The following is a 115,343-nucleotide window of genomic DNA, read 5'->3' as shown; positions in this document are numbered from 1 at the left end:
TGCAAACGTCTTCTACGACCTCAGCGATGAAGCACCACAAGGCGTTGAATCTCGGGCTCTACTGGCGGACTGGATCGACGAAACCGTCGAACTCCAAGTCACGCCAGAAATGTCGAACGAGATCGCCCGAGCTACGGAACCAGCCGTTCGCCAAAGAAACCGTGCGGCAATGACTTACTACTCAAAAGGAGAAGAAACAGAGACTGGCGCTTTCGACAGCGCGCTCACTAAAATTTCTGCCATTCTGCCATCGCCGAAAAATGAAAGCGACGAGTCAGATCGTCGCCAACTCGCATGGGCAGTAGCAGCTTCGGTTGAGTACTTCCTTACACGAGACAGCGAGATCCTGCGGGCCGCAGATGACTTGTATTCCCGCACTGGCATCTTAGCTATAAGGCCAGCAGAATTTGTGCGCCGCCTCGATGAACTTGAACGAGCAGAGCAATACGCACCCGCTCGACTCGGAGGAACGCGTCTTAAATGGCGCTCAATTCGAGCGGGCGAAGAAGACTGCCTAGCGGACTCCCTTCATTTTGGCACGGATGGCGAGAGCCGTTCTGCATTCTTCAGTTCACTACGCGCTTACGCCTGCGATCCCAGGCTATTTGATACTCGCGGCGTATTCGAAGACGAGAACACAGCACTGGCACTTATTGTCTTCGATCGCACCACGACTGGAGTTCTTAGACTTCCATTCCTTCGACTGGGAAAAAGTCGAGCGATGGTCACACTCGCACGGCACCTTCTATATAAAGCGCAGTGCGCTGCAGTGGAGGACGGCCGCGAAGTAGTCGAACTGCACGAGCGGTTGATTTGCCCAGAACTCGAATCGGCCCTGGAAGCCGAAGATTGGGCATGCGGCCCTGACGGCATTTGGCGTCGTTGGAATTTCAGATTTATCGGAGACGCATCCTCTTTGATGCAACGCATCCGTGAATCAAGAATTTTCGAAGCCGAGAACGCAAAGAGCTTTGTTGCCGAAATAGAACGCCTTTTGGCTCGCGCTTGCGAAGGAGACGTCACTGGCGCAGTAAGAGTTGAACGCCTGCTGTGGCCCTCAAAGATACTGGGAGCCGGCATTCCAACTTTCATGGTGCCGATAAAGCCAGGATGGGCTCAGCACTTCGTCGACGAGCGACTCGCGGAGCAACTACTGTTTGGGGCAAGAGACGACCTCGCTCTGAATCGGGAGGCCGTTTACTACCGCTCGCCTCAGAAACCCGCGCCGACTGCCCCTGGACGAGTACTTTGGTACGTGACGAAAGACGACGCTACCAGGGGGGCTATGTCAATCCGTGCGTGCTCAGCGATTGACTCAGTCTCAGTAGAGCCTGGTCGGGAAGCGTTCCGGAACAACCGTCGATTCGGAGTATACGACTGGCGCGATGTAAAGGACTTGATGAAGGAGTCCGACGACGGGGCCGTGATGTCAATCAGATTCTCAAACACTGAACTCCTCTCGCGTCCGATTGAATTGGAGGAGCTTCGCTCAATTCTACAAATGCACGGCAAAGGTGTGATGACGGCTGGACCAACCCCCGTCGAGGATCTGCCCTTCGCGGCAATTTACAAGGCGGGAGGCCTCACGTGATTCGCGCTACGTCAGGCAAGGAGCGCCGGATTCTTCTCCTCTCTATCCGCCCGGAGTTCGCTGAGGCAATTCTCAATGGGGGCAAGACGATCGAACTGCGACGACGGCGTCCAAAGCTTGAGGAAGGAGGGCAGGTGATGATTTATGCGTCCTCGCCGATCTGCGCGCTTGTCGGCGCTTTTGTAGCGGGCCCGGTTGTCGAAGGCTCGCCTACCGAGTTGTGGCGGAGCTTCGGCTCGGCTGCCGCAATCTCGCGCGAGTCCTTTCGATCATACTTCTCAGGCGCCAAGAGCGGCGTCGCGATCTCAGTGCGTGACGCTTGGCGGGCTCCAGACCAAGTTGAACTCACTGAACTCCGTCGACTTTGGCCCGGTTTTTTTCCTCCCCAAAGCTATCGCTACATTGAGCCCGCTTTCATCCGGTGCATACCTAGTGCCTTCGCGTGGCTCAGCAATGCGGAATGCAAATTCGTCAGCCAACGAACCGCATGAAGCCAGCATTTTCATTGGCTCATGGACAATCGCAACACAGGCATAAGATTTCCAGACCTAAAGACAAAACGTCCCTCCCTGAAGGTCTCCAACTGCATTTTCAGCGCCTTGGTGCAGAAGCGCTTGGTGCCTTCGAGATCGACGCGGGTCAACACAAGATGTTCGTGGAGGGACATGTCAGCTTACTCACTTGAATCATTTTCTGATGTTGAAAGATTCGGCACATCGAACGTGCAAGTCAGCTTGCTTCCATCCAGGTATAGATAGACGAATTGTCCCTTGGCCTGGATGTTGTTCACCCGCTCGAAAGTGACTGAACCCTCCGCCGGACGCCCCGGCCGGATGTAACCGGTTCTTGATTCATCCGACGTCCAGACCCTGCCTGACCATTCCATCACCACCGACTCGCCCTGGGGGCCCATTCCATAATCCCCCTTCGGCACCAGCTTCGTCGTGTTCGGCCTCTCGATCATCGCCCCATTTTCCAAGCGGATCTCCACGCCGAAGGCCTCCACGTCGTCCTCAATTTCTTGTGTTTCATATTCCAGATGCACATGGACATGGTCCTTCCCGGCCCTGTCGGAAGCAATTCGCTCCAACCAGGCTCCATCTTCGAAGATGGGCCACCGCACGCTCTTCCCCAGGTAGTTCCCCCAACACTCTCCCTCGGCCTTGGCGTCGGGAAGCCAGTAGCAACCGGGGGCGAGCACGCTCCAGACACAGACCGCGAGCACCTTGCGTGGATGGGATGGGTTCATGCGCGCAGCATAGGCCAGGAAAATGGTGGGACTGGCGGAAGGTACACGGACAGTCCGGATGCCCAGCCTGCTCCCTGCCGGTCCGCGTCTGTAGCTGCCTGTCTTTGAGCTCACGACGACGGTGTCTCTGCTTCCGGAGGCGCGTGGATCATCGGTATCCTGCGCCCCGTTCGCGCCCCGTTGAAAGGAATCCCAGATGACGCCGGAGCCCCTCCTTCCCGACGCTTCCGTCACCTTCTGGCAGCAGCACCTCACGGGTGCCCCGGCCCTGCTGGAACTGCCCACGGATCGGCCCCGGCCTCCCGCGCAGCGACTCCAGCGGGGCAGCTTCCCCTGGACGCTCTCCACTTCGCTCACGGCGGCCCTGGAGGCGTTGGCCCTGCGGGAGGCAGTGCCTCTCTTCGTGCCCCTGCTCGCGGGGTACAACGCGCTGCTCCACCGCTACTCGCGGCAGGACGATCTTGTCGTGGGCGCCTCGGTGGAGCGACCGGACGGCGGCATCTTCGCGCTGCGCCAGGACCTCTCCACCAACCCCCAGTTCGTGGAGCTGATGGCGCGCGTCCACGCGGCCCATCAAGCGGCGGAAACCCATCGTGCGCTTCCGTTCGAGAAGCTCGTGGGTGCGCTCCCGGTGACGCACGGCTTCAACCATGCGCCCGTGTTCCAGGTGATGTTCGTCTTCGCACCACTGGCAGATCAGCCGGCCGATACTCAGCGCGCCCGTTGCGATCTGGTCCTCTCCGTGTCGCGCTCGTCGGAGGGACTGCGCGCGACCTTCGAGTACGACACCGACCTCTTCGACTCCGAGCGCATCCAGCGCATGGCCTCCCACCTCCAGACCTTCCTGGAGGCCGCCGTCGCCCAGCCTTCGCGCCCCATCGCCTCCCTGCCCCTTCTGCCCGACGCCGAGCGCCAGCGAGTCCTGCACGCCTGGAACGACGCCACCGCCGACTTCCCCCGCGACGTCTGCGTCCACGAACGCTTCGCCCTCCAGGCCTCGCTCACCCCCGACGCTCCCGCCGTCACCTACGGCCCTCTCACCCTCACCTACCGTCAGCTCGACGAGCGCTCCAACCAGCTCGCCTGGCACCTGCGCTCCCTCGGTGTCGGTCCCGAGGTCCTCGTTGGCCTCTGCGTCGAGCGCTCCGTGGACCTCATCGTCGGCATGCTCGCGGTCCTCAAGGCCGGCGGCGCCTACCTCCCCCTCGACTCCTCTCACCCCGCCGAGCGGCTGGCCTTCATGCTCCAGGATGCCCGCGTCGGCGTCCTGCTCGTCCACCAGCAGAAGCTTGAGCACCTGCCGCCGTTCTCCGGCGCCACGGTCGTCCTCGACTCCAGTGCCACCTCCGAGGTGCTGAGCCAGCAGCCCACGCAGGGCCTGCCGCGTACGTCCGGGCCGGAGAACCTCGCCTACGTCATCTTCACCTCTGGCTCCACCGGCAGGCCCAAGGGCAGCGCCATCTTCCACCGGGGCATCCTCGCCCTCGCCTTCGACCCGCTGCTGCACCCCTTCGCTGCGTCCGACCGGGTGGCCCAGGCCTCCAACATCTCCTTCGACCCCAGCAGCTTTGAAATCTGGGGCGCATTGCTTCACGGAGCGCACCTCATCGGCATCACCGCCAACCCCGCCCATTCGCCCCACGAGTTCGCCGCACAGGTGCGCGACGGCAACGTCTCCACGATGTTCGTCACCACCGCGGTGCTGCACCTGCTCGCGCGTCAGGTCCCCGGGGCCTTCGCGGGCTTGGACACCCTCGTCTTCGGCGGTGAAGCCGCGGATCCGCTCGCCCTGCGCGAAGTCCTCCAGCACGGTCCGCCCAAGCGCCTCGTCAACGGCTACGGCCCCACCGAATGCACCGTCTTCTCTTCCTTCCACCTCGTCGACTCACCGCCACCGTTGGGCATCCCCGTCTCCATCGGCGGCCCCCTTTCCAACGGCCCGCTCTTCCTGCTCGACACGCACCTGCAGCCCGTCCCCATCGGTGTCCCAGGCGAGCTCTACGTCTCCGGTGAGCGCCTGGGGCGCGGCTACTTCAACCGCCCCGAACTCACCGCTCGCATCTACCTGCCCAACCCCTTCTCCTCCGTTCCCGGCGCCCGCCTCTACAAGACCGGCGACCTCGCTCGCTTCCTCCCCGACGGCCGCATCGAGTACCTCGGTCGCGCCGACCAACAGGTGAAGATCCGCGGCTACCGCGTCGAGCTGGGTGAAATCGAAGAGGCCCTCCGCCTCCACCCCGCCATCAAGGACGCCTCCGTCATCGCCCGTGAGGCTGGGGGCGACCGTCGTCTCGCCGCCTACCTCGTTCCCAACGACACGGTTCCCGATGTCTCCGAGCTGCGCGCCTGGCTTCGTGAGCGCCTTCCCGAGCACATGGTGCCCGCGTCCTTCACCCCGCTCGCCGCACTTCCCCTCACCGTCAACGGCAAGGTCGACCGCCGCGCCCTCCCCGCTCCCGTGCCGGCGCGCGGCGATGCCCTCTCCTACGTCCCGCCTCGCACACCCACCGAAGTCGCCCTCTGCCGCCTCTGGGCCTCACTGCTCGACGTGGAACGGGTCAGCCTCACCGACAACTTCTTCCATCTCGGTGGCCACTCCCTCCTCGCCACCCAGCTCGTCTCGCGCGTGAACGAGACGTTCCACCTGCGGCTTCCGATCCGGCGCATCTTCGAAGCACCGACCCTCGTCGTCATGGCGGAGGCCATCGAGACCGCCCAGCGCACCGGCATCTCCGAAGAGGGCCCCCCGCTCGTTGCCTTCCCGCATGACGGAGATCAGCCGCTGTCGTTCGCGCAGGAGCGACTGCTGTTCGTGGAGCAGTTGCACCCCGGGAACGCCACGTATCGGATTCCCGTCTCCTACCGCATCACCTCGCCGCTCGACGTCGAAGTGCTGGAGCGCAGCCTCACCGAGCTGACCCGCCGCCACGAATCACTCCGCACCGTGTTCGCGGCCACCGAAACCAACTTCGTCACGCGCATCCAGCCCGTGCGCCCGTTCACGCTCCAGGTGGTGGATGCCCGCGCGCTCTCCGCCTCCGAGCAGGCAGCGGAAGCGGCACGGTATGCGCGTGAGGAACTTGAGCAGCCCATGGAGCTGGCCTCGGGGCCTCTTTTCCAGGGCACCCTGGTTCGCTTCGGGAAACAGGATCACCTGCTGCTCCTGACCCTCCATCACATCGTCTCGGACGGCTGGTCCCTGGGCGTGCTGCTTCGCGAACTCCGGACGGTCTATGAGGACTTCTCCTCGGGCCGGCCCTCCTCCCTTTCCCCGCTGCCCATCCAGTACGCAGAGTTCGGCGTCTGGCAGCGGCAGTGGCTCCGGGATGACATGTTGGAGCGACTGCTCGCCTATTGGCGCAAGCAGATGGAGGGGGCGCCGCTCCTGCTGGAGCTGCCCATGGACAGGCCCCGCCCGCCCATCCATCGCTTCCGGGGCAAGACGCTGACGTTCCGACTCTCCCCGGAGATCTCCCAGGGCATCGAAGACCTCTGCCGTCAGGAGAGCGTCACGCTGTTCATGGGCCTGCTCGCGGGCTTCAGTGCCCTGCTGCATCGCTACTCGGGCCAGCAGGACCTCATCATCGGCGCGCCCATCGCCGGTCGGATCCGTCCGGAGATCGAAGGGATTGTCGGGCTCTTCGTCAACACGCTCGCGCTGCGGCAGGACCTGTCCGGCAACCCCAGCCTCATCGAGCTGATGCGGCGCGCGCGCGAGGTCACGCTCGGCGCCTATGCCCACCAGGACCTCCCCTTCGAGAAGCTCGTCGAGCAGTTCCACCCCGAGCGCAACCTCAGTCACGCGCTGGTCGTCCAGGTCATGTTCGTCCTCCAGAACGCCCCCGTGCTGGAGGTCCAGCCCTCCGCCGCGCTCCAGATGACCGCGACCGCGGAGCCGTGGGAGCTGAGCACCGGCACGTCGAAGTGCGACCTGATCCTCTTCATGTCGAAGTCACCGGAGGGACTGCGCGCCACCTTCGAGTACGACACCGACCTCTTCGACTCCGAGCGCATCCAGCGCATGGCCTCCCACCTCCAGACCCTCCTGGAGGCCGCTGTCGCCCAGCCGTCGCGCCCCATCGCCTCCCTCCCCCTGCTGCCAGAGGCTGAGCGCCAGCGCGTCCTCCATGCCTGGAACGACGCCACCGTCGACTTCCCCCGCGACGTCTGCGTCCACGAACGCTTCGCCCTCCAGGCCTCGCTCACCCCCGACGCTCCCGCCGTCACCTACGGCCCCGTCACCCTCTCCTATCGCCAGCTCGACGAGCGTTCCAACCAGCTCGCCTGGCACCTGCGCTCCCTTGGCGTGGGCCCCGAAGTCCTCGTCGGCCTCTGCGTCGAGCGCTCCCCGGACCTCATCGTCGGCATGCTCGCGGTCCTCAAGGCCGGTGGGGCCTACCTGCCCCTCGATGCATCCCACCCCGCCGAGCGCCTGGCCTTCATGCTCCAGGATGCTCGCGTCAGCGTCCTGCTCGTCCACGAGCACAAGCGCCAGCAACTGCCTGCATTCTCCGGCGCCACCGTCTGCATCGATACGGAAGCGGATGCACTGGGCCGCCTCTCCACCGCGCCCCTTCCGCGCACCTCTGGACCGGAGAATCTCGCCTACGTCATCTTCACCTCCGGCTCCACCGGAAGGCCCAAGGGCAGCGCCATCCTTCATCGCGGCATCCTCGCCCTCGCCTTCGACCCGCTGCTGCATCCCTTCGACGCTTCGGACCGCGTCGCCCAGGCCTCCAACGCCTCCTTCGACCCCAGCACCTTCGAGATCTGGGGCGCACTGCTTCACGGCGCGCACCTCGTCGGCATCACCGCCAACCCCGCCCACTCGCCCCAAGAGTTCGCCGCGCAGGTGCGCGACACCCACGTGTCCGTGATGTTCGTCACCACCGCCGTGCTGCACCTGCTCGCACGTCAGGTCCCCGGGGCCTTCGCCGGATTGAAGACCCTCGTCTTCGGCGGGGAAGCCGCGGATCCGCTCGCCCTGCGCGAAGTCCTCCAGCACGGACCGCCCCAGCGCCTCGTCAACGGCTACGGCCCCACCGAGTGCACCGTCTTCTCTTCCTTCAACCTCGTGGATGCGCCCCCGGCCCTCGGCTTCCCAGTGCCCATTGGCGGCCCTCTCACGAACGGCCCGCTCTACCTGCTCGATGGCCGCCTCCAGCCCGTCCCCATCGGCGTCCCGGGCGAGCTGTACGTCTCCGGTGAGCGCCTGGGTCGCGGCTACTTCAACCGCCCCGAACTCACCGCTCGCATCTACCTGCCCAACCCCTTCTCCTCCGTCCCCGGCGCTCGCCTCTACAAGACCGGCGACCTCGCTCGCTTCCTCCCCGACGGCCGCATCGAGTACCTCGGCCGTGCCGACCAGCAGGTCAAGGTGCGCGGCTACCGCGTCGAGCTGGGCGAAATCGAAGAGGCCCTCCGCCTCCACCCCGCCATCAAGGACGCCTCCGTCATGGCCCGCGAGGCCGGTGGCGACCGCCGCCTCGCCGCCTACCTCGTCCCCCACGACGCGCTCCCCGATGTCTCCGAGCTGCGCGCCTGGCTTCGCGAGCGCCTGCCCGAGCACATGGTGCCCGCCTCCTTCACTCCGCTCGCCGCCCTCCCCCTCACCGTCAATGGCAAGGTCGACCGGCGCGCGCTTCCCAATCCTGAACCGGCTCGCGGCGACGCCCTCTCCTACGTCCCGCCTCGCACGCCCACCGAAGTCGCCCTCTGCCGCCTCTGGGCCTCACTGCTCGACGTGGAACGGGTCGGCCTTCACGACAACTTCTTCCACCTCGGTGGCCACTCCCTCCTCGCCACCCAGGTCGTCTCGCGGATTCGCGCGGAGCTGGGCGCGGAGCTCGCGCTGCGTGTCCTCTTCACCGGCCCCACGGTCGTGGAGCTGGCGCAGCACCTGGGCACGCTCGTCCCGGACGACGGTCCTCGCACGGTGCCTCCACTGGTTCGCGCGCCTCGCGACCGGGCGCTCCCGCTGTCGTACTCGCAGGAGCGGCTGTACCGCTTCTTCCTGCGGGCTCCCACGTCGAGCGCCTACAACATCCCCATCGGCTACCGGCTCCGAGGGCCCGTGCAGGTCGAGGCGCTCCGTGGCGCCTTGCAGGACCTGCTCGAACGACACGAGTCCATGCGGGTCAAGTTCTCCGAAGAGGACGGACAGCTCGTGCAGCGGGTCACTCCCGCCGGTGAGTTCCCGTGGCGGTTCGAGGACCTGCGCGGACAGCCCGACGCGGAAGCGGCGGCATGGCGGCACATCCTCGCGGATGCGGCGACGCCGTTCGACCTCACGAAGGACCCGCTGGTGCGCGCCTCGCTCCTTTGCGTGAAGGACGACGAGCACCTGCTCATGATCTGCGTGCACCACATCTCCGCGGACGGCTGGTCCATGGGCGTCATCGCCCGGGAGCTGGGGGCGCTGTACTCGGCGCGGGTACAGGGGCGTGCGTCCGACCTGGCGCCGCTCGTCGTGCAGTACCCCGACTACGCGGCATGGCAGCGGACGTGGCTCACCGGGAAGGAGCTGTCGCGACGCCTTTCGTACTGGCAGCAGTCGCTCGCGGGCGCCCCCACGGAGCTTCAGCTTCCCACCAACCGTCCCCGGCCTCCGGTGCGCACCTTCAACGGAACCCACCGAGAGGTCCACCTGGGCCGCGACCGCAGCGACGCGCTCCATGCCCTGTGCCGGCGAGAGAACGTCACCCCGTTCATGGCCATGCTGTCCGCGTTCGGCGTCGTGCTCGCGCGCCGCTCCGGCCAGGAGGAGGTCGTCATCGGGTCGCCCATCGCGAACCGGCTCCTCCCGGAGCTGGAGCCGCTCATCGGCATGTTCGTCAACGGCCTGTGTCTGCGCGTGAACCTGCGTGGCAGCCCCGGGTTCCGCACGCTGCTCCAGCGAGTGCGCGAGGAGACGCTGGGCGCCTACGCGCACCAGGAAGTGCCCGTGGATCAGATCGTGGTTTCACTCGGCGTCGAACTGCCCGTGAACCGCTCCCCGGTGTTCCAGGTGATGTTCGTCCTGCAGAACGCCCCGGAGGCACCGTTCGAACTGCCGGGCCTGACGGTGACGCCCGTGGAGGTCAACCGGGGCTCCGTCACCTACGAGCTGGCGCTGTCCTTCACCGAGATGGTCGGCGGCTTCTCCGGCGTCCTGGAGTTCAACACCGACCTGTTCGACACCCGCACCGCCGAGGGCATCCGCGCGGACTTCCTGCGCGTGCTCGACGCGGTGCTCGCGAACCCGGACCTGCCGATGGGGCTCGACGCACCAGCCCCCTGACTGCGGCCCCAAGAGAACTCCGCATGCCTATGCATCCACGATGGCTGATTCCTCTCCTACTCGTGATGCTGACGGGATGCGGCAGCACCACGAGAGCGGTGCGCCTGGACACCGGCCGTGACGCGCCCATTGTGTTCACGCCGCGCGCCAGCCACCAATCGGTCGAACTGAACGCGGACGAATTCGAGGAGGCTGTTGAGGCCATGGCCCGCATCGTGCGGCCTTCGACTCGCCCCCAGGAGACCGCTCGACAACTGTTCGAAGTGGAACCACGCAGCGGTTCCTACCTGTACGAGCCAGGCAGCCGCCGCGTCACCCCCATGGGGCCCGGTGAACACCTGGAGGGCGAGCTCCCCTCTGCCGATGTGGAGTTGACGCGCGCATACCTTCGCTGGTGCGAACGCACCGCCAGACCTGGCGACTGTCTGCGCCTTCTCGTGGAGGGTCCCACTGTCACTGGAGATGGGCGCTACGCCCTGTCCATGGCTCTCGCCCAAGGCGTCGTGCTGGAGGAGATGATGGACGCATTCAAGGACATGGCCGACCCCGAGGCCATGCTCACGACCGTCCTGTGGACCTGGACCACGTACATGATCCTGCTCGCGGTGCCCGAGCCGTTCTCCAAGGGTATCGCAGCGGCGATGACCCTCACGCTCATCGCTTATGTGAGAGTCGACACCTTCTGGAACCTCATCGTGGGTTTCAAACGACTGGTCGAGGCAGCGGACCGAGCCACCACGTTTGACGAGCTCCGAACGGAGGGGGAGCGGTACGGAAAGGTCATGGGCCGCAAAGCAGCGCGTGCGTTCGCCATGTTGGCCACGGCGGCGATTGGCAGCTCGGCGGCGGGGATTGCGAAGCAGGTTCCAACGCTCCCAGGTGCCGCGCAGGTGATGGTGCAGGCCGAGTCGCAAATGGGCGTCCGATTCGCGGCGATGGGAGGAGTGGAATCGGTGGCCATCAGCGCCGAGGCTGTCACCATCTCCCTTGCACCGGGAGCAGTCGCCATGACGGCCGGCGGCAACTCCGCCAAGGCCCTTCCCTCCGGAACCAGGGCCTGGGGGTCATTCAGCGGATTCAAGAAGGCGATGGGTCCGGCCGGCGCTGGAAAGGAATGGCATCACATCGTCGAGCAGACTCCCAGCAACGTGAATCGGTTCGGCGCTCAAGCCGTTCACAACACCGAAAACATTGTTCCGCTAGACAAGGGCCAACATACCCGCCTCAGCGGGCTCTACTCTTCGCTCCGGCGAATCATCACATCGTCGGGTAACCTGACAGTGCGGCAGTGGCTGAGTACGCAGTCGCTAGAGGCCCAACGCGAGTTCGGGCTACTTGCCATTGAGAATGTAACGAAGGGAATCTGGTGATGAAGTTAGAAGTGCTGGTCGAGCAGTTCGCGTTGAATGTGGCTGCTCAGACCGATGCAATCTGGCGGGGGGATGCCAAGACCGGGAACAAGCACGCCAGAAAGTATGGTGCCGCAGTCGATAAGCTGCTGGCCCACGGCAATTCCGGGCGTGATGCGCTCCTCGTACTGCTCAAGCATGAGCGCATGGACGTGCGCGTCATGGCCGCAGCCCACCTGCTTCGTTACCGGACGAGTGAAGCCAAGGCAGTGCTGGAGGAGGCCGCCAAGGGCCAGGGGCTCGTGCCTTTTGAAGCCGGACAGGCGCTGAAACGTTGGGAGGAAGGCACCTGGGCCCTTGACCCAGGGCCGTAACACCATGCCCTCCGCTACTTGTGCAGGGAGGCCACCGCCACATCCGCCGCGACCACCTGCACGGCCCGGGGCCGCTCCGCGAGCCGCAGCAAGCGGAACAAATCCCGCGACAGTTGCTCCACGGAGCGCCGCTCATCTGAGACCGTGAGGACCACGTCGTAGTCGTCCCCCTCCGCGCCCTTGATGACCTGCGTGCGCGCCGTGAGCACCCCGGGGAGCATCATGGCCAGACGTCGCACGGAGGCCATGCTGATCTTCTCGCTGCCTCGCACCAGGAAGTCGGAGACGCGCCCCTGGAAGTACAGGTAGCCCTCCGCGTCGATGTCGAACACGTCCCCCGTGGCCAACAGCCGGGGGCCTCTCAGCGCATGCTGCTTCTCCCCTTCCACGATGCCGATGCGGCGCTTCATCACCGTGTCCGAGGAGACGAACAGCTCCCGTTGTCCGTCCGGTCCACGCGGCACGAGCGTCACCTCCGTGCCCGGCAAAGGCAGCCCCACGGACGCGAAGCGGCGCTCCGGCTCCGCATGCGCGGCGAGCGTCGCCACGCGCGGTCCTGCCTCGGACAAACCATAGGTCAGGTACAGCTCCCCACCCGGTCGCGCATGCAGCATCCGCTTCACATGCTCGGGCGCGAGCACGTCACCACCCACGCCCAGACACCGCAGACCGTCCGGGAACGCCTCCCCGTGTTGCAGCAACCCGCGCACCAGCAGCGGCGTCAGCGCGGACACGGTGATGCCCTGCTCCGCCAGGAGGCGCAGGTACGCCGCGGGCTGGAACGGCGGTCCACTGATGACCAACTCCAGTCCTCGCCGCAGCGCGGAGAACGCCTGCGCGACCATCGAATACGAATAATACAGCGGCAGGTTCACCAGGGCCGTGTCCCCTGCGCGCAGCCCCACCGCGTCCGCGTGCCGGTCCGCGTTGCGGAAGAGCGCGGCCAGGTCGAACACACAGCCGCTCGCGAATCCGGAGGTACCGGACGTGAGCAACACCATCTCCCCTGCCTCAGCTCCCGGCGGAGTGGTGTCTGGAAACAGGGCCACCTCCGCCCCACCCAATGCGAAGCGCTCCACCCCTTCCGCATGCGGCGCGGGTGCGCGCATCGCCACCAGCGCACGCGCCGGCAACGCATCCACCAACGACTGCTGCCGGCCCGCGGGCGACGCGGGCGACACCAGCGCTGGGACACCCCGGGCCGCGAGCACCGCGAAGACCTGGGCCAGCAGGCCCACGCCATTGGGCAGCGCGAGCAGCACGACATCCCCAGGCCTGAGACCTCGGGCCATCCATCCGGCCGCCAGTGACGACACGGAGCGGTCGGCGGTCGGGTGCGCGTCGGTGAGGTCGCGGATGCGGTCCAGGAACGCCTGGACGGTGGCCAGCGGTACGCCCGCGAGTTCCTGGAGAGGTGAGGCCATGTTCACTCCGCTCGGAATTGAAGGGACCGCGCCACGACATCCACGCTGACGCCAGACCCGGCTCCCCGCGACAACACGACGCAGCCCGCGCCCGGAGGCCGTCCTTCGACCGCCAACACGGAACCGATGAGGGCCCAGTCCACGACCCCGCGCTGGAGCCACGCCATGGACATCGCCAACGCGACCTCCGCGCCCGTCGCCACGGGCATCGTCAGCGCCAGCGTCGGACCTCGCAGCCCATGGACGATGCAGGACAGGCCCGTGGGGGCGCTCGGGGTCGCGGCGGGAAAACGCAGCGGGGACGCGAAGCCTCGCGCGGCATCGCTCGCCACCTGCGCCCACGTCTCACGAGGGCCCACCGCGCCCACCTGGATGAGCGAACACCGGTCCGCCGCGCGCGTGAACTCCTCACCCAGCGCTCCGGTCGCCTCGCCCACGGCCATGACCAGTGCCCAGGACAGTGGATCCGCGTAGCGCACGGACGGCTTCCATTTCACGAGGTGCGGATTCGGCGCGTCCGCGAACACCACCGCGCTGCCGCGCAGGGTCACCGAAGACAGGGACGTCATCGCGCCACCTCGAAGACGAGCGACGTGTCGAAGCCACCGAAGCCCAGCGTCACGCTCAAGCCCTTCCGGGCCGCATGCCGGGTCGGTGCCCCCACGGACAGCGGGCAGGGAAACTCCGGGTCTGGCTGCTCCAGTCCGACGATGGGCGGAACGATGCCCTCCCGAAGCCCCAGGATGGTCGCGATGGCCTCCATCGCCCCGGTGGCCCCCAGCGTGTGACCGAAGGCTCCCTTCGTCGCGAAGACAAGCGGTCCGCCCTCGGCGCCAAACACGCCCCGGAACGCCGCGGCCTCCGCCCGGTCGTTCACCGGGGTCGCGGAGCCATGACCATTGACCAGTCCAATGTCCGACGCCGCGAGGCCCGCATCCACCAGCGAGCGCTCCATCGCCAGCCGAGCACCCGCCGCCGCGGGATCCGGCGACGTCATGCTCGCCGCGTCGTTGGCCGACCCCACACCGCGCAATCGCGCCAGGATGCGCGCCGACCGCTGCTCCGCATGCGCCGCCGACTCAAGCACGAGGAACGCCGCGCCCTCCCCCAACATCATGCCGTCATGCCGCGTGTCATAGGCCCGCGCACGCGACGGAGACAGCGTGGACAGCGCGGAGTGCGCCAATCGCTTGCTCGGCGTCAGGATGTCCACCCCGCCGCAAACGCAGACATCCGCGAGCCCCGCGCGAATGCACTCCGCACCCACCACGAGCGCATCCGAACCCGACGAGCACGCCGTGGACAGCACCACGGGCGGCGCCTTCGCCCCCAGCGCCCCCACCACCGCGTCCGCCCACTGGTGCAGGGGCGCGTTCCGTTCGCCCTCGTCGTCCAGGTACGCCCCCAGACTGGTCCCCAGCACGAACAGGGTGCGCACCCCGTCACCGGCCAGACCCGCGTGTTCCAGGGCCTCACGCAGCGTCGAGACCGCGAGACCGCGCAACCGCTCCGCAGGCACGCCGGGACGCCCCGCCACCACGGCCGCCTGTGTGTTGCGCAGCCGGTGCGGGGATGGAACCTCCACGAAGCCGTGCTCACCCGCGAGCAGCCGGCGCCATACGGCCTCCAGCCCGCTGCCGAGCGGCGTCGTCCACGCGGCGCCCGTGACGACGACGGGTGCTACCACAGCGGCGAGCCCAGGTCGGAGACCCGGGAGCGAACGAGGCTCGCGCGGAACGCCGCCACGCGAGTCGTCCCCACCATGGCCTTGCCCGTGAAGTGGAACAACCCTCCCGCCAGCCGGTTCTGCTGCACGTGCAGGAGCACCTGGTCTCCCGGCACCACCACTTTCAGGAAGCGCGCCTCCACCGAACCGATGAGCGTCAGCTCGTCCTCGGCCAGCATCGACGTGCTCATCTGGTAGAGGATGATGCCCGCCTGCGCGAAGGACTGGATGAGGTGGCTGCCCGGGAAGATGGCCCGCTCCGGGAAGTGGCCGGCGATGCTGTCCATGTTCCCGGAGATGCAGATGAGCGCGTCCAGGAACTTCCCCGGCTCATGGTCCACGATGCGGTCCAGATAGATCATCGGGTGGCGGTGCCGCAGCCACTGCTTCAGCGCCGTGAAGCCCAGCGGCTTCGGCGTGCGCTCCACGGTGTTCACTGCGCCTGCTTGAGCGCGCTGCTGAGGGACGGCGGTAGACATGCGGGCACTCCGTTCTCGCGGGTGACGACGGCGAAATCCAGACTTCCAAAGGCAAGCAGCAACGGCTCCGGGCCCTCGCGGTACAGCTTCACGCCCAGCTTCAGGCTCGCGGGCCCGACGTGGTCCACCGTGGGCACCATCAACAACCAGTCCTGGAAGCGCGCTGGCGCTCGGTAGCTGACGCGCAGCTCCCGCACGCGCAAATCCAGTCCCTGCGCGGACAGCACCTCCAGCCCCGCCCCCCGGCGCTCCAACTCCTCCAGCCCCGCCGTCTCCAGCAGCGACGCGTAGCGGGAGAAATGCACGACGCCGGAAGCGTCCGTGTCCACGTGCTCCACCCTCCGGCGCAGCGAGGGCGGAACCTCCGGCAGCGGCACCGCGGCCTCCGTCACGACCCGGACTCCACGAACGTCTTCACGCCCCGCTGGATGCGCGCGACCATCTCCTGCAGGTCCGCCTCCCCCGCGATGAGCGGCGGCGCGATGCGCATCGCCGGGAACAGGTAGCGCAAGCCCCGAGAGCGCCGTCCCGCGCCCGCCATGAACTCCACGAAGAGGCCCGCGTCGAGCAGCCGGTTGCGCAGCCGGCCCAGGCTCCCCGACGCCTTCTCCGTCAGCTCCAGGCCGTTCATGTAGCCCAGGCCGCGCACGTCCTGGAACACCTCCGGGAACGCCTGCGCCACGTCCTTGCGCAGCCGCTCACGCAGCATCTCGCCCAGCGGCCCCGTGCGCTCCACGAGTCCCTCGCCGGACAGGTACTGGATCCCCGCACGCATCACCGCGCTCGTCAGGGGCCGCAGATCAGACGTGGACACCGCGCCGCTGGAGCGCACCGACAGCTCGCGCCGGGCAATCACCATGGACGTGGAGACGACGCCCATGCCCAGGCTCTTGCCGATGACGGTGATGTCCGTGGGGATGGGCCCCTCCGCGTCCGTCATGCCGAAGAAGCGGCCCGTCTTCGCGAACGTGAGCACCTCGTCCGCCACCAGCAGCACCTCATGCTCGCGGCACAGCGTGGCCAGCCTTCGCAGGTAGCCCGCGGGCGGAACCAGGATGCCGGCGTCGCCCTGGATGGGCTCCACGAAGACGCCCGCCAGCTTGCGCCCGTGCTCCGCGAAGAAGGCCTCCAGATGGGCCAGCTCCCCGAACGGCAGGAACTGCACGTCGAGCGTCTCCGTCGCCGGAAGCGGCATTCCCAGCCGGTAGTGCCGGCGGTTGAGCAGGCTCACCAGGCCCTGCGTCCAACCGTGCCACGCACCCTCGAAGGCGAGGATCGTCCTCCGCTCCGAGCGCTCAGGCTTCGGCGCCATCCGCCGCCGGTCGAAGTTCGACTCCAACACCAGACGCAGCGCCAGCTCCAGGCCCTCGGAGCCGGAGTTGCGGCCGCTCGCGTGGTACGCGTCCCCCGGGAAGCGGTTCGCCCAGAGCCCCTTCGCACCGAACAGCTCCTCCAGGAGCAGCGTGCGCTCCAGCGAGCCCAGCTCGTCGGTGACATAACCCGTGCGCTCCAGGCCGTCGCGCAGCGCTTCCTGCATGCGCGGATGGCCCGCGCCCAGACACGCGCTCGCGTAGCCACCACTGGCGTCCAGGACCTCGACGACGCGGCCCGCGTCCGGCCCCTCCAGCGCCGCCATGTGTTGCACGAGGCCCTTCGCCTTCAGACAGACATACGGCAGGCGCCCGCCGCCATAGTGGTCCATCTGCAACGCCATGCCGGCGCGCAGGCGGGCGACGTCGTCCGCCCCCAGCTTCTCCCCCGCGGCGGGCACCTTCACTTCGCGCTCCCCTGCTGCTGGGCCTTGAGTTTCACGATGAGCGCCGACAACAGGTTGAGCGTGCGGAAGTTCTCCGTGTCGAAATCCTGGTCGGAGATGCTCACGCCGAACTGATCCTCACAGATGACCCGCAGCTCCAGGAAGCCCACGGAGTCCAGGCCGACGACGGACTGCAACCCGTCGTCTCCGCCAATCTGCTCCTCGGGAATCTCCACGAAGAGATTGTTCGTCAGGATCTTCTTGAGGCTTCTGGAGATGTCGTCCTGCATGGGGAACTCCTCGCTTAGGGGGTCGTTGCTTCGGTTGGAATGCTCAGGGTGCCCACGGTGCCCTTCGTCACGCGCAGCAGCTCCGCGGGCGTCAGGCGCAACAACAGCTCCGGCCGTCCGCCGCCGCCGTAGCCTTCCGGGTACTCCAGGACGGCCGCGTCCACGAACACGCGCAAGGCATGCGGATGGCCCAGGGGCGGCGTACCTCCGGGCGGATAGCCCGTCGCCTCCAGCGCACGCTCGCGGCTCGCGAACGCGACCTTGCGACAGCCCGCCGCCCGCGCCACCGCCTTGAAGTCCACGCGCCGGTCTCCGGGCAGCACGACGACCAGCACCTCGTCCGTATCCGTGGTGAACACCAGCGACTTGAAGATGCCGCCCACGGCGATGCCCAGCTCCTGCGCGGCGGCCGCCGCCGTCGTCATCGGCGTCGCCAGGGTCAGCAATTGCGCGTCCACCTGCTCGCGCTTCAGGAACTCGCCCAGGTCCGTCACGGCGCCACCGTCAGGACGATCTTCCCGATGTTGCGATTGGCCTCCATCTCCGCGTGGGCCTCCACCACCGCCTCCAGCGGCCAGCTCCCGTGGATGACGGGCGGCAGCCCGCCTCGCGCCAGCACCTCCATCCACCGCTGCCGGAAGCGCGCGTTGACCTGCCGCTTCTCCACCATGGGCCGCAGCCGCAGCGACGAGCCCTTGAGCTGCAACCGGCGCTGGACGACGCGAAGCAGGTCCAGCTCCGCCACCATCCCGTCCAGCAGACCCACCAGCACCAGACAGCCCTCGTGCTTCAGCACGGAGAGATTGCGCGACAGGTACGCGCCGCCCACGAAGTCCATCACCAGGTCCACGCCCTCGCCGCGCGTGCGCTCCATCACCTCCGCCACGAAGTCCTGGCGCCGGTAGTCGATGGCCGCGTCCGCGCCCAGCCGCGTCAGCGCCTCCACCTTCCGGGGCGTACCCACCGTGCACAGCGCCGTGGCGCCCACGTGCTTCACCATCTGCACCATCGTCGTGCCGATGCCGCTGGCCCCCGCGTGCACCAGCACCGTCTGTCCGGGCTTGAGCCCCCCCAGCTCGAACAGCGTCTCGTTGGCGGTGAGGCAGGACTCGGCGGCTGCGGCGGCCTCCACGAAGCCCAGCGCCTCCGGGATGATCAGCGCCATGTCGGCGTCCAGCAGGCAGTACTCGGCGTACCCGCCGCCCTCCACCACGCCGAACACGCGCTGGCCCCGGGTGAAGCCCTTCACGTCCTCGCCCCAGGCCTCCACCGTGCCCGCGACCTCCACGCCGGGGATGACGGACTGCCCCTCCGGCACGTGGTAGATGCCGGCGCGCTGGAGCAGGTCCGCGCGGTTGAGCGCGGTGGCGTGCACGCGCACGAGCAGCGCGTTGCCGACAGGCACCGGACGGGGAACGTCGCGGAGCTTCACCACCTCCGGGCCCCCGGAGCCTTCGAAGACGACGGCGCGCATGACTCTTCAGTACCCGGCCCTTTCCTCGACACCGCGCTCGCGCGTGGGCACGAGGAAGCTGCGCTCGAACGTCAGGAACACCTCGCCCGTGGACTTCAGCCCCCGTGTCTCGCAGGTGACGATGCCTTCGCCCTCGCGCTTCGCGGACAGGCGCCTGGCGAGGATGCGGCTCTCCGCGTACAGCGTGTCCCCGGCGAACACCGGGTGCGTGAGCCGGATGCGGTCCCACCCCAGGTTCGCCAGGGCCCGGCCGCTGGTGCTGCGCACGCTCATGCCGCACACCACGCTGAACGTCACCAGGCTGGAGATGAGCGGCCGCTCCCACGGCGTATGCGCGCAGTAGGCCGCGTCCAGGTGCAGCGGGGACGGGTTCAAGCTCAGCGTGTTCATGAGCACGTTGTCCGCCTCCGTCACCGTGCGGCCGGGACGGTGTTCGAAGACATCCCCGACGGTGAAGTCCTCGAACGCGAAGCCCAGGAGCTCCCGGTAGCGCTGCGGTCCCACCTGCTTGTAGCCAGTGCCCTCCATGTCGTGTGTCCTCGCGCGCGGGGTTGGGTTTCAGAAACCGGAGACGATGTCCTTCGCCGTCGCGCAGAAGCGCTTCAGCTCGTCCGGTTCGATGTCCGCGCGCATCATCAGGCGCACGCCCGCTTCGCCCTTGGCGACCACGGGGAAGAACACCGCCGAGCAGTAGTAGCCCGCCCGGTACAGCTCCTGGGACAGGCGCACCGCCTTCTCCTCCGCGCCCACTTCAATCTTGCGGATGGGCATCCCGTTGCCCGCGTGCTGCGACGGGAACTGGCTGTCGAAGTAGTCGATGTTGCGCGCCAGCTTGTCCTGGAGCGTCTTCAGCTCCGGGCTCTTGTGCAGCGCGATGCTGGCCAGCGACGCGCCGATGTTCGGCACCTGGAGGTTCTGCGACCACGCCAGGGGCCCTGCGTTCCGGTTGAGGAAGTTGAACAGCTTCTCGCTGCCCAGCATGGCCACGCCGCCCGCGCTGCCGAACGCCTTGGCCAGCGACGCGACGATCATCGTCAGCGGGTTCATCTTCAGGCGCGAGCGGACCCAGCCCTCGCCGTTCTTCCCGGTGATGGACAGCGAGTGCGAGTCATCGATGTACAGGAACAGGCCGTACTTCTCCTGGAGCTGGAGCAGGCCCTCCAGCGCGGTGAGCCCGCCCATGGAGTAGGCGCCGTCCGCCACGTAGGCGACGCGCGGGTACTTCTTGCAGACGTCCTCCAGGTAGTTGAGGTCGTTGTGGGGGCTGTTCAGCACCAGGCTCTCGTCCCCGACGATGGGCTTCACGTACGCCATGGAGAAGTGACAGAAGCGGTCGAACACCATGACGCGCGGCTGTCCGTCCTCGGTCAGGTGTCCGGACGCGAGCAGCGGCAGGATGCCCGCGGTCAGCGCGGTACACGACGCGGCCGGCAGCGACGGACAGCCGTACAGGTCGCGCAGGCCCTCCTCCAGCCGCGCCATCAGGCCCAGGCGGATGCGCAGCGTGGAGAGCGCCAGGCCGATGGTGCCCTCTTCCTGGAGCGCGGTGATGGCACCCTGGAGGATGGCCGGGTGGTGGTTGAGGCCCAGGTAGGAGCACGAGCACAGCACCATGAAGGCGTGCCGGGTCGCCTGGTCGACGAGGTGGTTGTTGGACTCGAAGTCCACCTTGAGGTTGATGAGGCCGTGGTCCTCGGCCTGCTGCCAGCCGGCGTCACCCAGCCCGACGAACTTCTCGTTGTTGCGGTAGCGCCGGGGGCCCAGGACGCTCTCGGGAATGCTCGTTGCCATGCGGACTCCTCCTGCGCGAAACGGTTGGGAAAGACGGGGGACTGGAGGCGGTGGAGATCAGCCCTCGGTGACGCCGAAGTCCTCGAGCGTGCGCTTCGCGGCCTCGATGAAGGGCGTGCCCATCATGGCGCCGTCGACGACGCAGATGTTCGCGTCGCGGGCCTGACTCTCCGCGACGATCTTCCGCGCCTTCTGCAGGGTGCGCTCGTCCGGGGAGAAGGCCTTGTTGATGATCTCCACCTGATGCGGGTGGATGGCGGCCTTGCCGCTGAAGCCCAGGCTCCGCGCGCGTGCGGACTCCGCGCGCAGCCCCTCCAGGTCGCCCATGTCGAACAGGGGCGTATCCACCACCTGGAGGTTCGCGGAGCGCGCGGCCGCCACCAGCCGGGAGCGCGCGTACAGCAGGGGCTCCCAGGCAAGCGCCGCGCCGATGCTGAAGGAGAAGTCCGCCGAGCCGAACACCAGCGCCTTGAGACGGGGCGTCGCGAACACGATGGCGTTGAGGTTCTCCACGCCGCGCGGCGTCTCCACCAGCGCCAGCAGATCCACATGCGCGCACTCGGAGCCCAGCGCCTGTTCGACGATCTCCAGGTCGCGCGGCGATTCCACCTTGGGGATCAGGATCGCGTCGGGCTTCACCGCGTACTCACGCAGGGCCAGCAGGTCGCGCAAGCCCTCGGGGCGCGTCACCGAGTTGATGCGCACCGCGCGGCGGCTCTCCCCCACGCGGGGCGTCAGGAAGAAGGCCTCCGCGTGCTGGCGGGCCGCGTCCTTGTGGGCCGCCGCCACGGAGTCCTCCAGGTCCACCAGGCTGATGTCCGCGCCGGATTGCTGCCCTCGCTCGAAGCGATCCACGGAGAGCCCTGGAGTGAACAGGATGGAGCGGCAATAGCGGGTGAAGCGCATGACGGCCTCCAGTCAGTGAATGACTGGGTACGCGTCTATTCCTAGTACGTCAAGATTCAACCCAATTGCTCACAAACATGACGTGACAAATGGATGAAACGTATTGGTATGTCTTTGAATGTGGAGCGATGTTGTGCGACGGGCAATAACAGCACCCAGCGCGTGGGTATCCCAAGACCTACCTGGTGCGTTACACGCGTCGCGGCAGTGTCGACATGCGGCAGGGCGAACCGCGACGCCGCAATATCCCAGCACCGCGGGAACGGGCCGCCGTGTCAGGTGCGCGCGAGTACGGGAAAGCCGTGGGGTTCGTGTGACAGGGACAGTCCGCGCACGAACAAGAAGGCTTCCTGGTCCTCGCCGGCCTCCGCCGCCTCCGGCCACCAGCGCTCCGGGGTGAAGCCAAAATGAACGGTACGGATGGGGCGATCGATCAGCCGGGGTACCCAGGCGCGCAGGTCGAAGGGCTCCCGGGCGAAGATGTCATCGATGTACAGCGTGTCGCCCTCCACGCCGGCGGAGATCCACGCGTCGTCCCCCAGGCGCAACAAGGGCCGCGCGAACCCATTGGCCATATGCCAGCTCGCGGCGGTCGAGTACCCGCGTGCGCCGAAGCGCTCCGTCACTGGAAGCCCTTCGCTGGAGAGCGCGGACAGGCCCGCGCGCACCGTCGCGTTCTCCAGGTCGAGCCGGGGCGCGAGAGGCCCTTCGGGCCGGGCCTCATACGCAGCGGCGAACAGCGTCTGCTTGCAGGGCTGGAAGCCGAAGCGAGGATAGTACTGGAGCACCCTGGGATTGGCGAACAGCAACATGGGCGCGTCACCGCACGCGTCCAGCGTGGCGTTCATCACCACCTGGGACAGTCCCCGTCCGCGATGTGACGGCACACACCCCACGGCGCCAAGCTGCCAGGCCTCCACCTCGCGCCCCTCCACGAGCAGCCGCATCCGCATCACCGCTGTATTGGCGACTACGCGGCCTTCTTCCAACACCGCGAAGCCCCGGTAGTCGTCGGTCCACTCCCCCCACTGACACCAGCGCCTGAAGTCAGCGCGGCCGAACACCTGGGGTATGAAGTCGCAGAAGGCAGCCTGCAAGCCCGTATCGCGAGGACCGATTTCGGTGACCTGGGGGGCCGCGTTCATTTCCATCCGGGGAGTGTCGCACGCGCGCCCAGGGAGTTCATCCCGAGGCAATCACTCGACGTATGGAAGGGTCACCGAGTCAGGTACGCCTCGGATTGACATGATCTTCGACGCTTCTCTAACCTCACTCCATGTGGGCGCTGAAGAACCGAACGGCCTACGCGGCAGAACGAAACTGGACTCGTGACAAGTACGGGGTGCATTGGTGGCTCGTCGCGATCAGGGCGACATTTGACATCAGCGCTGGAGGGCGGCTTCGGCTGGCGGACAAGCAGACCGCGCCTGTGCTGATGCCGGAGTACTTCAGCGAGCCAGGCCGCTCCAGCCTGCGCTACGACTCCGATCTTCTCGCCGTGAAGCCAGGAACGGATGTGCTTGTCGTTGCGCATGCGCACGCGCCTCACGGAAAGCCTGCGCCGACCGTACGGGTTTTGCTCCGCCTCGCTCGACTGCAGAAGGAATTGCTCGTCCACGGCGAACGAACCTACGAGCGGGGGCTGTTCAGCGTGAGCATGACCCGCCCACAACCGTTCATCTCCCGACCGATTCGATACGAACTCGCATTGGGTGGCAGCGATCTGTGTGACCCCGACCCCAGCAAGCATCGCTTCGATGAGCGCAACCCGCTCGGACGCGGCTTCGCGGTACGCGCCGCCCATCTGGAGGGAAAGCCGGCTCACGCCATTGAGTACCCAGACGACGCGCCCTCGGCCCCCAGACCCGCGGGGTTCGGTCCGATTGATGCCTCCTGGATGCCCCGCCGCAAGCTCGCGGGGACGTATGATGCCCAGTGGGAACAGACGAAGAAGCCTTTGCTCCCGGATGACTTCGACCCAGCCTTCGCGCTGAGTTCCCCCTCCGACCAGCGGCCCGAAAGAGCGCTCGTCGGAGGAGAACGGGTCGAACTGCTGAACATGACCCCTGAAGGCGCCCTGCGCTTCGAACTTCCACACGTCTCGCTCGGGTTCACCACCCGCTTCGGCTCAAGACGCGAGCAGCACGGTTCGCGGATGACGACGGTTCTCTTGGAGCCTGAGGACAGACGGCTCTCACTGGTGTGGCAAAGCGCGCTCCGAGTCCCCACGCCGGAGGCGGACTACCTCGATGAAACGGAGATCGTCGAGCTGAGAGGTGCGACATGAGCGCCGAGGTCGAGGTGGTGGCCGTGGGCGCACGGACACCCGTCGGATACTCCGCGGAGAGCAGTGCGGCGGCTGTGCGCGCCCGCATCTCGCGATACGCCGAGTATCCCTTCATTGACGCGCGTGGCGAACCGGTGGTGGTTGCCGCCGATGGCTTGCTCGAGCCAAAGCTCGAAGGCCGGGAGCGCATCGTGCCGATGCTCGAAAGTGTTCTCGAGGAAGTCGAGAGCAAGCTCGGTCATGGGGTGTTTCAAGGCAACAGCCTTCGCCTGTTGCTCGCCCTGCCAGAGAACCGACCGGGTTTCTCCGAGGACGACGCGGGCTGGTTGATCCGCACCCTCACAGCGCGCTTCCAGTCGAAGACCTCCAGCCCTCGCGTCGAACTCGCGGGACGCGGTCACGCAGGGGCAATCCGGGCCGTGGAGCAGGCACAGCGGGAATGCTCCTCAGGGCGGGAGCACGTGTTCCTGGTCGTGGGTGTCGACAGCTACCTGCACGCAGAGACGTTCGGTTGGCTGGAGCAGAGGCGCCGTTTCGCACAGCAGGGGATTCGCGGCGGCTTCGTTCCTGGAGAGGGAGCTGGATGTCTTGCCCTGATGAGCGCCGGGCTGCGCCGTCGCTTGCGCCTGCCTCCATTGGCCACCGTCCGGGGCGTGCGTACGGCACAGGAGGTCCAATTGCGCGACAGTCCCACGGGCTCGTTCGGCGCCGGAATGACCCAGGCCGTCCAGGGCGCCGTCGCGGGGCTCGACCTTCCACGAGAGGCTGTTGATTCCCTGTGCATGGACATCAACGGCGAGCGGTATCGCAGCGAGGAATGGGGCTTCGTCGCGCTGCGGACGCCTTCGGTGTGGAAGTCGACCGGGTACACTGCCCCGAGCGGTTCATGGGGCGACGTAGGCGCGGCGTTCGGAGCGCTCGGAGGTGTCCTGGCGGTACGGTCGTTCGCCCGGGGCTACGCGCCAGGCCCCCGGGCCATGGTGCTCGCAGGTTCAGATGGCGGGCTGCGTGGGGCGATGCTCCTGCAAGCTCCGCGGCTCTCGTAAGGAGGCACTCCCATGCCGAGCGTTTCAGTGAATGCCCCGAAGACCCCGGTGACAGAAGCTTCCAGCGGGGTCGCCGCCGCGACGCTGCCCAACATGTGCAAGATGCCGGGGCCTCCAGCGCCCTTTGTTCCCGTCCCGTTGCCCAACATTGGCAAGAGCGGGCAGGACCCCAAGAAATACTCCAAGAACGTGACCATTGAGGGCAAGAAGGTGGCGATCCAGGGCGCCACCTTCGGCTCCATGGGTGACGTGGCCAGCAAGGGAACCGGCGGTGGACTCGTCTCCGCCAACGTAGAAGGACCCACGAGCTTCGTGGGTCCGGGCTCCATGGACGTGAAGATCGAAGGAAAGAACGTCCAACTGCTCGGCGATCCCATGCTCAATAACGGAGGGCCGAGCGGCACTCCCTCCAACGCGGCGACGCTGATGGGCGTGATCCAGGAGAGTGGGTTCGTCACGGCCGTCACGGGAGAAGAGGTCTGCCCCCTGAATGCCGCCCATGAACCCCATGGCCCTCTGGAAGAAACGGAACAGACGAAGACCGACGCGGCGCAACTGGCCTCGATGCTTGAGGCTGTCCTCAAGGAGAAGGGATATCGCCTGGCGCGGATGCTCGGCGTGGTGCAGTGCCGATGCGGCAAGAAGAAATATGCGGACCACTCGTCCGTGACGCTCACGGAGTTCCAAGAGGCGGTGAGTCGACTCAAAGCCCCATGGCGGTCACATCCAGGCTCGCTCTCCCTCGGGGATCTCCTTGGCAAGAAAGCCAAGGAGGAAAGAGAGGCGAACACAAAGGCGTCAGACGACTCAGAAAGTCGGATTCGCAAGCGTTTTCTGGAACGTTTCGACAGCTCGTCGGAAGTGGAGGAAATCTGGCTCGTTGCGGAGAAACGCTTCAAAGACAGCTTCGAAAGCCGGTTCAAAGTCCCTGACTTTCCTGCTGCGTACCCTCCGGGGGCCTGTGCTGCCCAGAAAGCAATTGTTCTCGTCTGGGACAACGGCGCCTACCCGGGTGCGCTCACCGAGCGGTGGTTCCACACGGAGGGAACCGAAACGGCAGCACCCATCCAATTCCTGGATGCAAGGACAAACACGGTGAAGACGGAGCGATTCAGAAACGGCGAGACCGTCCCGCCGTGCAGAACCTGCGAACTCATCTTACCGGCGATGCTCTGCCCCGGCGATAAGGAGGCACAATGCCAACACCAGGACTAGAGTCAGAACTAGAGGAATTCCTCCTGAAGGTTGTCCCAAAGCTTGCGGAACAGTGGCAAGGCAGTCCCTCCGAAGAGATTGCCCAGATCGAGGAACTGGCGGGCCGCCCCCTGCCCCCGTGCTATCGCTGGTTCCTGAGCCGCATGGGTCGGAACATGGGGCCTCTGGCCTTCCAACGACTGGACTTCTCCGCGCGGCGCGTGCTCACCAGCTATGCCGAGGGCCTGATCGAGCCTGATTCCCAGTTCCTGTTCATCGGACACGATCCCGATAAGTACATGCCCCTGCATTTCTTCTTTGATCTCGATCTGCCAGCACGTGGGGATGCACGAGTGACGAGGCGGCCTGCGGAGGGCTATGAGCGTTATGACCAGTTCGAGACCTTCCGCGAACAATTGGCCTATGGAGCGCTCTTGAGCTTCCGGATTGGTCTGATGAAGCAGCGCTGCACGGCCCTCTTCAGATGCAACGAACCAGAAGTCCTCTCGTACCTCACTCCGGTGATGGACGGCCTTGGGTTCGCCCGACCGGTCCTCACCGGGCGCTACTGCGAGCTGTACCTGAGGCAGGATGCGGCCATGGTCTGCGATGTCGTTCCTCGCGACGAGCCTTTGGTCATGATGGGCTTCACCCTGGGGGGCAGTGATTCAGGAGCCCTGAGGAGGATCCTGGGAACCATCACGACCGAAACGCCCCTGACGCTCAGGAGAATGGAATGGGATCCCCCTCTCCCCTGACACGCCCTCCCCACACAACCCCAGACCCCACACGAACATGAACGACAGATGCACGCTCGGGTGGAACGGCAGGTAGTGCACCAGGGCCAGGACGTGGAAGCCGACGAATGACAGCAGCGCGCCCGTCGCCACGATGGAGCCCTGGCGGTGCCTTCGCACCAGCGCCCGCGCCAGCAGGCCGTGCATCGCCGCCAGCAACAGAAGGCCCACGAGCCCCGTCTCCGCCCAGGCCGTCAGCCAGATGTTGTGGGAGTCCGTGGCCAGCAGGTCCGTGATGCCCGTCTGGGCCTGCGTCGCCAGCGCCGCGGGTTTGTGATTGCCGAAGCCCACGCCCAGCCACGGGCGCTCCTGCACCAGACGCCAGCCCACCGACATCGCCAACGAGCGCTCCCCGCTTCCGAAGAGGTTGTCCACCGCCTTGGCGAACCGCTCCCGCCACGCGGGCGTCAGCAGCACCAGCACGACCAGCGCCACCGCCACCCCGAGCCCCGCCTTCCGGGGCGTTCCCCGCAGCAGGAGCAACAGCGCCAGCACGCAAACGCCCAGCGCCGCTCCCAGCGCCGCCCTCGCGAACGCGCCGTAGATGGACAGCAGCAGCCCCAGCACCACCGCCCCCGCCAGCACCCGCTGCCGCGTCACCTTGGAGCGCCCGAGCACCGCCAGCGCCGGCCCCAGCACCGCGATGGCCCCGTGCGCGAACCGCAACCGGTGGAAGAAGAACCCTCCCGCCGCGAACCGGGGGGACTCCTCCGTGCCGAAGTTCTCATGCAGCCGCGACAGGTTCAGCTTCAGGAACGCGGGCGGCTCCCACGGCCAGCGCACCCGGTGCTGGAAGAAACCCAGCCCCGCCGCCAGCAACCACCCACCCGCGATGATGCCGCCCAGCAGCAACCACGGCACGCCCAGCGTCCCGATGCACGCCACCGCCGCCGCCGCCACCGTGTCCAGCGCCTGCCCGTACCTCGCACCCCGGGGCCACTTCGCCGCCGCGCCCGTCAGCAGCGCCAGTGCCGGGGACAACAACTGCCACCCGCACAGCGCGACGCTCGCCACCACGAAGGCCCGGACATCCTTCTCAAGCCGCAGGCGCTTCGTCACCGCCAGTGTCAGCGCGAGCGCCGTGGCCAGGATTGCGCCCGCCTGGAGCACGGCCTCCGCCAGCACCAGCCCCACTGCGTAGAGCCCCAGCACCGCGGCGACCGCGGTCCGCCAACGCCCACCTTCGACCGTCTGAGAATCCGTGCTCATCGTGCGCCCCGGCATCCCGAGGCGGCTGGACCCTACCTCACCCACCGCTGAGCTTCCCCTCCTCCCGGACAGCCCCCGGAATCCGGGGCATCGGCGCTCGGAATCGTGCTGACGCGCTTGACCCTGGCGACGCGGACGGGCACCCGTTACTCAGGACCCCTTCCCCAGGGCCCGAACCTCCCCTCATGCGCGCCACCCACCGACCGTTCACCACCCTCGCTCTGGCGTTGTGCCTGTTCATGGCCGCGCTGGAGATGACCGTCGTCTCCACCGCCATGCCCACGGTGGTCAGCGACCTGGGCGGCATCCAGAGCTACGCGTGGGTCTTCACCGCGTACATGCTGTCGTCCACCATCACCGTGCCCATCTACGGGAAGCTCGCGGACCTCTACGGTCGCAAGCCGGTGCTGCTCTTCGGCACGGGACTGTTCCTCGTGGGCTCCATCGCCAGCGGCCTGTCCACGTCGATGAGCATGCTCATCGCCTTCCGCGTCCTCCAGGGACTGGGCGCCGGGGCCATGCAGCCCATCGCGCTCACCATCATCGGGGACATCTACACGCTGGAGCAGCGCGCGAAGGTCCAGGGGGCATTCAGCGCAGTGTGGGGCATCGCCGGGCTCGCGGGGCCACTCACCGGGGGGCTCATCGTGAAGTACCTCACCTGGCACTGGGTCTTCTTCATCAACATCCCCATCGGCGTGGGCGTCATGGCGCTGCTCGTCGTCTTCTTCCAGGAGGAGTTGAAGCGGAAGGTGGCCGCCCGGCTCGACTACGCGGGCGCGGCGCTCCTGTCCGCGGGCGTGGTGGCCCTGTTGTTCGGCGTGCAGGGAACCGGCCGCACGCTGCTCGCCCTGCCCGTCGCCGCCGTGCTGCTCGCGGCGTTCGTGTTCGTGGAGCTGCGCGCTCCCGAGCCCGTCATCCCGATGACCCTCTTCAAGATTCCCGCCATCGCCATCTCCTCCATGGCGGGCGCGCTCTTCTCCGCCGCCATGTTCGGCGCCACCACCTACGTCCCGCTGTACGTGCAGGGCGTGCTCGGGGGTTCGGCCACCATGGCGGGCGGGATGATCACCCCGATGATCGTCGGCTGGCCGCTGGCGAGCCTGGTCGCGGGCAAGCTGATGCTTCGCACCGGCTTCCGGCCGCTCATCATCGGAGGCCTGGGCCTGTCCGTGGTGGGCACGGGGCTGATGGCGCTCCTGCTCAAGCCGGGAGCGTCCCTGCTGGTGCCGCAGATCGCGATGGGGCTGTTCGGCATCGGCATGGGCTTCACGTCCACGGCGCTGCTCATCGCGGTCCAGACGAGCGTGGGCTGGGAGCTGCGCGGCGTGGCCACGGCCAGCAACATGTTCTTCCGCACCATTGGAGGGGCGCTGGGCGTGGGGTTGATGGGCGGCGTGCTGGTGACACACCTGATGAAGGACCCGAGCGTACCGGTGAGCGCCGCCAACGAGCTGCTCGGACCCGAGCACGGACGCGGCCTGCCGCCCGCCATGCTGGAGACGCTCAGCGGGGCGCTGAGCACCGGCCTCTCCATCAACTTCTGGATCATCTGCGCGGCGGCCGTCGCCGCGTTCGCCGCGGGACTGTTCTTCCCCAAGGTGAAGCGCGTCACCACCCCGGTGAACATGTCCGACGTCACCGCGACCCACTGAGGTCGAGCGGGCCGGAACCCGGCGTCACGTCATGCGACTGTCATTGCGCTGACACAGTCCCCGGTCGGAAGGACGACCGGCGCGACGTTTCGCGTCAGGGGCATTGCACGACAAGGATCGGCTGGAGTCTGGTCCCCCAAGGATGCGGGAGGAGCCTTCTTCCGCAGGGGATGACACCGATGCCGGGTCCGCTGAGCGAAGCCGAACTGGAGAAGATCGACGCCTACTGGCGCGCGGCGAACTACCTCTCCGTCGGGCAGATCTACCTGAAGGACAACCCGCTCCTGGAGCGCCCCCTCACGGTGGAGGACATCAAGCCCCGGCTGCTCGGGCACTTCGGTACCACGCCGGGCCTCAACTTCATCTACGTGCACCTGAACCGCATCATCCGGCGGCACCGGGCCAACATGATGTATCTGATTGGTCCCGGCCATGGCGCGCCCGGCATCATCGCCAACACGTTCCTCGAAGGCTCCTACACGGAGCTGTATCCCAACATCGAGCGCAACCGCGACGGCATGAAGCGCCTGTTCCGCCAGTTCTCCTGGCCCTACGGCGTCCCCAGCCACGACGCGCCCGAAGTCCCCGGCTCCATCAGCGAGGGCGGTGAGCTGGGCTACTCCCTGCTCCACGCGTACGGCGCCGTCTTCGACAACCCGGACCTCATCGTCCCCTGCGTCGTCGGCGACGGCGAGGCGGAGACGGGCGCGCTCGCCGCGAGCTGGCACTCCAACAAGTTCATCAATCCCATCACCGACGGCGTCGTGCTGCCCATCCTGCACCTCAACGGGTACAAGATCGCCAACCCCACGGTGCTCGCCCGCATCGACGCGGACGAACTGGAAGCCCTCTTCCGGGGCTACGGCTACCAGCCCTTCTTCCTGGAGGGCGACGACCCGAAGACGATGCACCAGGAGATGGCGGCGCTCCTCGACCTGCTCTACGCCGAAATCCTCCGCATCCAACGCCAGGCACGGGAGAACAACGACCCCACCCGCCCCCGCTGGCCCATGCTCGTGCTGCGCACCCCCAAGGGGTGGACCGGCCCGCATGAGGTGGATGGCAAGCCGGTGGAAGGCACCTGGCGCGCCCATCAGGTTCCCCTGGAGGAGGTGCGCACCAACCCCGCGCACCTGAAAATCCTTGAAGCGTGGCTCCACAGCTACCGGCCCCGTGAGCTCTTCGACGCCCAGGGCACCTTCCGCGAGGAGCTGGCGGACATCGCCCCCAAGGGGCGCCTGCGCATGGGCGTCAACGTCCACTCCAACGGCGGCCAGTTGCTCGTGCCGCTCGTGCTGCCGGGCTTCCGCGACTACGCCATCGACCCGGGCACTCCCGGCTCGAAGGAGGTCAGCGCCACGAAGGTGCTGGGCGGCTACCTGCGGGACGTGATGCGCAACAACCTGGACACGCGCAACTTCCGCATGTTCGCGCCGGACGAGAACGCCTCCAACCGGCTCCAGGATGTCTACACGGTCAGCGGCAAGGCCTGGGACGCGAAGCAGGAGCCCACGGACGAGAACCTCTCCGCCGACGGACGGGTGATGGAAGTGCTGAGCGAACACCTCTGCCAGGGGTGGCTGGAGGGCTACCTGCTCACCGGACGCCACGGCTTCTTCAGTTGCTACGAGGCGTTCATCCACATCATCGATTCGATGTTCAACCAGCACGCCAAGTGGATCAAATCCGCGAAGGAGCTGCCCTGGCGCAAGCCCATCGCGTCGCTGAACTACCTGCTCAGCTCGCACGTGTGGCGGCAGGACCACAACGGGTTCTCCCACCAGGACCCGGGCTTCATCGACCACGTGGCCAACAAGAAGGCGGACACGGTGCGCATCTACCTGCCACCGGACGCGAACACGCTCCTGTCCGTGGCGGACCACTGTCTGCGCTCGAAGAACTACGTGAACCTCATCATCGCGGGCAAGCAACTGGCGCCCGTGTGGATGGACATGGAGAGCGCCGTGCGCCACTGCTCGGCGGGCATCGGCGCGTGGGACTGGGCTGGCAATGATGGCGGCGACCCCGACGTGGTGATGGCCTGCGCGGGCGACGTGCCCACCCTGGAGACGATGGCCGCGGTGACGCTCCTGCGCGCGTGGGCGCCGGAGTTGAAGGTGCGCGTCGTCAACGTGGTGGATGTCTTCACGCTCGCGCCGGTGAGCAGCCACCCGCACGGGCTGAACGAGGAGGACTTCAACCGCCTGTTCACCACGGACAAGCCCGTCATCTTCGCGTTCCACGGCTACCCGACGCTCGTGCACAAGCTCACGTACAACCGGGCCAACCACGCCAACATCCACGTGCACGGCTACAAGGAGGAGGGCACCACGACGACCCCCTTCGACATGACCGTGCTCAACGACATGGACCGCTTCACGCTGGCGCTGGCGGCCATCCGGCACTCGCCCGCCGCACGCCACCGGCGGGACGACGCGGAGCAGCGCTTCTCCGAGGTGCGCCAGCAGCACAAGCTCTACGTGTCGGAACACGGCGAGGACATGCCGGAGGTCCGCGACTGGAAGTGGACCGCGCGATGAGGGATTCCGGCGCGGTGCTGGTCATCAACAGCGGCTCGTCGTCACTGAAGTTCGGGCTCTACGTCGAGCACTCGGGCCAGGAGACCGTGCGGTTCAAGGGCAGCGCCAATCACATCGGCGCGGAAGAGGGCCGGCTCGTCCTGAAGGATGGCGAGGGCCGGCAGGTGCGCGCCGTGGACGTGCGGCATCCGTCGCAGGAGGACGCCTTCCGCGAGGCCGTGCGACATCTGGAGGAGGCCGGTGGTGGACAGCCCCGCGCCATCGGGCACCGGGTGGTGCACGGCGGTCCCCGGCTGCGCCAGCACCAGGCCCTGACCCCGGAGGTGTTGAAGACACTGGAGGACGCCACGCACTTCGCGCCGCTGCACATCCCCCCGGCGCTCGCGCTCATCCGGGCCGCGCAGGCGCGCTACCCCGGCGTGCCGCAGTTCGCGTGCTTCGACACGGCCTTCCACGCCACCCTGCCCCCAGTTGCCTCGACCCTGGCCCTGCCCCGGGCCGTGCGCGACCAGGGCGTGCAGCGGTATGGCTTCCATGGCCTGTCGTATGAATCCATCGTCGCGCGGCTGGCCCCCTCGGTGCCGGCGCGCACGGTGGTGGCCCACCTGGGCAATGGGGCGAGCCTCGTGGCCCTTGAACAGGGGCGCTCCGTCGACACGTCGATGGGCTTCACCCCCACGGGGGGCATTCCCATGGGCACCCGCACGGGCGACCTGGATCCGGGCGTGCTCGTGTACCTGCTGCGCACGGGCGGGCTGGACGCGGAGGGGCTCGAAGCGATGGTGAACCACGACGCCGGGCTCCGGGGACTGTCGGAGGGGACCAGCGACATGCAGGCGCTCACGCGCGACGCGGCGGCGGGTGACGCGGCGGCGACGCTCGCGGTGGAGGTCTTCACCCGGAGCATCGCCAAGACGGTGGGGGCCTACGCGGCGGTGCTCGGGGGCCTGGACCTGCTCGTGTTCACGGGGGGCATCGGGGAGAACAGTGCCTCCGTGCGCCAGCGCGTCTGCGCGACGCTCGGCCACCTGGGCATCACGCTCGATGCGCGGCGCAATGACGAGGGCGCGGAGGTCATCTCATCACAGGCCTCCGTGTGTCCGGTGCGGGTGCTTCCCAGTGACGAGGAAGGACAGCTCGCCCGGCACACGCGCCGGCTCCTTCGCGGTTGAGCCCCTACCGACCGCGTGCTGCTACTTCGCCGCGTTCCGCCTTCGCGGCAGGTGCAGCAGGCCCTCACGGCGCAGCCACAGGGCGCCCGCCGCCAGGGTCAACAACGCCGTCGGCATCCAGGCCGCCACGGAGGGCGCCAACCGTTCGGTGAGCACGAGCGTGCGCGACACCACCATCAGGCCCCACATCGCCACGGCGATGAGCAGGCCCTCCACCACGGCCGCCGTCAGGTGTCCCCGCCGGTTCGTGCGCAGCGCGAGCCCCACCGCCAGCAGCGCCGCGGGCAGTCCCGACAGCGCGTAGGCGAAACGGTTGTGCCACGCGAGCTGGAAGCCCCGCGTCGCCAGGCCCACCTCCGCGCGCGCGGCGATCTGATCCTTCAATTCGCCCAGCCGCATCTGCTCCGGCCGGCCCGGACGGATGCGGAACGTCGTCGCGCCCACGCCCAGCTCGTACTCGGCGCTCGGCTGCTGCTGGACCGTCGTGCGCCCGTCGTCCGTGAAGGTGCGCTCCACCACGTCTGTCAGCTCCCAGCGGTTGGCTTCCAGCGAGCGCATCCGCCCCGCGTCCACGCGCCGCCGCAGCTTGAACTCCGGCGTCAACGTGAAGATGGAGACGTTCTGGAAGCCCTCCTGCGCGTCACCGCCCCGCAGGAAGAAGATGTTGTCGCCCCGCCGGAACCACTGCTTCGGCGTGTAGTAGAGGCGCCAGTCCCCCCACTTGTTGAAGCGCTGCGTGGTGATTTCATCCACGCGCCGGCCCGCCCGAGCGGCCACCGTCTCATCGAAGAGCACCAGCCCCAGACACGCCACCAGCGCGCACAGGCCCACCGGCAGGTAGAGCGCCGCAGGGCCGAAGGTGAGCGCCCGGAGCGCCGTCACCTCGCCCTTCTTGCGCAGCGCCGACACCGTCGTGCCCGCCGCCAGCAGCAGCGCCGCCGGCCCCAGTTGCTGCACCGTCACCAGCGCCTTGTAGCCGTAGAGCTTGAGCACGTCCCACACCCAGCCCTCGCCCCCGTAGGCCTTCGCGCGGTCCACGAAGTCCACCACCAGGAACACCGCCACCACACCGGCCAGGATGCCCAGCGTGTTGCGCACGTACGCGCGCACCACGTAGCCGAACAGCAGGCCCTTCATCGCACCGTTCCGGAGCGCGTCACCCGGTACAGCGCCACCGCGCCCACCACCATGAACAGCACGTTGGCGAGCTGCCCCGCGACGAGCACCGGCAGTTGGCCCTTCTGGCCCATCTGCTCGAACGCGCGGCTCATCAGGTAGTAGAGGACGTAGCCCCCCAGCGTCAGCAGGTAGCCCCAGGCGCGGCCCGCCTGCCTGCGGCCGATGGCCAGCGGTGTGGCCAGCAGCGCGAACGCCACCGGCGCCACCGCGTTGCCCAACCGGCTGTGCAGCGCCATCAGGAACGGCCGCGGGTCATCCTTGCGCTCCTCCGCGTCCTTCGCCGCCGCCAGCAACTCCACCGGCGTCAGCTCCTCCTTGGGCGAACGGAACCGGTTGCGCCGCGACAGCGAACCGCCCAACCCCACGTTGATCTGCGCCTTCTCGAAGGCGACGACGCTCGCGTCGACCGAGGCGTTGTTGGCGCGGTGCACTTCGCCCTCCTGCAATTCGATGGTCAGCGCCTCGCCCCGCTCCGACGTGCCCACCCGGCCCCGGTGCGCCAGCACCAGCAGCGGCGAGCTGGGGTCGCGGTCGTCGTGCAACAGCACGTTCGTCCACCCGCCCCCGTTGGGCGCCACCTTCTGCGCGTACAGCGTGAGGTCGCTCAGGTCCTCGTAGAAGACGCCGGACTTCACGTCGCCCGCGACGTTCTTCTGGATGACCTCGCCCACCAGCTCCTTCACGCCCGTGAGCCCCCAGGGCTCCACCGTGGACGTGAGCAGCACCATGAACGCGCTCAGCGCCAGGCCTACGCCCAGGGGCGCCGCCAGCAGTTGGAGCGGGCTGATGCCCAGCGCCTGGAGCGACGTGAGTTCCCGGTCCTCCCCCAGCCGTCCCAGTCCCAGCAGGATGGCCAGGAGGAACGCGATGGGCAGCGCCATCACCAGGAAGTGCGGCGCCAGGTACGCGACGAGCCGGCCCAGGTCGCTCAGCGTCACCGCCGAGCCCAGCAGCACGTCCGTGCCTCGCAGGAACTGCATGACGAACAGCAAGAGGAACATGAACGCCACCCACACACCCAGGGGGACGAGCAGCTCCTTGAGCAGGTAGCGCGCCAGCAGCTTCACGGCCGCGTCCGAAGCCCTCTCACGCCAATGTCGCGGCGGAAGTGCTTGCCTTCGAAGCGCACCATCTCCGCTGACGCCAGGGCCCGCTCCCGCGCCTTGGCCAGGTCCTCGCCGCGCGCGCACACCGTCAGCACGCGCCCGCCCGCCGTCACCAGCGCGCCGTCCTGCTTCGCCACGCCCGCCAGGAACACCGGCGCGTTGAACGGCACCGCCTCCAGGCCTTCGATGCGCTGGCCCTTCTTCGGTGTCTCCGGATAGCCCTCCGCCGCCAGCACCACGCCCACCGAATAGCCGGAGTTCTGCGCCAGCGTCCGGGGCTCCAACGTGCCCCGCGCGCAGGCATCCAGGAGCGGCAGCACGTCCTCGTCCAACTGCATCATCAGGACCTGCGTCTCCGGGTCCCCGAAGCGCGCGTTGAACTCCAGCACCTTGGGCCCCGAGGCCGTCAGCATCAGCCCCGCGTACAGCACCCCGCGCAGTGGTGTGCCCCGCTTGCGCAGCACGGCCAGCGTGGGCGCGATGACCTGCTCGCCCACCTGGGCCAGTTGTTCGGCGGAGAGGAACGGCGCCGGGCAGTACGCGCCCATGCCGCCGGTATTCGGGCCCGTGTCGCCCTCACCCACGCGCTTGTGGTCCTGCGACAGCGGCAGGAGCACGTAGCGCTCGCCGTCGCACAGGGCCATCAGCGAGACCTCCTCGCCCTCCAGCAGCTCCTCCAGCACCATCTGCTGGCCGGCCCGTCCCAGCGCCGCCACCGCGCGCACCGCCTCGCGCGCGGCCTGCGCATCCGGCGCGACGATGACGCCCTTGCCCGCCGCCAGCCCGTCCGCCTTCACCACGATGCGGCCCTGCTGGACGGCGTACGCCTCCGCCTGGGCCGCGTCGGTGAAGACGCGGAAGGCCGCGGTGGGCACGCCCGCCTCCGCCATGACCTCCTTGGCGAAGGCCTTGGAGCCTTCGATGCGCGCGGCCGCGGCCACCGGGCCGAAGCACGGGATGTCCACCTGCGCCAGCGCGTCCGCGACGCCCGCGACCAGCGGCGCCTCCGGGCCCACCACCACCAGGTCCACGCCCTCGCGGCGCGCCAGCGACACGACGGCCTCCGGCGAGTCCGCCTGCAGGGGCACGTTGGTGCCCCAGCGCGCCGTGCCGGGATTGCCCGGGCCACACAAGAGCCGGGAGAGGCGGGGACTCTGGGCCAGCTTCCACGCGAGCGCGTGCTCACGGCCGCCCGACCCCAGCAACAGGACCTTCACGTCAACCTCGCTTGTCCAGCTTGAACAGCAGCGCCTTCGCCGGGAAGTAGGCGGGATCCAGCCCCACGACCTTCAGCAGCATCGCGCGCGCGACCTCTGGCTGCGCGGCCATTTCCAGCTCCGCCAGGTGGGTCTGCGCCGAAAGCATCGTCGGGGACAACCTCAGCACCGAACCCACCGTGCGCTTCGCCAGCTCCACGTCGCCGGCCTCCGCCTGCGCGAGCCCCAGCGACAGGAGCGCCATCGGCAGGCTGCGCTCCAGCGCCACCGCCTTCTCCGCGAGCGGGAGCGCCTGCGCGGACTTCGCGTCCAGCGCGATGAGCGACCGGTAGGCCAGCGCACCGCCGTTGTTCACGCCGGTGTCCACCACCGCGCGGAACAGGCGATCCGCGCCCGGCAGGTCGCCCTGGTAGTAGCGCACGAGTCCTTCGTACAGCACGGGCTGCACGTCGTCCGGACGCGAGCTCAGGGCCTGCACCACGCCCTCCACCCCGGCCAGCGTGTCGCCAGGCCGCAGCCAGAAGCGCGTCAGCGCGGGTCGCGGCGCGAGCCGCATCGGGTCCCACTTGCGCGCCTCCAGCACGCCGAAGAACAGGCGGAAGGCCTCCTCACGCTGCTTCGTGCTGGCCACCGCCACGCCCGCGAGCAGCTGCGAGTCCAGGCGGCGATCATCCAGCACGCCCGCCTTCAGGAAGTGCTCCTGGGCCGCCACCGCGTTCTGCTCCAGCAGCAGCACCCGGCCCACCAACACCTGCTCCAGCGCGGAGTCCTCCAACCGGCCCTGGAAGCCCTTCAGGTGTCCCCGGGCCTTCGCCGCGTCCTTGCGCGCGAGCGCCACCAGGAACAACTGCAGGTGGGCCTCCGGAAGGTCCTTCATCACCTTCAGGGCCTCGTCCGCGGCCTTCACCGCGCCGTCGGCGTTGCCCGCGGTGCGCTCCGCCGCCGCCAGGTGTCCCCAGATTTCGGAGGCCTCCCGAGGCCCGTAGCGCGACACGTTCTTCGCCAGGGCCCGCAGCTCGCGCACCGCCAGGCGCGCGTCGTCTTCCGCCTGGTAGCGCAGCACGGCCAGCGCGATGGACGCACGCACGTCCCCCGCGTTCGCCTTCACGCGGTCCTCGTACAGCTTGCGTGCGCGGCCCGTCTCCCCGACCTCCACGTAGATGCGGGCGGACGCCTCCAGGCTGTCCCAGTCCTGCGGATCCAGCTCCAGCCGGCGGCTCAGCATCTTGAGCGCCAGCCCGTACTGACCGGCCTGCTCGTGGGCGAGCGCGCTGTAGTAGTCCACGCGCTTGAGGCCCGGCGCCAGTTGGCGGGCTTCGTCGAACTCCTTGTTGGCCAGCTCGCGCGACGTGGCCACCTGGGCACGGCCCAGCACCAGGTGCGCTTCCGCCTTGTGCGCGTCGAGCGCCGTGGGCTGGGCCAGCACCGCCTTCGCGAGGATGGAGGCCTCTTCCAGGGTGCCCGCCACGCGAGAGCGGGCCAGCAGCAGGTTCGCGTGCGCGACGAGCAGCGCGGGCGTCCTGCCCGCCATGTCCTCGGCGGCCCGGATGAGGTCACGCGCCTCCTCGAAGGTGGCGTCGTCCATGCCGGGACCGCGGCCGAGCGCCAGCGCCTGCACGTAGCCGGCGATGGCGTCGGTGCTGCGCGGGTCGAGCAGCAGCGCCTGCTGGAAGGACTCCTCGGCCTCCGCGTACGCGACGCGCTGGTCCTTCGCGAGCTGTTGCTGTCCCGCCGCGAGGTGCTCCTGGCTGGTGCCCATCAACTCCAGGAACTGGAGCTTCCAGTTGCTCACCGCCGCCATCACCGCCGGGGGGATGGCGGTCGGAGCGACCTGAAGGGCGGCCCGGGCGGCCTCTTCCTGCCGGGGCTTGTAGAGCAGGAAGTATCCAGCCGCGGCGCCGCCTCCCAGGAGCACCACCACGAGCAGGCCCGTGGCGAGGGAGCGCAACCCGCCTCCGGCCCCCGCGCGCTGGGCGGTCCGCACCGGGGCGGCCGTGATGTGAGAGGTCCGCGCGGGCTTCACCGAGCTGATGCGGGCATCCGGCGACAGCGCCGTGGCGCCCGCGAGGCGCAGGTCATCCCCCGACGCCTGCGAGCCGCCCGCGAGGTCCAGATTTCCCCCCGACGACGCTTTGGAGGGGTCCAGGTTGCTCATCATCGGCAGCTCGAGGTCGCCCCCGGAGGACGTGTCGAGCGCCTGGGGCGCCACCACCACCGAGGCCTCGGAGGACCCCATCGGGTCACGCTGCCGGCAGTCGTCACAGACGCCCAGGGCCTGGTCGAACGGGTCCGCCAGCGCCTTGCCGCACGAGCGGCAGTTCGCGTGCGTCTCCGCCTTCGCGGGCACGGCGGCCGGCGCGCGCACGGACATGCGACCCAGCGACACGCCCCCGGAAGGGGACGCGCTCGCAGGCACCGGGGAAGCCCCATCCCGCCCGAGGTCACTCGGCGCAGGGCCCAGGAAGTCGAGCAGCGGGTCCGCCGGCAGCGCGAGCGGAGGCGCGGGCTCGGCGGGCTTCGGCGGAGCGGGCTTCGCGGCCGGCTCCTTGCGCGCGGGCGGCGGCGCGGACTTCGCGGCCGGCTCGCTCCGGGAGGGCGAGGACGCCGGCGGCCCCAGGTCCGCGAACGGATCCGCGGAGAGGCTCGCGGGCGCGCGGGCGGTGGGCGGGCCCAGGTCCGCGAACGGATCCTCGTCCCTGGGAGGCCCGAGCTCCGGCATGGAGCCCAGGTCGCCGAAGAGGTCCGAGGCATCCGGGGCCTTCGCGGCGGCCGGATTGCTTCGAGGCTCCCGTGTGACGGGGGGCGCCGGTGCGGCCGGAGGACGCTTCGGCTCGGGAGCAGCGGGAGCCGCTCCTTCAGGAGGGGACGCCGTCACCGACGCGGCAGACGCCTCCCGCTTCACGAGCTGGAGGTGCCGGCAACGGGGACACTGCGCGCGGACGCCCTTGGCCGTGATCAACCGATCGTCGATCGCGTAGGCCGCCGCGCATTTCTGACAGACGATGCGCATGAAGTTAGTGCCGGAAGTGTCGCACTCCAGTCACCACCATGGCCATCCCATGTTCGTCGGCGGCCGCAATCACCTCCGCGTCACGAACGGACCCACCCGGCTGGATGACCGCCGTCGCCCCCGCCCGGGCCGCCTCGTCCAGCCCGTCCCGGAAGGGGAAGAAGGCATCCGAAGCCACCGCGCTGCCCTTGAGGGCCTCGCCGCCCCGCGTCATCGCGATGCGGACCGAGTCCACCCGGTTCGTCTGCCCGCCGCCCTGGGCGAGCAGCTGGTGCCCGGCCGCGAAGACGATGGCGTTGCTCTTCACGTGCTTGCACACCTTCCAGGCGAAGCGCAGGGCCCGCTCCTCCTCGGGAGTGGGGGCGCGCTTGGAGACGACCTTCCACTCCAGCGGCGGCTCCACCGCGTCCCGGTCCATCAGCAGCATGCCGCCCGACACGCTCCGGGCGTCCACCTGGGGACGCGGCCGGGCCGTGGGCGACGCCAGCTCCGGGCCGGCCTCCAGCAGGCGCAGGTTCTTCTTGGTCGCGAGCACCTGGAGCGCCGCCGCCGAATACGAAGGCGCGATGACCGCCTCCAGGAAGGTCTCCGCCATAGCCCTGGCCACGGCCTCGTCCACCTCGCGGTTGAAGGCCACGATGCCGCCGAAGGCGGACGTCTCATCCACCGCCCGGGCGGTGCGGTAGGCCTTCTCCAACACGTCGTCCACCGCCACGCCGCACGGGGTGTTGTGCTTGATGACCACCGCGCAGGGCTTCTCCGGGAATTCCAGGACGAGCCCCAGGGCCGCGTCCAGGTCCAGGATGTTGTTGTACGAGAGCTCCTTGCCCTGGAGCACCTTCGCGAACGCCACCGACGGCTCCTTGGGCGTCTGGAACTCGCGATAGAAGGCGCCGCGCTGGTGCGGGTTCTCCCCGTAGCGCAGCCCCTGCACCTTCTGGAACGCCAGGGACAGCTCCTGGGGGAACGGCTCCTGGGCCTCGCCCGCCAGCCACCCGGAGATGGACGCGTCGTAGGCCGCCGTGTGCGCGAACGCCTTGCGCATCAGCCGCCGGCGCGTCTCCTCACCCACCGCCTTGTGGCCCTCAATCTCCGCGAGCACCGCCGCGTAGTCGTCCGGGTCCACCACCACGGCCACGTGCTTGAAGTTCTTCGCCGACGCGCGGACCATCGCCGGCCCGCCGATGTCGATGTTCTCGATGATGTCGTCCTCCGCCGCGCCCGACGCCACCGTCTTGCGGAACGGGTAGAGGTTCACCACCACCAGCGAGATGGGCTCGATGCGGTTCGCCGCCATCTCCGCCCTGTCACTCTCCAGGTCGGGCCGGCCGAGGATGCCGCCGTGGATGCGGGGGTGGAGCGTCTTCACGCGGCCGCCAAGGATTTCGGGGCTCTGCGTGTGCTCGGACACCTGGGTGGCGGGGATGCTGGCGGCCTTCAGGGCCTCCAGGGTGCCGCCGGTGGACAGCAACTGGTAGCCCAGCCGGACGAGGCCCTGGGCAAAGGGAACCAGACCGCGCTTGTCGGAAACGCTCAGGAGAGCCAGCACGTGTGCGCCTCGGGATGCGGTGGGGGGTGGCGCGGGTCCTAGCAACCACCCCCTGGGGTGTCAACGCAACACGTCACCCCAGAGACGACACGACACACAGGCCCGACTTCAGGGCTTGCGAGCAGACACGGGCGGCTCTTCGTCCACGGCTTCACGCAGCTTCATCAGGCCGCGCGTCTCCACCTGACGGATGCGCTCGCGGGTGAGGTTCATGATCTCCCCCACCTCCTCGAGCGTGATGCCACCCTTCTCCGCCACGTCCAGGGCGCAGGTGTGCTCCAGCTCGGTGATTTCCTTGTCCGGGAAGTTGAGCTTGATGGAGCCCGTCTCCGGGTTCACGTCCAGGTACAGGTTGTGCTTGCAGGACACGAAGAGACACGGCCGGGGGCCGTTGATGCAGTCCGCGCGGGTGCGGGGCCGCTGCTCGTCCACGAGCTTGAGGGTCTCCGCCTCCTCCGGGTCCAACTGGCCGGCGAGCCTGCGACGGCGCAGGTCGCGCGCCATCTCCTTGCGCGACATGGTCTTGGAGCGCCGTCGTTCCGCTGGCAGCTCCTCCTCGCCTCCTCCCCCTTCGCCCTCCTGCAGCTGCTTCACTTCCGACATGATTCCTCCAGATGTGTGGAGTCTACCCGGTTCAACAGGACCCTGGGGGGCATCCTATTGCGACCGGAGCGTTTCGTCTTCGCGCGCCGTGACGGCGCTGCCCAACCGGGCGACATCCCGGACTAGATCCTGCGCCCGTTGCCGGAGCGTTGCCAACTGGGCCTCGAGTGACCTCCTGCGTTCTCCTCCCGCAGGCCGTCCTCCCAGCTCCTCCTGGAACCCGTCCAGCACCTCCGCCAGGTCCCGCTGGAGCTGGTCGATGTGGTTGCGGTGGAACACGAAGGAGCGACGGATGTCCTCCAGGGTGTGTCCCTCGGCCATCATCTTCTTGATGACATTGATGCGGCGGACCGCTTCCACCGGGTAGAGCCCCAGGCTGCCCTGGTGCTTCCCCTTGCGGCCCACGCGACGGCTGCGAGGCAGGAGCCCCGCCTGGACGTACTTCCGGAACGTCGCCTCCGAGAGCCTCACGCCCCGGGGCCGGAAGATTTCCAAAATCGCGTTCGCGGGCAGACCCCCGGCGTTTTCGCGCTCGATCCGTTCGAGCTCCTCGGGCGCCAGCAGGTCCATCGATTCCATTGAATAGAGGCTACTGAATGGACCGCATAGGTGCCAGATTCGCGCGTCATTCGTCAAGAACGACGAGCAGGCGTGCGGGCGGACGTCGTCCGTCCGACGCCCGGTCCGGAGGCTGAACACACGGGGGGTGATGGATTGGGGCGGAGAACGGCGGCCGGCTGCCTCGACCCCCACCGGTCAGGCAGGGGGAGGCGGTCGGGTCAGCGGCCCTTCGGGGCGCGGAACTCCTGCGCCACGGTGCCGTTGGCGGGGACGACGACGGTGTACGTCCTGCCGCCCGTGGGGTGCTGGAAGGTCAGCTTGTAGGTGCCGGGCGCCACCTTGTAGGACGCGCGGCCCTGCACATCTCCCAGCCGCTTCGAGCCCAGGTAGACCGTCGCGTACGGATTGGCGCTGACCTGGAGCGTTCCCAGGGCCTTGGCCGGGTCCTCCGTGGGCGGAGCCGGGGCGGCGGTGGTGGGGCCGGGGGTCGCCGAGCCAGTGGGGACGCTCTTCTCCGGGGACGGAGGCGGGGCCAGGGCGGCTTCACGCCGCTGCCCGTCGATTTCCGCCTCGACGGAGTCCGGCGCCGAAGCCGCCTGGGACGGTTCGGCGGGGGCCTTCGCCACGGGAGGCCGCGGGGTGTTCGCGGCTGGAAGGGACGCGGGGCTCCCCTGCCCCGCGTCGGGGGTGCCCGACGTGGAGCGCGCCACGGCGATGACGCCCAGGAGGCCCACGAGCCCCAGCGCGGCGGCCCCGGCCCAGACGGCCCGCTTGCGGCCAGGCGCGGAGGGCGGTCCCGGTTCGGTGACGGACACGGTGTCCGCCTCGCGAGGCTCGATGTCGGACCGGGAGGCATCCCGCGCTTCCCTGCCCAGGTTGCCCCCGACCAGTTCGAAGCGCCCATCCCCCTGCGCCACGCCCCGGCGGCCTCCCTGCGAGGCTTCCCCGGACGCGGCGGCGATCTCGCGCGAGTCGGAGCGCTTGCCCGACGGCGCCGCGAGCGGCTCGCGTGCCCCGCCGCGGTCCATGGACGACAGGGGCATCAACGGCGTGGAGGGCGGGGGGCGTCCCTGCGCGGCGTCCGAGGCGCGCCCGTCGCGGGACAGCACCAGCGTCGTGCCGTGCAGGTCCTCATCCGGCGAAGGGCTCCGCATCGCGCCCGACGCATGGCCACGCGACGACATCACCGCCGTGGGCTCCCGGGGCGCGGGGGCCTCTTCCGACCCGGGCGGAGGCAGCGCCCCATCCACCAGGGCCGTGCGCTCCGGCATCGCGGGCAGCGCCATGTTGCTGGCGGCCACCGGGAACAGCCTGCGCACGAAGTCGCCCACGTCGGTGTCGTCCACCGAGCGGGCCTTGTTCAGCACGCACTGGGCCAGGGCGCGCTCCAGCTCCCCCGCCGTCTGGAAGCGCTTGGACAGGTCGCGCTCCAGCGCCCGGCAGATGGCGGCGTCCAGGTCCGGGGGCACGTCCGGGTTGAGCCGCGCGGGCGGCACGATGGTGCTCTCCTGCACCGCGCGCAGGACGGCGATCTCCGAATCCCCCTGGAACAGGCGCCCGCCGGTGAGCAGCTCCCACAGCACCACGCCCAGCGCGAACACGTCGGTGCGAACATCGACGCTTTCGCCCCGGGCCTGCTCCGGCGACATGTACGCGAACTTGCCCTTGAGCACGCCGGGGTTGGTCAGCTTGTTGCCCGCCTTCGCGATGCCGAAGTCGGTGAGCTTCACCGCGCCGTCGTAGGACACGAGCACGTTGTGGGGCGTGACGTCGCGGTGCACCAGGTGCAGCAGTTCGCCGTTCACCCGCAGGCGGTGGGCGTAGTGCAGCCCACGCGCGACCTCCGCGCCGATGTGCGCCACCAGCGTGGGCGGCATCGGCGTCATCGCCTCCTTGCTCCGCTTGCGCAGCTCCCACAGCGAGCAGCCGCGCACGTACTCCATCGCCAGGTAGTAGGTGTCCTCGTGCTTGTCGAAGTCGAAGATCTGCACCACGTTGGCGTGGTTGAGCCGCGAGGCCAGCCGCGCCTCGGCGATGAACATCTGCACGAAGTCCGGGTCGGTCGCGAGGAACGCGCGCACGCGCTTGATGACGACTTCCTTCTCGAAGCCCTCCGGCCCGCGCGCGGTGCACAGGAAGATCTCCGCCATGCCCCCTTCAGCGAGCTTGCGGCGCACGACGTACTTGCCGACGTGGGTTCCTGCTTCGAGCGTCATGGAAGGGTCCACCGCCGCGCCTACTCGAACTTGACCGTCACCACGTTGAGGTCGATGGGGCGCACCTCGATGCGGCGGGTGAGGGTGCGCTTCAGCTCGGGGTTGGAGAACTTGCAGTCATACGTGCCCACCCGCAGCTCCACGGGCTGGAACGGCGTCTCGCCCAGCTTGCGCCCGTTGCACGTCACTTCCGCCCACGGCGTCACCACGAAGCTCACCGACGCGGCCCGATCCACGGGCCGGGCCGCCTCGCGCGCCTCGGGAGGAGTTACCGCCGTGGCCACCGCCGCGACGACGGGCTCGCGTGCGACCGGGGCGGCCACCTTCGCTTCCTTCGCGTCCGGCGGCGCGGGGTCCGGGGCGCGCGAATCCGCCTCGCCGGAAGGACCGACCTCGGGCGTGGGCGTAGGCGTCGCGGGAGGCTCCGGGGGCGGGGTCTCCGAACCGGGTCGCCCGGAGGGGGTCATCGGCACGAGCTTCAGCGGCCCCACCACGAGCGGCCCGGAGTCCGGCACCACGATCTGCGTGCGGAACTCCCGGTAGCCTTCCTTCACCACCACGAGCCGGTAGCGGCCGGGCTTCACCGGGGGCAGCACCAGCGGCGTGCGCTCCGGCAGCACGCGGTCCTCGAACACCACGCGCGCGCCCGTGGGCTCGGACTCCACCCGCACGCCGTCCGCGGCCATCCCGGAGCCCCAGAAGAGTCCCAGCCCCAGCAGCAGCAGCGCCAGCGCCGCCCCACCCCACACGAACCACCGGCGCTTCGACGGCGCCGCGAGGGAGTGCTCGGTGAGCGTGGCCGTGCGCTCCGGAGGGACCCAGGCGGGCGGAATGGGGGCCCGGGAGGAGGAACGCGGCGCCGTGGACGCGGTCATCTCCTCGACCGTCGCGCGGGGCGCGGGCGGGAGGCGGGCCAGGCGATGCTCGGACGACGGCATCACGCCCGAACGAATCGAAGCGGGCACCTCCGCGCGCGGCACGGCGCGCATGTCCTGCGTGGGACCCTCGTCGTCCTCCGCGCGGGTGATGGAGCGCATGTCCTGGGTGGCGTCGTCTTCGTCGTCCTGCAACCGGGCCGTCAGCAGGCGCTGATCCAGCGTGGGCGCCTCCTCGTCCTCGTCCGCGGGGAAGCGGAGTGACAGCTTGCCCAGCGGATCCAACATGGCGAGCGTGGGCGCGTCCTCCTCCACCTGGAATCCGGAGGAAGGCCCCAGGCGCCCGAGCGGATCCATCATGGCGAGCGTGGGGCCTTCATCCACGGTCACCGTCGGGATGGACGGCTCTTCCAGGCGAACGGGCCGCATCGAGCGCGAGGGCGGTGATTCCAGCGCCCGCCGCGCCCCCGTCGTCTGTCGGGACTCCGGCCGGGCGTCGGCACCGCGGCCCTCCGAACGGACATCCGGGCTGCGGGCATCGGCGCCCCGGAGCTCTGCGCGGCCTTCCGGGTTACGAGGCTCGGCGTGACGGTTCTCCGAACGAAGCTCCGCACCACGGGCGTCCGCGTTGCGGCCCTCGCCGCGAGCGTCCGAACCACGAGGCTCCGCGTTGCGGCCCTCGGCACGAGCGTCCGAACCACGCGGCTCCGCATTGCGACCTTCGGCGCGAGCGTCAGCGCCACGAAGGTCCGCGTTGCGACCCTCGGCGCGAGCGTCCGAACCACGCGGCTCCGCATTGCGACCTTCGGCGCGAGCGTCAGCGCCACGAAGGTCCGCGTTGCGGCCCTCGGCGCGAACATCCGCACCCCGGACCTCGCGCAGCAGCTCCGCGTTGCGCCCCTCGCCACGGGCCTCCGCCCCTCGCCCCTCGGGCCGGGTATCGACTCCGCGCGGCTCGGCCCTCGGCTCAGGACGTCCTTCCGCCCCCCGGGCCTCCGCGTCCCCTTCATCGCGGCGCGGCTCGGCCTTTCCTCCAGCCTTGTTCGCCCGGGGCGGACGCAGCGTGGTGGTGGGCTCATGCTCCGTGCGCCCCGTCGCCATCGCGGGCCGCATCACCGAACGGCGCGGCGCGGCAGGCGGCTCCGAGCGCGGAGACACGCCAGCCTCCTCGTCCGTCACCTGCACCTCGCCGGAACGGGCCTCGTCGGACAGCCGGTCCGCGTACAGGTCCTTCATGAACACGGCCAGGTCCGCCGTGCCCGACGGCTGCGGCTGGGCCGCGAGCCACCCCTCCAGCGCGCGCTGCAGGTCCTGCGCGTGCTGGTAGCGCGCGTCCGGCTCCTTCGCGAGCGCCTTGAGCACGATGGGGTCCAGATCCGCCGGAACCCGGGGCGCCACGTGCGACGGCGGCGGCACGTGGCACTCCGCCACCGCCGACAGCGTCAGCATGTCGCTGGGGCGCTTGAAGAGGCGGCCCCCCGTCAGCAGCTCATGCAGCACCACGCCCAGCGCGAACACGTCCGAACGGCAGTCCACCCGCTGCCCGGACGCCTGCTCCGGCGACATGTACGAATACTTGCCCTTGAGCACCCCGGAGCGCGTCACCGTGGCCTGGTCCGCCGCCTTGGCGATCCCGAAGTCCACCACCTTCACGCCACCCTCGAACGTCACCAGGATGTTCTGCGGCGACACGTCCCGGTGCACGATGCCCAGCGGCCGCCCTGACGCGTCCGTCTTCTTGTGCGCGTAGTCCAGCCCCGCGCTGGCCTCCAGGAGGATGCGGCACACCAGCGGCACCGGCAGCGGCTTGCTGGCCGTCTCCGAGCGCTTCCAGAGCCGGCGCGCGTCCACCCCATGGATGTACTCCATGGCGATGAAGAACGTGTCGCCCTCCGCCCCCAGGTCGTAGATCTGCACCACGTTGGGGTGCGCGAGCCGCGCGGCGATCCGCGCCTCGTCCAGGAACATCCGGACGAACTCGTCGTTCTCCGACAGGTGCGGAAGGATGCGCTTGAGCACCAGCAGCTTGTCCGGTGCATCCGAACCCGGCCGGCGCGCGAGATAGATCTGCGCCATGCCGCCCGTGGCGAGGCGCTTCAGGAGCTGGTAGCTGCCGTAGGTTTCGATGGACACGGCCGGGACGCGGGAGGGCGGGCCCCGAGCGTAAGCCCCCCGGCCAGGGGAATCAAACATCGAATCCCCTTGGGGTTTTTCCGGGGACCGGCGTCCCGGCGCCCTAGCGGCGGACTGCCCGGACCTCGCGGGTCTCCCGCATCAGGGCTTCCAGTTCGTCCAGGTGCCGCTTGAGCACCGGCATCAGCACCGGGGCGGCGTCCACCCGGTCGAACAGGTCCAGCACCCGGTCCACCTTGCGCTCGATCTCCTGCGCCCTCAGGGGACTGATGCGCCGGAGCAGCATGTCCGCCCCGGCCTCCATCAGCACCCGGGCCACGGCATCCCGGGACGCCAACGGCTCCTGTCTGCGCTGACCCTCCCCGCGGATGACCCGCAGCCCCGGCGCACCGGCGCGCGGAGGGGACTTCGGATGCTCGTCGGGGATCCGGGTGCTCACAGCGCGCCTCCCAAGGCAACAGCAGCTAGACGCTCCGCAGGGTACACACCGAGGGAGCGCCTCCAATTTTCTGGTCATCCGCACAGGCAGATGCAGTGCTGTAGCACCGGGGGCTGACATCCCCGTTCGCAGCCGGATGACCGGCCCGTCACGGGGTCCACACCCACAGCGTTCCTACCGTTCAGTCGTTGGCGCAGGCGCGGCGGTAGGTGATGGTCACCTTCGCGCCCGGCGGCGGCACCACGGTGAACACCACGGTGTTGGTCGCCGCGTCGTAGGTCCAGCCCGTCGTCGTGGCGGTGCCGTTGACGCTCACCACCACCGTGCCCGCGTCCGGCTCCTCGCTCAGCGGGAAGCGCTCCTGGGCGCTGAACGCCTTGCTGGCCACCTGCTGGAGGAGCGGCGCGTAGTCCGCAGCGCACACGTTGAGGACCTCACCGCCCGTCTGGGCGGCGGCGTCCGCGTAGCGCGTGCCGGCGCCACCCGCCGTGGCACAGGCCGTCTTCGTGGGCGCGATGGCGAAGAAGGTCGCCCGCTGCGGCTGGTTCTCCCCCTTGCGCTGCTGCGCCCACTGCACGTACGTGGAGACCGCGTCCGGCGAGTGGTCGTCCTCGTCGCCCACGAACACCACCACCAGCGCCGCGGAGTCGCGCAGGAAGCCCAGGTTGCCGTCGTTGGGCTGCGCGGTGCGCGGATCATCCGCGTTGTTCACCAGCGGAGAGGTGAGCGCGCGGCGCATCGCCTCGAAGCCCTGCTCCACCTGCGCGCACTGGCCCACCTGCATGTTCTGCTGGAGCACCTGCGTGACGTTGGGCGTCGCCAGCGTGAGGATGCGCTGACGGGTGTTGTCCACCGGGAAGAAGCGTCCAGCCTCGCCGCCCAGCGCGCCGCCCGGGCACGCGCCGGACACCGCGGAGATGCCCGTCGTCGTCACCGCCATGTTCAGGTCCACCGCCTTGTTGCGCGCGGCGTCCACGAAGGACGGGATGGCGGAGACCAGCTTCGGGTGCTCCTCCACCATGGAGGCCGTGTTGTCCACGACGAACAGCACGTCCACCTTGCTCACGTCCTGCTGCACGAAGCTGTCCGTCTTCTCCACCTTCTTCGACGACTCACCGATGAGCGGCACCAGGAGCGGCACCGGCAGGTCGCTGGAGTCCACGAACAGGGGCGACAGGTTCATGCCCGTCACCTGCGCGAAGTAGTCCACGCCCACCGTGAAGGAGTCACCCGGCTGCAACTGGAACGCGGGAGGCGCCGGGTGGTCCAGGAGCGTGAACTCCGAATCCGTGGTGCCCGGACCAATGAAGACGTTGGAGATGGTGACGGGCGTGGTGCACGCGTTGAGGTAGTTCACTTCGCGCGGCGCCGGACGGCAGTCCTTGCGCGCCAGGCCGAAGTCCACGAACCAGGGCGACGCCACCAGACACGTCATCTGCGAGTGCGCCATCAGCGGCACCTGGATGACCGGCGTCACCGGGTTGTACTGCTCCACCTGCAGCTCCCCGGCGAAGTCCCCGCCGGTGAAGGGCGCCTGGAACGACACCTGGAAGCTGAACCAGTCACCCGGGTAGATGATGCCGCCAAAGAGGTCCCCGCCGGGCATGCGGAACACGCCGCCGCCGTCGTTGGCCACGCGGATGTTCTTCACCGGGCACAGGTCCGTGCCCTTGTTCTGCAGCTTCACGCCCAGCACCGCGCCCCGCCCCGGCTGCACCGTGCCGTAGTCCAAGAGCTGCGGCGTCACCACCAGGTCACAGGGGGCGTGCGCCTTCGCGCTGCCGAAGAAGTCCAGTTGCACCGTGGCCGCGGAGAAGGCGTTGGTCGTCATCACCAGCGAACCCGACGCGGAGCCTTCGCGCGACGGCTCGTAGTAGATCTCCAGATTCACTTCGCCGTTGGGCGGCAGCGTGTACGGCGTCGTCAGCGGCTTGTGGTTGAACTGGAGCGGCCCGGACGGATCCGGCGTCCACGTGAGCGCGTTGATGGTGAGCGGCCCCGCGTTGTCCGTGCCGCAGTTCTTCACGTTGACGACGACGCGAACCTTGGAGCCCAGCGGCTGTTCGCCAAAGTCATACGTCAGCGGTGAAACACACAATTCGGACGCGCCACCGAAGCCGCGCAGCGGCACGGGCAGCGTGGGGTGGCGCTTGCTCACCACCGTGTAGACGGCGCGGTCCGTGGCCGGGCCCATGTGGCCGGGGCTGTAGCGGATGTCGAAGCCGCGCACCTCGCCCGGCTGGAGCACCAGCGGTAGGCCCGTGTTGGACTGGCTGAAGGACGCGTCCGTGCCGTCCAGCGTGAGGGACGTCACCGTGACGGGCTCCGTGCTGATGTTGCGCAGGCTGGAGGCCTTGATGGCGTCGCGGTCCACCGGCACCGCGCCAAAGTCCAGCACCTCCGGCTCCGCCACCACCGCGCGCTCCAGCGCCTCCGCGGTCACCTGCACCGTCACGTCCGCGCACCCGTGGCACGGCGACACCGCGAGCGCGATCTGCTTCTTGCCCACGCGCACCGGATTGAACGTCACGGGCAGCTCCCGGCGCTCGCCCGGGTTCACCGTGATGGCTTCCGCGACGAATTCGTCCTTGTCCGCGCCCACCAGCTTGGGCGTGACCATCACCGGCAGGTCCGTGGGGTTGTCCAGCGTGACGCCCAGCTGCTTGGAGGAGTCCGCCTCGATGCGGCCGAAGTCCAGCTTGCGAGGCGACACCCGCGCCCACGCGTCCACGCCCGCGCCGTTGAGCGGCAGGCGCATCAGGGGTTCGATGCGCGTGTCCGAGCGCACCACCAGCACCGCGGGCAGGCCGCCTTCGGCCAGCGGCGCGAAGCGGACCTTCAGCGTGCACTCGGCGCCGGGCACCAGGCTGTGCGGCCCCTCATGCGTGAACTCCGCCTTGTAGGCGCCTTCCGGCCCCTCCACCCAGGCCTCATCCACCGTGATGCGCGCGCGTCCCACGTTGCGCAGCGTCACCTGGGATTCCCGCGCATCGAAGATGGCGACCCGCGCGAAATCCACGCCGCCCGGCGTCGCGGTCAGCCGTCCGTCCGCGAGCGACGAGCGCTCCCGGTCCGCGCATCCCGACACCAGCACCACCGCCAACAGGCCCAGCAGACTCCAGCGCCCCGTCATGGAACCCACCCCGTCCCCTCCCGCCGCACCACATGCTCGAAGCCGCAACGGATTCCACGCCCTGGTGGTCCTGCGGATCAGGTGGCGAAGCTAGGCACCCACCCCGGGACTGCCAACCGTCCCACCGTGGGAAAAACAGTGGAACTGTCCTCCAGAACGTCCACTGGAAGGCACCGCATCCGGCCAGGGCCGGGGCGCTCCATCAGAATTTCGGGATCCGCAACGTCTTGCTGATCATCGCGCTGCCGCTGGCGACGTACATCAGCACCAGCGGGTGCAGTTGGACGGGGCCGATGTCCCACACCCCACCCCACAGCGCGTCGCCAATGCGGCCCTGCCACAGCGCCACCGCCAGCACCATCACCAGCAGGAGGCTGGTGGGGATGGGCGTGCCCTCGAAGTACTTCACCTTGCCGGTGCCGTCGGACAGCTCCGCGGAGGTGACGTTGAAGCGCGCCAGCCGGCTGATGCCGCACGCGACGAAGTAGAGCAGCGCCGCCACGTCCAGCCCGCCCCGGAGGCCCACCGCGAACGCCAGCGCCGCGGGCGCCATGCCGAAGGAGATGACGTCCGCCAGCGAGTCCAGGTCCGCGCCCAGGGGCGACTTGCGAAAGCGCCACCGCGCGATGCGGCCGTCCGCGACGTCCATCGCCAGCGCCACCGGCATCAGGGCGAACGCCACCCACAGCCAGCGTGGGTTCGCCGTCGCCAGCGCCTGCATGGAAGCCAGGATGGCCCCCGCGCCCGCGAAGCCGTTGCCGAGCGTGACGAAGTCCGCCAGCACGAAGGTGCGAATCATCGAGAAGTGGCGGCGCGGGCGGCGGGCCGGAGGCGGCGAGGGCTCGGACGTCATGGCGTCCGTGTAACACACACCGTCTTTCCGGCTTTCCTAAACCTGCGACGCAGTGCCTCCAGCCGTTTCCGTTTCGTGAAAAAGTCAAATCCCAGAAACATTGACCGGGCGATCTCCACCTTCCTAGTCTGCCGCCCGCCATGCTCGAGCACACCCCCGATACTCTTTCCCTTCGCGGCGGGCCCCGGTTGTCTCTCCGGACCCGCCGTTGGTCGCTTTCCCTCCTGACGTCGCTGGCGCTGGTTGCCTCGGGCTGTGACGACGAAGAGCCCCTCCCCCCCGAGCCCACCCCCGCCAAGTACACCGCGAAGATCCGCCGGACGTCGTATGGCATCCCGCACATCACGGCCAATGACTACGGCAGCCTCGGCTTCGGCCAGGGCTACGCCTTCGCCCAGGACCATGTCTGTACCCTGGCGGATCAGATCATCAAGGTCCGCAGCGAGCGCGCCCAGTACCTGGGCCAGGGCCCCGGCAACACCTACGTGGGCTCCGACCTGGCGTACCTGTCGCTGGGGGTGATCGCGCGCGCGGAAGCCACCCTTCCGCAACTGTCGGAAGAAGTGCAGCAGATGGTTCACGGCTACGTGGCCGGCTACAACAAGTACGTGGCGGAGACGCCCAAGGCGGAGCTTCCCGCCAACTGCGTCAACGCGGCCTGGGTCAAGCCCATCACGGCCGTGGACCTGATGGCGTACGACCTGGACCTGACGCTGGTGGGCGGCATCAACCAGTTGGCGCTCACCATCGCGGCGGCGACGCCCCCCGTCGTGGGCGCGAAGGCCGTGGACAAGCACGCTGGCCTGCGGCCCCAGATGCCCAGCCTGGAGGACCTCCAGAAGCTGCGCCAGACGGACTTCGGCAGCAACGGCTGGGCCCTGGGCGCCGAGCGCACCGACAATGGCAAGGGCATGGTGATGGCCAACCCGCACTTCCCCTGGGAAGGCGAGCTGCGCCTGTGGGAGAGCCATCTGACCGTGCCCGGTCAGATGGATGTCTATGGCGTGGGCCTGATGGGCGTGCCGGCGGTGCTCATCGGCTTCAATGAGAACGTCGCGTGGACGCACACGTTCTCCTCCGGCCAGCGCATGACGGTGTACCAGCTGAGCCTCGTGCCCGGAAAGCCGACCACCTACAAGTACGGCACCGAAGAGCGCGCGATGACGTCCAAGACCTTCCGCATCCTGGTGAAGCTGCCGGAGGGGTCGCTCACGAACTACGAGCAGACGATGTACTTCAGCCACTACGGCCCCATCATCGCCGTTCCGGACTCGGCCGCTCCGGGCCTCCCGAAGGGGACGCTGGGCTGGAACACGCAGACGGCGCTCACCATCCGCGACGCCAACATCGAGAACACCCAGTTCCTGGACCAGTTCCACGGCATGAACAAGGCGAAGAACCTGGCCGAGTTCAAGGACGTCTACACCACCCGGCAGGGCCTGCCCTGGGTGAACACGATGTACGCCGACAAGGAGGGCAACGCCTGGTACACGGACGCCACGCCTACGCCCAACCTCAGCCAGGACGCGTACACGAAGTGGTTCACCGAGGCCAGGACGCCCTCCGCCACGAGCCTCATCTACGGCATCTACAGCACCATGGGCCTCGTGCTCCTCAACGGAAGCGATCCGGCCAACGAGTGGCAGGTGGAGCCGGGCTCGCGCAGCCCCGGCCTCGTGCCCTTCGCCAAGGTGCCCAAGCTGGACCGCCGCGACTTCGTCTTCAACGCGAACGACAGCTTCTGGCTGTCCAACCCGGCCGAGCCCCTGACGGGCTTCTCGCCGCTGCACGGCCTGGAGAAGGTGCCCCAGTCGCCGCGCACGCGCATGAACCTCATCACCCTCACGGAGCAGAGCGCCACGGGCGCTTCGGGCGCGGACGGCAAGTTCAGCCTGGAGGAGCTGAAGACGGCGGTGTTCAGCAACCGCAGCAGCATGGCGGAGCTGACGCGTGAAGGCCTCGCTGCCCGCTGCACGGGCCGCACGACGGTGCCGTTCCAGAACATGCAGGTGGACATCAGCCAGGCGTGCACGCTGCTCGCCGGGTGGGATGGCCGCTACGACACCAGCTCCAAGGGCGCGTTCGTGTTCCGCGAGTTCCTGGGCGCCGTGCCCACCTCCAGCCTGCTCAACAAGGGCATCCTGTTCGACGTGCCCTTCAACCCGGCCGACCCCGTCAACACGCCCAACACGCTGACGCCCGCGCCGGCGACCGGCGAGGACCCGCTGCTCGTGCGGCTGGCGCAGGGCGTGGCCAGCATCAACGCGTCCGGCATCGCGCTCGACAAGACGCTGGGCGAGGTGCAGTACACCGCGCGCAGCGGCGCCCGCGTGCCCATCCAGGGCGGCCTGAGCCGCGAGGGCATCACCAACGTCGTCGCCTACGGCGTCACCCGCACCACGCTGTTCGAGTACTCCGCCACGCGCGGCACGCTCATCAGCGGCAACACGGGCCTGTCCAACGCGGGCTACCCCATCAACAACGGCAGCAGCTTCGTCATGGCCATGCAGTTCACCGACGCCGGCCCTTCCGCCAACGCGGTGCTGACGTACAGCGAGTCCGGTGACCCGAAGTCGCCCCACTACGTTGACCAGACCCAGCTGTTCTCCCAGAAGAAGTGGCGGCCCATCCTCTTCACGGACGCGCAGATCTCCGCGGACGCCGCCCTCGTCGAGACCAACATCTCCGGCGGGTAATCCCCACCGGCGGATGGCCTGAAGCAGGACGAAGGCCCCGGGAGCCCCGTGCTCCCGGGGCCTTCTTGTTTTCATGATTACTCATCGTTGGAAGATGCCACGCCTGGCGGAATAAGCAGACAGGCTCAGGGACCCTGGCGTCTGGGTTCACCTTCCAACAGGAAACATCCGCCGGGCCCTTGAGGCGAGGACACAGTCGGTGCCACGGTCAGGCAGGGCGTGATGTGTCGTCTCAAGAATGTCGGCCCGCAGGGCTAGTTTCTTGACCGCGGGTGAAGAGCAGGATGGCACTCAGGCCCGGGGGGATGGGCCCGTCACGAAGGAGTCGCGAACGCCATGGCACTTCCGGTCTACAAGACAGACGTCATCGACAAGGTCTTCTTCCTGCGCTGGGATGCTCCACCGACGCCGGATGAAATCCAGTCGGTGTTCCAGAAGATGCAGACGGCCTACCAGCAGCACCAGCAGCCGATGATCCTGGTGACGAGCGCTGGCTCCAAGGCGGCGGTGCCCAACAGCGAGCAGCGCCGGCACCTGTCCAACATGCTGTCGGACGCGCGGTCGCTGTTCTCGGAGATCCACGTCGTCATCGAAGGCAACGAGCTGCAGCACAACCTCCAGCGCGTCATCGTGTCCGGGATGCTCATCGTCACGCGCACGTACGACGACCAGTTCATCCGCGTGCACAAGAACGCGGATGGGGCGGCGGGCTTCATCGCGCGGCGGCTGGGCGTGGATGGCAACCAGGTGGTCAACGAGGCGCGGACGCGGGGCGTGGTGCTGTAATCGCTGCTCCCTGAAAGACCCAGGCCCCCGCGCCCCTTCCCACGCTTCGGGAAGGGACACGGGGGCCGGGAAGCTCCAGGGCGGCACGCAGGAGCGCCCCTCGCGGGGCCTGGCTTCAGCCCCGGGCGCGCGCGGCGGCCACCTCCCCGGAGGCGGCGGGACGCGCGGGGGCGAGCGAGCCCCGGACGTAGCGGTGGTCGAAGAGGTCCACGTAGAGGTACTCGGGCCAGGACACCATCGCGCGCGTCCCCAGCATCACGCCGCGCATGATTTCACTCACCATCAGGCCCGCGGCGGTGGTGGCGCCAATCACGCAGGTGGGGGCGTGGCCCTTTCCCTGGTAGCAGGCGTCCATGTACTCCTGGAGCATGTAGCTGCCCAGGTGCGGGATGATCTTCGGCAGGTCGATGCGGCCATCCGGCAGGATGAACAGCTCCTCGTAGAGGGGCGCGTCCGGCTGGAAGACGTGCAGCGCGGCGCCAAAGCCCAGCATCAGCCCGGTCATGATGGGGATGCCCTGCTGGCGGCACGTCTGGTGGAGCGACTCCTTGGCCCTCGCGCCCGCGATGTCGATGACCTCCACCACGTAGTCCACCGGGGGCAGGCCCCCGCCTCCGGAGAGCACCTGCGCCACGTTGGCGTCGGTGATGCCTTCGTGCACTTTGTGCACGCGCAGGTCCGGGTGGATGTCGCGGCACAGGCGCTCCACCACGTCCACCTTGCGCTGGCCCAGGGTGCTTTCGAAGCAGCCAATCTGCCGGTTGATGTTGTGGCGCTCATAGACGTCGAAGTCCGCGAGCGTCAGACAGCCGAAGCCCAGACGGGCCAGGTCCACCGCGCACTGTCCGCCGGCGCCGCCCACGCCCGCGACGAGCACGTGGGTGGAGGACAGCTTGTCCATCGTCTGGGGGTGGAGGACACCAAGGTTGCGCTGGAAACGGGGGTTCACCATGACAGTGGCTCCTTACTTGCGCATGCAGACGTAGAAGTTCTCGCCGTAGTAGTCGTCGCCGTCGGCCACCAGCGCCTCGGTGAAGCCCACCTTCTTCAGCAGGCGCACCGCCGCGTCGGTGTCCAGGAAGGTGACCATCTCGTTGGGGTCGGTGGTGAGCCGCTGGGCGCACGTGCGGTGGTGCTTCACCGCGCGCTGGAGCCCTTCGTTCCAACGGCCTTCCTGCTGCCACTCCTGGATGGAGTTCGTGAGCACCTTCTCCAGGTCCGGCCGGGGGCGCTTGTTGCTCGTCATGCACAGCACACCGCCGGGCTTCAGGTGCGTCCACGCCTCGAGCAGCACCACCTCCGGGTCGCGCACGTAGAAGAGCACGTTGTTCATCACCACCGCGTCCGCGCCCTCCTCCACCTCCAGCGGGAAGGAGCTCACGTCCCCCGGCAGCAGCGTCCAGCGGGCGCGCACGGCGTCGCTTTCGCGCTCGTGGCGCCGCGCCGCCAGCCGGAGCATGGCCGCGTTGTTGTCGAAGCCGATGACCCGCTGGCCGCGCTGGACGAGCGGCAGGCCCACCAGGCCCGTGCCACAGCCCGCGTCGATGACGTAGGAGCGCTCCCGGGTGTCGCGGAGGATCTTCGCGAGCTGCCTCTGGTAGCACGGCAACTCAGGAATCATCTCGTCGTAGCTGTGCGCGAAATCGTTCCAGATGTTGTCGACAAAGACGGACTCGGGCATCGGTGCTCCCTCGGTGGACCTCAGGGTGAGACCCGTGTTGTCTCCCGTCCCCGCCCCGCGCGCGATCGCCCCGCCGTCTTCCCCTACCATTCAGGACTTGCCTGTTTCACATGTATGTGTTGGATTGAATGAACGGACATACCCTGGCGGGCCGGCCGGGTGTGGGCACCGTCAGAAAGGTCCCGCGCCATTCGTGGTGCGCATGTCTCAAATTCGAAGCACGCCCCGTGGGACGGCTTTTCACTCGGAGAGCGTCGGGGGCATTCCCCGGTGGCCTTCAGCGGTGAATCATGCCCTGCGGGGCTGAACCAATAAAATCAAGGGTTTGAACCCTGGCGCGGAAGCTGCTCAGGGAGTCCTCGCAGCGGAAGCGAAGGGGCGATGTCAGCCCCAGGCGCTTTTCTGCGTGGGGGACCCTCATGCGAGTCGAGGTCGGTATGCGTAGGTTGTCGAGCCTTTGGTGTGTGCTGGTGTTGTTCCTGGGACTGCGCGCGGAAGCGGGGGCGGCGGAGTTCCAGACGGTGTCGCGGGATGAGGTGGCCCAGTCGCAGGCGCTTTCGCGGTCCCTGCTGGCCGCGGGGCTGCCCGGACTGACGGCGAAGCGCGAGCCGCTGGGCGGCAGCCTGGCGCACTACACGTGGAAGGTGCGCGTGGGGACGGGCGCGTACGACTTCGTCACCGTGCACCGGGTGGTGCGCGAGTCCTTCCCGTGGTTCCCAGCGCGCAGCACGCGCGCGGTGTTCATGGTGCACGGGGACCTGTGGGGCTTCGTGCCCGCGTTCCTCACCAACACGCGGGTGAGCACCATGCCCGCGGACCAGTCGCTGGCGGCGTACCTGGCCAGCCACGACGTGGACGTGTGGGGCCTGGACCTGCGGTGGGTGGGCGTGCCGGAGGCGGAGACGAACTTCCAGTTCATGGCGAACTGGCGCCTGGACACGCACGTGAAGGACCTGGGCACCGGCCTGGCGCTGGCGGACACCGTGCGCCGGCTGTCGGGGATGGGCGGCCGCGATGATCGGATGTTCCTGCTCGGCTGGAGCCGGGGCGCGACCATCGGGTACGCGTACCTGGACGGGGAATCACAGCAGCCGCGCGCCCTGCGGCGGGTGGACGGCTTCATCCCCATGGACATGGTGCTGCGCTTCGGGCCGGAAGCGGCGGAGCAGCGAGGCTGGGCGTGCGACCGGTACACGGCGCTGCTGGCCGCGAGGAACGAGGGACGCACGGAAGGAGGCCTGCTGGGGCCCGCGCCGGGCACGCCGGTGCGGCTCATCGGGCAGTTGGCGGACTCCGCGCCCAATGCGCCCTCCCCGCTCGCGGCGCCCGGGCTCGCGGGCCTGCCCCCGCCCACCAACCGGCAGTTCGCCGTCATCGCCGCCGGGGCCACCGGCGCCCTCTTCGCGCCGCTGCAGCCGCTGACGCCGGGCTACCACCTGGCGGCGGGCATCCCGGACACCGCGGGCCTGCCCTTCCAGACGGCCTACACGCCGGAGCCCACCCTCTTCGACTACCTCCAGTTGGCGGTGCCGTACCAGAGCCTCAACGAGGTGGTGGAGACGGAGGCGCAGCTGTGCGGCCTGGACGTGCCCTATGACGACCACCTGAAGGACGTGAAGGTGCCGGTGATGTACGTGGGCGCGGCGGGCGGCGTCGGGCGATACGGCGAATACTCCGTGCGCCTGCTGGGCAGCACCGACGTCACCGTGCACACCGTGCGCAACCGGCCGGAAGCCGAGCGCGCCCGGGACTACGGGCATGCCGACCTGTTCCTCGCCCGGGATGCGCGCGCTCGGGTGTGGACGCCCCTGCTCCAGTGGATGCAGGCGCACTGAGGCGCAAGGCCTACTCCGGATTCCACAGCCCGTGACGCCGGGCCCTGCGGCCCAGCGTCACCGGGTCCATGCCCAGCGCCACGGCCGCGCGGCGCAGGACGCCCCCGTGGCGCTCCAGGGCCTCGCGGATGAGCTCGCGCTCCACCTGCTGGAGCCGGGCGCGCAGGGAGCCGTCCCCGGCGGGGTCCGCCCGGGGCACGGCGCTGTTGAGGAGCGCGGGCGGCAAGAGGCGCCGGGTGAGCATCTCCCCGGGCCGGGACAGGAGCACCGCGCGCTCCACCACGTTGCGCAGCTCGCGCACGTTGCCGGGCCACCCGTAGCCGTTCATCACCTCGTCCGCGTCCGGGGCCACGCCCGTGGCGGAGCGCTTGAGGGTGCGGTTGAACTGCTCCACGAACGCCCGCGCCAGCTCCGGGATGTCCTCCGGGCGCTCGCGAAGGGGCGGGATGTCGATGGTGAAGCTGTTGAGCCGGTAGAAGAGGTCCGCGCGGAAGCGGCCCGTCCGCACCTCCTCGCCCAGGTCCCGGTTGCTGGCGGCCACGACGCGCACGTCCACGTGGCGCACCTGGGTGCCGCCCACCGGCCGCACGTCGCCCGTCTCCAGCACGCGCAACAGCTTCGCCTGGAGGTTGGGCGTCGTGTTCTCGATTTCGTCCAGGAAGATGGTGCCGCCGTTGGCGAGCACGAACAGGCCCGGGTGGTCCGACACCGCGCCGGTGAAGGCCCCCTTCACGTGGCCGAACAGCTCGCTTTCCAGCAGCGTCTCCGTGAGCGCGCCGCAGTCCTGCACCACGAGCGGCAGGTCGCCCCGGCCGCTGAGCCGGTGGAGGATGCGCGCCAGCACCTCCTTGCCAGTTCCCGTCTCACCCTGGAGCAGCACCGCCACGCGGTGGGGCGCCACCAGGCGCACCATCTCCATCACCCGCTGCATGGCGGGGCTCCTGAAGCCCACGTCCTCCGCGGTGCGGCCCGGGCCGCCCACCGGGGCCTGCGCGAGCGCGCGCTCGCGCAGGAGGTTGCGCTCCAATTCCAGCGCCATGCGCCATTGTTCGGTGCGGAAGCCGTGCTCGCGCCCCGCCTGGAGCACCGCCTCGCAGAGGACCTCCGGAGCCGGCCACGCGCCCAGCGCCCGGTAGATGCGGCCGGTGTTGAAGAGCGCCACCAGCCGCTCCGGGGCGGCGGGCGCGCAGTAGACGATGCGCGAGGCCAGGTCGCTGGGCGGCCCCGCGCCCGTCGGGTCCACCTCCGCCCGGAGCGCGGCCAGCGACTCCACCAGCGCCAGGGCCTGCGCCTCGTCCTGGCCGCACACCAGCAGCGCGGCCATGTCGCCCCGGGACAAGAGCGCGTGCACGTCCTCCGCGTTGGCGGCGAAGTGCGGTGACGCGACGCCGTCCAGGGCCTGACGCACCGCGCGCGACTCGTCGTCGCTGGCGTAGGCGGCCACCACCTGCAGGTGCGACGTGGCCAGGTAGCGCGCCAGCTTCACCCCGTCCGCCGCGTCGAAGGCGCCGAAGCTCACCCCCAGCGCGGCGACGGTGCCCGCGCCCCCCGCGGTGTCGTGGCGCCAGCGCACCGTGCCGTGCACGCGCACATACGCGCCCGTGTCCGGCAGGGAGAAGGACAGCTCCACCGGCTCGTTCTCGTGCGGGCCCTCCGACGGACGGCGCGGCGTGGCGATGAGGCCAATGCCCGTCTCGCTGATGTTCACGGACCAGCAGCCATGCAGCGCCGGCTGGGTCACGACCTTCACGTACAGCGGTTTGCGCTCGCTCCGGAGGACCTGTGCGGACACGGGGCGCGTCATGGGGTGCGTCACTCGACCGGCCTCACGTCCGCGGTGCGGCGGGCTTCCTTGAAATCCACGGGCATTCCACAGGGGCGTTCTGCCTGATTCTCCCGTCATCGCAAGTCGGCGGCAAAGGGTCCGCCCCCGAGACATGATGCAATTGGACACGGGTCGTAAATGCCCTGGCCGGCGCGTGCGTGCAGGCCCCCACACCGCACCACAGCGCGCTCCCCCGCAAAACACCCGTGCTCCGCCGGTGCGCATCCCACGCGACGCGCCGTATCGCCCCTCGCGGGGGGTTGAAGGATTCCACCCCAGCCGTCTGAAACAGATGTCTGTCTTTCCCTTTCGTACCTGCTGGGCATGCAGGCGGGCACGGCACGACTTGTGTCCGAAATAGAACTTCGCTATTTCGATTATCACCTTGGAACACGGCAGCCTTTCCCCCTGCTGCCGGATGGAGCACGAACACACGCCACCCCGTCTTTTCCCTTCCACAAGCCCGGCCCTGTCGAACAGGTCCCGGAGCGCGGAAGGGGACTGCCCGCCGTAAAGCCAGACATTCCCTGGTCGCGCCCCATGTCTCCGCTGCCGGAGCGCGGCTTTCTCTTTGCCTGTCCTTTCCCCCTGGGCCACTCCTTGAAGAAAACCCTCCTCCTGGTTGAAACGTTGTTCGTCCTCGGCGCCGTCGGTTGCGGTGCACCGGAGGACGCTCCCCTGGATGATCTCCCGCCGTCGATGACGACCTCCGGCGAGGACCTCACCACCAGCGGCTGCACCCAGCTCACACCCAGCAGCGTGAAGGCCAGTGGCGACGACGGCACCGGCAGCATCGCGACCAATTCGATGGACGACAAGCTGGACACCCGCTGGAGCAGCCTCGGCAAGGGCCAGTGGATCGACTACGACCTGGGCTCCACGAAGGCCGTGGGCGCCATCTCCGTCGCCTGGCACCAGGGCAACTCGCGCGCCAACACGTTCACCGTGTCGGTGTCACCGGACGGCATGACGTACACGCAGGTGTACAGCGGCAAGAGCACCGGGACGACGACGGCGGCGGAGACGTACAAGTTCACCTCGCTGAACACGCGTCGGGTGCGCGTCACCGTGCAGGGCAACACCGTCAACGACTGGGCCAGCATCGCGGAGGCGCGCCCCTGCGCCGGCACCGTGACGACGCCCACGCCCGGCGGCATCATCTGGCGGGGCGACTTCGAATCCGGCGACCGCAACCAGTGGGACGGCACGCAGATGGTCAGCTCGGACCGGCTGCAGGTGATTCCCTCGCCGGTGCGCGAAGGCGGCTACGCCCTCAAGGCCACCGTGCGCCAGGGCGATGACCCCATCAACTCCAGCGGCAACCGCAATGAAATCTTCAAGCAGACCCACGAGGCGGCGGGCTCCGAATACTGGTACCGCTGGAGCACGCGCTTCCCGTCGGACTTCCCCAGCGTCAAGACGTGGCAGCTCTTCACCCAGTGGCACCATACCGGCTGCTGCGGTTCGCCCCCGGTGGAGTTCTACGTGTACGGGGAGGAGATGCGGCTCAACATCGGCGGCAGCCCGGGCGTCATCGTCTGGAAGACGCCGCTGGTGCGCAACGCGTGGCACGACTTCGTCTTCCACGTGAAGTGGTCGCCCAACGCCAGCGTGGGCTTCGTGGAGCTGTACTACGACGGCAACCTGGTGCTGCCCAAGCGCAACATCGCGACGCAGTACAGCGGCCAGCTCAACTACCTGAAGATCGGCCTGTACCGGAACGACACCATCGCGCCGGTGGGTGTCGTCTACCACGACGGCTGGGTGATGGGCCGCACGAAGGAAGACGTGCTGAACGCGAACTACCAGCTGAACTGAAACACCGGCCGCGTGCCCCGTTAGGCGACGGGGCACGCACCGGGATAGGCTTTGCGGCCCACCCCGGAGGAGCCGTCTCCATGCGTCCGTGCGCCGTGTTGATCGCCGTGTCCCTGCTGTCGTCGTCCTGCACGACGACCTATGCCATTCCCAGGTCGGAGCTGACGCGCCTGGATGGATTCAAGGACGACAACGCGGCGATCCTGAGGGAGCTGGGCGACGTGATGCTCAACCGGCCCAATGATCGCCGGCGCGCGGTGCGGGACGTGGACGGAGAGACGCACCAGTTCACCGCCGACACGCCGCTGGCGCTGGTGGGCCCCCCGGTGGAGCCGGAGGCCGCGCGCTTCCAGACGGAGGAGCAGCGCTTCATCCAGGTGGCCGTGGACGCCACCCGCTTCCAGGGGGTGCCGCTCAAGCCGGACACCGCCCCGCTCGTCGTGCCCATGGCCCAGGTGGACCACGGCCGGCTGCGCGAGTTCAGCCTGGGCAAGACGCTGCTGCTCACGGGCGGCATCGGCATCGCGGTGCTCGCGTCGGTGGTGACGCTGGGGCTGCTCCTCGACCCCACCGACGGGGACGGGGGCGACGGCGGCGGCATCGACTTCGACCGCCTGCCGGACCACCGCCTCCGGTTCTGAGCGTCAGCGCGCGGCCGGGCGCAGGCGCAAAAGCCCTTCCTGCGCCACGGAGGCGACAAGCCGCCCGTCGCGGGTGAAGACGTGGCCTCGCGCCAGACCCCGGGCGTTGCCCGCCCAGGGGCTCTCCAGCGTGTAGAGCAGCCAGTCATTGACCTTCAGGTCGCCGTGGAACCACAGCGCGTGGTCCAGGCTGGCCATCTGGAGGTCGGGCCTCAGGAACGTCACCGCGTGCGGCTGGAGCGCGGTGCCCAGCAGGTTGAAGTCGCTGGCGTACGCGAGCACGCAGCGGTGCACCTGGGGCTCGTCGGGCATGTCCCCATCGGCGCGGAACCAGACGTGCTTCACCGGCTCCGCGGGGTTGGGCTCGAAGGGGTCCACGTACGTCACCGGGCGCATCTCGATGGGCTTGGGAGACAGGAACTTCTCCCGCAGGCGCTCCGACATCCGGTCCGCGTGGCGCCCCAACAGCTCGATGTCCGAGGGCAGTGACTCCGGGGGCGGCACGTCCGGCATGGTGGCCTGGTGCGTGAGGCCGGGTTCATCCGCCTGGAAGGACGCCATCAGCGTGAAGATGGGCTGGCCCTTCTGGATGGCGACGACGCGGCGGGTGGTGAAGCTACCGCCGTCGCGCACCCGGTCCACCGTGTAGACGACGGGCAGCCCCGCGTCCCCGGGCCGCAGGAAGTAGCCGTGCAGCGAATGCACCGTGCGGGCGGGCTCCACCGTCTGGCTGGCCGCCGATACCGACTGGCCCAGCACCTGCCCTCCGAAGAGCTGGCGGAACCCCAGGTCCTGGCTTGCGCCACGGAACAGGTTCTCCTCGATGGGCTCCAGCTTGAGGAGCCCCAACAGCTCGTCCAGCACGCGACTCATGTGTCGTCCTCCCGGTTTGACGCACCCCGTCTCTATCCCAGCGCCCGGCCTGTGCGCGCGGCCCAATGTAGAGTGCGGCGCCTTTCCCCTCCGGAGGAGCCCGTGGGCCTGCCTTCCCTGCGCGAAGCCGTCCGGCGACACCCGGGGGCCTGGTCCCTTGCGGCCACCTTCGCCGCGAGCCTGCTCCTGCGCGGGCTGTACCTCTGGGGCGCACCGGACCGGGACTGGCCCTTCTCCGTCTTCTTCGCGGGCGACGCGCGCTTCTTCCACACCGCCGCGCTGGACGTCGCCCGGGGCCGGGAGGGCATGGCCGCCCTGCCCTATCACCCGCCCCTGTTCCCCGCGCTGCTCGGCGGCCTGTACCGGCTGCTGGGGGAGCCCCGGGGCAGCGCGCTGCCGTACAAGCTGGCGCTCGCCGTCCTGGGCGCGGCCACGGTGGCCCTGTGCCAGGGCTGGTGGCGACGGCTGCTGGGCCCGGCGTGGGCCTGGGTCGCCGCGGGGCTGTACGCCACGAGCTTTGGCTGGCTGGTGCTCTCCACCAGCTACAGCAATGAAACATTGTCGGCCCTGTGGCTGTGTTTCACCTGCGCGCTGGTGTTGAAGGGAAGCCAGACACTGTCATGGCCCGCGAGTGTCGCCCTGGGCGGGGTGATGGGATTGGGCACCCTCACCCGCGCCGAACACCTGGGCCTGTGGCCCTTCCTGTTCGTGTATGCGGGGTCAGCGCGCGAGCGCACGCGGCCCCTGGTGCCATGGCTTGCGCGCTGGGGCGTGGCGGTGGCCGTGTCACTCCTGGTGCTGGTGCCGGGCGCGGTGCGCAACCTGGACACGATGCGCGAACTCAATGCCCGCGCGCCCCACCTGGAGCCCCTGCCGGAGTGGGTGCCCGTCACCGTGTACGGGCCGCTCAACTTCGCGATGGCGAACCACGCGGGCGCCACCGGCGGCTTCACCCCGGCGCTCATCAACCAGGGCGGCTTCAACGGCCAGTTGGATCCATCCCGCCCCGAACACCGGCGCCTGCTCCTGCACGGCTACGCGGAAGGGCTGCGGTGGATGGTGGCCGCGCCCGGCGACGCGGCCCGGCTCGCGTGGACCAAGCTGGACCTGTGGCTGGACGGTCTGAGCCTTGGCGTCGGCGTGTCGGACGTGCCCGGGGGCCTCACGGGCGCGCGCGCCCCGGTGGACGTGTTCGTTCCCGATGAGGCGTGGCTCAAGTGGCCGCTGGCCGCGCTGCTGCTGGCGGGGATGCTCCTGTCCCTGCGGCCCGCGTTCGCACCGTTCCGGTTGCTGTCGCTGGTGGTGCTGCACCGGGTGCTCGTCACCCTCGCCTTCTTCGGCTACGCGCGTGGACTGCTCGTCGTCTTCCCCGCGCTGATTCCCCTGCTGCTGCTGCCCCTGAAGGTGCTCACGGAGCGCCACGCTGGCGTGGCCCGGCGGGTGCCCGTGGTGGCCGGAGCGCTGCTGCTCCTCTTGTGGGTCGAAGCCGCCGTCCTCGCCGCCCGCGACGTGCCCCGCCGCTTCATGGCCAGCGGCAGCACCGACACTGGCAACGGGAAGCTCATCCAGGATGACCGCGTCCGCCTCTGGCCCCAACCCTGAGCAGGACTTCCGGCGGAATACTGCGAGTGGGCTGAAACGCTCCAACAGCGAAGTCACTCCCAGTGAACACTTCAAAGCCCTGGAGTCATGGGTGATTCCAAAAATGTCCCTTACTCAGGAATAGCCGCAATTCAATCTTAAGGAGCTTGTGAACTAGAGCAGACAGCGCTCCGCCCCGGAGCCCGTTGGTCCCGTCCGACGGCTTCATCCGAGGAGACGTGTATGCGCCCCCTGCGGTCCGCAGTCTGTTGTCTCGCCCTCCTGGTCTCGTCCACGACGTACGCGGTCACCCCCCCCCAACCCGCGCAGCAGGGCGCGGTGGCGAAGAAGGCGTTCTTCAAGCCGGACCTGTACCTGCCCATCCAGAACGTGCCGCTGGAGAAGGCACGCACGCTGATGCCGCGCGTGGGCGCGGACAAGTGGGCGGGCTTCCTGGCCCGCAACGGCGGCAACGTGCAGGTGTACCTGGATCCGCTGTCTGGCACGGCCACGGGCATCCAGGGCAGCTTCCCGCTCATCCCCGGTGACGGCTTCCGCAACGCCGTCACGCTCAACGACGTGCGCCAGGGCGTGGGCCGTTCGGTGGGCAGCGTGGACGGGTCGGTGGTGGGCGAGCTCGTCTTCAAGTTCATCGCGGACAACCAGGACGCGCTCGGCGTGGACCTGATGCAGTTGGGTGCGCCGCGCGTGACGGCGGTGACGGAGTCGCTGTGGCAGGTGCACATCCCGCAGGTGGTGCGGGGCGTGCCGGTGCGCCACGCGCGCATCGCGGCCACCGTCAGCCACGGCAACCTGGTGCTCCTGGGCACCGAGTCCTGGGCCAACGTGGCCATCGACGTGAAGCCCACGCTTGGGGCGTCGCAGGCGCTGACCGCGGGCGCCACGTTCCTGGGCCAGTCGCTGTCGCCGACGAGCCTCTGGCAGGCGCCCACGCTGGAGGTCACCCCGTACGCGCGCACGGGCGCGGCGTTCGGCCAGGGCTACGGCCACTCGCTGGTGTGGAGCTACGGGTTCTCCAACCCCGGTGAGAACGAGCGCTGGAAGGTGACGGTGGACGCGAACTCCGGCGAAGTCCTGGCCATGGAGGACGACAACCACTACTTCGACGCGCAGCTGAAGGGCGGCGTCTATCCGTCCACCAACGTGGGCACGTGCGCGTCCAACGCGACGTGCGGCACGATGCAGGCGGACTCCCCCATGCCGTGGGCGAACACCGGCTTCGCGTCTCCCAACAACTTCACCGACGGCGCGGGCATCTACAACTACAGCGCCGGCAACGTCACCACGACGCTCGCGGGCAAGTACGTGAGGATCGCGGATAGCTGCGGCGCCATCAACGTGAGCTCCGCCACGGGCAGCATCAACCTGGGCGGCGTGAACAACGACCACGACTGCACCGTGCCCGCGGGCACCTCCGCGGGCAACACCCCGGCGGCGCGCTCCAGCTTCTACGAGCTGAACAAGATCACCGAAGTGGCGCGCGGCTGGCTGCCCACCAACACGTGGCTGCAGGGCCAGCTCGTCTCCAACGTGAACATCAACAGCACGTGCAACGCGTTCTGGAACGGCAGCTCGGTGAACTTCTACCGCAGCGGCGGCGGGTGCCGGAACACCGGTGAGATTGGCGCCGTGTTCGACCACGAGTGGGGCCACGGCATGGATGACTTCGACGCCAACGGCTCGCTGTCCAACTCCAGCGAGGGCTACGCGGACATCGCGGCCATCCTGCGCCTGCAGACCTCCTGCGTGGGCTACGGCTTCTTCCAGACGACGAACACCGGCTGCGGCCTCACCCCGGACGGCTCCGGCTACAACCAGCAGGAGGCCCAGGTCGCCGGCAAGTCCTGGTGCAACCTGCGCTGCTCCGGCGTGCGTGACGCGGACTGGGCGGCGAGCGCGCCGAACATCCCGGCCACGCCGCAGAACTTCACCTGCCAGATGTGCTCCTCCGGCAGCGGCCCGTGCAGCAAGCAGGTCCACTGCGCGGCTTCCCCCGTGCGTCAGGCGGCGTGGGACCTGGTGACGCGCGACCTCACCGCGGCGCCCTTCAACTACACCTCCAACGACGCGTTCCTGCTGGGCAACAAGCTGTTCTACCAGGGCTCTGGAAACGTGGGCACGTGGCACGCCTGCAACTGCACCGCCGGCACGTCCGACGGCTGCGGCGCCACCAACGGCTACATGCAGTGGCTGGCCGCGGACGACGACAACGGCAACCTGGCAGACGGAACTCCGCACATGACGGCCATCTACGCGGCGTACAACCGCCACAACATCGCCTGCTCCACGCCCGCCCCCACCAACGGCGGCTGCGCGGCCGGCCCCACCGCCGCCCCCGTCGCCACGGCCACCCCCGGCGACAGCCAGGTGGGCCTGTCGTGGACCGCCTCCGCGGGCGCCAGCCAGTACTGGGTGATGAAGACGGAGGGCTTCGCGGGCTGTGACTTCGGCAAGGCGCGCGTGGCCACCGTCACCGGCACCAGCTACACGGATCCGGAGGTCGCCAACGGCCGGCAGTACTGCTACTCCGTCGTGCCCGCGAGCAGCAACGCGTGCTTCGGACAGGCGAGCACCTGCACCTGCACCACGCCCTCCTGCGCCGCGCCGACCGCGCCCACGCTGTCCACCCCCGCCTCCGGCGCCACCGGCGTGGAGCTGCTCGCGGTGCTGGACTGGGCGGACGTGACGGGCGTGTCCGGCTACGAGGTGCAGGTGGCGACGGACAGCGCGTTCACCAACGTGGTGAGGAGCGCCAACTCGCTCATCGCCAGCACCTGGACGGTGTCCCCCGGCCTGTCGGCCACCACCGCCTACTCCTGGCGCGTGCGCGCGATCAACTCGTGCGGCGGCACCAGCGGCTGGTCCGCGGCGCGCAGCTTCACCACGCGAGGTTGCGCCACCCTGGCGGCGCCTGGCCTGTCGTCCCCCGCGAACGGCGCCACCGGCGTCGCGCTGGCCCCGGCGCTGGACTGGTCGGACGTGGCGAGCGCTTCGGGCTACGACGTGCAGGTGGCGACGGACAGCGCGTTCACCAACGTGGTGCGCAACACCACCGCCCTGGGCTCCAGCGCCTGGAACGTGACGCCCGGCCTGTCCAACCTCACCACCTACTACTGGCGCGCGCGCGCCACGGACAGCTGCGGCGCGAGCGCGTACAGCGCCGCGGCCAGCTTCACCACCACCAACGTCTGCACCCCCGTGGTCGCCACCTACAACGCCACCCTGCGCACGCCCGCCTGCGGTTCGGTGTGCGGTTGTGACACCGGCCCCACGCTCGTCAACGGGCGCGGCGCCGTGTCCAACGGCGCGGAGCCCAACCAGCCCAACACGCTGGGCGCGACGTGCGCGGACGGCTCCACCGGCGGCTACCACACGGACGAGAGCATCGACCGGGTGTCGCTCAAGACGGTGGACCAGGGCCTCATCACCCCGGGCAAGCAACTGACGGTGGACGTCACCGTGTGGTGCTACGGCACGTCGGACCAGCTGGACCTGTACTACACGACGAACACCACCACGCCCACGTGGACGGCCGTCACCACCGCCCAGGCGTGCACCGCGGCGGGCGCGAGGACGTTCTCCATCCCGGTGACGGTGGGCAGCACCACCGGCCAGCACGCGGTGCGCGCGCAGTTCCGCTACAACAGCACCGCCACCAGCGCCTGCGTGTCCGGTTCGTACAACGACCGTGACGACCTGGTCTTCGGCGTCGTGGCCCCGGTGGCCGCGTCCCCCTCGGGCCCGGCCGCGAAGCAGGTCCAGGGTCGCGCCTTGACGGCGCGTTAGTCACGACCCGCGCGAAGTCCCGTCGCACGCCAGGGGCTCCCGGGTCATCCCGGGGGCCCCTGTCGTTTTCATCCGCCAACGCGCTGCTTCAAGGGGTGGGCTTTCAGCCCCATTGGAGGACGACCGATGGCGCCGAGCGCTTCGCCGGACCGTGGAACACCATCTCGATGTTGTTGGCGCTCGCTCTCGCTGAACACCGCGATACCCATCACCTCCAACACCGCCTTGTAGAAGCGCTTGCTCGCCTCCAGGTCCCGGACCTGAAGGTGGACGTGGTCGAACAAACGGCCGTGGTGCAGCTCCATGGTCAGCCTCCCTCGGTGTGATTCTTATTTTCTGCGTGTCCAACAAATGGCAGACGGCCAGGCTTCAAACCCGCAAATCGAGCATGTCAAGGTGGGGGTGCCCGGTAAGTCCCGAAAGCGGAAAAGACCTTCCGCAAAAGGGTGGGCACGTGGCAGCGGGCGGACACAGGTTCATGCGATAGTCCGCGCCGCTTCGCTTGTTCGTGCCTTCAGGAGGGTGCCGCGATGTTCATCGAAATCATCGTCATGCCCCGCGAAGAGCGGCCTCCTGCACGTCGCTCGCCGGAGCGGCGCGGCAGGGAAGTGCTGGCCCGGTCCTGGCAGGAAGAGGGCAAGGCCTTCCACCACGCCGTGCTGGAGTTCATCAAGGCCCAGCACCTGTTGGGCGCGGTGAAGTGGATGAGCGAGCCGGGGATGCTGCCCCAGGTGACGCTCATCGCGTCGGAGCGCGTGCTGGAAAAGCTCAAGTCGGAGCCCCGCTTCGAAGCCGGTCGTTCGCTGTCGTTGAATCTGCAGACCTGATGCGCGGCGCCCCCCGGGCGCCTCCCCCTCACCCCGCCACTTCCGAGACACCGCGAAATGTTTTCGCGTGAGTCCGTGCGTGGCCCGGGTGCGTCATGGCCGGCGTCCCGGGTTTGCCTGTCTCATCCTGTTTCACGCTGCTCTCCGCCTTGACGGCCCCGTCTTGATTTCCCCAGGATGCGCTCCCAACCCACGGGGTCCAGGACGCAGGCGTCCAGGCCTGGACGTGGGCGATTTTCACCGTGCCTTCCCTCAGTTGCCTTTCCCCCGGAGCCGGGCACGGGTGGCGTTCACGCGGGGCGAGCCCTCGCCCGCAAATCGGAGCGGAACATGCGTTTCAAGAAGTTGGCCCCCGTCGTCCTGTCGCTGTGCTGCGCCACCGCATCCGCCCAGGAGGCGCGCGAGAAGGAGGTCTACATCTCGGTGGGTTCGGAGACGCTGGACGCCCTGCGCACGTCGTTCCGCGCCTCCGGCACGTCCGCGCCCACGCTGGTGCGTGAGGCCAACGGCGTGAGCGTGCTCAAGCTGAACGAGTCGCAGCTGGGCGACGTGTCCAAGTTGATGCACGACAAGTATCACCGCTGCGCGGGCTTCCTCACCCACGACACGCAGGAGGCGGCGCTGGCGGTGCTTCAGCCCGTACAGCCGGCCATCAACCCGTCGCTGGTGAGCTACACGCTGGACAACGCGGCGGTGGTCAGCTCGCTGTTCTCCGGCCTCCAGGAGGCCAGCCTGCGCAGCACCATCACGCAGCTGTCCAGCTACACGAACCGCTACTACAAGGGTTCGGCGAGCTCCGTGCAGGCATCCAACTGGCTGCGGGACACGTGGCTGTCCTACGCGGCGGGCCGCAGCGACGTGAGCGTGCAGTTGTACACGCACTCCACCTGGGATCAGCCCTCCGTCATCGCCACCATCACGGGCACCCTCTTGCCCAGCGAGGTGGTGGTGATTGGCGGCCACCTGGACTCCATCAACCTCGACGTGGCGTCCTCCAGCCGTCCCACGGCGACGGCGCCGGGCGCGGATGACGACGCCTCCGGCGTGGCCACCCTCTCCGAGGTGTTCCGCGTCGCGATGGCCAAGGGCTACAAGCCGGCGCGCACGGTGAAGTTCATGGCGTACGCGGCGGAGGAGGTGGGCCTGCTGGGCTCGCAGGCCATCGCGCAGGCGCACAAGGCGGCGGCCACCAACGTGGTGGGCGTCCTCCAACTGGACATGACCAACTACCGCGGCTCCGCGGTGGAGGTGACGCTCGTCACGGACAACACCAACGCGGCGCAGAACACGTTCCTCGGCAACCTCATCGACACGTACACGGGCTACGTGCGCGCCAACATCACGTGCGGCTACGGCTGCTCGGACCACGCGTCGTGGACCAGCGCGGGCTACCCGGCGTCCATCCCGTTCGAAGCGAAGATGAACGAGGACAATCCCTTCATCCACAAGGCCAGCGACACGCTGGCCAACAGCACGGATGGCCAGAGCGGCAACAACGCCAACAACGCGATGAAGTTCGCGCGCATCGCGGCCGCGTACCTGGCGGAGCTGGGCAAGGGCACCATCCCCGGCCTGCCCACGGACACGCAGTCCCCCACGGTGACGCTCACCACGCCGACCAACGGCGGCACGGTGACGGGCACGGTGAACCTGGCCGCGACGGCCAGCGACAACGTGGGCGTCAACAAGGTGGAGTTCTTCGTGGACGGCGCCATCAAGGGCACCTCCTTCACGTCGCCCTACACCTTCGCGTGGGACAGCCGCACGGTGGCCAACGGCAGCCACACCTTCGCGGCGAAGGCGTCCGACAGCGCGGGCAACGCCACCACCACCAGCACCACCACGGCGACGGTGTCGAACGTGTCCACGTCCGGCACGTATGACGCCACCTACAAGACGCTGCGTTGCAGCGCGGTGGCCGCCACCTGCGACAGCGGCACGGCGTTCAAGGGCCGCGGGGCCATGAGCCCGGCGGAGACGAGCGCGCCCAATACGCTCAAGGGCAGCTGCATCGACGGAAGCAGCGGCACCTTCCACAGCGACGAGTCCAACGACGCGCTCAAGGTGTCCACCGTGGACGGCAGCAACTTCGCCCCCGGCAAGCAGGTGAAGGTGGAGGCCACGGTCTGGGCCTACGCCAGCCCGTCGTCGGATCGCCTGGACCTGTACTACACGGCCAACGCCGCCGCGACGACGCCGGTCTGGACGCTCATCACCACCATCACGCCGACGGCCGCGGGCGCCTCCACGCTGTCGGCCACGTACACGCTGCCCTCGGGCACCAACCAGGCCGTGCGCGCGCAGTTCCGCTACGGCAGCGGCAGCCCCGCCAGCGCGTGCGTGTCCAACGAGTACAACGACCGCGACGACCTGGTGTTCACCGTCTCGCCGTGATGCACCCGCGGTGACGTGAAGTCTCCGTGAGGGGGGCCTGGGCCGCGTGCCCGGGTCCCCCTTTCTTCGTCACGCGGCCTTGAGCCCCTCCAGGGGAAGCTCCACCACGAAGGTCGCGCCCAGGCCCGGCTCGCTGTCCACGGAGATGCGTCCGCCGTGCGCCTCCACCACCTGCCGGGCAATCCACAGCCCCAGGCCCAGGCCCCCGTAGTTGCGACCGGACACCGCGCGCTCGAAGCGCTCGAAGATGCGCGCGCGGTCCTCCGGACGGATGCCAATGCCCTCGTCGCGCACGGTGACGCGCGCGGTGCCGTCCTCGGAGGCCACGCGCACGGAGATGGGGCGGCCCTGGCCGTAGCGGGCCGCGTTCGACAGCAGGTTCGTCACCACCTGGTCGATGCGCAGCCTGTCGTACCGGCCGACGAGCGGCGCCCCCGACTCCAGCGTCACCGTCACGCCCATGCGCTCCACCTCCGCGCGCAGGCGCGCCACGGCGCTGCCCACCACGGAGGTGAGGTCCACGTCGTTCAGCTCCAACGCCAGCCGGCCCGTGGTGAGCTGGGACACGTCCAGCAGCGTCTCCATCAGCGCGTGCAGCCGCTGCACCTGACGGCCCGCGGACTCCAGCGGGCTCTTCGCGCGGCCCAGCGCGTCCTCGCCCAGGCTGCGCTCCAGCCGCTCCAGGTGGAGGCGGAAGGCGGCCAGCGGCGTCTTGAGCTCGTGGCTGGCCACCGCGAGGAAGTCATCGCGGGCCTGGAGGCGCTCGCGCAGCGACGCGGCGAGCAGTTCCTGGCGCAGGGCTTCGCGGCGCATGCGCGAAAGCTCCAGCATGGAGCGCACGCGCGCCACCAGCTCCCGGGCGCTGAAGGGCTTCACCAGGTAGTCGTCCGCGCCCGCCTCCAGCCCCTCCACCGCTTCTTCCTCGCCCGCGCGAGCGGACAGCATCACCACGGGGACGGCGCGGGTGGCCGGCACCTCCCGCAGCGCGCGCAACAGGCCGAAGCCACCCAGCCGGGGCATCATCACGTCCGTCAGCACCAGATCCGGAACGCTCGCGTGCGCGGCATCCAGCGCGGCCTGACCATCCGCCGCCAGCACCACGTCGAAGGACGGGGACAGCACGCGCTGCACGTACTCGCGCATGTCCGCGTTGTCGTCCGCCACCAGGACGCGGGGCCGCGCGTGCGTCCCTCCCAGCTCCGCCACCAGCACGGGCGACCGGAGCGCTCCCACCCCCGGCTCCGGAGGTGACGGCCGCGTGGGCGCGGGTTCGGCGTCCGACCAGCGCTCGGCCTCCTGGAGGAAGGGGCGCACGCCCTGGGCGGTGGACTCCTGTTCGCGCGGGGCGAGGATGCGCTCGGCGGGCAGGTGGGAAGAGCCCCGGGGGATGCGGACGGTGAAGGTGCTGCCCTCGCCCTCCACGCTCTCCACCCTCACGTCCCCGCCGTGAAGCGCCACCAGCTCGCGCACCAGCGCCAACCCGATGCCGGTGCCTTCATGGGTGCGGCCCCGGGCGTTGCGCACGCGGTGGAAGCGCTCGAAGAGGTGCGGGAGCTCCGAAGCCGGGATGCCCGTGCCGGTGTCGCGGACGCGCAGGACGACGGCGTCCTCGGTGGCCGTCAGCCGCACGCACAACGAGCCCGTGAAGGTGAACTTGAGCGCGTTGGACAGCAGGTTGAAGACAACCTTTTCCCACATCCTCCGGTCCACGTAGACGGGCTCCGGCAACGGGGGACAGTCCACCGTGAAGGAGAGCCCCGTGCGCTCCACCGCCGAGCGGAAGTGGCTGGCCAGGTCCTGTGTAAGTTCGGACAGGTCCGTGGGCTCGAAGCTGGAGTCGATGCGCCCCGCCTCCAGCCGGCTGAAGTCCAGCAGCGTGTTCACCAGCCGCAACAGCCGCCCCGCGTTGCGGTGCACCACCTCCAGCTCATGCCGGATCGCTTCCGGCAAGGGGCCTCCCGCGAGCACGTCCTCCAGCGGCCCCAGCATCAGCGTGAGCGGCGTGCGGAACTCGTGGGAGATGTTGTGGAAGAAGGCAGTCTTCGCCCGGTCCAGCTCCGCGAGCTGTTCGGCGCGCTGCCGCTCCTCCTCGTAGGCCCGCGCGTTGCGCAGCGCCACCGCCACCTGGGCGCCCAGCAGTTCGCTGAAGGAAGCATGGCCTTCGTCGAACGCGCGGTTGGGGGACAGCCCCGTGACGAGCACGCCCAGGGGCGCGGCCGTGCCCGCCCCCGCGAGCGACTGGAGGAGCAGTGACCCCACGGCGTCGCCGAAGGGGCCTCCCCGCAGGGACAACGCCGACCCCAGGCCGTCCCTGCGCACCCGCTCGCCGGAGAGCGCGCGCAGGAAGAACGCCGCATCCGCGCCGCCCCCGTCCAGCGCGAGGGTCTCAGGGCTCAGCGGTCCGCCCCGCTCCAGGCCCACGGCCCCACACAGCGTCAGCGTCCCGCCGTCCCGCGAGCACAGGTAGAGCAGCGCGAAGGGCACATCCAGCGGATGTCCGGCCATGGCGGACACCAGATCCGTGCACGTCTTCATGACGCTGCGCGTGTCCGACGCCTGGGCGGACAGGTCGCGCAACAGCCGCATGCGGCGGCTGCTCAGCACCTGCTGCGTCACCTCCGCGCACACCGCGAGCATGCCGCCAATGGCGCCCGTGTCGTCGAAGGCGGGCGCGTGGCTGACGTCGAAGTAGGACTCCTCCCGGTAGCCGCTGCGCTCCAGGAACAGCCTCATCGCGGGCACCCAGCTTGCGACGCCGGTGGTCATCGCCTCCATCACCAGCGGGCCCAGCGCGTCCCACGCCTCCGCCAGCGTGCCTCGGATGTCCGTGCCCAGCGCGCCCGGGTGCTTGTCGCCAATCACCGCCGAATACGCGTCGTTGTAGAACTGGCTGAGCTGTGGACCCCACGTGAGGATCATCGGGTAGCGCGACCCGAGCAGCGTCTTCACGAGCACCTTGAGGCTCGTCGGCCACGAGGCGATGGGGCCCACCGGCGTCGAAGCCCAGTCGTGCGCACGCACCAGGGCGTGCATCTGACTGCTCCCCGTGAAGAGTCCCTCCGGGCCGGGGGGAATGTCCTGACTCATCTCAGCCTTGCTCCTGGATCCACACAGTCCTGGTTCCTACGGTGACTCCCAGGGGTTTCCCACGGGTAGAATGCCCATCCGTCCGGAGCGGAGCACCCTTCCCGCTGCCTGCATGCACGGCATCCGGGCTGCTTGCTAGCCCTGCCGCCGCAGCCGCCACGCCTGCGAGTGGAGGTGGGCGAGCAGGTCCCTGTACGACCAGCCAAAGGCCTGCGCGGAGAGGGTCACGAGGCTGTCCTGCCGTTGCCTTCCAGGGCGTCCCGGCCCGGTCATGTTCGGCTTCAGGTTGAGATCGAAGAGCCGGAAGGTCCCCTGCTCGTCGCTCCGACAGTCGATGCGGATGGGCGCGGTCACCCCCAGGAGGCCCGCCGCGAGCGCGCACTTCTCCAGCAGGACCTTCACCCGGGGCTCCCAGCGCGCCGCCGGCCCCAGCACCTCACTGTTGTCCACCACCGCCACCTCGCCGCTGTACGGCGCCACCCCGTCCTGGTGGTGGAAGCGGCGTACGGGCGGCAGGGCCCACGCATGGGCGTAGTCGTGAGGCACGCCTCCCAGCACGAAACGCGCAGGGGGCATCACCGTCACGGTCAGCTCCTCCCCAGCCAGGTACTGCTCCAGAATCAACGTGTCACCAAAGCGGGGCACGCCCTGCTCGCGCGCGGCCAGCAGCTCCGCCGCCACCGCCTGGAGCTGCCCGAGGTCCGCGACGCGCACCACGCCCTGGCTGCCGCGGCCGCGCATCGGCTTGAGCACCAGCGGGAAGCTCAGCGCGTGCGCCTCCAGCTGCGCCTGCGTGAGCGCGTCCAGGCCCAGGCGCCCGGAGGCCCTCCGGGCGCTGACGAGCACCGACGCGGCGACGGGATGGCCCGCGCGGCGCAGCGCTTCGTTGGTCACCCACTTGTCGTCGAAGGTCTCCTGCGTGCGGGGGTCCTGCCCGACAATCCACACGTCGTTCAGCACATCCTCCAGGGGATGGCCGGTGAACAGCACGGTGTTGGCCCACAGCACCCGGGCCCCGGCCGCGCGCGCCGCCTCGATGCCCGCCGCGTCATCCCCGAACACCCAGTCCTCCTGCACGCGCGGGTCGGGGTTCGCCACCGGCGTCACCACGGGGACACCCGCTTCGCGCAGCGCGTACGCGATGTCCGCGCCGCTGTCCGCATAGCCCCCCTGCTTGGCCGGCTTGCGAACGCCGTCGATGACCGGCGGGGGCAGCGCCTGGAAGAGCACCGCGACCGGGGCGCGGGACTCCGAGGCAGGAAGGCCTTCGCGGCGCATGTCCGATTCCATGTCCCATCCCTTCAAGGGCTCGGCGGTCTGGCTGCTTCGCGACGCTCGCCGGGCTGTCCATGCCCGGTGGCGATTCTTACCTATCGAAGGGATGATGCCATCCCCCCAGCCCGAATCGCGGATGCTGCGAGAGAAGCATCCCTCCGAGGGCAGCGAAGGCCGCGGCCGGCTCTCACCCCGGCGCGAGGCGCTGCTCCAGGCGCGCATCAAGGACCTGTCGCTGCGGCTGTCCGGCACGCCGCTGGAGCGCTACATCGCGCAGCTTCACGCGGAGCTGGAGGTGAAGGGGCTGTCGTTCAAACCCCAGTGCTATCTGTCCGACGAATGGGGCTGTCCGTCGGGGGTGCCCGTCATCGGCCTGCCCTTCTACCTGGCGGATCCGGACCTGCTCTCCATCGAGGCGGAGCTGGGGGGCAGCGCGGAGACGGAAGCCGAAATCCTCATGTACCTGCGCCATGAGGCCGGCCACGCCTTCAACTACGCCTATCGCCTCTATGAAACCGACGAGTGGCGCCGCGTGTTCGGCGACTACGCGCGGCCGTACCGGGATGACTACAAGCCCCGGCCCTTCTCCCGCCGGTACGTCTTCCACATCGCCGGCTGGTACGCGCAGAAGCACCCGGACGAGGACTTCGCGGAGACCTTCGCCGTGTGGCTCACGCCGGGCAGCGACTGGGAGAAGCGCTACCAGGGCTGGGGCGCGCTCAAGAAGCTCCAGTACGTGGAGGCCACCGCGAAGGCGCTGGGCCACACGCCCGCGCGGGTGCGACTGGCCCAGCCGGACCTCACGACGGAGGAGATGGAGGGCACCGTCCAGGACCACTACCGCCAGCGCGAGCTGGACGAGAAGGTGGACCTGGAGCTGCGCAACGCCTTCGACCACGCGCTGGAGGACATCTTCTGGGGTCCGGGCGAAGCGCCGGTGAGCGCCGCGACGCTGGTGCAGGCGGAGCGCCAGCGTCTGCTCTCCACGGTGGGCCACTACTCCGGCGTGGGCCGGGGCGTGGTGCGTGCACTGGTGGATCACCTGTCGGAGAGAACCGCCGCGCTGAACCTCACCCTGCACCCCGACGACAGCCGCGAGGCGGCGATGCAGCTGGCCTCGCTCGTCACGGTGCTGGCGATGAACTACCTGCACACCGACCGCTTCTTCGAGGACTGACATGCCCCTGAAGTCCCTTCGCATCGCCGTCCTCCACTACCAGCCGAAGAACGAACCTCCGGACGCCGTCGTGGCGCAGGTGAGCACCGCCCTGCGCGCGGCCGGCCATGAGCCCGTGGACGTGCGCGTGGACGAAAGCGTGTCGGACCTGGTGCGGCTGGTGGCCCGGGCGAAGGCGGACCTCGTCTTCAACCTGTGTGAGACGTTCGCGGAGGACTACCGCCTGGAGGTCAACGTCGCCGCGGTGCTGGAGCTGGCGCGCATGCCCTTCACCGGCTCCGGCACGGCGGGCCTGCTGCTCGCGCAGGACAAGGTGCTCACCAAACAGCTGCTCCAGTTCCACGGCGTGCTCACGCCGCGCTTCGCGACCTTCGACGGCCTGTCGTTCCAGGCGAACGGCGATTTGTCCTTCCCCCTGGTGGTGAAGCCCGCGCGCTCGGACGCCTCCATGGGGCTGGGAGTGGAGAAGGACATGGAGGGGCTGGCGCGGCGGGTGAAGAAGATCCGCGAGGAGTACGACGACGAGGCGCTGGCGGAGGAGTTCATCGAAGGGCGCGAGCTGTACGTCGGCGTGGTGGGCGACAGCGCGCGCCCGGAGGTGCTGCCGGTGGTGGAGCTGGACTTCGGCTCGCGGTGGAACCGCAAGCGCATGAAGATCGCCAACCGCGAGGTGAAGTTCGCGCCGGAGACGCCGGGCAGCCCCCACCTCGTGCTGCCAACCGACCTGTCGGATGAGCTGCAGGGCCGCATCGGGCGCGCGGCGGTGACGGCCTTCCGCGCGCTCAAGCTGCGCGACTACGCCCGCATCGACTTCCGCGTCTCCAGCCGCACCAACGAACCCTACCTGCTGGAGGTGAACCCCAACCCGTACCTGGAGACGCAGTGCGAGGTGGCCATGGGCGCGCAGGCGCGCGGCATGGGCTACGACGCGCTGGTCCAGCGCATCGTGGACACGGCGGCGAAGCGCTACGGCCTGGGTGTGGCGAAGAAGGTCCCACCCGGTGCGTCCCTGCCGGCGGAGCCGTCCGCCCCGCACTGACGCCTGACGGGCATCCGGCCCGGATTCCGGTGGCCCCGCCGGGTGCCCGTGCTCTATGGGGAAGGGGTGATTCGCCGTCAGCTCCTGGACCACGCCAAGGCCGTGGCCCGCTTTGCCCCCGTGAAGCCCGCGGTGAAGGCGGGCCTGCGCGCCGCGCTCGCCATCTTCGTCCCCATGGTCGTAGGCACCGCCCTGAAGCTGCCCGGTGAGCTGTGGCTCGCCATTGGCGGCTTCAACACGTCCTTCGTGGACAAGGGCGGCTCCTACCACGCGCGAGCGCGCGCCATGGGCGGCACGGCGCTGGCGGCGGCTTTGTCCGCGGTCGTGGGCAGCCTCGTGGGGCTGTACCCCTCGCTGTCCATTCCCCTCACCCTCGTGTGGGTGACCGCGTGGAGCTTCGCGGGCGTGTTCGGCGCCGCGGCGAACACGACCGGCAACATCGCCGCCACCACCTTCGTCATCGCCGTGGCGCTGCCCGGGGATGGCCCGATGCACGCCCTCGTTTCCGGCGCGATGCTGCTGGCCGGCGCCTCGTGGGCGATGGTGCTGTCACTGGTCCTCTGGCCCATCCGGCCGTACCGCCCCGCGCGCAAGGCGGTGGCGGCGTGCTTCGACGCGGTGGCGGACTACGCGGAGGCGCTGTCGCGCGTGTCACAGGGCGCGCGCGAGGACTCGTGGCAGTTGCTCATCCAGGAGCAGCATGGGCGCATCCGCGAGACGCTGGAGCTGGCGCGCACCACGCTCACCGCCACGCGCCAGGGCCGCGTCGAGCGCGGTCGCGGGGAGCGGCTGCTGGTGCTGCTGGAGTCCGCGGACGCGATGTTCATGGGGCTCATCGCCCTGGCGGAGGACCTGGAGAGCCTGGGCCCTCCGGTGAGCGCGGTGGGAGACCCGCGCGCGGCGGTGGTCGTCGCCCTGCTGGACTGCGCGCACACCGCGCGCGACCTCGTGCACCTGACGGAGCAGGAGGGCCGCAGCCGCAGGCCGCAGCCGGAGTGGGATGGCCGAGCGTTGCGCGACGCGCTCACCGACCTGGACGCTCGCGGGCTGCTCACCCGCCTGGAGCGGGCGCGGCTCCGGGACGTGGCGCGGCTGCTCACGGAGCTGCGCGAGCGCGCGGACGTGGCGCTGGACACCGCGTGCCGGCTGCCCGGGCCTCCGGTGCAGGGCATGCCTCCGCCCAAGCGCGAGCTGGCCGAGGAGCCCCACCCTTCCCTGCTGGAGCCGCTGAGAGCGCACCTCACGCTGGACTCGGAGGTGCTGCGGCACGCGCTGCGCGTGGGCGTCACCACCACCGCGGCGGTGTGGATCTCCAGCATCTTCCGGCCAAACCACAGCTACTGGGTCACCATCACCGTCCTCACCATCATGCAGCCGTACACCGGGCCCACCTTCCTCAAGGCGCTGCAACGCGTGCTGGGCACGGTGGTGGGCGGCATCCTCGCCATCGCCGTGTCGTATTGGCTCCAGGATCCGCGCATGATGATGGGGCTCCTGTTCTGCACGGCGGCGCTGTGCGTGAGCCTCATCCCGCTCAACTACGGGCTGTTCACCGTCTTCGCCACGCTCACCTTCGTGCTGCTCGCGGAGCTGGGTTCCGGGGACTGGACGCTCGCGCCGGTGCGCATCGTCAACACCCTCATCGGCGGCGCGCTCGCGCTCGCGGGCACCTTCTTCTTGTGGCAGCGCTCGGAGGAGGAGCGCTTCCCCGCGCAGATGGCGGAGGCCCTGCGCGCGGACCGTGAGTTCTTCGGCGTGCTGGCCTCCGCGTGGCAGCGCGGGGAGTCCCCCCAGGCCCAGGCGCTCGCGGAGGCGCGTCGCAAGCTGGGGCTCGCCACCATCAACGCGGAGACGTCCTTCCAGCGCCTGCTCAACGAACCGCGCCGGAGCACCGAGGCCCTGGAGCCGCTGATGACGCTGCTCGCGTTCACCCGCCGCTTCGCCGCCGTCTGCACCCTGCTCGCCTCGCGGCGCTCTGTTCCCTCCACGCCCGCGGTGCACGAGGCCCTGGCCCGCTTCTGCGCCGCCATGGACGAAGCGCTGGAGGACCTGGCGGACGCGGTGCTCCACGGCCGTCCTCCCCGCGCCCTGCCCGCCTTCAACGCCCTGCTCGGCTGGAACGTCCCCACCCCCGACGCGCCGGGCCTCGCCCTGGGCCAGGAAGCCCCGCTGCTCCAGTCCCAACTGGAGCGACTGGCGCGCCAGATGTCCGTCCTTCACGGCGCCGCCACGCGCCGGATGGAGGCCCCGCCGAGCCCCGTGCCTGCCTCCCAGCCATCCATGAATAACAAGCCATAGCCGTAAAAATTGAATAATCTCCCGGGCCTTTCCCCCTGTCGTTGGAGAGTCCCGCATGTCCTTCGTGCCGTCGCGCGCCTGGCTGTCCCGTATCCCCCTGAGTGGCCTGATGCTGGCCGCCGCCACGTTCGCGTCCCCCACCGCGCTCGCGGCGAATGAATCCGTGAAGGTGTGGCTGACGACGACGTCGGGCAGCACGCTGGCGAAGAAGCTCAACGCGGAAGCGAACAAGACGTTCGGCGCGGAGAGCGGCACGGCGACGGCCATCGACGTGAACGACGCTGCGACGTACCAGACCATTGACGGGTTTGGCGGCGCGCTGACGGATGCGTCCGCGTGGCTCATCTACAACTCGCCCCAGCGCACGGCCATCATGAACGACCTGTTCAGCGTGGGCGCGGGCGCGGGCTACAGCGTCATCCGGCTGCCCATGGGCGCGTCGGACTTCTCGCGCAACAACTACACCTACGACGACACCTGCTGTGACCTGAACGACTTCTCCGTGGGCCACGACACGGCGTACATCCTGCCGCTGCTCCAGCAGGCGCGCTCCATCAACCCGGAGGTGAAGATCTTCGCGGTGCCGTGGAGCGCGCCCGCGTGGATGAAGTTCAACAACTCGCTCACGGGCGGCGGCTACCTGCGCAACGACCTGTACGCCACCTACGCCAGCTACTTCGTGCGCTTCCTGCAGGCGTACAACACGCACGGCGTGCCCATCCACGCGTTCAGCACCCAGAACGAACCGCACAACGCCAACGGCAGCTACCCGACGATGCAGATGGAGTCCAACGACCAGTCCATCTTCACCGCGCAGCACCTGCGCCCGGCGCTCAACGCCGCGGGCTTCAGCGGCGTGAAGCTGCTCGCGTGGGACCACAACTGGCACGACGGCTCCGGCCCCGCCGGCTTCCCTCATGAGGTGATGGCCTACAACGGCGGGCAGGCGCAGGCCGCCGTCGCGGGCGCCGCGTACCACTGCTACGAGAGCCCCGAAGGCAGCTACACCGTGCAGACCGACTTCCGGAATGCATACCCCAACAAGGAGGTGCACTTCACCGAGTGCACCGGCGGCTTCTGGGCGACGAACGCCGCCGCGAATCTGGAATGGGCCCTCCAGAACAACCTCTTCGGCCCGCTGCGCAACTGGTCGCGCACGTCGCTGTACTGGAACATCGCGTTGGACCCCAACCACGGGCCGCGCGTGGGCGGCTGCGCGGATTGCCGGGGCATGTTCACCGTGAACAACGGCAACGGCACCTTCACGCGCAACGAGGAGTACTACGCGTGGGCGCACCTGGCGAAGGTGGTGCGCCCGGGCGCGGTGCGCGTGGGCGCCACGTCGCTGGGCAACAACAACATTGAAACGCTCGCCTTCCGCAATCCAGATGGCTCGCACGCGCTCGTCGCGCTGAACTCCAACGACGGCGCCACGCTCGGGTTCAAGGTCCGCTGGGCCGGGCAGGCGTTCGAATACAGCCTGCCGCCGCGCTCGGTGGCGTCCTTCCAGTGGGGCGGCACCGCGAGCCCGCAGGGCCCGTGGTACCGGCTCGTGAACAAGGCCACCGGCAAGTGCGTGGACATCGTCGGGCCGTCCGCTGCGGATGGCACCGGGCTGCACCAGTGGACGTGCCACACGGGCGCAAGCCAGCAGTGGTCCCTGGTCGCCACGGACAGCGGCTATTCGCGGCTCGTGTCGCGCTACAGCGGCAAGGTGCTGGACGTGGACGCCGCGTCCACCGCGGACGGCGCGCGCGTGCAGGAGTGGTCCTGGGCGGGAGGCTTGAACCAGCAGTTCAAGCCGGTGGCCACCACCGGGGGCTTCTCCCGCTTCGAGGCCCGCCACAGCGGCAAGGTGCTGGACGTGGCCAACTGCTGGAACACCGGCGACGGCGCGGCGCTCCAGCAGTGGGTCTGGGCCAACAACGACTGCCAGCAGTTCCGCCTGGAAGCCATGCCCTGACGGAAACCTCCGCGCGACGAGGCCTCAGGGCACCGTCGCGAGGAACACATCGAGCAGGGCGTTCACCTGCTCGGGTGCATCCAGCTGCACCCAGTGCCCCGTGCCCGTCACGACCTTGAACGGAATCCCCGGGACGAGCACGTGGTACGCGCCGGGGGATTCGTTGAGCGGCGTGATGACGGACAGGATGGGCCCGGGGTAGCGCTTCAGCGCGGACTCCGGGTCGAACGTCAGGAGCGCCCCCATGCCGGCTCGGAACGCGCCCTGCGCGGTGCGCCCGAGCTGCGCCATCACCCGCTCGCGCACCTCCGGGGAGGACGCGGGCAACAGCGACTGCCAGTACTCCCCCGCCGCAGCCTTCCAATGCTCGGTGGCCAGCGCGTCCATCATCCCCTGCGCCTGCTCCTTCGGAACGGAGCGACCGTCGGAGGCAGGGTCCAACAGGAACAGGCCCGCGACGCGCTCCGGATTCGCCCCTGCCCAGGCCGCGCACACCGCGCCGCCCAGGCTGTGCCCCACCAGCACCACGCGCGACAGCCCCAGTCCGTCCACCACCGCGCCCAGGTCCCGGGCGAACTCCTCGACGGGGATTTCCTCGGCGGACGACGTCAGCGTCGAGCGGCCGTGCCCCCGCAGATCCAGGGCCACCGCGCGGCGGTGCGGACGCACGTGCGCCAGCTGCCCGGCCCACTGCTCCGTGTTCCCGGCGAGCGAGTGCACGAACACCACCGGGATCCTCGTCCCGGCTCCACCATCGTCCACATACAGCTCACCTGCCTCGCCCTTCATGTCCCGTGGCCTTTCCGCGCGGGGTTCTCAGTGACCCGCGCGCCCTTGAGTGACAGGTCGCCAGTTCCAACGGCGTCCCGAGGCAAAAACGACCCGTCCGGCGGTCGTTTCGTTCGGAGTCCAACACCCTCCAGGCGGCCGTGCACGCGCCCACCGCTCTTTTTGGAGCCAGGTGGTTCCGTTCGCCACCATCGCAACCACTCTTGCGTGCACCCTCAACGCACGTGAAGACCTCCGACCTTCAAGACCCGGGCACCCGTCCCCGGACCACCGTCCTCAACGTCAACGACGACGCGGCGACGCTGTACCTCTTGAGCCTCACGCTCCGGCAGGGCGGCTACCACGTGATTGAAGCCACCTGCGGCCAGGAGGCGCTGACGCTCGCGCAGGGGATGCCGGACCTGGTGTTGCTGGACGTGCACATGCCGGACATCGACGGCTACGAGGTGTGCCGCCGCCTGCGCGCCGACGAGGCCACGCGCGATCTGCTCATCGCCCACCTGTCCTCCGTGTCCATCCAGCGCGAGGACCGCGTGAAGGGACTCGCGCAGGGCGCGGACGCGTACTGGACCCGGCCCCTGGCGGAGGACGAGCTGCTGGCCAACATCGAAGCGCTCCTGCGCCTGCAGGCCCGCGCCCGGGACGCCGTGCGCGCGCGCGACCGCTTCCTCAGCATCGCGGCGTATGAGCTCAACACACCCATGACGGTGCTGCGGCTCAACCTGGAGCGCGCCGTGCAACTCGTGGTGAACGACGCCGCGGGCTCCGTGTCCACCGGCCCCGTGGAGAAGCGGCTCACCCCCGCGGTGCGCCAGCTCACCCGGTTGCAGAACCTGGTGGACAGCCTGCTGGATGTCTCCCGCCTGTCCACCCGGGACATGGAGCTGGACATGGAGACCGTGGACCTGTCCCGGCTCTTGCGTGAACAGGTGGAGCAGCTCCAGCCACAGGCCCACAGCGCGCGGGTGGCCCTGGACATCACGCTGCCCGACGTGCCCGTCGTCCTCTTCGGAGATGCGCCGCGGCTGGCGCAGGCCGTGGGGCATGTGGTGTCCAATGCCATCAAGTTCGGCGAGGGCCGGCCCGCGCACGTGCGCCTGGAGACGCGCGACGACCACGCGGTGCTGACGGTGGAGGATGCGGGCGTGGGCATCGCGCCGGAGGACCACGCGCGCATCTTCCGCCGCTTCGAGCGCGTGACGACGGGCGAGCGCTTCGACGGCCTGGGCCTGGGCCTCTACCTGGCGCTGGCGATCGCCACCGCCCATGAAGGCACCCTCACCGTGAAGAGCGCCCTGGGCCAGGGCGCGTGCTTCGAGCTGCGACTGCCGCTGCACCTGACCCGACGGTACTGAACCTCCAAGGAGAACACTTCGTGGCGAACACAGCGGACAACGACGAGGGCGCGCAAACGCACGACGGCAGGAGCCCCACGAAACGGCTCGTGACCAACGTGCCCCGGCTGGACTTCATCACCAAGGGCGGCCTCATCCAGGGCTCGTCCTACGCCATCATCGGACCCCCGGGTTCGGGCAAGACGGTCTTCGCCAACCAGATCGCCTTCGAGCACGTGCGCACCGGGGGCAAGGCCCTCTACGTGACGCTGCTGACCGAGTCGCACGGGCGCATGCTGGAGAACCTGTCGCAGATGACGTTCTTCGACCCCAGCGTCATCCCGGAGAAGCTCCAGTACCTCAGCGCGTACCGCGACCTGGAGAAGGAGGGCCTCAAGGGGCTGCTGGAGCTGGTGCGCAAGAACGCCCAGCAACACGGCGCCACGCTGCTCATCATCGACGGCATGGACGTGGCGAAGGAGTTCGCCCACTCGGACCTGTCCTTCAAGCGCTTCCTCCAGGACCTGCAGACCTTCTGCAACATCCTGGGCTGCACCACGTTGCTGCTGGCGCCGCACCACGAAGGTGAAATCCATCCGGAGAACACCGCGGTGGACGGCATCTTCGAATTGTCCCTGTGGCTGCACGGGCCGCGTGCGGTGCGCGAGCTCATCGCCATCAAGTTCCGGGGCGGGCCGTCGCTCCTGGGCCGACATGAGGTGGAGATCTCCGACCGGGGCATGGTCATCCACCCGCGCACGGAGGTGCAGTTCGCGCACCCCGCGTCGGCGGGGCGCGAGGACCGCATCCGCATGCCCTTCGGCATCCCCCGCCTGGACGATGCGATGAGGGGGGGCCTCTTGTCCGGCTCCACCACGCTGCTCTTGGGCGCGCCCGGCACCGGCAAGACGCTCCTGGGCCTGCGCTTCCTCCTGGAAGGTGCCAGGGCGGGACAGCCCGGCGTCTACTTCGGCTTCTACGAAACGCCCCCCCGCCTCATCGAGAAGGCCCTGGGCACGGGCATGAAGGACTTCAAGAAGTACGTGGACGAGGGCCTCATCGAAATCCAGTGGCAGCCGCCCCTGGAGCACAACATGGACTCGCTGGCGGAGCGGCTCCTGGAGCGCATCGAGGAGCGCAAGGTGGACCGGCTGCGCCTGTTCATCGACGGGGTGTCCGGCTTCCGCTCCGCCGCCGTGTACCCGGACCGCCTGGTCCGCTTCTTCTCCGCGCTCACGCACCAGCTGCGGATGATGGACGTCACCACGCTGTACTCGGATGAGACGCCGCTGTTCAGCCCCGGCGTGGACATGCCCCAGCCGGAGGCCGCGTCCACCGTGGAGAACGTCATCCTGGTGCGCTACGTGGAGCTGCGCTCGCAGCTCTACCGGCTGCTCTCCATCATGAAGATGCGGGAGAGCGCCTACGACAGCAGCATCCGCGAGTTCTCCATCTCCAAGGACGGCATCATCGTCGCGGACACCTTCGAGAGCGCGGAGAGCATCCTCACCGGCCATGCGCGCATGACGTCGAGCCCCGCGCCGGCCCACGAGGACGCACGCTCCGGGCTCAAGAACCCCCTGGGCTCGAAGTCGCGGAGCACGAAGAAGCAGCCCGCGAAGAAGCCGGCTCCCGCCAGCGCCTCCCGCCGGAGGCGCACATGAAGACCGTGCTCGTCGTGGACGACGAACTGGACGTCGCGGAGGCCGTCCAGGCCATCCTGGAAGAGGAGCAGTTCCGCGTCATCCTCTGCGGCAATGGCCGCGAGGCCCTGGAGAAGCTCGCGGAGGTGAAGCCCACCCTGGCCATCATCGACGTGATGATGCCGGTGATGAACGGCTACGAGACCATCGACGCCATCCGCGAGAATCCGGATTACGTCTTCCCCATCCTCGTGATGAGCGCCATCCAGCCGCCGAAGGAGAAGGCCGCGCAGCAGGGCTGGGCCGGCTTCCTCAAGAAGCCCTTCTCGCTCGCGTCCCTGCTGGAGTCGGTGACGCGGCTGACCTCCTCTTCGTAGGCGGAAAGGTCGCACGTTCCAGCCTGGACACGTTTGCAGCTCCAACCGGGCGCCGGGCAGGCAGCCAGCGCCCGCTTCGGGTTGAAAACGAAGGGTCGCGCGCGCACAGTGGGGACACTTGACGCGGCGCATCCATGCACACTGAAGTCGTGACGAACTCCCGCCAGGAGCCCGGCCTGTTCCGGCTCACCTGGCCCATCTTCTTCGAAATCTTCCTCTTCATGCTGATGGGCACGGCGGACACGCTGATGCTCAGCGGTGTGTCCGACGCCGCGGTGTCCGCGGTGGGCGTCGTCAACCAGTACGTGTTCATCTGCATCCTCATCATGGAGGTGGTGAGCCACGGCGCGTCCATCGTCGTGTCCCAGTACCTGGGCGCGAAGAGGAGCGCGGAGGCGTCCAGGATCGCGGCGCAGGCCGTGACGATGAACCTCCTGTTGGGCATCGCGGTGAGCGCGGGCCTGCTGCTGTCGGCCGACACCATCCTCGGGCGGATGAACCTGGAGCCGGTGACGCTTTCGTACGCGAGCACCTACTGGCACATCGCGGGCGGGTTCCTCTTCCTCCAGTCCCTCATCAACGTCTTCTCCAGCCTCATCCGCACGTACGGCTTCACGCGGCAGTCCATGTTCGTGGCCATGGGCATGAACGTGGTGCACGTCCTGGGCAACTGGGTGCTCATCTTCGGGCACTTCGGCGTGAGCGCGCGGGGCGTGGAAGGCGCGGCGATGTCCACCGTGCTGAGCCGCGCCCTGGCGGTGGGCGTCTTCGGATGGCTGCTCTACCGCGTGATGGACGTGCGCATGAAGCGCCGGGACTTCGTCGCGATGACGGGCGAGTACGTGCGGAAGATTCTCCGCGTGGGCGTGCCGTCGGCGGTGGAGCAGATGACGTACCACGCGTGCCAGACGGTGTTCCTGTACTACGTGACGTTCCTGGGCCCGGCGGCGCTCGCGTCCCGGCAGTACGCCAACGCGATGTCGCAGTACGTGTTCCTGTGCAGCCTCGCCATCGGGATGGGCACGTCCATCATCGTCGGCCGGCTGGTGGGCGCCAACCGCTCCTCGGACGCGTACGCGCGCGTGCTCACGAGCCTCAAGTGGAGCATCGGCATCACCGTGGCCGTGGACCTGACGGCCATCGTCTTCCGCGAGCCGCTCATCCGCCTCTTCACCCACGACGGCGACATCCTCCGGATGACGTCGCAGGTGCTGGTGCTGAGCCTCATCCTGGAGACGGGGCGTTCGTTCAACCTGGTGCTGGTGAACGCGCTGAGAGCCGCGGGGGACGCCACCTTCCCCGTCTACATGGCGATGGGCTCCATGGTCTGCATGAGCCTGCCGCTGGGCTACTTCCTCGTCTTCCACCTCCAGTTGGGGCTCGCGGGCGTGTGGCTGGCGGTGGCCGCGGATGAATGGACGCGCGGGTTCGCCATGTGGCTGCGCTGGCGCAGCAGGGCCTGGGAGCGCCTGTCGTTGGTAACGCCCGTGGAGGCGCCGCCGGTCCTCGCCCACTAGGGCATGGGCGTGTACAGGGAGCGCACGAGGCCCCTACGATGGCCCCCCATGCCCACCCGACTGCGCATCATCCACTTCGACGTGTCGCAGGGAGAGTCCTCCCTCATCAGCCTGCTGCCCGCGCTGGGTGATGCGAAGCACGTCCTCATCGACGGCGGCAAGCTGAGCCGCGGCAAATACGTGCGGCTCATGCTGGAGAAGCTGGGCGTCACGAAGCTGGACGCCATCGTGTGCACGCACCCGGACGGCGACCACCACGAGGGGCTCACCCCGGTGGTGGAGGGGTTGGCCGAGGTGACGAGGCTGTACGCCCCTCGCGACGTGTCCGACTTCCACAAGTACACGAAGCTCAAGAAGGCCTGCGAGGACGCGGGCACCACCTGGGTCGACGCGCGGGTGAACACGAAGCTCATCGACTCCGCGGGCTGCCTGCTGAAGATCGTCCATGTCGGTCGCGGCACCGTGAGCGACGACAACCCAGCCAGCATCGGGTGCACGCTCAAGTTCCACGACTTCACCTACTTCACCGCCGGAGACCTGCCGCTCGAGGACGAAGAGGGCCTGGGCCTGGGCCACATGTGCGCGTTCAAGTGCGGCCACCACGGCGCGGAGACGAGCACGTCCCGCGACTTCGTGGATGCCATCACGCCCACCGCCGCCTTCATCTCCGCCGGGCACCACAACCATGACCATCCCCGGCAGTCGGTGCTGGACATCCTCTGCGCCACGGACAGCCTCCAGCGCTTCTACACGACCAACTGCGAGCCCATGCGCACCGGCTTCGTGAACAGGGGCACCGGTGCGAAGCGCAAGGGCTTCGCCGCGAGCGCGCGCCTCCAGGGCGTGATGGGCCACCTCGTCCTCTACACCGACGACACGCTCGCGAAGAACCACGATGGCGCGGGCACCACCTTCCGCGTGGCCCACCCGCAGGACGCGGGCCTGGGCGGAGGCTTCCAGTGGAAGTGGTACGCGCACATCTGCGCGAAGGACGACCATGTGCCGGAGGCCGCGTTGGCGCCGGTGACCGCCCCCCTGGCCGCGAACGAGCTGCCGGAGTTCCGCCTGGAGGCGCTGTCCACCACCATCCAGACCCAGCAGGTGACTACCCCCACCTACAGCTTCGCGGACCTGCTGGCCGCCTCCCGGGTCGACACCTTCAAGCGCCCGAGCAGCCCCATCCGCGAGTACATGGGGGATCCGGACAACTTCCTCAAGGACCCCGCCGACAAGAAGCGCAAGACCAGCGGGAGCAGCGGGAGCCAGCCCAAGAAGAAGGCGAAGGTCTACGTGCATCAGGACGACGTCCAGCGGATGTCCCAGTGCGTGTGGTGCGGGACCGACGCCATGGGCAGCAAGCCCCCGTTCCGGTCGAAGTGCGACTGCAACCTGGACTGGTACGTCTGCAGTGACTGCAAGCACGAGCGCAAGGAAACGGTCGACTGCGACCTGTTGCAGGTCGCCTCCTGAAGCCCTCCCCCCACCCGCGTTTCATTCCAGCCCGTAAGTCCTTCGGGCCGAGCATGCCTGCCCCGCACGCCTGCGAGGGGCACGCGCAACGTCCGCCGGGGCCCCTTCCCCCGGGCACCTCCCATCCCACTTTTGGTGGGGCGCGCATCCGCCCGCCCCACCACTTCGAGGGAGAAGCCCATGCTCGCCGTCGTCTACAAGAAGACCAGTCAGGTGAAGGTCGAGGAGGTCGAGGACCCCAAGGTCGAAGCGACCACCGACGCCATCATCCGCGTCACCTCCGCGGGCATCTGTGGCAGTGACCTGCACATGTACGAAGGCCGCACCGCGTCCAAGGCGGGCCAGGTGTTCGGCCACGAGAACATGGGCGTGGTGGAGCAGGTCGGCCCCGGCGTGGTGGGCATCAAGAAGGGCGACCGCGTGGTGCTGCCCTTCAACATCGCCTGCGGCACCTGCTTCGACTGCGTGCGCGGCCGCACGGAGGCCTGCCTGGTCGCCAACCCGGACGCCCCCCACGCGGGCTACGGCTACGCGGGCATGGGCCCCTACCGCGGCGGACAGGCGGAGCTCCTGCGCGTGCCCTGGGCGGACTTCAACTGCCTGAAGCTCCCCGGGCAGCCCGGTGACGACCTGGAGGACGACTTCCTGCTGCTGTCGGACGTCTTCCCGACCGCCTACCATGGCACCGAGCTGGCGAACGTGAAGCCCGGCAGCACCGTGGCCGTGTTCGGCGCGGGGCCCGTGGGCCTGCTCGCCGGCTACTGCGCGCTCCTGCGCGGCGCATCGGAAGTCTACGTGGTGGACAGCGTCCCGGAGCGCCTGGCCAAGGTGAAGGAGATGGGCGCCACTCCCATCGACTTCACGAAGGGCGATCCGGTGAAGCAGATCATCGACATCCGCCGCCAGAACCCGCTCATCATGGGCGCGCTGCGGCCGGGTGAGGAGAAGGCCCTGGGCGTCATGTGCGGCATCGACGCGGTGGGCTACCAGTCGCGCGACAACCAGGGCGCGGACGCGCACGGCGGCAAGGAGAAGCCCACCCAGGTGCTGGAGCAGCTGGTGGAGCTGGTGAACCCCACGGGCTCCATCGGCGTCGTCGGCGTCTACATCGCGCCGGACCCCGGCGCCGCGGATGAGAACGCGAAGCAGGGCATCTACCCGCTGCCGTGGGCCAAGGTCTTCGACAAGGGCATCACCGTGGGCACCGGCCAGACGCCGGTGAAGCGCTACAACTACTTCCTGCGCGACCTCATCATCGCGGGCCGCGCGAAGCCGAGCATGATCGTGAGCCACCGCCTGCCGCTGAGCGACGCGCCGGAGGCCTACAAGAAGTTCGACGCCCGCAAGGACGGCTACACCAAGGTCATCCTCAAGCCGCAGCAGAGCCCCAAGGCCAAGGCCTGAGCCAAGATGTCCGCCAGTGCCCCTTCCGCGCCCTTCAGAGTGGACGGGCGTGCGGAAGGGGCCCGGGCGGTATAGGGTTTGACAGTGGACGCCCTGGACAATCCGTCGACAGTGCTTGTCGTTGAAGGCTACGACGACCTGCGCGAGGCGCTGGTGGCCCTCCTCGTATTGGAGGGGTACACCGTCCTGTCGGTAGCGACCGTCATGCAGGCCATGGAGGTGCTGAGCCGCCTGCCCCGCCACCCCTGTCTGGTGCTCTTGAGCCTGATGCTGCGCAGCCCCGAGGACCAGACGTTCCTCTCCGGGCTGCGGAGCATGGACCCGTCCCCCCGGTTGCCGGTGCTGGCGCTGACGGCGGATCCCGACCTCCAGGCGCCCCTGCCCGGCACGGTGGGCCTCTTGGGCAAGCCGGTGCGCACGGAGGTCCTCCTGGCCGCCGTGGAGCGCTACCGGGCGCGTCCCTGAGTCCACGGAAGGTCTGGAACCGCGCAACTCCTGGGGCTTCCGGGCGATAATCCTTCATCAGCCACCGTCGTTCCGGTGGTTCGAGGGGGAATCCATCATGTCCAGAGTCGGTGAATCGAGCGGCGGTGCCGCAGCGCGTGTCCAGCAGGCCCGGGCCCAGGAAGTCCGCCCGCCTCCGCCGCCCCCCGCTCCCAGCGGCTCCCGCCGCACCTCCGACACCTTCGAGTCCGCGCCCGCGAGCCGCCGGGGAGGCCCCGCGCTGGGTTCGCCCGCGCCGGTGGCCACGCCCACCCCGGTGGGGACGGCTGGAACCCCGGTGGCGACGACCGACACGGTGGCGACGTACCAGTCAGGTCCTCCGCAGCGGCCCGACATCCAGCACGACAACGGCTTCCTGCAGAACCCCAACGACCCCAACGACCCGAACCCCATCGCCACGCAGAGCCCGGGCCTGGGCGACTACGCGGCGCTGGCCGAGTGGGAAGTGAAGCTGCGCGGAGCCCGCGCCCTCCAGGGCGTGCCGGGCGTGCCGCACAACGACATCCCGGACGGGCTGGACGCGTACGACCACTTCCTGCACGGCGGCGGGAAGGACTCGCGGTTCAGCTACGAGCGCTTCGTGTCCACGGACCCGTCCGGCCAGGCGGTGCTCACCAACTCCACCCGCGACACGCAGCAGGGCGCGGAGGCGTACTACAACCAGCTCGTCGCCAATGATCCGTCGCTCGCCGGCAAGCCGGTGACGTTCCAGATCACCGGCTCGCAGATTGGCGTGGGCTCCAGCGAGCAGTTCCCGTACCCGGAGACGGAGAACTGGCAGAAGGCCATTGGCGGCCACTCCATCTGGAACAGCGCCACCGTCACCGTCTATCCACCGGAGCAGCCGGGCGGCAAGCCGCGCTTCGAGATGGACATGACGCTGCACGCGGAGGACCGCTACAACTTCAACCCGGGCCAGCAGGACATCGCCACCGGCGCGCCGGACGCGGCCAACGGCCGCTTCGAGCAGACCGGCCTGGGCCACCAGTACACCAACCGCGCTGAACTCCAGCGTCATGTCACCTGGACCCAGGGGAGCCCCGAGAATGCGGTGTCGCGTCCCATTGGCGGCCGTTAGCCGCGCGCTCGCTTCCACCCTGCTGCTGGGGTGTGTTTCGCTCGCTTGTGACAAGCCCGCTGCCGGGAGTGCATCCATGACGACGGAAACGGCCGCACCGGCCGCGAGGACGGGGACGGACCTGGAGACGTTGGAGCAGAACGTCACGCTGCCGCGCCGTCCCCAGGCGGTGCAGTGGCGCAAGTCCCCGCGCGGCATCCAGGGCGGGCTGGGGCCCAGCGACACGCAGCTCATCGCCGTGCTGGAGTACCCGGCCGCGGAGGCCCAGGCGCTCCTGCCCACGCTGAAGGCCACGCGGCTGACGGTGAAGGTGGACGACGGTGGCTGGTTGCCGGAAACCACCCGCGCGGCCCTGAAGCAGGCCACCGCCTACGAGGCGACGCCCTTCTTCAAGGCGTCGCTGCGCCAGGGCACCGTGTTCCACCTGCCGCAATCCAACACCTTCGTGCTGGTGCTCTTCAGCTCGTAGGTACGACGGGGCCCGGGCGCCCCTTCGCGCCCCGGCCCCCTGTGACGGCTTCGTGCGGACGGGAGGACTACGGACGCGTGCCCACGGGCCTGGAGCCCTTGGGCTCGGTCGTGGAGCGCCCGGCGTGCTGGGAGGCGGGCGAAGCGTCAGCGCCATTGATGATGGCGCTCGCGAGCAGGAAGGCGTTGAGCCGCAGCAGCATGAAGTTCTCCTCGACCTTCGGCGGCTGCTGTGCGCGCATCAGGAAGTCCGAGCCCTTCTCGTGGCGGGGCCACTCCGACGCGGACGCGGGCGCCCCCGTCTTGGCGAAGTCGACGAGCCAGCCACTCACCTTGCGGGCGTAGGAGCGGTCCTCCTCGCTGATGACCTCCTGCGTGGGAGGGCACCGGGCGGCCGTGTCGAGGAAGTAGGGAATCTCCTCGCCGTGACGGACGCCGTGGGGCCGCTCGGGGCGCAGCGCGGTGGCGGTGTATTCGAAGTAGCAGCGCCACACGTGCGACGCCTTCGCGTGCAGGTCCGCGACCTGCCGGGGGATGAGGGTGAAGAGGATGTCGCGGCACACCTGGCGCGCCAGCTCCACGTCATCGTTCACGCCCGGGTAGAGCAGCTTGATGGGGACGCCCTTGTCGCGCAGGGCCTGGAGGATCTCCATCGGGTCGCGCCCGAAGGCCTCCATCACGCTGACGTCGTCGTTGGTGCTCCCCAGGATGAGGGGCACGCGCGCCTGCTGCTCGGCCTGGAACGTGGCCAGGATGGACTGCGGCAGCACGGAGTCGCCGCTGATGGCCACGGGCGCGGTGGACGTCGCCGCGGGCTGCTTCCAGAACTCCTCCGCGGGCAGCTCGCGCAGGCGCGCGGGCGTCGCCTCGGCGTCCGGGACGCCCATGCCCCGCGTCAGGGCCTCGCCCCGGAGGAGCGCCTGCTCCAGGGGGACTTCATCCAGCCCGTACACGCTGAGCGCCACGCCCCGGTGGAAGTACGGGCGCGCCTGCTCCATGCACAACAGCGACAGCACGCTCTTGCCGCCAGCGGACTGGCCCGCGAGGGTGACCCGGCTGGGATCGCCGCCGAAGCGCTCGATGTTGCGGTTCACCCACTGGAGCGCCGCCAACTGATCCAACAGGCCGAAGTTCGCCGGGCCCTGCTTGCGCTCCGCCTCCAGGGCGGGGTGGGCGAAGAAGCCCAGGTGGCCCAGGCGGTAGTTCAGCGTGACGAACACGGCCTCGCGGGTGGCCAGTGGCACGCCGTCATACGGGGGCAGGCCGCCGGCGCCAATGACGAACGCGCCACCGTGGATCCACACGATGACGGGAAGCTTCGCCTTGGCGTCCACGCGGGGCGTCCAGACGTTGAGGTAGAGGCAGTCCTCGCCCATGGGGCCCGGGTCGCCACCGCCGCCCGCGATGCAGGCCTCGCGCGACTGGAGCGACGCATTGCCAAAGGCATTCGCCTCACGGATGTGCTTCCAGGGAACGACCGCCTTGGGCGCGCGCCAGCGCAGCTCCCCCACGGGGGGCTGGGCGTAGGGAATGCCCTTGTAGGCAAACACACCCTCTTCCGCGGTGCCACGAAGCTGCCCTTCGACGGTGCTGACGACGGGTGCGGACTGTTTGACCATGGTTTGAACCCCCCAAAGGCCCGCTCACCAGGAACAGGCGGGATGCGAAGTAGAGGTTCAACCGATGCAAGTCAATGCATCACCCCCCAAAGACAGACGCCCGTCTTCCATCCGACGAAGGTCTGCGACCCGGGAGCATCAGGGAGAAGCCATACCGAGTTCCCCCAACACGAGGTGCGCGATGGCGGTGTAGTCCCCGTCGAAGTGGTGTCCACCCTTGAGCATTTCCGCGCGGGCTCCGGGCACGTCGGAGAGGGAGGGACAGAGGCTGTCGGCCAGCTCCTCGTCGCCGTACAGGCAGAGCACGGGCGTGCCCTTCAGGGCCTGCACGTCCGGGAGCACCGGGCGCGTGGGACGGCCCTTGCCTCCGAAGATGTCGGTGACGTGCACCTCGAACTCCGCCTCCCTTCCAGGCGCGAGCAGCGCGAGGAGCCGCACCCGTCCGCGCAGGTCCTCCGGCAGGCGCGAGGCGATGGCCGGCACCACGTCCGCGCCGCGCGAGTAGCCCAGCAGCACCACGCGCTGCTTGCCCCACGCGACCAGGAAGTGCCGCAGCACGCGGGCCACGTCCGCGGACGTCTCTTCCGGCGTGCGGCGCTTCCAGAAGTAGCGCAGCGAGTTGAAGCCGATGACGGGGATTCCCTCCGCGGCCAGGGACTCGGACACGGACTGGTCCAGGCTCGCCCAGCCCCCGTCTCCGGTGACGATGAGCGCCAGCGTGTCGCCCTGGGTCTGGGCCATCGACGGGACCTCCACCAGGGGCAGGCCCCCCACGGACGCGTCCCCCACGAGCGCGCCGGTCCCCGCGTCCGGCAGGGGGTGGGCGGTGACGGGAGGAAGCTGCTCGGCGGAGAGCGGCACGCCCGCGGCGGCGTACGCGGCCAGCAGCGGGACCTGCCATGCGGACACGGGCATGCGGCGCAGGCCGGGACCGGGCACCGTCACCACGCGCCCGGACCTGAGCGTGCGGGTGAAGTCCTTCGCGGCCTTCACGCGGTGGGCGGGGTCGTGGTCCGCGACGAGCAGCACCCAGGGCTCTGTCAGCACCCGTGCCGGGGAAAGCCTTTCGTGGGTGCCTTTGGCAGCGCGCGAGCGCACGAGGCCCGAGCCCGGACAGAAGGCCGCGGACGTCGGAAGCTCCGGGGCGAAGTCCACGCTCACCGCGCCCCGGAACGTCCCCGGAGGAGCCTGGGCCAGCGCGGCGTAGGCCAGCGCCGCGCCCGTGCCGTCGCCTACGAGGATGGGGTGCAGGTATTCGGGCAGCTTCGCGTGTTGCTGGTAGCCCTGGCTGAGCACCTCCAGGTCGCCGGCCGGATACGCACAGCGTCCGCCCTTCTCCAGCGCGCGCAGGTACGCGTTCGCATCCACCGCGAGCACCAGCGCGCCGTGCGAGGCCAACACCAGGGCCAGCTCCGCGCCCCGGCCCTGATCCGCGGGCCCGTCCGCCAGCAGCAGCGCCACCGTCGAGGGCGTCCCGGAGGGGGTCACCACCGTGACGTGACCGAAGCGGCCTCCGGGATGCAAGGTCTCCACGCGCGGCGCGGTGGGTGCCTGAGCGGTGGAAGCCACCTTTCCATTGGAATGCGGCGACTCGACTCCTGGCGCGGGCGGCGCGGCACAGATGCGGGCCCACGGAAGCAGCGCGAGGGACAACGCCATCACCGCGCCCACCAAGAACCAGCCCGCACGCTGCTTCATCGCGCCACCACCCCACCCAGCCCGCGAGACACCAGCGACGCCACGCCCGTGAGCACCCCTGGCAGCGCGAGCCCTCCCGGCGAGGCCAGGTAGCGCGGCGCCCACTCCGGGCGGAACTTCTCCTTGTACTGGCGCAGGCCCTGGAAGTTGTAGAAGTGCTCGCCGTGCCGGAAGACGAGCGCGCCCAGCCGGTTCCACACCGGCGCGAGCGTGCGCTCCTCGAAGCCGCTGAAGGGCGCCATGCCCAGGTTGAAGCGGCGGAAGCCCTGCTCGCGCCCCCACAGCATGAGCGACGTGAAGAGGTAGTCCATGGCGCCGTGCGGACTGCCCGGCACGTAGCGCATGAGGTCCACGCTCAGCTCCTCCTTCGTGTCCGGGGCCCACACGTTGGCGAAGCCCATGAGGACGCCGTCCTTGAACACCACGGCCACGGGGCCCTGCTCCAGGTAGCGCGGGGAGAACCAGCCCAGGCTGAAGCCCTTCTCGCGCGTGTGCTTCTCCTCGAGCCACGCGTCGGAGATGGTCTGGAGTTGGGGCATCAGTTCCGCGACGGACTCGCGAGGCTTCACCTCGAAGCTCCAGCCCTCGCGCTCCATCCGGCGCACGCCATGGCGCAGCCCCCGGCGCTCCGGGCCCTCCAGGCAGAAGTCCGCGAGCGGCACCGTGGCCTCCTCGCCCAGCTTGAGCAGCGTCAGTCCCAGGTCCAGGTAGCGAGGCAGCGCGCCCGGGCCCACCTGGTAGAAGCACGCCCAGCCATGGTGACGGTCCGCCAGTTCGCGGAAGCGCCACGCCAGCTCGGTCGCGGCTTCATCGGGGCCCACCGGGTCGCCCATGGACACCCACGCGCGGCCGGACACGCCGTACATGAGGAACGCGGAGCCCTCCGCGTTGAGCAGCAGGGACTTGTCCCCTACCAGGGCCAGCGAGGCCATGGACTCCGACGCGCCCGCCACCAGGGGCCGCACGCGCTGGAGCTCCTCGGGCGTGGGAGGGTGCGTGCGCGGCACGGCGGGACGCAGCAGCGCGGCCAGTCCGAAGAGGGCCGTGGCACCCAGCACGCCCACGCTGGCGCGAAGGAAGCGCGGCGCGTCACCGGAGAAGGTGAAGCGCCACCAGAGGTCATGGCTGTAGTCGACATGGCGGTAGGAGAAGAACCCCAGCCACACCGACGCGCCCACCACCGCCACCGTGGCCAGGAGCCACCCGGGGCTGAAGGCCTCCGCGAAGAGCGAGGTGTGTCGGTAGAACTGTTGATGGAACGGGGCCAGTGCCGCGGCCAGGACGAGCAGCAGCGACGCCTCCTCGTAGTCCACGCCCTTCACCACGGAGAACACGGCGCCCGCCACCAGCAGCACCTGGGTCAGCACATAGGCCGCGTCCAGCCGCCGCTGGAGTCCACGCGCGAGCAGCAGCAGCGCGAGCCCCACCAGACTGCCCAGCAGGTGCGACACTTCCAGCAGCGACAGCGGCACCAGCCTGCGCAGCACCGCCAGCCGCTCCGCGTCCGCCGGGGTCGCGCCGGAGAACAGCAGCACCGCGCCCGCGACGAAGGCGACCGCCGACGCGGCCCAGGGCACCACGGGCGCGAACGAGCTGTGCACCGCCTTCGCCCACCGGGTGAGGTGGTGACGTCGCTGGAGCAGCTCATGCCCCGCGAGCAGCAGCGCCGCCACGGTGAAGGGCATCAGGTAGTAGACGAGCCGGTAGATGAGCAGCACGCCCACCACCTGGGGCGCGGAGACGCGGGGCGTGAGCGCCGACAGCATCACGGTCTCGAAGACGCCCAGGCCCGCGGGCACCTGGCTGGCGATGCCCGCGAGCTGCGCCAGCGCGAACAACGCGGTGAGCGAAGGCAGCGACACCCCACTGTCCGAAGGCAGCAGCACCCACAGCACCGACGCCGCGAGCACCCAGTCTCCGCACGACACCACCAGCTGCGCCAGGGCCCGCGCGGGGGTCGGGAGGGTCCACTCCAGCCCGCGCACGCGCAACGGCCGACGAACGAGGGCGCAGGCCGCGAAGTAACCCGCGATCAGCAGCCACAAGCCCACGCCCAGGCACCGCGCCAGGAGGGGTGAGAGGGTCAGCACGCCACCGCCCCCCTCGACGAGCAACGACGTCCCGGTGACCGCGGCCAATCCCAGCCAGAATGTGATCGCGTTGAAGGCGGACACCTTCGCGACATCCAGCGCGGTCAGTCCCCAGGCGGAGTAGAGGCGGTAGCGGACCGAGCCGCCGCTCAGGAACGAAGCGCCCAGGTTGTGTCCAAAGGCATACCCCACGAACGAAGTGAACCCCACGCGCGCGTAGGGCAGCCGGTGCCCAGCGTGGCCCAGCGCCAGCACGTCGTACAGCGTGAGGGCCAGGTAGTTCACGACGGTGAGGGCCAGCGCCAGGAGGATGCGCCCGGCCGTCACGGCCGCGAGCCCCGCGGTCACATCCTCGCGCCGGAAATGAGACAGCTCACGGTGCAGCACATACGCCGCCACGCCCAGAAGCAGCAGGGGCAGCGCGGTGGTGAGGATTCGTTGCGCCTTCGGCATTCCCTCGGCCTCCCGAAGGAAGACACAGCACTCCGCATGCCACCCACCGCCCGGGCGGACGGAGGGGCCGGGATGTGCCCGGAATGCCCCATCCGGGGCATTCCGCCCCACCCTTCCGGGCGGGCTGACACAGCAAGCCTCCGGGGAAGCAGGGACGCTACCTCGTGCCCTGCATGGAATTGGAGCCCGCCTGCCTTGATGCCTCCGCACGGTCCAGATGCTCACGCAGGAGCGCGTTGATCCGCTCCGCGAAGCGCAACGTGACGCCATGGGAGGCATTGGGCACCTCCACGTAACGGGCGCCCGGGACTCCCGCCGCCAGCGCCTGCCCTGCGGACGGAGGCGCGATGGGATCGTGCGTGGCGCTCACCACCAGGGTCGGCAGGCCCGTAAGCGCGCCCAGGAACGGCGTGGCATCCGCGCGGCCCATGGCCTGGAATTGTCGCAGCGCCACGGGAGGTTGATCCGCCAGGTCATGCCCGAACAGCGGCGCGAGCTGCTGCGCGAGTGCATCCGGGTCCGCCCGGGCCAGTTCCTCCGGAGCCAGCACCATGCGGAGGAAGGCATGGCGCCGCATGCGCCGCGTGCCCAGCCGCGTCCGCAGTCCCATCGCGAGCATCCGCGGCGTCAGCCGGGTCGGCACCGCGCCCGACGCGAACGTGCACAGCAGCGCCAGGCTGCGCACCCGCTCCCGGGCCCGGTGGGCGACGTACAGCGCCACCAGCCCGCCCAGCGAGTGCCCCACGACGTGCGCGCTCGCCCAGCCCTGAGCGTCCATCAACGCGAGCACATCCTCCGCCATCAGCTCCACCGTCAGCGGCTCACCGAGCGGCTGACTGGCGCCGAACCCCCGGTTGTCGAGGCAGAGGCAGCAGAACCTCGATGCCAGGCCCTCCACCTGGGGCCGCCACCCCTCGGCGCCAATACCCACCCCCTGGATCATCACCACCGGAGGTCCGTCCCCCTCGACGAACCAGCTCAGCGTGCAGCCCCGATGCGGTGTGCCCTGGCGGGCGGACGTGGCGACCATGATGACTCCTGAAGGAAGCCGTGCGCGGTGACACGCACAGTGAAGAAGAGGCTACCGCGCGGCCCGCACTGTCAGTGTTGTCCGGGGAGCCACAGCCCCCGGCGCGTCCCTGCTCGCGGCCCCCACGCCCAACGCAGCAGGTCCACCGCTCCTGGAAGCGGGCATGGCCGGAGACAGGCCTTGTCAGAGAACCACCACCGGCTTGAGACAACCCGGTGAGACACCCTCCGGCCGGGGCGTCACATGAAAAACCCAGACGCTGGTTACATGTTTTACGGACCTGATCCGCTGTCTCCCGCCAGGGACGGTTCCTCGGGACGTGGGGGCGTGCCAGCAGGCAAGGCGGGCGAGGCATCAGGGACCCATTTTACAGAGGACCCCCACGCGCTAGAGCATCTGTTTCAAATGGGTCAATCCTGCCTTTTCGTTCTCGACCTCCATCGCGGGTTCGCTCGCAACAAGAACATCCGGCCGTCGAATGTCTCGCGGCTGGCGGCCCTGGGCACCGCGCTGCTCCTCGTCCTCGCGGTGGTCCCCGTCGCGCACGCGGAGCCGACCCAGACGACGACGGTGCCCGCGCTCGAAGGGTGGCGCTTTCGTTGGGGTGATTCGCCGCTGGGGCCTGATGGCGTGCCCACGTGGGCGACACAGGCGGAAGCGACGGAGGGTTGGCTGCCCATGACCGCGCTCAAGGAGCCGCCGGGTCGGGGCGACCGCACGATGCTCTGGGTGCGCATCCCGGTGCCCTCGGGCCGCTGGCTCGAACCGGCGCTCTTCCTCGGCAATGTCGCCAACGCCTTCGAGGCGTACGCCGACGGACAGCTCATCCACAAGAGCGGGAAGCTGGCCCCCCAGGGGCAGGAGACGATGGCGAACATGGCCTGGCACGTGGTGCCCCTGCCGCCCTCCAGCCTGGGCCGGCATGTGCTCTTGCGCATCCAGGGCACGGGGCCGGCCATTGGCGTCACGCGCGACGCCCGGGTGGGTGGGCTCCATGACGTGCTCGCGGCGGAGACGCGCAGGGGCCTGGCGCCCTTCGTCATGGGGACGCTGCTGGTGGCCATCGGCCTGACATCCCTGGGCGCCGCCATCCTGCGACGCCAGCAGCGGCTGCTCGTCGCGCTCGCGGTCTTCTCAACGGGCTCGGGCATGCTCCTGCTGGGCGCCAGCACCCTGTCCACCGCGCTCTGGAAGTCGGAGGTCAGCGGCAGCGTCATCACGCTGCTGGGCTCCTACGCCGTCCTCCCGGGACTCGCGTGGTTCATCTCCGATACCCTGGGTCCGGACAAGCTGCGCTGGTTCCGCCGGTTCGCCGCGGTGGTGACCGTCCCCGCCGTCATCCAGGCGGTGCTCGCGCTCATCGACCTGGGAATCGTCTGGAGGCTGCTGCCCGCCTTCATCCTCTATTCGCTCCCCGGCCTCCTGCTCTGCGTCGGCGTCGCGGCGGTCCAGGCGTGGCGGGGCGACGTGGATGCGCGCATCTTCGTCGCCGGCCTCTGCGTCCTCACCTTCGTGCTCCTGCTGAGCACGCTGCCCACGCTCGGGCTGATGGAGCCCACCGACAGTCAGGTGCACTGGGGCTTCCTCGCGCTCACGCTGTCGCTCGTGGGCATCGTGGCGCGCCGCTCCTCGCTGGTGGTGCGCTCGCTGGCGGAGCACGCACGGATGCTGGATGCCCGGCGCAAGGAGGTGCGGGCCCTGGCCCAGAGCATGGGCCATGGCGCGGATGAGCTCGCCGCCGTCGTGCAGCAGCTTCGCACCACCAGCGAGGAGCAGACTGCGGGCATCAGCCGTCAGGCGTCCGCGCTCCAGGAGCTGGAGCAGACCGTCCAGGAGATCCGTCAGGGCTCGCACCTGACGGCCGACAAGGCCCGCCTGCTCGCGGCCTCGGCGGAGAGCGCGGAGCGGGTGGGACGCGAAGGTGGCGCGGCCATCGACCGCACGCTGTTGGACCTCGCGGCCATCCGCACCGAGGTGTCGGAGATGGCCGCGCGCATCCTCGCGCTCGATCAGCGCACGCGCGAAGTGTCCGGCATCGTGGACGACGTGAAGACGCTGGCGGATCAATCCAACATGCTGGCCATCAACGCCGCCATCGAGGCGGTGCGCAACGGCGACAGCGGCAAGGGCTTCAGCGTGGTGGCGAAGGAGATGCGCAGCCTGGCGGATCAATCCATCCGCGCCACCCAGCGCATCCGCGACGTGCTCGACGGCGTGAGCGCGACCATGCGGGAGACGGCGAAGATGAGCGAGCAGGGCGAACAGCGCGTCCAGGTCAGCCTGAACGCGGTGCGCACCTCCGGCTCGCAGCTCCAGAAGCTCACGGGCATCATCGGCGACACCAGCGGCAGCGTGCGGCAGATCACCGAAGCCGTGGCCCAGCAGGACACGGGCACCTACCAGATCGCCCAGGCCATCCAGGAGCTGTCCGGCCAGATGCGGCGCACGCTGAAGGTCGTCGAGGAGACGCAGACCGTCACCCGCTCCGTCCAGACGCTGGCGGAGAGCATGTCGGGCATCGCCAGCCGGGCGCTCAAGTCCGGCACGCTGGATGAACAGCAGCCGGAGGCCGCCTGACGTCAGGGCGGGCACGGCCCCCTGCCGTGCCGGATATCGGACGGACCCGGGCGCGGGGGTGCCCACCCCTGGACGCCCTGACGCAGGCGCTCACCCGCTCGCTGACGAAACCATGACCTGCCCGGAGTAGGAGCAGCCCATGGACGAGTTGAAGCCCCGGCTGCGAGGCGTGTCACACATGCTCGCGTTCATCGCGGCGCTGGTGGCGTGCCTCCAGATGGCGCGGGCACCCGTGCAGGGCGTGCAGTACGGGGCCAACCTGACGTTCGGCTTCAGCATGGTCCTGATGTTCGGCGTGAGTGGCACCTACCACTGGCCCACCTGGACGCCCGTGACCTACCAGCGCCTGGGGCGCCTGGACCACGCGGCCATCTACATCCTCATCGCGGGGAGCTTCACGCCCCTGGCCACGCTGGACCTGGCGGGGGGCTGGAGCCGGCAGTCGCTCTGGGTGATGTGGGGCGCGGCGCTCACGGGCGCGACGCTCACGCTCCTGGGCATCTCCACGTCGCGGGGGCTGAGATCCGCGCTCTACGTCGCGCTGGGGCTCGTTTCCACGCCGGTGATGCTGCGGCTGTCGGGGGTCATCGGGCCTGTGCGGGTCCGCTGGCTCATCTTCGAGGGCGTGCTCTACGCCGTGGGCGCCGTGGTGTACGCGCGCCGGTGGCCGGACCCGAGGCCCGCGTTCTTCGGCTACCACGAGCTGTTCCACGTGATGGTCATCGCCGCGGCGGCCCTGCACTACGTCATCCTGCTGGACGTGTTGGGCCGTTAGTCCACCGGACGGGTATGCTGCGGACATGGTGCCCCTGACCGACCACTCCGGGCTCTTGCCCGTCCAGCGCGCGCAGTTGGAGCGGGAGCTTGGGCCGCTGACGCTGCTCCAGGACGTGGTGCGCTGGGGGTTTGCCCGGACGCCGCCCCGCGACGTGGCGGCGGTGGTGGTGCAGGACGAGTTCACCCACGACGTGGTGGTGCACTGGGAAGGCGAGCGCTACCTCGTCTTCGACACCACGTGACTGGGCGGCGTGAACGCGGTCTCCGTGTGGGACCACCAACCGAAGGCCGATGAAATCCTGGACGCCCGGCTCGCCGCCGGATGGACGCCCACGCCGACGAGCACCGTCGACGGCGACGTCATCCTCGGCCATGCCGCGTGCCGGGTGCCTTCGAAAGCCAATCCCTGAGCCCGAGGAGTCCTGGGTGAAATGCCTTTCCTACCGGGCCGCGGTCATCGGGTCCTCGCTCGTGATGCTGGGCGGCTGTGAGCGTCCGGAGAAGCCCCTGGCGCCCGAGTCCACCACGCCCACGCGGCCCGCGCCTGCTCCGGTGAGGCCCCAGGCACCGGCCCCGGCAACGTCCGCGACGAGCAGCACCGCACGGGAGCTGCACGAGCGCCTGCGGTGCGAGGTGCTCCTGGCTTTTCGCGGGGTGATGGAGGGGCAACGGAACTTCTTTGGCGAAAAGGACCGTTGGACGGAGGACCTCGCCCCGCTCCCCGTCCCCGCGGCCTGTGCGGATGGGAGCCGGGTCTCCACTCCGAACGCTGGCTGGCTCGCGGGGTGTCACTTCCGCTATGCGGTCTCGGTGGGCGGCACAGCGCCCGCTGACACGACCTACGCCGTCCGCGCGGTGGGGGTGGGCGGCATCGCCGAAGGGCTCACGTACTCCATGGCGGATGGCTTCGTGGGCGGGAAGCCCCTGCGCGTGTGGCCTCCCGAGCTGGTCCTGGAGGAATGCCATGGCGTGCGCAGGCCGGAGGGCACGCCCCTGCCGGCGCCCTTGTGCGAGGGGACCCTCAACCTGCGCGGGCTCTTCACGGCCCAGAAGGCGTACTTCGGAGAGCACGACCGCTACTCGGAGCGGGCCGACACGGTGGGCTTCTCACCGGAGCCCTGCCTCAACGGTTCCCGCGCGCCGGTACCCGACGCCGCATGGACCGCAGGCTGCCACTTCATCTACCGCACCGAGGTCTGGGGCGAGATGCCAGCGCAGGAGTTCCGGCTCACCGCCCGGGGCGTGACAGGCACCGTGGCGGGGCAGGAACTGACGCTGGACTCCCGCTCGACCTGGAGTCCAGCCGATTCAGGCTGCGTCCCCTGACGCGCTGCCGTCGTGCGGCGAGGCGCGCAGGGACACGGGGGCCAGGGCTACTTCTTCTTCTCTTCCTTGGCCTTCTTCTTCTTCTCCTGCTTCTCCTTCGTCGACAGCTTCGGCTTGTTGTCCTTCTTCGCCTTCTCTTGACCCTTGGGCATGGTGCGTCTCCTGGCGCCGGACAGCGGCGGTCCACAGCCTAACGTGCCGAGGACCCGATGTGCCCTGATTCGCCAACCCCGGCAGAAAAGCGGGGGCCGTCGTCAGGGGTGCCCGCGACCGCCCGAGGCCCCGTAGATCTGCTTGGTGGTGTAGCTCGCCTCCGAGCTCGCGAGCGCCACGTAGACGGAGGCGATCTCCGCCGGCTGGCCGGGGCGGCCCATGGGCGTGTCCTGGCCGAACTTCACGGGCTTCTCTTGCGTCTGTCCGCCGCTCACCTGGAGGGGCGTCTAGAAGGGGCCCGGCGCGACGCCATTCACCCGGATGCCCTGCCTGGCCAGTTGCAAGGGACTTCTGCCGGACATGCCATGAGCAGCGATTGTTGATTGCCAGGAGGACCCTGAGCCGGGGTTGTCGGGCAGCGTGCGGTGCCAGGCCAGACCTGCGTCACGCGGGGTCCAGACTCCACACCCCCTCTTCCCATCGTTTCAACGCCTCCTGGGATTCGAAGGGAATCAACCCCTCCCCTTTCGCAGCCTCTTCCAAGACAGCTCTTGCCTCGGCATGCCGGTATCGAAGCAGGAAGGCTGCCGCGGCAGTCCGCACGTCCATCCGTGGATGGGTGAAGAGGGTTGCCAACGCATCACGCCCGATGTCTCCATGAGCCTTGAGCTTCTTGAAGGCTGCGAGAGTCTGCTTCGCGTGCTTGTTTCCGGTCTTCGCATCTCCACGCATGATGGAGTCGGTTTGTGCCGCCGTATGCCGTGCGAACGCTTCAACGCTCTTCTGAAGATCCTCCATCACCACGTTCCCTTCCGGATATTTTCCATCGCATGCAGCCCGAAGGCTCGCTGGGCTTCGAACGGCTGGGTACTCAACCACTGCCGGACAGTCAGTGCCTGCGAACCTGTGACGCGGTACTGAATGGACGAATAGAACGCACTCACCTTGCTGTGAAGCTCCTTCTCGAGCGGCAGGACGTTCTCCGTGTTGTGGATCGCCCTCGGTCCGAAGCGCGCCACGTTCCCGTCCGTCTGCTCCACGACGTGGTGCCACTCCCTGCCACCACCCGCCGGGCCCATTCCTCGCCGGAAGGACTTGTAGGACGAATACGCCTTCGGCCCGCCCGACGTGGAAGCCACCAGCGCTCCGTCACCCTCCTCCTCCCCTCCCCCCGACGAGTCATCGACTCGCTGGAGGATGATGACCGCCCCGGGGCCACTGCTCACCACCGCCGCCGCGCGCCCCATTGGCACCGCGACACGCTCCAACGCCAGGGCCCCTTCACCGGACAGCGACAGCACCGGCACCGTCGCTTCCGCGCCGCCCAGTGCCCGTGTCAACGTGCGCGTCGTGGCCGACGCCGTGCCACAGAGCAGGATGACGTTTGTCGTCAGCCGCGCCGTCTCCCGGATCTGCTCTCCGGCCGTCATGTATTGAAAGCGCTCCCAGTACTCGGGGGACGACGCGATGAGGGCGACCACCGCCGCCGGCAGCCTGCTCAGCCCCGCGAGGCTGTCCGCGGGACGGGAGAGGAGTTGTCCCAGCGCGTGGTACAGCTCAACGAACGCATCCTCCGCGCCGTCCAGCGAACGGTTGATGACGTCCGCGTCGTCATACACCTCCGCGAGCGGCCGCCAGTCCGAAGCGCGCAGCTGCGCATCCACGTGACGAAAGACCCCTCCCCGCCCACTGTAGAAACGCCCCAGCTCGAAGTAACCCGCTCGAAACGCCCCGCCCTTCCACTCGACAGGCGCCACCTTCTGCTGCGTGCTCCCATTCAGCGCCCACGCGAGGTAGCCATCCGGCCGCAGCACCGCCACCTGCTCCCGGGCAAAGCGTTTCACCCGGCGGGCCATCTCCTCCCTTGAGACGGCCCCCTGCTCCAGCACCTCGCGCATCAGGAAACCCGCCGCCATGCGGGGCGGGAAGGTCCCCAGGGTCACCGGCTTCGCCATCAGCCGCCCCAGCACCTCGGCCGCATCCTCGGGTGTGAAGGGATTGCGGCGAAGAGGCAGCTCCTCCAGGTCCTCCAGGCCCGCGCGAACCAGCAGCTTCTCGAAGGTGTCCACCTTCAAGAGCCCCAGCTCCACCGCGTACCGCATCTGCTCGCCAGGCTGTGTCGTGATGATGACCGTCCCCGAGGGCAAACGCTGGGGAGCCGCCTCCTCGTCGGCCTCATCATCTTGCGAGCCCGCACCCCACCGGGTTTCGCCCCGCTCATCCGAGGAGAAGGCCGCGCGCTGCCGGAGCGTCCGGGCCCCCTTGCGCCCGGCGGACGTCTCCACCCCGGCGCAGCCCGTGACGAGCAGGGCCACGATCACCACCACGACCTCAACCCGCACGGTTCACACTCAAAGCCTCTCCTTGCACCACCCGACCGCGAGGACATCGCTCGCGCGGCGGAGACCATCGTGCCATCCCGAGCCGCTCTCAGTTCGATTCCACCCAACGCCCACAAGGCCCGGCGGACGGCGGGAAGATGTGATTAGGATCCCCCTGCCCGCTTCACTCCGGGCTGGGGGAACACCATGGCGGCGGCGCGACCGATGCCGGAGTCACCGCCGGTGATCAATGCCTTGCGGCCCGCGAGGCGGCCGGAGCCCTTGTAGCTCTTCTCACCATGGTCCGGCCGGGGCTGCATCTTGCCTGCAAGGCCCGGCCAGGGCTGGGTCTGGGACGCGAAGGGGGGCTTCGGGTGCAGGGTGACGGGGTTCTGGAGGGGCACCGGCGCGGCCACCGCGCGGGTCCCACCGTCCGGAGCCGCCACGGCGGACGTACCGAACACGGCGGCGATTCCGGTGGCCAGTCCCCCCACGATCTGACGGCGAGAAGGGGCGTTGCTGTCGTCCGAATCCATCGGCTGTCTCCTGTCCAGGTTTCACCGCGAAGGCCCCGGCCTACGCGGATCCACTGTCAGCAGGAGAGACATTCCAGCCAAGGAACTCCTGCCGGACATGCCATGAGCAGCGATTGTTCACCGCCACGGAGTCAACCTGTCTGGGTTGTTGGACAGCCCACGGCCCCCTGGCGGCGCCAGGTCGGCCTCAGCTGCCGGTGTTGGTGCCGAAGCCGCAGATAGTTTGACCGTTCCGGCAGCTTGCCACGCATTCTTCTGCATCTCCGTCGGGATCACAGGGCCGCCCCAGGCACTCGCCGAACCCACAGGAGCCCCATGCGCCGGTCCTCTTGCACACGGCCGTGGAGATCTCGCCATCCACGTCGTTGGTCCAGGACGTATTGCTGATGTTGGCGTAGCACCACTGGCAGGAGTTGGATGGGTTTTCCGAACCGTCCGGGTACGTCACGCCATTGATGACACATCCGCTCGCGGGGGCGCTTCCACAGTTGGCTGTGACGCCATCACAGGTGACCGAGGCACCCGAAACGGAACTACAGAGATTGCCCGAGCACTGGAGGGGCGGGCCGTATGCGCACGGGGTCGACGTGTTGCACAACGCGGACGACTGACTGCCCAGGGACTCCAACGCCGCCTCCTCCGGAGGCACACCACACGCAACAAACAGCACGCATCCAACGACCATCGCGACAACACGCTTCATGGTGGGCTCCTCGTGCGCAAGGCACGGTGACGCGCTGCCAGCCGTCGCTGAGCGCGCACGGGAACACCCGCTCTCAAGGGGCAACGCGAGCGGGCAGCATACACAATTTCCCCGAAACGTTTCACCGATTGACTGTCCATCCACTCCACACGCGCCCTGCATCTGTGAACGCGGTTAGGATTCCCCTGCCCGCTTCACTCCAGGCAGGGGGAACACCATGGCCGCGCGAACCATCACCACGCAGTGCTGCATCGCGGGAGGAGGCCCGGCGGGGATGATGCTGGGCCTGTTGCTCGCGCGCGCCGGAGTGGACGTCACGGTGCTGGAGAAGCACGCGGACTTCCTGCGCGACTTCCGCGGCGACACCATCCACCCGTCCACCCTGGAGCTGATGCATGAGCTGGGATGGATGGACGAACTGCTCGCCCTGCCCCACACCAAGGCCCCCGTGCTGCGCTTCCAGAGCGGCACGCACGACGTGGTGGTGGGAGACTTCAACCACCTGCCCACGCACGCGCGCTACATCGCGTTCATGCCCCAGTGGGACCTGCTCGACTTCCTCGCGCGCAAGGCCTCCGCCTGGCCGGGCTTCCACCTGCACCGGCGCACGGAGGTGACGGACCTGCTGCGCGACAAGGGGCAGGTGGTCGGTGTCCAGGCACGGACCCCCGAAGGCACCCTGGAGGTGCGCGCCCCGCTCGTGGTCGCCGCCGACGGGCGCTCGTCCGCCGTGCGCAAGCACTCCGGCCTGCAAGTGGACGAACTGGGCGCGCCCATGGACGTGCTCTGGTTCCGCGTGTCGCGCAAACCGGGAGATCCGTCGGAACCCATGGGCCGCTTCGAGCGCGGTCAGATCTTCATCCTCATCAACCGCGGCGACCAGTGGCAGTGCGGTCGGGTCATCGAAAAGGGCGCCTTCGAAAGCCTGCGCCAGCGCGGCCTGGACGCCTTCCAGAACGACTTCGCGCAACTGGCCCCCTTCATGGCCGACCGGGCCCGGGAGATTTCAAGCTGGGACGACGTGAAGCTGCTGACCGTGCGCGTGGACCGGCTGCGCACCTGGTATCAGCCCGGCCTGCTCTGCATCGGGGACGCGGCGCATGCGATGTCTCCCGTGGGCGGCGTGGGCATCAACCTCGCCGTGCAGGACGCCGTCGCCGCCGCCAACCTGCTCGCCGCGCCCCTGCGCCAGGGCCGCGTGACACCCCAGGATCTGCGCCGGGTCCAGCAGCGGCGGGAGCTGCCCACGCGCCTTACGCAGAGCGTCCAGGTGTTCATCCAGGACCGGGTGCTGGGCCCCGCGCTGCAAACCCCGTCGACGCGCAAGGGGCTGCCCCTGCCCCTGTGGCTCGTCCAGCATGTGCCCGCCCTGCGCCGCGTCCCCGCGCGCATCGTGGGCATGGGCTTCCGGCCCGAGCACGTGCGCACGCCGGCCACGCCAGCCGCTTCGCCCTCGCGCTGAGGCACGCCGGGCAGCCAGCTCCAGCGGCCCTCGCACCCGGCCAGTTGTCCTGGGACCTCCCGGCCCCAAGCGTCCCCGGAAGAGCCCGGCGAACGTGCCACATCCCACGCGCGCCCGGACGGGAGGACCCCATGCGGATTTCACGAACAGAGGCCCCACGGGACCTCGGACCCCAGGCAACCCGCCCCCAGGGGGACCTCCTTCCGGGCCACTGGGGCCGGGCGGCTTCGACGGTGGTCGCCAGCACGCTCGTGTCACTGGGACTGAGACGCCGGTCCTTCGGTGGCACGGTGGTGGCCCTGGCCAGCGGCGCCCTGCTCTACCAGGGGATCCACCCCTGGGGTCGCTGAAGGTCCCGCGCCAGTTCAAGCGCCTGGCGGAGACCGGAGAGATTCCCACGCGGGCACGCCCCCCCTCCGCTCGCACGAGCACGAACTGACGGGAGGACGGGGCCATGCGAGCCGCGCCTCAGCGGGGCCACATGTCCTGCGCTGAGCAGCAGGCGCCCGGGCTTCCCACAACTCAACACCCGGGCGCGGCGCCCCACATCCAGTCATCGCCTGGGAGGGAGGCTTCTCCCTAGAGGAAGAAGCCCATGCCCCCATTCTTCCGAGGCCCGCCCTGCGTGGCGGCCGCGCTGCTCCTGACGGCCTGCGCGCACCGCTCTCCTCCGCCGTCCCTGTCCGCCTCGGGACAGGCGCCGGCCCTGCCCGCGCCGGATCCCCGCTTCGATGTGAAGCGCTACAGCTCGGTCGTCGGCTGGCCGGAGGGCAAGCGCCCCGTGGCTCCCGCGGGCTTCGACGTGACGCGCTTCGCGGGCGACCTGCGCAACCCGCGCTGGACGTACGTGCTGCCCAACGGGGACGTGCTCGTCGCCGAGGCCAGCTCCGAGTTCAAGGACGAACAGGACAAGAAGGAAGCCATCGAGTCCGGCAAGGTGCGCTCGCAGAACCTGGGCAACAGCGCCAACCGCATCACCCTCTTGCGCGACGCCGACCATGACGGCACGCCCGAAACGCGCGACGTCTTCCTGGAGGACCTGAAGCAGCCGCTGGGCATGCTGCTCCTGGGCGACCAGTTCTACGTGGCCAACACGGATGGCGTCTGGCGCTACCCGTACACCGCCGGAGCGACGAAGCTCGAGGCCCCGGGGACGAAGCTGCTGGAGCTGCCGGCGGGCGGCTACAACAACCACTGGACGCGCAACCTGCTGGCCAACGCGGACGGCTCCAAGCTCTACGTCTCCGTGGGTTCGGCGAGCAACGTGGCCGAGCACGGCCTCAAGGAAGAGGAGCGCCGCGCGAACATCCTGGAGCTCAACCCGGACGGCACCGGGGAGCGCATCTACGCGAGCGGCCTGCGCAACCCCGTGGGCATGGGCTGGGCGCCGGGGACCCGTGTGCTGTGGACGGTGGTGAACGAGCGCGACAACCTGGGCGAGGACCTGGTGCCGGACTACCTCACGCACGTGGAGGACGGCGGCTTCTACGGCTGGCCCTTCGCGTACTTCGGCGCGAACGAGGATCCCCGCCTGGCCAGTCAACGGCCGGATCTGGTGGCGAAGACGCTGGTGCCGGACGTGCCCCTGGGCGCGCACACCGCATCACTGGGGCTTGCGTTCTACGAAGGCCAGGCGTTCCCGAAGAAGTACCAGGGCGGTGCGTTCATCGGGCAGCACGGCTCGTGGAACCGCGCGGAGCTGTCCGGCTACAAGGTCGTCTTCGTGCCATTCCAGGACGGCCAGCCCTCGGGTCCGCCGGAGGACTTCCTCACCGGGTTCATCGCCGACGCGGCCGGGGCCCAGGTGCACGGCCGCCCGGTGGGCATCACGGTGCTGGCGGACGGCGCGCTGCTGGTCGCGGACGACGCCAGCAACACGCTGTGGAAGGTATCCGCGAAGCGCTGAAGGCACAGGAGGCCGCGGCACGACGCCGCGGCCCCCGGCGGCATCAGTTCAGCTCGCAGCTCTCGCAGACCGGGCGGATCAGCTTCCACGCGCCACACGTGGTGCCGTAGCAGCAGCGCTGGTGGAGGTTGCCCGGCCGGCCGTAGGCGCCCCGGGGCCAGCTGCCGTCACCGCCCACCTCCGTACACGCCTTGCACGTAGCGCCCCAGATGATCTGCCCCTGGAGCTGGCCATCCATTCCACAGTTGGGCGTGTCACCAATCTCCTGTTCAACCTGCGTGTCCACGCTGATGGCGGCGGGCGCCTCATCCACCTCCGACGCGGGGCCACAGGCCGACAGGATGCCCACGGTGACGCTCATCAGGACCAGGGCGCGAATCATGTTTCGCATGCGGGAGACTCCAGGTGATGGAGGCAACAATGCCTCGCGCCCGCAGTCCGGCAGAGTGATGCGAACCACGCAAGCCCCGTATCGAAAACCTTGTCGCCCGAAGGGTTGACGACCCGATGTCGGGTGCTGCCAGGAATTGTCAGCCAGGGACCCGCGCCCTACCTTGCGGCGCGGCAAGAAATGCAGACGCGGCAGGTTGCCGCGCTCACCCTCAGGAGACGAACGCCATGGGCATCAGCAAGGGCAGTGCGCAGTGGACCGGTGGCCTGAAGGACGGCAAGGGTTCGATGAAGCCCGGCCACGCCTCCGAGGTCCCCTTCTCGCTCGGCACCCGCTTCGAAGGACAGCAGGGAAGCAACCCCGAGGAGCTGATTGGCGCGGCGCTCGCCGGGTGCTTCTCCATGGCCCTGTCGCTGGGGCTGGAGAAGGCGGGCCTCAAGCCCACCAGCATCAAGACGAACGCGGACGTGCACCTGGACAAGCAGGGCGAAGGCTTCGCCATCACCACCATCGCGCTGAGCACCGAGGTCTCCGTCCCGGGCACCGATGACGCCCGGTTCCAGCAGATCGCCGAGGAGACCAAGAAGAACTGCCCCGTCTCCAAGGCGCTCGCCGGCGTGAACATCACGCTCAAGGCAAAGCTCGCGAGCTGACAGTCCTCCACCTCCGCGTTGAACGAAGAAGGCCCCCGGACGGTGCCGTCCAGGGGCCTTCGCGCTTCAGGGCCCGGGAGCCGCAAGCGCGCCCGGGCGCAGGTGGCTCAGGAGCCCGCGCACTCCGCGCGGCACTCCGCCTTGCACTGGTTCACCGGCACGGTGCCCCCGGTACAGCCCGCGTAGCAGTTGGCCATACAGGGGGTGAGTTCCTGCTTCACCGAGCCCGTGTCCAGCATGGAATCCTCGCTGCCCGCCGACGAACCACATCCGGTCGCAAGCAAGCCCATCGCCGCCAGTGCAACGAACACGTGCCTCATGTGAAACCCTCCTGTGGGGGTGAGGCCGACAATTGTAGCCCGCTCCAGAATCAGGGCCTGTGGCCGATTCGCCACGATGGGGGTCTTTCACACAGGTGGGTGAGACGGACGCATTCGCGGACGAGGTTCGGCGGGCGACGCAGGGGGAGGAGTCCGCCTTCGGTGAACTTTACCGCCGCACGCGGCCGCTGGTCGCACGTCTGGTCGCGGGTTTCGGCACATTGGATGCGGATGAGGTGGAGGACGTCCTCCAGGAGTCCTACGTCCGCGCGTTCCGGGGGCTGCCCCGGTTGAAGGAGGCCGGGGCCTTCACGCCCTGGCTGCTGACCATCGCGCGCAACCGGGCGCGAACAAAGCTGGAGCGCCGCACGGCCCTGCGGCGGATGGAAGAAGCGCTGGCGGATCCCGAACCGGAGACCGTGCCGGCCCTGCCCCCGGCGCTCCAGGTGGAGCGGGACATCGCGGTGGTGCGGCAGCTCATCTGCGAGCTGCCCGAGGGCGAGGAGAAGAAGACCGTGCAGCTCTTCTATCTGGAGGGACAGTTGTCCGCGCGGGAGATCGCCGAACAGCTGGGCGTGGGCAAGAGCACCATCACGATGCGGTTGGAGCGGTTTCGAGGGCGCATCAAGCGGGAGCTCCTCCAACGGGTGCTCGCCGGACGGTGGGATTGAGACATGAG

At 69.2% G+C, this 115,343-nt stretch carries 87 protein-coding genes (1 of these 87 running past the window's edge); 42 read left to right on the top strand and 45 right to left on the bottom strand.

The window, feature by feature from the left end; genetic code table 11:
• Positions 1 to 1,591 carry the 3' portion of a GNAT family N-acetyltransferase gene (locus tag OV208_RS30810; RefSeq protein ID WP_267577516.1) on the top strand. It extends 593 nt beyond the left edge of the window, so 1,591 of the gene's 2,184 nt are visible here — the last part of the coding sequence; the start codon falls outside the window, past its left edge; its stop codon occupies positions 1,589 to 1,591.
• 673 nt (positions 1,592 to 2,264) lie between these two features.
• Here the strand turns inward: OV208_RS30810 and OV208_RS30805 are convergent.
• Complete coding sequence (locus tag OV208_RS30805) at positions 2,265 to 2,840, bottom strand: hypothetical protein (RefSeq protein ID WP_267577515.1); 576 nt, start codon at positions 2,838 to 2,840, stop codon at positions 2,265 to 2,267.
• A 196-nt stretch (positions 2,841 to 3,036) separates the two neighbouring features.
• On the opposite strand from OV208_RS30805, the gene OV208_RS30800 reads away from it, so the two are divergent.
• From OV208_RS30800 to OV208_RS30790, 3 genes are read left to right on the top strand one after another with little or no spacing between them, the layout of a single operon-like run.
• Complete coding sequence (locus OV208_RS30800; protein WP_267577514.1) at positions 3,037 to 10,119, top strand: amino acid adenylation domain-containing protein; 7,083 nt, start codon at positions 3,037 to 3,039, stop codon at positions 10,117 to 10,119.
• A 23-nt stretch (positions 10,120 to 10,142) separates the two neighbouring features.
• On the top strand, positions 10,143 to 11,489 hold the full coding sequence (locus tag OV208_RS30795; RefSeq protein ID WP_324291432.1) for a hypothetical protein: 1,347 nt from the start codon (positions 10,143 to 10,145) through the stop codon (positions 11,487 to 11,489).
• Positions 11,489 to 11,842: a DUF2019 domain-containing protein gene (locus tag OV208_RS30790; RefSeq protein WP_267577513.1), complete on the top strand. Its 354-nt coding sequence runs from the start codon at positions 11,489 to 11,491 to the stop codon at positions 11,840 to 11,842. Before OV208_RS30795 ends, OV208_RS30790 begins: the two co-directional genes overlap by 1 nt.
• A 14-nt stretch (positions 11,843 to 11,856) precedes the next feature.
• Here OV208_RS30790 and OV208_RS30785 read toward each other — a convergent pair whose 3' ends face one another.
• From OV208_RS30785 to OV208_RS30725, 13 genes are all read right to left on the bottom strand, one after another.
• A complete protein-coding gene (locus tag OV208_RS30785; RefSeq protein WP_267577512.1) occupies positions 11,857 to 13,266 on the bottom strand; it encodes a class I adenylate-forming enzyme family protein in 1,410 nt (469 codons plus the stop codon).
• A gap of 2 nt (positions 13,267 to 13,268) precedes the next feature.
• Positions 13,269 to 13,835, bottom strand: a complete 567-nt coding sequence (locus OV208_RS30780; RefSeq protein WP_267577511.1) for a coronafacic acid synthetase — start codon at positions 13,833 to 13,835, stop codon at positions 13,269 to 13,271.
• Positions 13,832 to 14,953: a beta-ketoacyl-[acyl-carrier-protein] synthase family protein gene (locus OV208_RS30775; protein WP_267577510.1), complete on the bottom strand. Its 1,122-nt coding sequence runs from the start codon at positions 14,951 to 14,953 to the stop codon at positions 13,832 to 13,834. Before OV208_RS30775 ends, OV208_RS30780 begins: the two co-directional genes overlap by 4 nt.
• On the bottom strand, positions 14,947 to 15,471 hold the full coding sequence (locus OV208_RS30770; RefSeq protein ID WP_267577509.1) for a 3-hydroxyacyl-ACP dehydratase FabZ family protein: 525 nt from the start codon (positions 15,469 to 15,471) through the stop codon (positions 14,947 to 14,949). Before OV208_RS30770 ends, OV208_RS30775 begins: the two co-directional genes overlap by 7 nt.
• Positions 15,426 to 15,863, bottom strand: coding sequence for an acyl-CoA thioesterase (locus tag OV208_RS30765; RefSeq protein WP_267577508.1), 438 nt, complete (start codon positions 15,861 to 15,863; stop codon positions 15,426 to 15,428). The genes OV208_RS30770 and OV208_RS30765 overlap by 46 nt, the downstream gene beginning before the upstream one ends.
• On the bottom strand, positions 15,860 to 17,248 hold the full coding sequence (locus tag OV208_RS30760; protein WP_267577507.1) for an aminotransferase class III-fold pyridoxal phosphate-dependent enzyme: 1,389 nt from the start codon (positions 17,246 to 17,248) through the stop codon (positions 15,860 to 15,862). The genes OV208_RS30765 and OV208_RS30760 overlap by 4 nt, the downstream gene beginning before the upstream one ends.
• Complete coding sequence (locus tag OV208_RS30755) at positions 17,245 to 17,517, bottom strand: acyl carrier protein (protein ID WP_267577506.1); 273 nt, start codon at positions 17,515 to 17,517, stop codon at positions 17,245 to 17,247. Before OV208_RS30755 ends, OV208_RS30760 begins: the two co-directional genes overlap by 4 nt.
• 14 nt (positions 17,518 to 17,531) lie before the next feature.
• Positions 17,532 to 18,011 carry an aminoacyl-tRNA deacylase gene (locus OV208_RS30750; RefSeq protein WP_267577505.1) on the bottom strand — a complete coding sequence of 160 codons (480 nt, stop codon included), beginning with the start codon at positions 18,009 to 18,011 and terminating at the stop codon, positions 17,532 to 17,534.
• Positions 18,008 to 18,991: an NAD(P)H-quinone oxidoreductase gene (locus tag OV208_RS30745; protein ID WP_267577504.1), complete on the bottom strand. Its 984-nt coding sequence runs from the start codon at positions 18,989 to 18,991 to the stop codon at positions 18,008 to 18,010. Before OV208_RS30745 ends, OV208_RS30750 begins: the two co-directional genes overlap by 4 nt.
• A gap of 6 nt (positions 18,992 to 18,997) precedes the next feature.
• The gene (locus tag OV208_RS30740; RefSeq protein ID WP_267577503.1) at positions 18,998 to 19,519 is read right to left on the bottom strand and encodes a MaoC family dehydratase; all 522 of its coding nucleotides are present in this window, start codon (positions 19,517 to 19,519) and stop codon (positions 18,998 to 19,000) included.
• A gap of 30 nt (positions 19,520 to 19,549) precedes the next feature.
• The gene (locus OV208_RS30735; protein ID WP_267577502.1) at positions 19,550 to 20,782 is read right to left on the bottom strand and encodes an aminotransferase class I/II-fold pyridoxal phosphate-dependent enzyme; all 1,233 of its coding nucleotides are present in this window, start codon (positions 20,780 to 20,782) and stop codon (positions 19,550 to 19,552) included.
• Positions 20,783 to 20,839: 57 nt separating this feature from the next.
• A complete protein-coding gene (locus OV208_RS30730) occupies positions 20,840 to 21,688 on the bottom strand; it encodes an HpcH/HpaI aldolase/citrate lyase family protein (protein ID WP_267577501.1) in 849 nt (282 codons plus the stop codon).
• Positions 21,689 to 21,963: 275 nt separating this feature from the next.
• Positions 21,964 to 22,833, bottom strand: a complete 870-nt coding sequence (locus OV208_RS30725; RefSeq protein WP_267577500.1) for a GNAT family N-acetyltransferase — start codon at positions 22,831 to 22,833, stop codon at positions 21,964 to 21,966.
• Between the two features lie 131 nt (positions 22,834 to 22,964).
• Between OV208_RS30725 and OV208_RS30720 the strand changes: the two genes are divergently transcribed.
• Genes OV208_RS30720 through OV208_RS30705 form a run of 4 tightly spaced genes read left to right on the top strand, consistent with a single transcriptional unit; the run spans position 22,965 to position 26,973 of the window.
• The gene (locus OV208_RS30720) at positions 22,965 to 23,975 is read left to right on the top strand and encodes a DUF2169 family type VI secretion system accessory protein (protein ID WP_267577499.1); all 1,011 of its coding nucleotides are present in this window, start codon (positions 22,965 to 22,967) and stop codon (positions 23,973 to 23,975) included.
• Positions 23,972 to 25,021, top strand: coding sequence for a hypothetical protein (locus tag OV208_RS30715; protein ID WP_267577498.1), 1,050 nt, complete (start codon positions 23,972 to 23,974; stop codon positions 25,019 to 25,021). Before OV208_RS30720 ends, OV208_RS30715 begins: the two co-directional genes overlap by 4 nt.
• Positions 25,022 to 25,033: 12 nt before the next feature.
• Positions 25,034 to 26,236 carry a DUF4150 domain-containing protein gene (locus tag OV208_RS30710; protein ID WP_267577497.1) on the top strand — a complete coding sequence of 401 codons (1,203 nt, stop codon included), beginning with the start codon at positions 25,034 to 25,036 and terminating at the stop codon, positions 26,234 to 26,236.
• Entirely contained in the window at positions 26,218 to 26,973 is a 756-nt protein-coding gene (locus OV208_RS30705; protein WP_267577496.1) for an SMI1/KNR4 family protein, read from the top strand. The genes OV208_RS30710 and OV208_RS30705 overlap by 19 nt, the downstream gene beginning before the upstream one ends.
• Here the strand turns inward: OV208_RS30705 and OV208_RS30700 are convergent.
• On the bottom strand, positions 26,884 to 28,221 hold the full coding sequence (locus OV208_RS30700) for an O-antigen ligase family protein (RefSeq protein ID WP_267577495.1): 1,338 nt from the start codon (positions 28,219 to 28,221) through the stop codon (positions 26,884 to 26,886). The two genes, OV208_RS30705 and OV208_RS30700, sit on opposite strands and share 90 nt — an antisense overlap.
• 185 nt (positions 28,222 to 28,406) lie before the next feature.
• On the opposite strand from OV208_RS30700, the gene OV208_RS30695 reads away from it, so the two are divergent.
• The 3 genes from OV208_RS30695 (at position 28,407) to OV208_RS30685 (ending at position 33,588) form a co-directional block, all read left to right on the top strand.
• A complete protein-coding gene (locus tag OV208_RS30695) occupies positions 28,407 to 29,876 on the top strand; it encodes an MDR family MFS transporter (protein WP_267577494.1) in 1,470 nt (489 codons plus the stop codon).
• A 179-nt stretch (positions 29,877 to 30,055) separates the two neighbouring features.
• Complete coding sequence (locus OV208_RS30690) at positions 30,056 to 32,416, top strand: phosphoketolase (RefSeq protein ID WP_267577493.1); 2,361 nt, start codon at positions 30,056 to 30,058, stop codon at positions 32,414 to 32,416.
• On the top strand, positions 32,413 to 33,588 hold the full coding sequence (locus OV208_RS30685) for an acetate/propionate family kinase (protein ID WP_267577492.1): 1,176 nt from the start codon (positions 32,413 to 32,415) through the stop codon (positions 33,586 to 33,588). Before OV208_RS30690 ends, OV208_RS30685 begins: the two co-directional genes overlap by 4 nt.
• Positions 33,589 to 33,609: 21 nt before the next feature.
• Here OV208_RS30685 and OV208_RS30680 read toward each other — a convergent pair whose 3' ends face one another.
• From OV208_RS30680 to OV208_RS30625, 12 genes are all read right to left on the bottom strand, one after another.
• Positions 33,610 to 34,725, bottom strand: coding sequence for an LptF/LptG family permease (locus tag OV208_RS30680; protein WP_267577491.1), 1,116 nt, complete (start codon positions 34,723 to 34,725; stop codon positions 33,610 to 33,612).
• Positions 34,722 to 35,834: an LptF/LptG family permease gene (locus tag OV208_RS30675; protein ID WP_267577490.1), complete on the bottom strand. Its 1,113-nt coding sequence runs from the start codon at positions 35,832 to 35,834 to the stop codon at positions 34,722 to 34,724. Before OV208_RS30675 ends, OV208_RS30680 begins: the two co-directional genes overlap by 4 nt.
• Positions 35,831 to 37,090, bottom strand: coding sequence for a phosphoribosylamine--glycine ligase (purD, locus tag OV208_RS30670; RefSeq protein ID WP_267577489.1), 1,260 nt, complete (start codon positions 37,088 to 37,090; stop codon positions 35,831 to 35,833). The genes OV208_RS30675 and purD overlap by 4 nt, the downstream gene beginning before the upstream one ends.
• A gap of 1 nt (position 37,091) precedes the next feature.
• On the bottom strand, positions 37,092 to 40,100 hold the full coding sequence (locus OV208_RS30665) for a zinc-ribbon domain-containing protein (protein WP_267577488.1): 3,009 nt from the start codon (positions 40,098 to 40,100) through the stop codon (positions 37,092 to 37,094).
• Between the two features lie 4 nt (positions 40,101 to 40,104).
• On the bottom strand, positions 40,105 to 41,649 hold the full coding sequence (gene purH, locus OV208_RS30660; protein ID WP_267577487.1) for a bifunctional phosphoribosylaminoimidazolecarboxamide formyltransferase/IMP cyclohydrolase: 1,545 nt from the start codon (positions 41,647 to 41,649) through the stop codon (positions 40,105 to 40,107).
• Between the two features lie 108 nt (positions 41,650 to 41,757).
• Entirely contained in the window at positions 41,758 to 42,252 is a 495-nt protein-coding gene (locus OV208_RS30655) for a sigma factor-like helix-turn-helix DNA-binding protein (protein WP_120537888.1), read from the bottom strand.
• 54 nt (positions 42,253 to 42,306) lie between these two features.
• Positions 42,307 to 42,831 carry a MerR family transcriptional regulator gene (locus OV208_RS30650; RefSeq protein ID WP_267577486.1) on the bottom strand — a complete coding sequence of 175 codons (525 nt, stop codon included), beginning with the start codon at positions 42,829 to 42,831 and terminating at the stop codon, positions 42,307 to 42,309.
• 200 nt (positions 42,832 to 43,031) lie between these two features.
• Positions 43,032 to 45,029, bottom strand: a complete 1,998-nt coding sequence (locus OV208_RS30645; protein WP_267577485.1) for a serine/threonine protein kinase — start codon at positions 45,027 to 45,029, stop codon at positions 43,032 to 43,034.
• Positions 45,030 to 45,049: 20 nt separating this feature from the next.
• Positions 45,050 to 48,037: a protein kinase domain-containing protein gene (locus tag OV208_RS30640; protein WP_267577484.1), complete on the bottom strand. Its 2,988-nt coding sequence runs from the start codon at positions 48,035 to 48,037 to the stop codon at positions 45,050 to 45,052.
• A gap of 103 nt (positions 48,038 to 48,140) precedes the next feature.
• On the bottom strand, positions 48,141 to 48,476 hold the full coding sequence (locus OV208_RS30635) for a hypothetical protein (protein WP_120545463.1): 336 nt from the start codon (positions 48,474 to 48,476) through the stop codon (positions 48,141 to 48,143).
• A gap of 181 nt (positions 48,477 to 48,657) precedes the next feature.
• Positions 48,658 to 51,609 (bottom strand): choice-of-anchor D domain-containing protein, encoded by a 2,952-nt coding sequence (locus OV208_RS30630; RefSeq protein ID WP_267577539.1) that lies wholly within the window; start codon positions 51,607 to 51,609, stop codon positions 48,658 to 48,660.
• Between the two features lie 202 nt (positions 51,610 to 51,811).
• Positions 51,812 to 52,462: a CDP-alcohol phosphatidyltransferase family protein gene (locus OV208_RS30625; RefSeq protein WP_120543487.1), complete on the bottom strand. Its 651-nt coding sequence runs from the start codon at positions 52,460 to 52,462 to the stop codon at positions 51,812 to 51,814.
• A 188-nt stretch (positions 52,463 to 52,650) separates the two neighbouring features.
• Here OV208_RS30625 and OV208_RS30620 point away from each other — a divergent pair, with 188 nt between their 5' ends.
• Entirely contained in the window at positions 52,651 to 55,158 is a 2,508-nt protein-coding gene (locus OV208_RS30620) for an acylase (protein WP_324291431.1), read from the top strand.
• 336 nt (positions 55,159 to 55,494) lie between these two features.
• Positions 55,495 to 55,944: a DofA protein gene (locus tag OV208_RS30615; protein WP_120543485.1), complete on the top strand. Its 450-nt coding sequence runs from the start codon at positions 55,495 to 55,497 to the stop codon at positions 55,942 to 55,944.
• Positions 55,945 to 56,059: 115 nt separating this feature from the next.
• Here the strand turns inward: OV208_RS30615 and OV208_RS30610 are convergent, their stop codons facing one another.
• Both OV208_RS30610 and OV208_RS30605 read right to left on the bottom strand, forming a co-directional pair.
• Positions 56,060 to 56,896, bottom strand: a complete 837-nt coding sequence (locus OV208_RS30610; RefSeq protein ID WP_267577482.1) for a ThiF family adenylyltransferase — start codon at positions 56,894 to 56,896, stop codon at positions 56,060 to 56,062.
• Between the two features lie 12 nt (positions 56,897 to 56,908).
• A complete protein-coding gene (locus OV208_RS30605) occupies positions 56,909 to 57,625 on the bottom strand; it encodes a class I SAM-dependent methyltransferase (protein WP_267577481.1) in 717 nt (238 codons plus the stop codon).
• Between the two features lie 464 nt (positions 57,626 to 58,089).
• Between OV208_RS30605 and OV208_RS30600 the strand changes: the two genes are divergently transcribed.
• Positions 58,090 to 59,460: a hypothetical protein gene (locus OV208_RS30600; RefSeq protein WP_267577480.1), complete on the top strand. Its 1,371-nt coding sequence runs from the start codon at positions 58,090 to 58,092 to the stop codon at positions 59,458 to 59,460.
• 10 nt (positions 59,461 to 59,470) lie between these two features.
• On the opposite strand, the gene OV208_RS30595 is transcribed toward OV208_RS30600, so the two are convergent.
• Positions 59,471 to 61,264, bottom strand: coding sequence for a sigma 54-interacting transcriptional regulator (locus OV208_RS30595; protein ID WP_267577479.1), 1,794 nt, complete (start codon positions 61,262 to 61,264; stop codon positions 59,471 to 59,473).
• 621 nt (positions 61,265 to 61,885) lie between these two features.
• On the opposite strand from OV208_RS30595, the gene OV208_RS30590 reads away from it, so the two are divergent.
• On the top strand, positions 61,886 to 63,103 hold the full coding sequence (locus tag OV208_RS30590; protein WP_267577478.1) for a heparin lyase I family protein: 1,218 nt from the start codon (positions 61,886 to 61,888) through the stop codon (positions 63,101 to 63,103).
• Positions 63,104 to 63,183: 80 nt separating this feature from the next.
• Positions 63,184 to 63,744: a hypothetical protein gene (locus OV208_RS30585; RefSeq protein WP_267577477.1), complete on the top strand. Its 561-nt coding sequence runs from the start codon at positions 63,184 to 63,186 to the stop codon at positions 63,742 to 63,744.
• A gap of 3 nt (positions 63,745 to 63,747) precedes the next feature.
• Here the strand turns inward: OV208_RS30585 and tesB are convergent, their stop codons facing one another.
• Complete coding sequence (gene tesB, locus OV208_RS30580) at positions 63,748 to 64,617, bottom strand: acyl-CoA thioesterase II (protein ID WP_267577476.1); 870 nt, start codon at positions 64,615 to 64,617, stop codon at positions 63,748 to 63,750.
• A 102-nt stretch (positions 64,618 to 64,719) separates the two neighbouring features.
• On the opposite strand from tesB, the gene OV208_RS30575 reads away from it, so the two are divergent.
• Positions 64,720 to 66,219: an ArnT family glycosyltransferase gene (locus OV208_RS30575; protein ID WP_267577475.1), complete on the top strand. Its 1,500-nt coding sequence runs from the start codon at positions 64,720 to 64,722 to the stop codon at positions 66,217 to 66,219.
• Positions 66,220 to 66,441: 222 nt separating this feature from the next.
• On the top strand, positions 66,442 to 70,005 hold the full coding sequence (locus OV208_RS30570) for an endopeptidase (RefSeq protein ID WP_267577474.1): 3,564 nt from the start codon (positions 66,442 to 66,444) through the stop codon (positions 70,003 to 70,005).
• 68 nt (positions 70,006 to 70,073) lie between these two features.
• Here OV208_RS30570 and OV208_RS30565 read toward each other — a convergent pair whose 3' ends face one another.
• Complete coding sequence (locus tag OV208_RS30565) at positions 70,074 to 70,310, bottom strand: hypothetical protein (protein WP_267577473.1); 237 nt, start codon at positions 70,308 to 70,310, stop codon at positions 70,074 to 70,076.
• 225 nt (positions 70,311 to 70,535) lie between these two features.
• Here OV208_RS30565 and OV208_RS30560 point away from each other — a divergent pair, with 225 nt between their 5' ends.
• Together OV208_RS30560 and OV208_RS30555 are read left to right on the top strand one after the other, a co-directional pair.
• On the top strand, positions 70,536 to 70,832 hold the full coding sequence (locus OV208_RS30560; protein WP_267577472.1) for a hypothetical protein: 297 nt from the start codon (positions 70,536 to 70,538) through the stop codon (positions 70,830 to 70,832).
• 330 nt (positions 70,833 to 71,162) lie between these two features.
• Positions 71,163 to 73,226, top strand: a complete 2,064-nt coding sequence (locus OV208_RS30555) for a M20/M25/M40 family metallo-hydrolase (RefSeq protein ID WP_267577471.1) — start codon at positions 71,163 to 71,165, stop codon at positions 73,224 to 73,226.
• Positions 73,227 to 73,295: 69 nt separating this feature from the next.
• On the opposite strand, the gene OV208_RS30550 is transcribed toward OV208_RS30555, so the two are convergent.
• Positions 73,296 to 76,313, bottom strand: coding sequence for an ATP-binding protein (locus tag OV208_RS30550; RefSeq protein ID WP_267577470.1), 3,018 nt, complete (start codon positions 76,311 to 76,313; stop codon positions 73,296 to 73,298).
• Between the two features lie 135 nt (positions 76,314 to 76,448).
• On the bottom strand, positions 76,449 to 77,591 hold the full coding sequence (locus OV208_RS30545) for a biotin carboxylase (RefSeq protein WP_267577469.1): 1,143 nt from the start codon (positions 77,589 to 77,591) through the stop codon (positions 76,449 to 76,451).
• Positions 77,592 to 77,694: 103 nt separating this feature from the next.
• Here OV208_RS30545 and OV208_RS30540 point away from each other — a divergent pair, with 103 nt between their 5' ends.
• From OV208_RS30540 to OV208_RS30525, 4 genes are read left to right on the top strand one after another with little or no spacing between them, the layout of a single operon-like run.
• Positions 77,695 to 78,765 carry a putative zinc-binding metallopeptidase gene (locus tag OV208_RS30540; protein ID WP_267577468.1) on the top strand — a complete coding sequence of 357 codons (1,071 nt, stop codon included), beginning with the start codon at positions 77,695 to 77,697 and terminating at the stop codon, positions 78,763 to 78,765.
• 1 nt (position 78,766) lies between these two features.
• Positions 78,767 to 79,804, top strand: a complete 1,038-nt coding sequence (locus tag OV208_RS30535; RefSeq protein WP_267577467.1) for a D-alanine--D-alanine ligase family protein — start codon at positions 78,767 to 78,769, stop codon at positions 79,802 to 79,804.
• Between the two features lie 42 nt (positions 79,805 to 79,846).
• A complete protein-coding gene (locus tag OV208_RS30530) occupies positions 79,847 to 82,102 on the top strand; it encodes an FUSC family protein (protein ID WP_267577466.1) in 2,256 nt (751 codons plus the stop codon).
• Between the two features lie 55 nt (positions 82,103 to 82,157).
• Positions 82,158 to 84,065, top strand: coding sequence for an RICIN domain-containing protein (locus OV208_RS30525; protein ID WP_267577465.1), 1,908 nt, complete (start codon positions 82,158 to 82,160; stop codon positions 84,063 to 84,065).
• Positions 84,066 to 84,089: 24 nt separating this feature from the next.
• On the opposite strand, the gene OV208_RS30520 is transcribed toward OV208_RS30525, so the two are convergent.
• Positions 84,090 to 84,854 (bottom strand): alpha/beta fold hydrolase, encoded by a 765-nt coding sequence (locus tag OV208_RS30520; RefSeq protein WP_267577464.1) that lies wholly within the window; start codon positions 84,852 to 84,854, stop codon positions 84,090 to 84,092.
• Between the two features lie 224 nt (positions 84,855 to 85,078).
• Here OV208_RS30520 and OV208_RS30515 point away from each other — a divergent pair, with 224 nt between their 5' ends.
• From OV208_RS30515 to OV208_RS30475, 9 genes are all read left to right on the top strand, one after another.
• The gene (locus OV208_RS30515; protein ID WP_267577463.1) at positions 85,079 to 86,209 is read left to right on the top strand and encodes a hybrid sensor histidine kinase/response regulator; all 1,131 of its coding nucleotides are present in this window, start codon (positions 85,079 to 85,081) and stop codon (positions 86,207 to 86,209) included.
• A gap of 20 nt (positions 86,210 to 86,229) precedes the next feature.
• Positions 86,230 to 87,852, top strand: coding sequence for an ATPase domain-containing protein (locus OV208_RS30510; RefSeq protein ID WP_267577462.1), 1,623 nt, complete (start codon positions 86,230 to 86,232; stop codon positions 87,850 to 87,852).
• Complete coding sequence (locus tag OV208_RS30505) at positions 87,849 to 88,208, top strand: response regulator (protein ID WP_267577461.1); 360 nt, start codon at positions 87,849 to 87,851, stop codon at positions 88,206 to 88,208. The genes OV208_RS30510 and OV208_RS30505 overlap by 4 nt, the downstream gene beginning before the upstream one ends.
• A gap of 134 nt (positions 88,209 to 88,342) precedes the next feature.
• Complete coding sequence (locus OV208_RS30500) at positions 88,343 to 89,725, top strand: MATE family efflux transporter (RefSeq protein ID WP_267577460.1); 1,383 nt, start codon at positions 88,343 to 88,345, stop codon at positions 89,723 to 89,725.
• Positions 89,726 to 89,773: 48 nt separating this feature from the next.
• Entirely contained in the window at positions 89,774 to 91,195 is a 1,422-nt protein-coding gene (locus tag OV208_RS30495) for a ComEC/Rec2 family competence protein (RefSeq protein WP_267577459.1), read from the top strand.
• A gap of 180 nt (positions 91,196 to 91,375) precedes the next feature.
• Positions 91,376 to 92,599 carry a glutathione-independent formaldehyde dehydrogenase gene (locus OV208_RS30490; protein WP_267577458.1) on the top strand — a complete coding sequence of 408 codons (1,224 nt, stop codon included), beginning with the start codon at positions 91,376 to 91,378 and terminating at the stop codon, positions 92,597 to 92,599.
• 111 nt (positions 92,600 to 92,710) lie between these two features.
• Positions 92,711 to 93,064, top strand: coding sequence for a response regulator (locus OV208_RS30485; RefSeq protein WP_267577457.1), 354 nt, complete (start codon positions 92,711 to 92,713; stop codon positions 93,062 to 93,064).
• 97 nt (positions 93,065 to 93,161) lie between these two features.
• On the top strand, positions 93,162 to 94,181 hold the full coding sequence (locus tag OV208_RS30480) for a hypothetical protein (protein WP_267577456.1): 1,020 nt from the start codon (positions 93,162 to 93,164) through the stop codon (positions 94,179 to 94,181).
• A 76-nt stretch (positions 94,182 to 94,257) separates the two neighbouring features.
• Positions 94,258 to 94,650, top strand: a complete 393-nt coding sequence (locus OV208_RS30475; RefSeq protein ID WP_267577455.1) for a hypothetical protein — start codon at positions 94,258 to 94,260, stop codon at positions 94,648 to 94,650.
• Between the two features lie 67 nt (positions 94,651 to 94,717).
• Here OV208_RS30475 and OV208_RS30470 read toward each other — a convergent pair whose 3' ends face one another.
• The 4 genes from OV208_RS30470 to OV208_RS30455 all read right to left on the bottom strand — a co-directional run bounded on the left by OV208_RS30470 (position 94,718) and on the right by OV208_RS30455 (position 101,539).
• The gene (locus OV208_RS30470) at positions 94,718 to 96,268 is read right to left on the bottom strand and encodes a carboxylesterase/lipase family protein (protein ID WP_267577454.1); all 1,551 of its coding nucleotides are present in this window, start codon (positions 96,266 to 96,268) and stop codon (positions 94,718 to 94,720) included.
• 138 nt (positions 96,269 to 96,406) lie between these two features.
• Positions 96,407 to 97,966, bottom strand: coding sequence for an AcvB/VirJ family lysyl-phosphatidylglycerol hydrolase (locus OV208_RS30465; RefSeq protein WP_267577453.1), 1,560 nt, complete (start codon positions 97,964 to 97,966; stop codon positions 96,407 to 96,409).
• Positions 97,963 to 100,509 carry a bifunctional lysylphosphatidylglycerol flippase/synthetase MprF gene (gene mprF / locus OV208_RS30460; RefSeq protein ID WP_267577452.1) on the bottom strand — a complete coding sequence of 849 codons (2,547 nt, stop codon included), beginning with the start codon at positions 100,507 to 100,509 and terminating at the stop codon, positions 97,963 to 97,965. The genes OV208_RS30465 and mprF overlap by 4 nt, the downstream gene beginning before the upstream one ends.
• A gap of 157 nt (positions 100,510 to 100,666) precedes the next feature.
• On the bottom strand, positions 100,667 to 101,539 hold the full coding sequence (locus OV208_RS30455) for an alpha/beta fold hydrolase (protein ID WP_267577451.1): 873 nt from the start codon (positions 101,537 to 101,539) through the stop codon (positions 100,667 to 100,669).
• A 405-nt stretch (positions 101,540 to 101,944) separates the two neighbouring features.
• Between OV208_RS30455 and OV208_RS30450 the strand changes: the two genes are divergently transcribed.
• The 5 genes from OV208_RS30450 (at position 101,945) to OV208_RS30430 (ending at position 106,219) form a co-directional block, all read left to right on the top strand.
• On the top strand, positions 101,945 to 104,116 hold the full coding sequence (locus OV208_RS30450; protein ID WP_267577450.1) for a methyl-accepting chemotaxis protein: 2,172 nt from the start codon (positions 101,945 to 101,947) through the stop codon (positions 104,114 to 104,116).
• A gap of 139 nt (positions 104,117 to 104,255) precedes the next feature.
• On the top strand, positions 104,256 to 104,891 hold the full coding sequence (gene trhA, locus OV208_RS30445) for a PAQR family membrane homeostasis protein TrhA (RefSeq protein ID WP_267577449.1): 636 nt from the start codon (positions 104,256 to 104,258) through the stop codon (positions 104,889 to 104,891).
• A 25-nt stretch (positions 104,892 to 104,916) separates the two neighbouring features.
• Positions 104,917 to 105,135 (top strand): hypothetical protein, encoded by a 219-nt coding sequence (locus tag OV208_RS30440; RefSeq protein ID WP_120539113.1) that lies wholly within the window; start codon positions 104,917 to 104,919, stop codon positions 105,133 to 105,135.
• A 9-nt stretch (positions 105,136 to 105,144) separates the two neighbouring features.
• The gene (locus tag OV208_RS30435; protein ID WP_158624979.1) at positions 105,145 to 105,303 is read left to right on the top strand and encodes a hypothetical protein; all 159 of its coding nucleotides are present in this window, start codon (positions 105,145 to 105,147) and stop codon (positions 105,301 to 105,303) included.
• Between the two features lie 16 nt (positions 105,304 to 105,319).
• Positions 105,320 to 106,219, top strand: coding sequence for a hypothetical protein (locus OV208_RS30430; protein ID WP_267577448.1), 900 nt, complete (start codon positions 105,320 to 105,322; stop codon positions 106,217 to 106,219).
• A gap of 254 nt (positions 106,220 to 106,473) precedes the next feature.
• Here the strand turns inward: OV208_RS30430 and OV208_RS41280 are convergent, their stop codons facing one another.
• The 4 genes from OV208_RS41280 to OV208_RS30410 form a co-directional block, all read right to left on the bottom strand.
• Positions 106,474 to 106,617 (bottom strand): SDR family oxidoreductase, encoded by a 144-nt coding sequence (locus OV208_RS41280; RefSeq protein ID WP_324291430.1) that lies wholly within the window; start codon positions 106,615 to 106,617, stop codon positions 106,474 to 106,476.
• A gap of 199 nt (positions 106,618 to 106,816) precedes the next feature.
• Complete coding sequence (locus OV208_RS30420) at positions 106,817 to 107,170, bottom strand: DUF2019 domain-containing protein (protein ID WP_267577538.1); 354 nt, start codon at positions 107,168 to 107,170, stop codon at positions 106,817 to 106,819.
• Entirely contained in the window at positions 107,170 to 108,714 is a 1,545-nt protein-coding gene (locus OV208_RS30415; protein WP_324291429.1) for a hypothetical protein, read from the bottom strand. Before OV208_RS30415 ends, OV208_RS30420 begins: the two co-directional genes overlap by 1 nt.
• Positions 108,715 to 108,857: 143 nt before the next feature.
• Complete coding sequence (locus tag OV208_RS30410) at positions 108,858 to 109,229, bottom strand: hypothetical protein (RefSeq protein ID WP_324291428.1); 372 nt, start codon at positions 109,227 to 109,229, stop codon at positions 108,858 to 108,860.
• A gap of 920 nt (positions 109,230 to 110,149) precedes the next feature.
• Between OV208_RS30410 and OV208_RS30405 the strand changes: the two genes are divergently transcribed.
• Together OV208_RS30405 and OV208_RS30400 are read left to right on the top strand one after the other, a co-directional pair.
• Positions 110,150 to 111,394: an FAD-dependent oxidoreductase gene (locus tag OV208_RS30405; RefSeq protein ID WP_267577447.1), complete on the top strand. Its 1,245-nt coding sequence runs from the start codon at positions 110,150 to 110,152 to the stop codon at positions 111,392 to 111,394.
• A gap of 595 nt (positions 111,395 to 111,989) precedes the next feature.
• Positions 111,990 to 113,300, top strand: a complete 1,311-nt coding sequence (locus OV208_RS30400; protein ID WP_267577446.1) for a PQQ-dependent sugar dehydrogenase — start codon at positions 111,990 to 111,992, stop codon at positions 113,298 to 113,300.
• A gap of 43 nt (positions 113,301 to 113,343) precedes the next feature.
• Here the strand turns inward: OV208_RS30400 and OV208_RS30395 are convergent, their stop codons facing one another.
• On the bottom strand, positions 113,344 to 113,691 hold the full coding sequence (locus OV208_RS30395; protein WP_267577445.1) for a hypothetical protein: 348 nt from the start codon (positions 113,689 to 113,691) through the stop codon (positions 113,344 to 113,346).
• Positions 113,692 to 113,918: 227 nt separating this feature from the next.
• Here OV208_RS30395 and OV208_RS30390 point away from each other — a divergent pair, with 227 nt between their 5' ends.
• Positions 113,919 to 114,344 carry an OsmC family protein gene (locus OV208_RS30390; RefSeq protein WP_267577444.1) on the top strand — a complete coding sequence of 142 codons (426 nt, stop codon included), beginning with the start codon at positions 113,919 to 113,921 and terminating at the stop codon, positions 114,342 to 114,344.
• 107 nt (positions 114,345 to 114,451) lie between these two features.
• Here the strand turns inward: OV208_RS30390 and OV208_RS30385 are convergent, their stop codons facing one another.
• Positions 114,452 to 114,664 (bottom strand): hypothetical protein, encoded by a 213-nt coding sequence (locus OV208_RS30385; protein ID WP_267577443.1) that lies wholly within the window; start codon positions 114,662 to 114,664, stop codon positions 114,452 to 114,454.
• Positions 114,665 to 114,759: 95 nt separating this feature from the next.
• On the opposite strand from OV208_RS30385, the gene OV208_RS30380 reads away from it, so the two are divergent.
• On the top strand, positions 114,760 to 115,335 hold the full coding sequence (locus tag OV208_RS30380) for an RNA polymerase sigma factor (RefSeq protein WP_267577442.1): 576 nt from the start codon (positions 114,760 to 114,762) through the stop codon (positions 115,333 to 115,335).
• Positions 115,336 to 115,343 lie beyond the last annotated feature (8 nt).

Source organism: Corallococcus sp. bb12-1 (genome assembly GCF_026626765.1).
GTDB classification, from domain to species: domain Bacteria; phylum Myxococcota; class Myxococcia; order Myxococcales; family Myxococcaceae; genus Corallococcus; species Corallococcus terminator.
Note: the sequence above shows the minus strand (reverse complement) of the source record. Positions and strands in the feature narration are given on the sequence as shown.

Excerpts from the sequence above, each read along its gene's own strand:
- OV208_RS30680 (WP_267577491.1), bottom strand. The coding sequence starts at position 34,725 with ATGAAGGGCCTGCTGTTCGGCTACGTGGTGCGCGCGTACGTGCGCAAC.
- OV208_RS30550 (WP_267577470.1), bottom strand. The coding sequence starts at position 76,313 with ATGAGTCAGGACATTCCCCCCGGCCCGGAGGGACTCTTCACGGGGAGC.
- OV208_RS30690 (WP_267577493.1), top strand. The coding sequence starts at position 30,056 with ATGCCGGGTCCGCTGAGCGAAGCCGAACTGGAGAAGATCGACGCCTAC.
- OV208_RS30410 (WP_324291428.1), bottom strand. The coding sequence starts at position 109,229 with ATGGATTCGGACGACAGCAACGCCCCTTCTCGCCGTCAGATCGTGGGG.
- OV208_RS30610 (WP_267577482.1), bottom strand. The coding sequence starts at position 56,896 with ATGGTGAACCCCCGTTTCCAGCGCAACCTTGGTGTCCTCCACCCCCAG.
- OV208_RS30740 (WP_267577503.1), bottom strand. The coding sequence starts at position 19,519 with ATGGAGGGCACTGGCTACAAGCAGGTGGGACCGCAGCGCTACCGGGAG.
- OV208_RS30480 (WP_267577456.1), top strand. The coding sequence starts at position 93,162 with ATGTCCAGAGTCGGTGAATCGAGCGGCGGTGCCGCAGCGCGTGTCCAG.
- OV208_RS30385 (WP_267577443.1), bottom strand. The coding sequence starts at position 114,664 with ATGAGGCACGTGTTCGTTGCACTGGCGGCGATGGGCTTGCTTGCGACC.
- OV208_RS30755 (WP_267577506.1), bottom strand. The coding sequence starts at position 17,517 with ATGCAGGACGACATCTCCAGAAGCCTCAAGAAGATCCTGACGAACAAT.
- OV208_RS30730 (WP_267577501.1), bottom strand. The coding sequence starts at position 21,688 with ATGCGCTTCACCCGCTATTGCCGCTCCATCCTGTTCACTCCAGGGCTC.
- OV208_RS30700 (WP_267577495.1), bottom strand. The coding sequence starts at position 28,221 with ATGAGCACGGATTCTCAGACGGTCGAAGGTGGGCGTTGGCGGACCGCG.
- OV208_RS30630 (WP_267577539.1), bottom strand. The coding sequence starts at position 51,609 with ATGACGGGGCGCTGGAGTCTGCTGGGCCTGTTGGCGGTGGTGCTGGTG.
- OV208_RS30685 (WP_267577492.1), top strand. The coding sequence starts at position 32,413 with ATGAGGGATTCCGGCGCGGTGCTGGTCATCAACAGCGGCTCGTCGTCA.
- OV208_RS30420 (WP_267577538.1), bottom strand. The coding sequence starts at position 107,170 with ATGGAGGATCTTCAGAAGAGCGTTGAAGCGTTCGCACGGCATACGGCG.
- OV208_RS30785 (WP_267577512.1), bottom strand. The coding sequence starts at position 13,266 with ATGGCCTCACCTCTCCAGGAACTCGCGGGCGTACCGCTGGCCACCGTC.
- OV208_RS30735 (WP_267577502.1), bottom strand. The coding sequence starts at position 20,782 with ATGGCAACGAGCATTCCCGAGAGCGTCCTGGGCCCCCGGCGCTACCGC.
- OV208_RS30695 (WP_267577494.1), top strand. The coding sequence starts at position 28,407 with ATGCGCGCCACCCACCGACCGTTCACCACCCTCGCTCTGGCGTTGTGC.
- OV208_RS30715 (WP_267577498.1), top strand. The coding sequence starts at position 23,972 with ATGAGCGCCGAGGTCGAGGTGGTGGCCGTGGGCGCACGGACACCCGTC.
- OV208_RS30655 (WP_120537888.1), bottom strand. The coding sequence starts at position 42,252 with ATGTCGGAAGTGAAGCAGCTGCAGGAGGGCGAAGGGGGAGGAGGCGAG.
- OV208_RS30780 (WP_267577511.1), bottom strand. The coding sequence starts at position 13,835 with ATGACGTCCCTGTCTTCGGTGACCCTGCGCGGCAGCGCGGTGGTGTTC.
- mprF (WP_267577452.1), bottom strand. The coding sequence starts at position 100,509 with ATGCCGAAGGCGCAACGAATCCTCACCACCGCGCTGCCCCTGCTGCTT.
- OV208_RS30650 (WP_267577486.1), bottom strand. The coding sequence starts at position 42,831 with ATGGAATCGATGGACCTGCTGGCGCCCGAGGAGCTCGAACGGATCGAG.
- OV208_RS30725 (WP_267577500.1), bottom strand. The coding sequence starts at position 22,833 with ATGAACGCGGCCCCCCAGGTCACCGAAATCGGTCCTCGCGATACGGGC.
- OV208_RS30395 (WP_267577445.1), bottom strand. The coding sequence starts at position 113,691 with ATGCGAAACATGATTCGCGCCCTGGTCCTGATGAGCGTCACCGTGGGC.
- OV208_RS30400 (WP_267577446.1), top strand. The coding sequence starts at position 111,990 with ATGCCCCCATTCTTCCGAGGCCCGCCCTGCGTGGCGGCCGCGCTGCTC.
- OV208_RS30615 (WP_120543485.1), top strand. The coding sequence starts at position 55,495 with ATGGCACTTCCGGTCTACAAGACAGACGTCATCGACAAGGTCTTCTTC.
- OV208_RS30545 (WP_267577469.1), bottom strand. The coding sequence starts at position 77,591 with ATGCGCCGCGAAGGCCTTCCTGCCTCGGAGTCCCGCGCCCCGGTCGCG.
- OV208_RS30560 (WP_267577472.1), top strand. The coding sequence starts at position 70,536 with ATGTTCATCGAAATCATCGTCATGCCCCGCGAAGAGCGGCCTCCTGCA.
- OV208_RS30475 (WP_267577455.1), top strand. The coding sequence starts at position 94,258 with ATGACGACGGAAACGGCCGCACCGGCCGCGAGGACGGGGACGGACCTG.
- OV208_RS30710 (WP_267577497.1), top strand. The coding sequence starts at position 25,034 with ATGCCGAGCGTTTCAGTGAATGCCCCGAAGACCCCGGTGACAGAAGCT.
- OV208_RS30665 (WP_267577488.1), bottom strand. The coding sequence starts at position 40,100 with ATGCGCATCGTCTGTCAGAAATGCGCGGCGGCCTACGCGATCGACGAT.
- OV208_RS30805 (WP_267577515.1), bottom strand. The coding sequence starts at position 2,840 with ATGAACCCATCCCATCCACGCAAGGTGCTCGCGGTCTGTGTCTGGAGC.
- OV208_RS30595 (WP_267577479.1), bottom strand. The coding sequence starts at position 61,264 with ATGACGCGCCCCGTGTCCGCACAGGTCCTCCGGAGCGAGCGCAAACCG.
- OV208_RS30520 (WP_267577464.1), bottom strand. The coding sequence starts at position 84,854 with ATGAAGGGCGAGGCAGGTGAGCTGTATGTGGACGATGGTGGAGCCGGG.
- OV208_RS30390 (WP_267577444.1), top strand. The coding sequence starts at position 113,919 with ATGGGCATCAGCAAGGGCAGTGCGCAGTGGACCGGTGGCCTGAAGGAC.
- tesB (WP_267577476.1), bottom strand. The coding sequence starts at position 64,617 with ATGAGTCGCGTGCTGGACGAGCTGTTGGGGCTCCTCAAGCTGGAGCCC.
- OV208_RS30605 (WP_267577481.1), bottom strand. The coding sequence starts at position 57,625 with ATGCCCGAGTCCGTCTTTGTCGACAACATCTGGAACGATTTCGCGCAC.
- OV208_RS30555 (WP_267577471.1), top strand. The coding sequence starts at position 71,163 with ATGCGTTTCAAGAAGTTGGCCCCCGTCGTCCTGTCGCTGTGCTGCGCC.
- OV208_RS30720 (WP_267577499.1), top strand. The coding sequence starts at position 22,965 with ATGTGGGCGCTGAAGAACCGAACGGCCTACGCGGCAGAACGAAACTGG.
- OV208_RS30495 (WP_267577459.1), top strand. The coding sequence starts at position 89,774 with ATGCCCACCCGACTGCGCATCATCCACTTCGACGTGTCGCAGGGAGAG.
- OV208_RS30450 (WP_267577450.1), top strand. The coding sequence starts at position 101,945 with ATGGGTCAATCCTGCCTTTTCGTTCTCGACCTCCATCGCGGGTTCGCT.
- OV208_RS30770 (WP_267577509.1), bottom strand. The coding sequence starts at position 15,471 with ATGTCTACCGCCGTCCCTCAGCAGCGCGCTCAAGCAGGCGCAGTGAAC.
- OV208_RS30570 (WP_267577474.1), top strand. The coding sequence starts at position 66,442 with ATGCGCCCCCTGCGGTCCGCAGTCTGTTGTCTCGCCCTCCTGGTCTCG.
- OV208_RS30625 (WP_120543487.1), bottom strand. The coding sequence starts at position 52,462 with ATGACGTCCGAGCCCTCGCCGCCTCCGGCCCGCCGCCCGCGCCGCCAC.
- OV208_RS30645 (WP_267577485.1), bottom strand. The coding sequence starts at position 45,029 with ATGACGCTCGAAGCAGGAACCCACGTCGGCAAGTACGTCGTGCGCCGC.
- OV208_RS30525 (WP_267577465.1), top strand. The coding sequence starts at position 82,158 with ATGTCCTTCGTGCCGTCGCGCGCCTGGCTGTCCCGTATCCCCCTGAGT.
- trhA (WP_267577449.1), top strand. The coding sequence starts at position 104,256 with ATGGACGAGTTGAAGCCCCGGCTGCGAGGCGTGTCACACATGCTCGCG.
- OV208_RS30565 (WP_267577473.1), bottom strand. The coding sequence starts at position 70,310 with ATGGAGCTGCACCACGGCCGTTTGTTCGACCACGTCCACCTTCAGGTC.
- OV208_RS30440 (WP_120539113.1), top strand. The coding sequence starts at position 104,917 with ATGGTGCCCCTGACCGACCACTCCGGGCTCTTGCCCGTCCAGCGCGCG.
- OV208_RS30500 (WP_267577460.1), top strand. The coding sequence starts at position 88,343 with ATGCACACTGAAGTCGTGACGAACTCCCGCCAGGAGCCCGGCCTGTTC.
- OV208_RS30800 (WP_267577514.1), top strand. The coding sequence starts at position 3,037 with ATGACGCCGGAGCCCCTCCTTCCCGACGCTTCCGTCACCTTCTGGCAG.
- OV208_RS30490 (WP_267577458.1), top strand. The coding sequence starts at position 91,376 with ATGCTCGCCGTCGTCTACAAGAAGACCAGTCAGGTGAAGGTCGAGGAG.
- OV208_RS30540 (WP_267577468.1), top strand. The coding sequence starts at position 77,695 with ATGATGCCATCCCCCCAGCCCGAATCGCGGATGCTGCGAGAGAAGCAT.
- OV208_RS30470 (WP_267577454.1), bottom strand. The coding sequence starts at position 96,268 with ATGGTCAAACAGTCCGCACCCGTCGTCAGCACCGTCGAAGGGCAGCTT.
- OV208_RS30705 (WP_267577496.1), top strand. The coding sequence starts at position 26,218 with ATGCCAACACCAGGACTAGAGTCAGAACTAGAGGAATTCCTCCTGAAG.
- OV208_RS30405 (WP_267577447.1), top strand. The coding sequence starts at position 110,150 with ATGGCCGCGCGAACCATCACCACGCAGTGCTGCATCGCGGGAGGAGGC.
- OV208_RS30790 (WP_267577513.1), top strand. The coding sequence starts at position 11,489 with ATGAAGTTAGAAGTGCTGGTCGAGCAGTTCGCGTTGAATGTGGCTGCT.
- OV208_RS30745 (WP_267577504.1), bottom strand. The coding sequence starts at position 18,991 with ATGCGCGCCGTCGTCTTCGAAGGCTCCGGGGGCCCGGAGGTGGTGAAG.
- OV208_RS30535 (WP_267577467.1), top strand. The coding sequence starts at position 78,767 with ATGCCCCTGAAGTCCCTTCGCATCGCCGTCCTCCACTACCAGCCGAAG.
- OV208_RS30505 (WP_267577461.1), top strand. The coding sequence starts at position 87,849 with ATGAAGACCGTGCTCGTCGTGGACGACGAACTGGACGTCGCGGAGGCC.
- OV208_RS30455 (WP_267577451.1), bottom strand. The coding sequence starts at position 101,539 with ATGGTCGCCACGTCCGCCCGCCAGGGCACACCGCATCGGGGCTGCACG.
- OV208_RS30585 (WP_267577477.1), top strand. The coding sequence starts at position 63,184 with ATGCGTCCGTGCGCCGTGTTGATCGCCGTGTCCCTGCTGTCGTCGTCC.
- OV208_RS30795 (WP_324291432.1), top strand. The coding sequence starts at position 10,143 with ATGCCTATGCATCCACGATGGCTGATTCCTCTCCTACTCGTGATGCTG.
- OV208_RS30465 (WP_267577453.1), bottom strand. The coding sequence starts at position 97,966 with ATGAAGCAGCGTGCGGGCTGGTTCTTGGTGGGCGCGGTGATGGCGTTG.